The 115,343-nt window shown below is 40.2% G+C and carries 88 protein-coding genes and 2 tRNA genes (2 of these 90 running past the window's edge); 32 read left to right on the top strand and 58 right to left on the bottom strand.

Going from position 1 to position 115,343, the window contains the following annotated elements; translation table 11 throughout:
- Positions 1-103: the 5' portion of a prephenate dehydrogenase gene (locus GGQ60_RS20775; RefSeq protein WP_183768000.1), read on the bottom strand. The gene continues 1,154 nt to the left of window position 1, outside the view; 103 of the gene's 1,257 nt are visible here — the first part of the coding sequence; it begins with the start codon at positions 101-103; its stop codon lies beyond the left edge, outside the window.
- Positions 104-275: 172 nt separating this feature from the next.
- Between GGQ60_RS20775 and GGQ60_RS20770 the strand changes: the two genes are divergently transcribed.
- A complete protein-coding gene (locus GGQ60_RS20770) occupies positions 276-887 on the top strand; it encodes a hypothetical protein (RefSeq protein ID WP_183767998.1) in 612 nt (203 codons plus the stop codon).
- Positions 888-1,167: 280 nt separating this feature from the next.
- On the opposite strand, the gene GGQ60_RS20765 is transcribed toward GGQ60_RS20770, so the two are convergent.
- The 4 genes from GGQ60_RS20765 to dgt form a co-directional block, all read right to left on the bottom strand.
- A complete protein-coding gene (locus GGQ60_RS20765) occupies positions 1,168-2,055 on the bottom strand; it encodes a PorP/SprF family type IX secretion system membrane protein (protein ID WP_183767996.1) in 888 nt (295 codons plus the stop codon).
- A 4-nt stretch (positions 2,056-2,059) separates the two neighbouring features.
- Positions 2,060-2,563 (bottom strand): T9SS type B sorting domain-containing protein, encoded by a 504-nt coding sequence (locus tag GGQ60_RS20760; RefSeq protein ID WP_183767993.1) that lies wholly within the window; start codon positions 2,561-2,563, stop codon positions 2,060-2,062.
- Between the two features lie 5 nt (positions 2,564-2,568).
- A complete protein-coding gene (locus tag GGQ60_RS23130) occupies positions 2,569-4,920 on the bottom strand; it encodes a DUF8740 domain-containing protein (RefSeq protein ID WP_183767992.1) in 2,352 nt (783 codons plus the stop codon).
- Positions 4,921-5,197: 277 nt separating this feature from the next.
- Positions 5,198-6,541 (bottom strand): dGTP triphosphohydrolase, encoded by a 1,344-nt coding sequence (gene dgt, locus GGQ60_RS20750; RefSeq protein ID WP_183767990.1) that lies wholly within the window; start codon positions 6,539-6,541, stop codon positions 5,198-5,200.
- A 140-nt stretch (positions 6,542-6,681) separates the two neighbouring features.
- Here dgt and GGQ60_RS20745 point away from each other — a divergent pair, with 140 nt between their 5' ends.
- The 3 genes from GGQ60_RS20745 to GGQ60_RS20735 all read left to right on the top strand — a co-directional run bounded on the left by GGQ60_RS20745 (position 6,682) and on the right by GGQ60_RS20735 (position 7,998).
- On the top strand, positions 6,682-7,329 hold the full coding sequence (locus tag GGQ60_RS20745) for a hypothetical protein (RefSeq protein WP_183767988.1): 648 nt from the start codon (positions 6,682-6,684) through the stop codon (positions 7,327-7,329).
- A gap of 103 nt (positions 7,330-7,432) precedes the next feature.
- The gene (locus GGQ60_RS20740) at positions 7,433-7,795 is read left to right on the top strand and encodes a hypothetical protein (RefSeq protein ID WP_183767986.1); all 363 of its coding nucleotides are present in this window, start codon (positions 7,433-7,435) and stop codon (positions 7,793-7,795) included.
- Positions 7,796-7,806: 11 nt separating this feature from the next.
- Complete coding sequence (locus tag GGQ60_RS20735; RefSeq protein ID WP_183767984.1) at positions 7,807-7,998, top strand: hypothetical protein; 192 nt, start codon at positions 7,807-7,809, stop codon at positions 7,996-7,998.
- A 273-nt stretch (positions 7,999-8,271) separates the two neighbouring features.
- On the opposite strand, the gene GGQ60_RS20730 is transcribed toward GGQ60_RS20735, so the two are convergent.
- From GGQ60_RS20730 to GGQ60_RS20670, 13 genes are all read right to left on the bottom strand, one after another.
- Positions 8,272-8,553, bottom strand: coding sequence for a hypothetical protein (locus GGQ60_RS20730; RefSeq protein ID WP_183767982.1), 282 nt, complete (start codon positions 8,551-8,553; stop codon positions 8,272-8,274).
- 72 nt (positions 8,554-8,625) lie between these two features.
- Positions 8,626-8,871 carry a hypothetical protein gene (locus GGQ60_RS20725; RefSeq protein WP_183767980.1) on the bottom strand — a complete coding sequence of 82 codons (246 nt, stop codon included), beginning with the start codon at positions 8,869-8,871 and terminating at the stop codon, positions 8,626-8,628.
- Positions 8,872-8,969: 98 nt separating this feature from the next.
- Positions 8,970-9,275: a 30S ribosomal protein S10 gene (gene rpsJ / locus GGQ60_RS20720; RefSeq protein WP_008244591.1), complete on the bottom strand. Its 306-nt coding sequence runs from the start codon at positions 9,273-9,275 to the stop codon at positions 8,970-8,972.
- 138 nt (positions 9,276-9,413) lie between these two features.
- Positions 9,414-11,528, bottom strand: coding sequence for an elongation factor G (gene fusA / locus GGQ60_RS20715; RefSeq protein WP_183767978.1), 2,115 nt, complete (start codon positions 11,526-11,528; stop codon positions 9,414-9,416).
- Positions 11,529-11,657: 129 nt separating this feature from the next.
- Entirely contained in the window at positions 11,658-12,125 is a 468-nt protein-coding gene (gene rpsG, locus GGQ60_RS20710; RefSeq protein ID WP_183767976.1) for a 30S ribosomal protein S7, read from the bottom strand.
- A 17-nt stretch (positions 12,126-12,142) separates the two neighbouring features.
- Entirely contained in the window at positions 12,143-12,556 is a 414-nt protein-coding gene (rpsL, locus tag GGQ60_RS20705) for a 30S ribosomal protein S12 (protein WP_008244597.1), read from the bottom strand.
- A 364-nt stretch (positions 12,557-12,920) separates the two neighbouring features.
- Positions 12,921-13,091 carry a hypothetical protein gene (locus GGQ60_RS20700; protein ID WP_183767974.1) on the bottom strand — a complete coding sequence of 57 codons (171 nt, stop codon included), beginning with the start codon at positions 13,089-13,091 and terminating at the stop codon, positions 12,921-12,923.
- A 175-nt stretch (positions 13,092-13,266) separates the two neighbouring features.
- On the bottom strand, positions 13,267-13,488 hold the full coding sequence (locus GGQ60_RS20695; RefSeq protein WP_183767972.1) for a VF530 family protein: 222 nt from the start codon (positions 13,486-13,488) through the stop codon (positions 13,267-13,269).
- Between the two features lie 23 nt (positions 13,489-13,511).
- Positions 13,512-14,120, bottom strand: a complete 609-nt coding sequence (locus tag GGQ60_RS20690; protein WP_183767970.1) for a class I SAM-dependent methyltransferase — start codon at positions 14,118-14,120, stop codon at positions 13,512-13,514.
- 346 nt (positions 14,121-14,466) lie between these two features.
- On the bottom strand, positions 14,467-14,874 hold the full coding sequence (locus tag GGQ60_RS20685; protein ID WP_183767968.1) for a RidA family protein: 408 nt from the start codon (positions 14,872-14,874) through the stop codon (positions 14,467-14,469).
- A gap of 118 nt (positions 14,875-14,992) precedes the next feature.
- Positions 14,993-16,978 (bottom strand): M1 family metallopeptidase, encoded by a 1,986-nt coding sequence (locus GGQ60_RS20680; protein ID WP_183767966.1) that lies wholly within the window; start codon positions 16,976-16,978, stop codon positions 14,993-14,995.
- A gap of 120 nt (positions 16,979-17,098) precedes the next feature.
- Entirely contained in the window at positions 17,099-17,839 is a 741-nt protein-coding gene (locus GGQ60_RS20675; protein WP_183767964.1) for a carboxypeptidase-like regulatory domain-containing protein, read from the bottom strand.
- Positions 17,840-17,907: 68 nt separating this feature from the next.
- Positions 17,908-18,255 carry a Spx/MgsR family RNA polymerase-binding regulatory protein gene (locus GGQ60_RS20670; protein ID WP_183767962.1) on the bottom strand — a complete coding sequence of 116 codons (348 nt, stop codon included), beginning with the start codon at positions 18,253-18,255 and terminating at the stop codon, positions 17,908-17,910.
- Between the two features lie 338 nt (positions 18,256-18,593).
- On the opposite strand from GGQ60_RS20670, the gene GGQ60_RS20665 reads away from it, so the two are divergent.
- Both GGQ60_RS20665 and GGQ60_RS20660 read left to right on the top strand, forming a co-directional pair.
- On the top strand, positions 18,594-20,126 hold the full coding sequence (locus GGQ60_RS20665; RefSeq protein WP_183767960.1) for a sensor histidine kinase: 1,533 nt from the start codon (positions 18,594-18,596) through the stop codon (positions 20,124-20,126).
- A gap of 246 nt (positions 20,127-20,372) precedes the next feature.
- Positions 20,373-21,047 (top strand): LytR/AlgR family response regulator transcription factor, encoded by a 675-nt coding sequence (locus GGQ60_RS20660; protein ID WP_183767958.1) that lies wholly within the window; start codon positions 20,373-20,375, stop codon positions 21,045-21,047.
- A 50-nt stretch (positions 21,048-21,097) separates the two neighbouring features.
- Here GGQ60_RS20660 and GGQ60_RS20655 read toward each other — a convergent pair whose 3' ends face one another.
- Positions 21,098-27,460 (bottom strand): alpha-2-macroglobulin family protein, encoded by a 6,363-nt coding sequence (locus GGQ60_RS20655; protein ID WP_183767956.1) that lies wholly within the window; start codon positions 27,458-27,460, stop codon positions 21,098-21,100.
- Between the two features lie 162 nt (positions 27,461-27,622).
- Between GGQ60_RS20655 and ribH the strand changes: the two genes are divergently transcribed.
- Positions 27,623-28,114 (top strand): 6,7-dimethyl-8-ribityllumazine synthase, encoded by a 492-nt coding sequence (gene ribH / locus GGQ60_RS20650; protein ID WP_183767954.1) that lies wholly within the window; start codon positions 27,623-27,625, stop codon positions 28,112-28,114.
- A 325-nt stretch (positions 28,115-28,439) separates the two neighbouring features.
- Entirely contained in the window at positions 28,440-28,772 is a 333-nt protein-coding gene (ytxJ, locus tag GGQ60_RS20645; RefSeq protein WP_183767952.1) for a bacillithiol system redox-active protein YtxJ, read from the top strand.
- A gap of 405 nt (positions 28,773-29,177) precedes the next feature.
- Here ytxJ and GGQ60_RS20640 read toward each other — a convergent pair whose 3' ends face one another.
- Both GGQ60_RS20640 and msrA read right to left on the bottom strand, forming a co-directional pair.
- Positions 29,178-30,695: a malate:quinone oxidoreductase gene (locus GGQ60_RS20640; RefSeq protein ID WP_183767950.1), complete on the bottom strand. Its 1,518-nt coding sequence runs from the start codon at positions 30,693-30,695 to the stop codon at positions 29,178-29,180.
- A gap of 411 nt (positions 30,696-31,106) precedes the next feature.
- A complete protein-coding gene (gene msrA, locus GGQ60_RS20635) occupies positions 31,107-31,706 on the bottom strand; it encodes a peptide-methionine (S)-S-oxide reductase MsrA (protein WP_183767948.1) in 600 nt (199 codons plus the stop codon).
- 360 nt (positions 31,707-32,066) lie between these two features.
- Here msrA and GGQ60_RS20630 point away from each other — a divergent pair, with 360 nt between their 5' ends.
- Positions 32,067-33,029 (top strand): isopenicillin N synthase family dioxygenase, encoded by a 963-nt coding sequence (locus GGQ60_RS20630; protein ID WP_183767946.1) that lies wholly within the window; start codon positions 32,067-32,069, stop codon positions 33,027-33,029.
- Positions 33,030-33,263: 234 nt separating this feature from the next.
- On the opposite strand, the gene GGQ60_RS20625 is transcribed toward GGQ60_RS20630, so the two are convergent.
- A complete protein-coding gene (locus tag GGQ60_RS20625; RefSeq protein ID WP_183767944.1) occupies positions 33,264-35,081 on the bottom strand; it encodes a serine hydrolase domain-containing protein in 1,818 nt (605 codons plus the stop codon).
- A complete protein-coding gene (locus GGQ60_RS20620) occupies positions 35,068-36,702 on the bottom strand; it encodes an amidohydrolase (RefSeq protein WP_183767942.1) in 1,635 nt (544 codons plus the stop codon). Before GGQ60_RS20620 ends, GGQ60_RS20625 begins: the two co-directional genes overlap by 14 nt.
- Before the next feature lie 361 nt (positions 36,703-37,063).
- Here GGQ60_RS20620 and mutL point away from each other — a divergent pair, with 361 nt between their 5' ends.
- From mutL to GGQ60_RS20590, 6 genes are all read left to right on the top strand, one after another.
- Complete coding sequence (gene mutL, locus GGQ60_RS20615) at positions 37,064-38,902, top strand: DNA mismatch repair endonuclease MutL (protein ID WP_183767940.1); 1,839 nt, start codon at positions 37,064-37,066, stop codon at positions 38,900-38,902.
- A 146-nt stretch (positions 38,903-39,048) separates the two neighbouring features.
- A complete protein-coding gene (locus GGQ60_RS20610) occupies positions 39,049-39,780 on the top strand; it encodes a rhomboid family intramembrane serine protease (protein WP_183767938.1) in 732 nt (243 codons plus the stop codon).
- A complete protein-coding gene (locus GGQ60_RS20605; protein WP_183767936.1) occupies positions 39,773-40,627 on the top strand; it encodes a rhomboid family protein in 855 nt (284 codons plus the stop codon). The genes GGQ60_RS20610 and GGQ60_RS20605 overlap by 8 nt, the downstream gene beginning before the upstream one ends.
- Positions 40,627-41,739: an endonuclease/exonuclease/phosphatase family protein gene (locus GGQ60_RS20600; RefSeq protein WP_183767934.1), complete on the top strand. Its 1,113-nt coding sequence runs from the start codon at positions 40,627-40,629 to the stop codon at positions 41,737-41,739. The genes GGQ60_RS20605 and GGQ60_RS20600 overlap by 1 nt, the downstream gene beginning before the upstream one ends.
- Before the next feature lie 808 nt (positions 41,740-42,547).
- Positions 42,548-43,180, top strand: a complete 633-nt coding sequence (locus GGQ60_RS20595) for a nitroreductase family protein (RefSeq protein WP_183767933.1) — start codon at positions 42,548-42,550, stop codon at positions 43,178-43,180.
- 566 nt (positions 43,181-43,746) lie between these two features.
- On the top strand, positions 43,747-46,473 hold the full coding sequence (locus GGQ60_RS20590) for an Ig-like domain-containing protein (RefSeq protein ID WP_221236013.1): 2,727 nt from the start codon (positions 43,747-43,749) through the stop codon (positions 46,471-46,473).
- Positions 46,474-46,579: 106 nt separating this feature from the next.
- Here the strand turns inward: GGQ60_RS20590 and GGQ60_RS20585 are convergent, their stop codons facing one another.
- The 11 genes from GGQ60_RS20585 to GGQ60_RS20535 all read right to left on the bottom strand — a co-directional run bounded on the left by GGQ60_RS20585 (position 46,580) and on the right by GGQ60_RS20535 (position 67,489).
- Positions 46,580-47,539 (bottom strand): 2-hydroxyacid dehydrogenase, encoded by a 960-nt coding sequence (locus GGQ60_RS20585; RefSeq protein ID WP_183767931.1) that lies wholly within the window; start codon positions 47,537-47,539, stop codon positions 46,580-46,582.
- Positions 47,540-47,581: 42 nt separating this feature from the next.
- A complete protein-coding gene (locus GGQ60_RS20580; RefSeq protein ID WP_183767928.1) occupies positions 47,582-48,388 on the bottom strand; it encodes a DUF4249 domain-containing protein in 807 nt (268 codons plus the stop codon).
- Positions 48,389-48,392: 4 nt separating this feature from the next.
- A complete protein-coding gene (locus GGQ60_RS20575; protein WP_183767926.1) occupies positions 48,393-50,714 on the bottom strand; it encodes a TonB-dependent receptor in 2,322 nt (773 codons plus the stop codon).
- A gap of 95 nt (positions 50,715-50,809) precedes the next feature.
- Positions 50,810-51,967 (bottom strand): multiheme c-type cytochrome, encoded by a 1,158-nt coding sequence (locus GGQ60_RS20570; RefSeq protein ID WP_183767924.1) that lies wholly within the window; start codon positions 51,965-51,967, stop codon positions 50,810-50,812.
- 54 nt (positions 51,968-52,021) lie between these two features.
- Entirely contained in the window at positions 52,022-53,773 is a 1,752-nt protein-coding gene (locus tag GGQ60_RS20565) for a cellulase family glycosylhydrolase (RefSeq protein ID WP_183767922.1), read from the bottom strand.
- A gap of 18 nt (positions 53,774-53,791) precedes the next feature.
- Positions 53,792-55,132 (bottom strand): glycoside hydrolase family 30 protein, encoded by a 1,341-nt coding sequence (locus tag GGQ60_RS20560; RefSeq protein WP_229685175.1) that lies wholly within the window; start codon positions 55,130-55,132, stop codon positions 53,792-53,794.
- 150 nt (positions 55,133-55,282) lie between these two features.
- Positions 55,283-56,812, bottom strand: a complete 1,530-nt coding sequence (locus GGQ60_RS20555) for a RagB/SusD family nutrient uptake outer membrane protein (RefSeq protein WP_183767918.1) — start codon at positions 56,810-56,812, stop codon at positions 55,283-55,285.
- A 10-nt stretch (positions 56,813-56,822) separates the two neighbouring features.
- Positions 56,823-59,942, bottom strand: coding sequence for a SusC/RagA family TonB-linked outer membrane protein (locus GGQ60_RS20550; protein WP_183767916.1), 3,120 nt, complete (start codon positions 59,940-59,942; stop codon positions 56,823-56,825).
- A gap of 264 nt (positions 59,943-60,206) precedes the next feature.
- Positions 60,207-63,125: a ligand-binding sensor domain-containing protein gene (locus tag GGQ60_RS20545; RefSeq protein WP_183767914.1), complete on the bottom strand. Its 2,919-nt coding sequence runs from the start codon at positions 63,123-63,125 to the stop codon at positions 60,207-60,209.
- An 845-nt stretch (positions 63,126-63,970) separates the two neighbouring features.
- Complete coding sequence (locus tag GGQ60_RS20540) at positions 63,971-64,630, bottom strand: GDSL-type esterase/lipase family protein (protein WP_183767911.1); 660 nt, start codon at positions 64,628-64,630, stop codon at positions 63,971-63,973.
- A gap of 777 nt (positions 64,631-65,407) precedes the next feature.
- Positions 65,408-67,489 carry an FUSC family protein gene (locus tag GGQ60_RS20535; protein WP_183767909.1) on the bottom strand — a complete coding sequence of 694 codons (2,082 nt, stop codon included), beginning with the start codon at positions 67,487-67,489 and terminating at the stop codon, positions 65,408-65,410.
- Between the two features lie 303 nt (positions 67,490-67,792).
- Here GGQ60_RS20535 and GGQ60_RS20530 point away from each other — a divergent pair, with 303 nt between their 5' ends.
- Positions 67,793-69,340, top strand: a complete 1,548-nt coding sequence (locus GGQ60_RS20530; protein WP_183767907.1) for a GmrSD restriction endonuclease domain-containing protein — start codon at positions 67,793-67,795, stop codon at positions 69,338-69,340.
- A 150-nt stretch (positions 69,341-69,490) separates the two neighbouring features.
- Here GGQ60_RS20530 and GGQ60_RS20525 read toward each other — a convergent pair whose 3' ends face one another.
- Positions 69,491-69,937 carry a hypothetical protein gene (locus GGQ60_RS20525; RefSeq protein WP_183767905.1) on the bottom strand — a complete coding sequence of 149 codons (447 nt, stop codon included), beginning with the start codon at positions 69,935-69,937 and terminating at the stop codon, positions 69,491-69,493.
- Between the two features lie 337 nt (positions 69,938-70,274).
- Between GGQ60_RS20525 and GGQ60_RS20520 the strand changes: the two genes are divergently transcribed.
- From GGQ60_RS20520 to GGQ60_RS20500, 5 genes are all read left to right on the top strand, one after another.
- The gene (locus tag GGQ60_RS20520; protein ID WP_183767903.1) at positions 70,275-71,348 is read left to right on the top strand and encodes an FISUMP domain-containing protein; all 1,074 of its coding nucleotides are present in this window, start codon (positions 70,275-70,277) and stop codon (positions 71,346-71,348) included.
- Between the two features lie 375 nt (positions 71,349-71,723).
- The gene (locus GGQ60_RS20515) at positions 71,724-71,915 is read left to right on the top strand and encodes a hypothetical protein (protein WP_183767901.1); all 192 of its coding nucleotides are present in this window, start codon (positions 71,724-71,726) and stop codon (positions 71,913-71,915) included.
- Between the two features lie 412 nt (positions 71,916-72,327).
- A complete protein-coding gene (locus GGQ60_RS20510) occupies positions 72,328-73,101 on the top strand; it encodes a hypothetical protein (RefSeq protein WP_183767899.1) in 774 nt (257 codons plus the stop codon).
- A gap of 306 nt (positions 73,102-73,407) precedes the next feature.
- Positions 73,408-74,154 (top strand): hypothetical protein, encoded by a 747-nt coding sequence (locus GGQ60_RS20505; RefSeq protein WP_183767898.1) that lies wholly within the window; start codon positions 73,408-73,410, stop codon positions 74,152-74,154.
- A gap of 67 nt (positions 74,155-74,221) precedes the next feature.
- Positions 74,222-76,942, top strand: a complete 2,721-nt coding sequence (locus tag GGQ60_RS20500) for a DEAD/DEAH box helicase family protein (protein ID WP_183767896.1) — start codon at positions 74,222-74,224, stop codon at positions 76,940-76,942.
- A 266-nt stretch (positions 76,943-77,208) separates the two neighbouring features.
- On the opposite strand, the gene GGQ60_RS20495 is transcribed toward GGQ60_RS20500, so the two are convergent.
- The 4 genes from GGQ60_RS20495 to GGQ60_RS20480 form a co-directional block, all read right to left on the bottom strand.
- Positions 77,209-77,574 carry a hypothetical protein gene (locus GGQ60_RS20495; protein WP_183767894.1) on the bottom strand — a complete coding sequence of 122 codons (366 nt, stop codon included), beginning with the start codon at positions 77,572-77,574 and terminating at the stop codon, positions 77,209-77,211.
- A gap of 144 nt (positions 77,575-77,718) precedes the next feature.
- Positions 77,719-80,172, bottom strand: coding sequence for a TonB-dependent receptor domain-containing protein (locus GGQ60_RS20490; RefSeq protein ID WP_183767892.1), 2,454 nt, complete (start codon positions 80,170-80,172; stop codon positions 77,719-77,721).
- 163 nt (positions 80,173-80,335) lie between these two features.
- Positions 80,336-82,078, bottom strand: a complete 1,743-nt coding sequence (locus GGQ60_RS20485) for a PspC domain-containing protein (protein ID WP_183767891.1) — start codon at positions 82,076-82,078, stop codon at positions 80,336-80,338.
- 17 nt (positions 82,079-82,095) lie between these two features.
- The gene (locus GGQ60_RS20480) at positions 82,096-82,431 is read right to left on the bottom strand and encodes a PadR family transcriptional regulator (protein WP_183767890.1); all 336 of its coding nucleotides are present in this window, start codon (positions 82,429-82,431) and stop codon (positions 82,096-82,098) included.
- 1,033 nt (positions 82,432-83,464) lie between these two features.
- On the opposite strand from GGQ60_RS20480, the gene GGQ60_RS20475 reads away from it, so the two are divergent.
- Entirely contained in the window at positions 83,465-84,922 is a 1,458-nt protein-coding gene (locus tag GGQ60_RS20475; RefSeq protein WP_183767889.1) for an amino acid permease, read from the top strand.
- A 202-nt stretch (positions 84,923-85,124) separates the two neighbouring features.
- Positions 85,125-85,289: a hypothetical protein gene (locus GGQ60_RS20470; protein WP_183767888.1), complete on the top strand. Its 165-nt coding sequence runs from the start codon at positions 85,125-85,127 to the stop codon at positions 85,287-85,289.
- Positions 85,290-85,303: 14 nt separating this feature from the next.
- On the opposite strand, the gene GGQ60_RS20465 is transcribed toward GGQ60_RS20470, so the two are convergent.
- The 3 genes from GGQ60_RS20465 to GGQ60_RS20455 form a co-directional block, all read right to left on the bottom strand.
- On the bottom strand, positions 85,304-86,200 hold the full coding sequence (locus GGQ60_RS20465; protein WP_183767887.1) for an NAD(P)/FAD-dependent oxidoreductase: 897 nt from the start codon (positions 86,198-86,200) through the stop codon (positions 85,304-85,306).
- Between the two features lie 68 nt (positions 86,201-86,268).
- A complete protein-coding gene (locus tag GGQ60_RS20460) occupies positions 86,269-86,901 on the bottom strand; it encodes a class I SAM-dependent methyltransferase (protein WP_183767886.1) in 633 nt (210 codons plus the stop codon).
- A 124-nt stretch (positions 86,902-87,025) separates the two neighbouring features.
- Entirely contained in the window at positions 87,026-87,937 is a 912-nt protein-coding gene (locus GGQ60_RS20455; protein ID WP_183767884.1) for a UbiA prenyltransferase family protein, read from the bottom strand.
- Positions 87,938-88,060: 123 nt separating this feature from the next.
- On the opposite strand from GGQ60_RS20455, the gene GGQ60_RS20450 reads away from it, so the two are divergent.
- On the top strand, positions 88,061-88,477 hold the full coding sequence (locus GGQ60_RS20450) for a VOC family protein (RefSeq protein ID WP_183767882.1): 417 nt from the start codon (positions 88,061-88,063) through the stop codon (positions 88,475-88,477).
- A 263-nt stretch (positions 88,478-88,740) separates the two neighbouring features.
- On the opposite strand, the gene GGQ60_RS23195 is transcribed toward GGQ60_RS20450, so the two are convergent.
- The 4 genes from GGQ60_RS23195 to recO all read right to left on the bottom strand — a co-directional run bounded on the left by GGQ60_RS23195 (position 88,741) and on the right by recO (position 90,155).
- Positions 88,741-88,962, bottom strand: a complete 222-nt coding sequence (locus GGQ60_RS23195; RefSeq protein ID WP_183767880.1) for a GIY-YIG nuclease family protein — start codon at positions 88,960-88,962, stop codon at positions 88,741-88,743.
- A 163-nt stretch (positions 88,963-89,125) separates the two neighbouring features.
- Positions 89,126-89,203 (bottom strand) — tRNA-Val (locus GGQ60_RS20440).
- Positions 89,204-89,260: 57 nt separating this feature from the next.
- A tRNA-Val gene (locus GGQ60_RS20435) sits at positions 89,261-89,335 on the bottom strand.
- Positions 89,336-89,429: 94 nt separating this feature from the next.
- Positions 89,430-90,155, bottom strand: a complete 726-nt coding sequence (gene recO, locus GGQ60_RS20430) for a DNA repair protein RecO (protein WP_183767878.1) — start codon at positions 90,153-90,155, stop codon at positions 89,430-89,432.
- A 120-nt stretch (positions 90,156-90,275) separates the two neighbouring features.
- Between recO and GGQ60_RS20425 the strand changes: the two genes are divergently transcribed.
- On the top strand, positions 90,276-92,627 hold the full coding sequence (locus GGQ60_RS20425; RefSeq protein WP_229685174.1) for an efflux RND transporter permease subunit: 2,352 nt from the start codon (positions 90,276-90,278) through the stop codon (positions 92,625-92,627).
- Positions 92,628-92,727: 100 nt separating this feature from the next.
- On the opposite strand, the gene GGQ60_RS20420 is transcribed toward GGQ60_RS20425, so the two are convergent.
- The 7 genes from GGQ60_RS20420 to GGQ60_RS20390 all read right to left on the bottom strand — a co-directional run bounded on the left by GGQ60_RS20420 (position 92,728) and on the right by GGQ60_RS20390 (position 99,368).
- Entirely contained in the window at positions 92,728-94,581 is a 1,854-nt protein-coding gene (locus GGQ60_RS20420; RefSeq protein WP_183767876.1) for an STN and carboxypeptidase regulatory-like domain-containing protein, read from the bottom strand.
- A gap of 5 nt (positions 94,582-94,586) precedes the next feature.
- Positions 94,587-95,537, bottom strand: a complete 951-nt coding sequence (locus GGQ60_RS20415) for a FecR domain-containing protein (RefSeq protein ID WP_183767874.1) — start codon at positions 95,535-95,537, stop codon at positions 94,587-94,589.
- A gap of 4 nt (positions 95,538-95,541) precedes the next feature.
- Entirely contained in the window at positions 95,542-96,108 is a 567-nt protein-coding gene (locus GGQ60_RS20410) for an RNA polymerase sigma-70 factor (RefSeq protein ID WP_229685173.1), read from the bottom strand.
- Between the two features lie 124 nt (positions 96,109-96,232).
- Positions 96,233-97,024: an SDR family NAD(P)-dependent oxidoreductase gene (locus GGQ60_RS20405; RefSeq protein WP_183767870.1), complete on the bottom strand. Its 792-nt coding sequence runs from the start codon at positions 97,022-97,024 to the stop codon at positions 96,233-96,235.
- A gap of 52 nt (positions 97,025-97,076) precedes the next feature.
- Positions 97,077-98,081, bottom strand: a complete 1,005-nt coding sequence (locus GGQ60_RS20400) for an NAD-dependent epimerase/dehydratase family protein (RefSeq protein ID WP_183767868.1) — start codon at positions 98,079-98,081, stop codon at positions 97,077-97,079.
- Between the two features lies 1 nt (position 98,082).
- Positions 98,083-98,748 (bottom strand): DUF6134 family protein, encoded by a 666-nt coding sequence (locus tag GGQ60_RS20395; protein ID WP_183767866.1) that lies wholly within the window; start codon positions 98,746-98,748, stop codon positions 98,083-98,085.
- Positions 98,749-99,101: 353 nt separating this feature from the next.
- Positions 99,102-99,368, bottom strand: coding sequence for an isoleucyl-tRNA synthetase (locus GGQ60_RS20390; RefSeq protein ID WP_183767864.1), 267 nt, complete (start codon positions 99,366-99,368; stop codon positions 99,102-99,104).
- A gap of 268 nt (positions 99,369-99,636) precedes the next feature.
- On the opposite strand from GGQ60_RS20390, the gene ileS reads away from it, so the two are divergent.
- The 5 genes from ileS to GGQ60_RS20365 all read left to right on the top strand — a co-directional run bounded on the left by ileS (position 99,637) and on the right by GGQ60_RS20365 (position 105,745).
- Positions 99,637-103,038: an isoleucine--tRNA ligase gene (ileS, locus tag GGQ60_RS20385; protein ID WP_183767862.1), complete on the top strand. Its 3,402-nt coding sequence runs from the start codon at positions 99,637-99,639 to the stop codon at positions 103,036-103,038.
- A gap of 30 nt (positions 103,039-103,068) precedes the next feature.
- A complete protein-coding gene (locus GGQ60_RS20380; protein WP_039481375.1) occupies positions 103,069-103,452 on the top strand; it encodes a TraR/DksA family transcriptional regulator in 384 nt (127 codons plus the stop codon).
- Positions 103,452-104,054, top strand: coding sequence for a lipoprotein signal peptidase (locus GGQ60_RS20375; protein ID WP_183767860.1), 603 nt, complete (start codon positions 103,452-103,454; stop codon positions 104,052-104,054). Before GGQ60_RS20380 ends, GGQ60_RS20375 begins: the two co-directional genes overlap by 1 nt.
- A 205-nt stretch (positions 104,055-104,259) precedes the next feature.
- A complete protein-coding gene (locus GGQ60_RS20370) occupies positions 104,260-104,772 on the top strand; it encodes a DUF4269 domain-containing protein (protein WP_183767858.1) in 513 nt (170 codons plus the stop codon).
- A 292-nt stretch (positions 104,773-105,064) separates the two neighbouring features.
- On the top strand, positions 105,065-105,745 hold the full coding sequence (locus GGQ60_RS20365; RefSeq protein ID WP_183767856.1) for a 3-keto-disaccharide hydrolase: 681 nt from the start codon (positions 105,065-105,067) through the stop codon (positions 105,743-105,745).
- 305 nt (positions 105,746-106,050) lie between these two features.
- On the opposite strand, the gene odhB is transcribed toward GGQ60_RS20365, so the two are convergent.
- The 3 genes from odhB to GGQ60_RS20350 all read right to left on the bottom strand — a co-directional run bounded on the left by odhB (position 106,051) and on the right by GGQ60_RS20350 (position 111,636).
- A complete protein-coding gene (gene odhB, locus GGQ60_RS20360; protein WP_183767854.1) occupies positions 106,051-107,280 on the bottom strand; it encodes a 2-oxoglutarate dehydrogenase complex dihydrolipoyllysine-residue succinyltransferase in 1,230 nt (409 codons plus the stop codon).
- A gap of 99 nt (positions 107,281-107,379) precedes the next feature.
- Positions 107,380-110,175: a 2-oxoglutarate dehydrogenase E1 component gene (locus GGQ60_RS20355; protein ID WP_183767852.1), complete on the bottom strand. Its 2,796-nt coding sequence runs from the start codon at positions 110,173-110,175 to the stop codon at positions 107,380-107,382.
- A 186-nt stretch (positions 110,176-110,361) separates the two neighbouring features.
- Positions 110,362-111,636 (bottom strand): DASH family cryptochrome, encoded by a 1,275-nt coding sequence (locus GGQ60_RS20350; protein WP_183767849.1) that lies wholly within the window; start codon positions 111,634-111,636, stop codon positions 110,362-110,364.
- Positions 111,637-111,803: 167 nt separating this feature from the next.
- Between GGQ60_RS20350 and GGQ60_RS20345 the strand changes: the two genes are divergently transcribed.
- Complete coding sequence (locus GGQ60_RS20345) at positions 111,804-112,706, top strand: TIGR01777 family oxidoreductase (RefSeq protein ID WP_183767847.1); 903 nt, start codon at positions 111,804-111,806, stop codon at positions 112,704-112,706.
- Positions 112,707-112,849: 143 nt separating this feature from the next.
- Positions 112,850-114,151 (top strand): cryptochrome/photolyase family protein, encoded by a 1,302-nt coding sequence (locus GGQ60_RS20340; RefSeq protein ID WP_183767845.1) that lies wholly within the window; start codon positions 112,850-112,852, stop codon positions 114,149-114,151.
- Here GGQ60_RS20340 and GGQ60_RS20335 read toward each other — a convergent pair.
- Both GGQ60_RS20335 and GGQ60_RS20330 read right to left on the bottom strand, forming a co-directional pair.
- On the bottom strand, positions 114,141-115,049 hold the full coding sequence (locus GGQ60_RS20335; RefSeq protein ID WP_183767842.1) for an FKBP-type peptidyl-prolyl cis-trans isomerase: 909 nt from the start codon (positions 115,047-115,049) through the stop codon (positions 114,141-114,143). The two genes, GGQ60_RS20340 and GGQ60_RS20335, sit on opposite strands and share 11 nt — an antisense overlap.
- Positions 115,050-115,052: 3 nt before the next feature.
- Positions 115,053-115,343, bottom strand: partial view of an FKBP-type peptidyl-prolyl cis-trans isomerase gene (locus GGQ60_RS20330; protein WP_183767840.1) — the 3' portion only. 195 nt of this gene lie beyond the right edge of the window; 291 of the gene's 486 nt are visible here — the last part of the coding sequence; its start codon lies beyond the right edge, outside the window; its stop codon occupies positions 115,053-115,055.

The following is a 115,343-nucleotide window of genomic DNA, read 5'->3' as shown; positions in this document are numbered from 1 at the left end:
AACGTAAGGGCATATCTGCCCCACATACTTTATAACCAGCTTTTACAAACGACAAAGCATACAATTTGCCCATGTCGCCTAAACCAATAATTCCTATTTGCATGCAACAAATGTAACCTATCGTAAATTATTTTATAATAAAACTTAGATAAAATTGTTATTTAGAGGTAAAAACGAGAACATTTTTATCTATTTTTCATTCGCCCAAATCAAGAATAGATTCAGGCTAAAGTAGATAAAAATGTGGTTCTACAATCTAACACCTATATTAAACTATGCAAAAAATTAAACACACCCTATTGTTTTTAGTAGCTATCCTGTTTTTTAATATCGCTTTCGGGCAGGTCCAGCAAGACACCTTAAAAAATACCGATCCATCTTTAAACGGTCAGTATGAGTTCATGTTAAGAAAATCTAAGAGCTTATACGGTGCAAGACTGATCAACCCAACCCGGCTATCGGCTTTATGGAAAAGTGTTAACGATACGCTAAAAAAAGAGCGCAAACAACTGCAACAGGCCAGGCAGGAAATTAAAGCACAGGCCGGCAGTATCTCGAGCTTAAAAGGCGAAGTTAGCGGAAAGGAAAGTTCGCTGGCCAATGCCAATGCTGCTGTTAACGAAATTAAATTTCTGGGTATTGCTTTTAACAAGGGAACCTACAACACCATTGTTTGGACCATTATTATTGTATTGGCAATAGGTTTGGCAATTGTTATTTTTCAATCTGGCAAACTAAGACATGAGGCAAAATACCGTACCGAACTTTACCAGGAAGTGGCAAACGAATTTCAGGCACACAAAGTAAAGGCAAAAGATAAAGAAATGAAACTGGCCCGCGAGTTGCAGGATGAGCGCAATAAATGGGACGAAGGGCGCGGCAGATAAGCAAGCCAAACGATTGAATTTTGAATGATTGATTCAGTCACTCAAAATTCAATCATTCAAAACACAGATCTCTCCATTCGCTACGCTCAGTCGAGATGACGATCTTTCTATTAAAAACTGTCACTTTCATATGAAAAGCAGTGCTTGTACCAATCGGTTCCGCCAGCCCCGCCATCCGCTATTTCCGATGAAGGATCGGAACCGCTGCTGCCTGGTTTATTTTACTTCGGACAGTGCCTTGTAGGCAGCTAAACCCCGTTACAAACCTAATGAACGATATCTAATTCTTCAAACTATATTTTAACCCTACCTCAAACTCTCCATTACTGTAATTCTGCATTTTTGAGGTATTGGTGGTGTACTGCAACAAAATAGAAAACTGGTTTTTATAATTGGCGCCAAAACCTCCGGTAAAACTGTTGGTGCTGTGGTATATGCCATTAAGCATTAACTTCTGATCAAAAAACTGAATATTTACGCCCGCATCAAAAATGCCATCATAGTTTTGTACCCCGCGGTAAACCAACTTGGGTTCGATGCTGTTTATCACTTTGTCGGTTGTAAACTGGTAACCAGCGGCCAGAAAATAAACAGACCGGTCTACCACATTTCTGATCTGATCTCTTTTAAAAAACCTTTTCAGATTGGGCAAAGCCCCCTGAATAGTGAGCTTATCGTTACGGTAGGCTATACCAAAATCGCCATCCAAATACAATCTGCGGTCGTTAAAGCTATTCAATACATCATCATCAAGATCGCCTTTTACCTTGCCAAAATCTACCCACTCATTCATAATCCCGGCCGAGAGACCAAAATCGACAAATTCGGCACCACCATTTAAAGGTAAATGGTAAGCATAGGTTACTGTTGCCCTGGTACGGTTAATGGCGCCGGCACCTTCGTTATAAAAAAGTATGCCCAGGCCTACCTTATCGTTTTGCAGGGCGTAATCTCCCGTTAAGTATTGAATCCGGGGACCGCCATCTATGCCTGTCCACTGGGTCTTCAAAGCCGCATTCAGGCTAAACCCTTTCTCTACACCCGCCATAGCCGGATTGGCCAAAAACTGGTTCTGATAATAAATGCTGCCCATGGGGTTAAGCTGGGCTAATGCCGGTATTCCTAATAAAACCAACAGCCCTGTTATTATGCTTTTCCTGCTACTCATGCCGTTACTTTTTATATAAAATAGAAATAAACCCTTTAACGGTACCTTCGCTACCTAAATCGAGCATGTAATAGTAGGTATCTTCGGCAAGTGCCGATCCGTTTACATAGCCATCCCAGTTGTTCTTATAGTTTACGGAAGAGTAAATCATCCGCCCTCCCCTGTCAAAAATGATAAGCTTGTGGTTTGGATATTTTTCCAGTCCTTTAATAACAAAAAAATCGTTTTTGCCATCGCCGTTTGGCGTAAGAATGTTATTTACGATGCTTACATCTGCCTGTGTATCGATAATTAAAAAGGGCTGCAAAAATCCTTGTGTTAGACTGGTATTGCTCACCGGAAAAGTTTGCACAAGTGTCATTTCGCCAATGCTGAAATCGTAGAGCTGGTTATTGATTTTACCTGAGCCACTGGCCGAATTAAATACGTAAGGCAAACTCTGCGCTTTAACCTTTATCCCAAAGCACAGCAACAGCAAAAGAACAAGCAGGGAATAGATCCTTTTCATGGCGCTTAATTTAAAGAGATCCACGATGAGCCATCACTTTGGATGGTTAATATTTTGTTCCCTGTAATCGTAGTAAGCGTTGTATCGTCATCCATCGCAATGGCATTGTTTAAAGTAACATTGCCTGTTGATAGTGCTTTTACAATCACATAAATCCTACCCTTGCAGGTAACGGGTGCAGGCAGATTTAAAGTAACAGCCAAACCTGCATTTTTTAGTCTGATTGTATAATGACTGGCATCCAGTGTTAATGTTCCACCGGCGGTATAAGTTAAGATACTTGCCGAAACCGAACCATTTACATTTAAGGTGCTTGCATTTGCCGGCGCATAAGTTGTTGATGCAGCTGCATTACTGCCATTAAGCGTTAAAGTACCTCCATCAGTAGTCATACTGCCTGCAATTAGCGGATAGGTGGTATTGGTATTGGCCACGACCAGAGTATTGTTTACACTGGTACTCGTACTGCCCGCGTTACTACCAATAAAAATATTACCCGATCCATTGTTTTTTGATCCGGCGGCATAGCCTAAAGCAGTATTGTTATCGCCATTGCTGGCTTCTAATGTTAAACTACCTATTGCTGTATTATTAATTCCGGTACCATTGGCCATTAAGGTATGGGTACCGAAGGCACTGTTGTTGGAGCCTACTGTACTTACGCTTAAAGCCTGCGAACCGAAACCGCTGTTATTAATGCCGCTGAAACTCCTTTGCAGCACCATGTGACCAAAAGCACTGTTTTCGTAACCGGATATGTTTACCGAAAGTGCTTCTTTACCAAATGCACTGTTGTAAAAGCCCGAAACATTGCTGGCGATAGTTTTATAACCATAAGATACATTGGTTTCGCCCGAATTACCTAAACGACCAGATTTTTGCCCGTTTACCAAAAAGTTGATGGCTACATCATCGGTATTGCCTAAAAAATTATTGGTTTGATCTACATTGCCAGTATTACCTTTTAAAGCCCAGGCATTGGCGTTGGCAAATAAAGTTCGGCTAATGAGCTCGGGTTTACCGGTTACGGCATTGGTAATGTATACTTTATTGGCATCGGTTGCACCTGCTGTAGTTAATTTTGCCAGTGTTACCGCGGCATCGGCAAGTTTAGCTGTCGTTACCGAACCATCGGCCAGCTGCAAGGTATTTACGGCGGCATCGTCGATATTGATATTTTTAACTTCTTTATTGCCAATTTTTACCGAGGTAACGGCTGCATCGGCCAGTTTTGGCGTGGTAACCGAGCCATCTGCCAGTTGCAGGGTATTTACCGCTGCATCATCGATATTAACATTTTTAACTTCTTTATTGCCAATTTTTGCCGAGGTAACGGCTGCATCAGCCAATTTAGGGGTGGTAATGGCTCCATCGGCTATTTTTATTGTGGTAACAGCAGCGTCAGCAAGTTTAACAGTTGTTACTGCACCGGCATTGATATCAATAACCACATCTTTAAGCAGCGCTGTGGCGCCATTGGCACTCACAGTTAAATCGGTCGAAGTTAAGGCTTTTGCGCCCGCCAACTGGGCAACATCTAAGGTAACTGGTTTCCAGGCGCTACCATCAAACAACAACACCTGATTATTAACCGGCGCGTTGGCACTTAGGGTTTTACCCTGGATGTTGGCAAAGGTTGGATTTGGATAATTACCGGTTAAATCGCCACCTGCAACCCCGGTTGATGGCCCAACAGGCCCTGTGGCACCTGTATCACCTTTATCGCCTTTTACACCTTGCGGACCCTGAACTCCCGCAGGTCCTGTAGCTCCTGTGTCGCCTTTAACACCTGCCGGCCCCTGCGGTCCTGTAGCACCAGTTAAACCAATTGGCCCCTGGGCGCCTGTTGCCCCGGCAACACCAGCAGGTCCTTGCGGGCCGGCAACCCCGGCTACACCCTGTGCGCCAGCAGGCCCAGTTGATCCCGTATCGCCTTTTGGTCCGGCCGGACCATTAGTTGCATACAGCGCGTAAGGAACGCTCAATAGCTGAGCGGTTCCGGCCAAACTGAAATTGGTTCCATTATCCGGATCGATTTCGACTTTAACAAATTTTAATCCGCTGGCCCAGGTTACACCAGCAATCGTTCCGCTCACTGAAGTTGCACCACTTGAGCCTATGGCGATGGCATAAAGGCCATAAACATTGGTTACTACATTTCTGACCTCGCTATACTGGGCTGTTCCCGTTGATGATCCATCCAAAATACTGATGCGCAAAGAAATGTTCTTATTGGCCATTGGTGTACCGTTGGCATTCCTGGCTGCTCCCTGATAGTTAAATTGTTGTGGTGCCTGTGCCTTTACGGTTAATGCCAGGGCAAAGCCCAGCAGTGTGATGAGTAGAATTTTTTTCATGAACCGGGATGAGATCTAAGTTGACAGGCCTGAAAAATTATGGCCATACGTTCAAATCTACAAATTAGTATATCGGCTTGATGCTACTTTACACAAAAGACCATCTACAAAGACACAATGAACCACAAAATACTGACAACCAATAAAATAAATCATCACCTATTGTGTAATTTTACACCAACACCCTGTTTTGGCGACATTTACTGTATAGAAAACAGCAGAAAAGAACCTCAAATGGAAGTTCTGGCTATAATTATTAAAGATTTTAATTCCACAATTAAGTTTCTGACGGAAAAGATATGCCTTTAATATTGCGGTACAGATCAACCGCGTACAAATCGGTCATTCCCGAAACGAAATCGAGCACACTTTGAATAATGGAATAAATATCAGTTAAATCGGTATGGTATTGTTTAGGAATCAGTTTAACAAGCTTTTTATAATAGTGTGTATTATTATGAATTAAGGCCGGCACAAATTCTTCCAGTAAACCAGCCATGATCTTATAACCGGCAACTTCTTTTTGTATTACCGATGAGAAATTATAGATACGTTCTACCGAAATCTTTTCTACTGCTTTCCAGGCCGAAATATAAGGCTCCGGAAGTAAGTCGGTTAAACTTTGATTAAGCTCTCCTTTTAACAGTTTTTCCTGTTCCCGGAAAAAAATCCCGGCACATTCATTGGTTAAGGTATTGATGGCTTTTGCCCTTAGCAGGCCAATTTTAGCATCATCATCCTCGTAATCGTTTTTTAGACGATCTTCTATGGTACCTGAGTTTGCAAATGGCAATAAATAATTCTTCACCTCTTCATAAGATAGAATTTTTAAACGGTGGGCATCTTCCAGATCAATGATACTGTAACAGATATCATCGGCTGCTTCGACCAGGTATACCAAAGGATGGCGTTTATAAACCAGGTACCTGTTATCTTCCTGCTGCAGATGAAGCTCGGCTGCTATTTTTTTAAATGTTTCTTCTTCTGACTGGAAGAAACCATATTTTTTACGGTGTAAAAGGCCTTTTTGTTTGCCGGCAATAGATGCACACGGATACTTTGCAATCGAGGCCAGGGTAGAGTAAGTTAAGGCATAGGCATCATTGCCTTTTCCCTTAAGCGGATGGGTAAGAATCCTGATGGCATTTGCATTTCCTTCAAAGTTGATCAGGTCGTGCCATTGCGATTCGTTCATGTCTTTTTGATATACACGGCCGTCGCCATCGGTAAAGTACCTCGAAATGGCTGCTTCACCCGAATGACCAAAGGCAGGATTACCCAAATCGTGTGCCAGTGCAGCGGCTGCAACAATATTGCCCACCTCATTGATTAAAGGTACCTCTTTAATCAGTTCAGGATGGTGTGTATTTACACTATTGAGGAAAATATTGGCCATAGAGCGGGCCACGCTGGCCACTTCCAGGCTATGGGTAAGACGATTGTGAACAAAAACACTTCCGGGCAATGGGAAAACCTGGGTTTTGTTCTGCAACCTTCTAAAGGGGGATGAAAAAATCAAACGGTCATAATCGCGCTGAAAATCAGAACGTGCACGATCGGTACTGGCACCGTATTGCTCCTGACCGTACCGTTTATTCGAAAGTAAGTATTTCCACTCCATTTAATACCGTTAAGCCTTTAAAATTTGGCGCAAGTTAAACAAAACAGGAAAATGGTAAAGCATAAAATTCAAGGTAAATTTATATCACATTTATTTGAAGATTATTTATATTAGCCACCAATAACCAAACAAACAAAACAATGAAGAAGATCTTTTTAACGCTCGCTCTCTTGTGCTGCTTTACTATTTTAACAAAAGCACAATTTGAGGGCTCGAAGCAAATTTTTGAAAGTCCGAAACTAAAGGAAGCAATCAAAAACCAAAAAACTGTTGCCATTTTACCGTTCGAAGTAAAAATCTCTTACAGGAAACAACCCAAAAATTTCAGCGCAGAAGCTAACAAAAGTCAGGAAGAATCAATGGCCAGGTCTATTCAGGCGAGCATGTATACCTTTTTGTTAAGGAAAGCCTCTGATTACACAGTAACTTTTCAGGATGTTGATAAAACTAACATCTTATTAAAGAAAGCAGGTGTGTTGGGCAAACTGGATGAAACAACTAAAGATGAATTGGCAAAAATTCTGGGCGTTGATGCCGTAATTGGTGGCCGTTTCGAAACCGAGCAAACCAAATCAGAAGCAGGTGCGATAGCTTCAGCTGTTTTGTTCGGTGGTTTCGGTGGAAAATCAGGAACCGGAACCATGTTTTTAACCATTAACAATGGAGCAGATGGAGAATTACTATGGCGTTTCTTTAAAACGATGGACGACAATATCCTGAGTTCAACCGACGATATGGTTGAGCGGATGATGAGGAAAATATCGCGGAACTTTCCTTACAAAAGTTAAATCAAAGGCAGATAGAAATATCTGCCTTTTTTGTTTCGTATGCATTTGTTATCCTTCAAACTATTTACCGCTCAATCTGTTTAATAATAACAAAAGCAGTCTTATGAAAACGAGCATCTATAACAAAGCAGAGCACACCGAAGGTTATGTTGGACCAGACGATAGAAAAGAAGAAAAATCTGATGTGCAAAAAGCATACGAAGCCGGTAACGATGTAAATGAGGTTACTGCCTATGGTAAGGAGCCAAGTGAAATGATTAAAGGCAATCCTTTAGCAAGGGATGGGTTCGATAATTCGGGTACTCAAGGTAAAGATTCACTCAGCGACGATGCCTATAACAGCCCTGACAAGCACCCGAGCATAAAAAGTGCGGAGAGTCGTACCGGAAGTTCTTCAGAGGATTTTAAAACCAAAACGGGCCTTAACGAAACGGATGAAGACCACGCACTAAATACGGGAATATAATGAGCAGGAGTATGAGAGTATTAAAATATGCGCTTTTAAGTGCTTTAACGGTTTATGGGTTCAGTATATTACGAAAAAGAACCGCTGGTAGAAAATCATTTGCTGTTGATTTAACCAAACAAATACCCGGATATATTGGTGAAGTTAAACAGTATTGGAAAAGAGTTAAACTGGATTATTCACAGACAAGCGATTTATACTGATAATTTGCAACAACCTGAAAGACTTTTTAGATTGACATATATCAATAAATATATCTACGCGACTTTTGAAAAGTATAATAAATGGGTGACATTTGTACCGCTGTAGGATTCGCGACAAAGATTAACTAAAATCAGAGACTAAACGATTTAAGGGCATTGTTCCTGAATTAACGCATTTCAGTTGTGGAATCCTAATTAACTTCCATCTACCGGAAAATGCATTTATTTATTAGGGGATTATTCTATATGGATATTCCCTTCTAAATTAACAAGTTATTGGTCTTTCCCACTAATACCTTTGTCGGCCTCTTTATTCCTATTGGCAATATCTTCATCTTTACTTAAGTTAGTGTTTTTCAGTGTTTTATTCACATCATGCTCCGAATGGCCTTCTGTATTGGCTAAATGTGCTTCATCAGGCTGGTCTTTACGTTTAAACTCAGTACGTTTGTGCCCATAGGTAGCTTCTCCGTTATCCCAATCAATGTCTTCATCACGATCAATATCGAATTGCGGATCTAATTCTTTCTTTTTATTCTCATCTTTTGTTTCCATAACGATATTATTTTTCAGGCGCTTCTACCTTTTAACAACAATTTATAGGATGAAAAGTTTAGCCGTTCAATATTATTTAATACCCTTACTCTGATCGATTCTGATATCGCTGTTTACATCATCCTTGTCTGACCCATTCTCTTCTCTATGACTGGGTGGATTTTGCATCCGGCTTTTTTCCAGTTCAGAAAAATCGCCACCATTTTGGCTGGCTAGTTCGCCGTGCGATGACGGTTTATTCTTCTGATTCTTTTCCTGCCTGGCAAAATCATGCCTTTCTACCGGCAGTTTTTTGTCTTGATTTTCATCTTTGTTCATATGAGTTAAACCGAACTTATCTGCTTTTGTTTGGAAAAGTCAGTGCATAAAAAAAGCCGTAATTTGCATTACGGCTTTTTGTTCTTTTTTAAAATCAATTAAACTTTGATTTCAACTTCAACCCCACTAGGTAATTCAAGTTTCATTAAAGCATCAACTGTTTTAGAGTTAGAGCTATAAATATCTAATAAGCGTTTGTAAGCGCATAATTGGAATTGCTCTCTTGCTTTTTTGTTTACGTGAGGAGAACGTAATACAGTAAAGATTTTTTTCTCTGTAGGAAGTGGAATCGGACCACTTACCACTGCACCCGTAGGTTTAACAGTTTTTACGATTTTCTCAGCAGATTTATCTACTAAGTTGTAATCGTAAGATTTTAATTTAATTCTGATTCTTTGGCTCATCTTATTTTTAATTATGGTTTCCTGTTAGAGCTATTCACAACAGAAACCGGATTTATCTTTTTAGAAGCAAGTATTTTAGTAGCAAGTATCAAGATTGATAGTTCGTCTTGATACTTACTACTTTTATCTTGATACTAATTAGTCTTCAGATTTAATTCTTCCTTTAGACTTGGCAACAACTTCGTCCTGAACGTTTTTAGGCGCTGGCTCGTAGTGGTCGAATTCCATTGTAGAAGTTGCACGGCCTGAAGTGATGGTACGTAACTGCGTTACATAACCGAACATTTCTGAAAGTGGTACCAATGCTTTGATTACCTGTGCACCGTTACGGGTATCCATACCTTGTAACTGACCACGACGACGGTTCATATCACCGATAACATCACCCATGTTTTCTTCAGGGGTTAAGATTTCGATTTTCATGATTGGCTCCATCAAAGCAGGTTTACATTTAGGTAAAGCCTCGCGGTATGCCATACGGGCAGCAAGCTCGAATGATAAAGCATCTGAATCGACTGCGTGGAATGAACCATCAATCAAACGTACTTTCATATCAGGAAGCGGATAACCAGCCAATACACCATTTGCCATTGCAGATGCAAAACCTTTCTCAACTGAAGGGATGAACTCACGAGGAATAGCACCACCCACAATTTCGTTTACGAATTGCAAACCGCCTTTTTCAAAATCAGCATCAATTGGAGAGATTACCACTTTGATATCGGCAAATTTACCACGACCACCTGATTGTTTTTTGTAAACTTCGCGGTGTTCTGCAGTACCGAAGATAGCTTCTTTGTAAGCTACCTGTGGTGCACCCTGGTTAACTTCTACTTTAAATTCGCGTTTTAAACGGTCAATTAAGATATCTAAGTGAAGCTCACCCATACCAGAGATAACCGTTTGACCAGTTTCCTGATCGGTTTCTACTTTAAAAGTAGGATCTTCTTCGGCTAATTTACCTAAAGCCAAACCTAATTTATCAACGTCAGCCTGAGTTTTAGGCTCAATAGCTAAACCGATAACCGGATCAGGGAATACCATCGATTCAAGAACAACAGGGTTTTTCTCTTCACAAAGGGTATCACCGGTTTTAATATCCTTGAAACCTACTACCGCAGCAATATCACCTGCACTTACGTTAGGGATTGGATTTTGCTTGTTAGCGTGCATCTGGAAGATACGTGAAATACGCTCTTTACTTTCAGAACGGGTATTGTATACGTAAGAACCAGCTTCTAAGTTACCTGAATAAACACGGATGAAACATAAACGACCTACGAATGGATCGGTAGCAATTTTGAATGCTAATGCGGCAAACGGTTCTTTTTCAGATGGCTTTAATAAAACTTCTTCGTTAGTATCAGGATTAGTACCTACAACACCTTCTGAATCAAGAGGTGAAGGCAATAATTCCATTACATAATCCAACATGGTTTGAACACCTTTGTTTTTGAAAGATGAACCACAAACCATAGGAACGATTTTAGCATCTAATACCGCTGCACGTAAAGCGTCTAAAATTTCGCGCTCAGTGATTGAGTTTGGATCTTCGAAGAATTTCTCCATCAAAGTCTCATCATAATCAGCAACTGATTCTAATAATTTCTCTCTCCACTCTGCAACCTCATCTAACATATCATCAGGAATCGGCACTTCAGTAAAGGTCATACCTTTATCGTGCTCATTCCAAACGATACCACGGTTGTTGATCAAATCAACCACACCTTTAAAGTTATCTTCAGAACCGATAGGTAACTGCAATGGAACTGCATTGCTACCTAACATATCTTTAACCTGTTTAACAACTTTTAAGAAGTCGGCACCGGAACGGTCCATTTTATTAACGAAACCAATACGGGCAACATTATAGTTGTTGGCTAAACGCCAGTTGGTTTCTGACTGAGGCTCAACACCATCAACTGCAGAAAACAAGAACACTAAACCATCTAATACACGTAATGAACGGTTTACCTCTACGGTAAAATCCACGTGTCCAGGTGTATCGATAATGTTAATGTGGTATTTGCTACCACGGTAGTTCCAGTTTACTGTTGTAGCAGCAGAGGTAATGGTAATACCACGCTCTTGCTCTTGTGCCATCCAGTCCATTGTTGCAGCACCTTCGTGCACCTCGCCAATTTTATGACTTACACCAGCATAATAAAGGATACGCTCAGTAGTGGTAGTTTTACCAGCATCAATGTGAGCTGCAATTCCAATATTTCTTGTAAATTTTAAATCTCTTGCCATGTTATGTTTTTGATTTATCTGATTTTAAATGATTGCACCGATTATGTGAAAACAAATCGGTGCAAATTATCTAATCAGTATAATCTTCTAATTAAATCTGTGTAATCTTACTATTCTGTTAATCCTAAATTAGAATCTGAAGTGAGAGAACGCTTTGTTAGCCTCAGCCATTTTGTGCGTATCTTCTTTCTTCTTAACAGCAGCACCTTCACCTTTAGCTGCAGCTACGATTTCACCAGCTAATTTCTCTTTCATGGTTTTTTCACCACGACGACGGGCATATAAAATTAACCATTTCATACCTAAAGCTGTTTTACGCTCTGGTCTAACCTCAGTTGGAACCTGGAAGTTAGCACCACCAACACGACGAGATTTAACCTCTACAGCCGGCATAATGTTAGTTAATGCACGTTTAAATACCTCTAAACCGTTTTCACCTGCTTTTTTCTCAGCAATTTCAACAGCATCGTAAAAAATAGCGTAAGCGATAGATTTTTTTCCATCGTACATCATGTTGTTTACAAAACGAGTTACCTGAACATCATTGAATTTTGGATCAGGAAGAATAATTCTCTTTTTTGGTTTTGACTTTCTCATTTCTTATTTCCTCCCGATTATTTCTTTTTACCTTTTGTTGGCGCCGCAGCTACTTGCCCTGGTTTAGGACGTTTAGTACCATATTTAGAACGACGTTGGTTACGACCAGCTACACCTGATGTATCTAATGCACCACGGATGATGTGGTAACGTACACCTGGTAAATCTTTAACACGACCACCACGGATCAATACGATGGAGTGCTCCTGTAAGTTGTGACCTTCTCCAGGAATGTAAGCATTCACCTCTTTACCGTTCGTTAAACGAACACGGGCTACTTTACGCATTGCTGAGTTTGGTTTTTTAGGGGTAGTGGTGTACACACGTGTACATACACCTCTTCGCTGTGGACAGCTGTCCAACGCTGGAGACTTACTCTTGAACTCCAGTGCTACTCTACCTTTTCTAACTAATTGTTGAATGGTTGGCATTGTGCTTTTTTATGTTTTTTATTAAAAAATTTACCGCTCCCCCGGCCTCTTCACAGATAGCCCATAAAACGGACTGCAAAAGTAGAACAATTCTTTTTAAAAATCAAGGGGTTAGCACAAAAAGTTTTCAGCTGGCCACTGTCAGTTTTGAGTTGAGGCTTAAGGAGTTATTTACGGCTCCTCACAAAAATCCCATAACGCGCCCATCCTTGCCTAAATGTATGAGCGTAGCTATTTATGCGAAGGCCTCCGTAGATAATACGCACAACCACATCCATAAATAGGTTCTAAAATGTGACAGGGAAAATTATTTTTTAGCTGGTTAAAACAAAAAAGTCTTTCAAATTGAAAGACTTTTTTACTATTAAGCTTTGGTTACTTTGTGTGTGTGTTTTTTATGATGATGTTTTTTATGACTTTTTTGAGTCTGTGATTTTTCTGTAGTAGGTTTTACAGGTACTGCAGTTTGCGCATTAACTGTTGCGAAGGTAAACATGGCTAATAAAGCGATGCTCAAAACTCTAATTGCTTTCATTTTACATTGATTTAATGATGAATAAACCTGGTTATTTTGTTTGATAAATTTCAAAAATCAATATGAAGATTGTATGAACTATGGTGATGGGAATTATGGAATGATTGAATGAAAAATGATTGATTTGACGCTAAAAACATTTCTCCCATTCAAAATCCAATCATTCTATTTCAATTCATTTACTAAACGTATCGATGTATAAATCTTCTACCTTTTTTCTGGCCCAGGGCATTATTCTTAAGAACTTTAAGCTCGATTTGATGGTTGGGTTATTGTTGAAACAATCGATCCTGATCAACGATCCCAGTTTTTCCCAGCCATAATGTGCTTGAAGATCAGTTACAATTTTTTCGAGGGTGATACCATGTAGGGGATTGTTTTTTTGCTGTTCGGCCATGGAACAAAGTTAAGGTAAAATGATCAGGGTTTGTACTGAGCCATCCAAACATTTGCGCCACCACATTCGGGATCGTTTATTTTGTGTCTGAGCACTTCAAACTGGTTGGCCTGAAGCAAAGCCTGATATTCAGCTGTAGCCAGAGAAGCATGGAAAAGGTTTTCGCCCCCATTCATGCCCCATACTTCTCCCCGCTCCGTTCCGGAAGTAAACAACAAAATGCCATTGGGCTTCATGTGACGTTTAAAAACAGCAAACATATCAGGTTGATCATCAGCCGGAAGATGAAAAAAACTATGCCAGGCAATAATTACCTCAAATTTTTCATCCAGTGCCAATTCACGCATATCCTTTAACAGAAACCTGGTAGATGGGAAATTGATTTTTGCCAGCTCGATCATTTGTTCGCTAGCATCAACTCCTAAAACATCTATATTATGGTTAATAAAGTATTCCAATATGGGTTTTCCGTTACCGCAGCCGAGGTCTAAAACCTTTGCATGTGTTGGAAGGTATTGAAGGATATCCTGAAGATAGGCCTGTTCCACTGCATCAGCATAACGGTTTTTGGCAAACCAATGGCCTATCTTATTGTATACCTTGTAAACGTCTTTGCGTTCTCCTTTTTCCATCTCTATGAATTTCGATTACTATTGTTAATGCTAATTTTTAAGTTAAAGATTTAAAAGTATTCGGAACATCACCTATGCTTTAGTAACACCAAATTAATCATATTTGTATTTTTTATTGAAAACAAACGTACAATACTTCATGGCAAATGGCAGGTTTAAGATGAACCGCCTGCTTTCTTCATCACGCCAAAGGTACCGGACCGATATTTCTAAACCAGATTGAAGTGGAAGCCCGCAGCATAGCGAGGACTTTGAACGGAAAGCGGGACTGAAAACAGCCAAGAGCGCAGAACCCTTCATTTCCAAACAATACCAGCTTAATAATAATTGTAACCAGGTTTATAAATTAACGAACAGCCATAGCATCAATTTCGATCAGCATGCCATTTAAGGCTAATCTTTGTACCGGAATAAGCGTATTTACGGGAAATTTTTGATCAGGCCATATTTTGTTAGAAGCTTCAATCAGGATTTTGTGCTTGGCTTCATCGTAATCTACTACCAAAGTAGTCAGTTTGGCAATGTTGGCCATGGTTAACTTTTTGCTTTTTAATGCCAGGGCAATGTTTTCGAAAACAATGCTTACCTGGGTACCAAAGTCGTCGCTTAAAATACCGTCTGTTCTGCTACCGCCCTGGCCGGCAACAAACACCAATTGACTTTCGGCCGGAACTGCAGCTACATGCGAATAGCCATGTACACGAGGATCACATATACCATCAGGATTGGTAATTTCTAAAACGGGTTTTTCCATATATCTGTAAATTTGAGTATGCTAAATTATCGTATAGCCGATCATAAAGCGTCGGTAGTTTGCAATAAAAAACCTCCTGACTTTTAAAATCAGGAGGCCAGGAATCAGTTATGGTAAGTTAGTTACCGGTAGCTGTCCATGTATCGTTATCAGGGTTAGAATCCGGCAATACCTTGTCCGGATCTAAGGTAACGGATTCGATTTCTTCCGTGGTTGGGTAACGCACCAGCCAGCTCGTGTTTTTCATCCAAACATCAACGGGAATTTTTAGGGTATCGGTTTTTCCGCTTTTGGTTTTGATCTGAAGGATAACCGGCATTGGCATTTTTTCCAGGTTAACTACTTTAATGGTATAACCTACCAGTTTATCGTTGTTCTTTACCTGGTCAACCGCAGCAATTCCCTGGTCCATTTTCCAGTTATTTAACCACCAGCTTCTCCAAAACCAGGCTAAGTCTTCTCCAGCCCCGTTTTCCATCGAACGGAAGAAATCAAATGGTGTTGGATGTTTAAATGCCCAGTTTTTAATGTACTGACGGAAAGCATAATCGAAACGGTCTTCACCCAAAATCTGGTTTCTTAAAATATCCAAGCCCCAGCCCGGTTTGCTGTACAGGTTATTGCCAATGTTTCTTTCGGCCATGCCATCAGGCATCAGCATAATATTCTCGAAAACCGGATTGCCAATAATATTTTTACCGATTCTATGTAAATCGGCTGGACGGCCGGCATATTCGCCATTATTAAAGTTTTTCTTGGAGATGCCGTTGATGAAAGTATTAAAACCCTCATCCATCCAACCATATTTACGTTCGTTTGACCCTACAATCATAGGGAACCAGGTGTGACCAAATTCGTGATCGATTACTCCCCATGCACTTGCCTTTTTAGCCGTCCAGCCGCAGAAAACAATACCTGGATATTCCATACCCCCTATATTGGTTGCCACATTAACGGCCATCGGGTAAGGGTACTCGAACCATTTTGATGAATAATGTTCGATCGTAGATTTTACATATTCTACACCACGGCCGTAAGAATCAGGCCCGTTACTTTCTACCGGTTGAGCAGAAACAGCTAAACCTGTTTTACCACTTGGCAGCTTATACCTTGCAGCATCTAAAACAAATGCTTTGGATGAAGCCCAGGCAGCATCGCGTGCGTTGGTAATTTTAAATTTCCAAGTTAATTTATCTTTTGCCGGGCGCGATTTCGGATCCGTTACTTCTGCCTCAGAACGGATATGTATGGTGGCATCGCTTTGTTTAGCCTCGTTCCATCTTTTTAACTGTTCCGGGGTAAATACTTCTGCAGGGTTTAATAATTCGCCCGAGCCCATTACAATATGGCTTGCAGGTGCGGTAATGGCAAAATCGATATCGCCATATTCGCAATAAAATTCTCCACCACCCCAATAAGGTAATGTATTCCAGCCGATTACATCGTCATAAACGCACATACGCGGAAACCACTGCGCAATGGCAAAGATCTCGCCGTTTTTAGTGGTTAAATGCCCCGTTCTGTCCGATCCTTCTTTAGGCACGATGTACGAGTAATCCATTTTAATGCTTATCACCTCTCCGTTAGCCGCCAATGGCTGGTTTAAGCGAATCTGCATTCGGGTATCTTCTACCAAAGAAGTAAATTTTACGGCTCCTGTTTTTTGGGTTACACTGATGTTCTGGATTTTATATCCACCATCGAACTTTTCGCCCTGCGCACCATAACGGCTGCGCGAAGGGGTAATGGCATAGCCACGCGAGGTTTCTTTAAAGGTATTCTGATCCAGTTGTAACCATAAGTACGGCAACTTATCGGGACTGTTGTTTTTGTAAGTTATCGTAACTGTTCCCGAAACCATATTCTTGGCCTCATCAAGAGTAGCAGTAATGTGGTAATCTACTCGGTTTTGCCAGTATTTTGGCCCGGGTGCACCATTCGCCGAACGGAATTCGTTTCCGTTCTGGGTGTAAAATAACGGACCAAATGCTTCAGCAGGGTTGTAATTGGTCGCTTGTGTAGGGGATGTAGCCTGTTGAGCAGATGCCGAAAACGCAAAAACACAACAAACCAAACCAAAATTAATCAGTTTAGTTAATTTCATGATAATAATAAGGTTGTTATATTGCCGTAAATATAAAAAATAACCACATACACAGTTTTGTTTGTGGTTATAATGTTACTAATAACGGCTACAATTTGACTAAATAAGAATTTTACCCACTTAATTAGCCTTTAATTTCGGCAGATCCTGAAGCTTTCTTTCCTGCGGGCTTAATTTTTTCCATGCCACAAAGGCACGTGAGATGTAAAAAGTATAACGGAAAGGCCTTTCTCCTTTTACAGCTTCTATAGATGGCCTGTAAATAATCATAAAGTTTTTAAGTTCTTCGCCTTCCAGTTTGGTCAGATCGGTAATGGCTTTGGGCGTAAAATTTTCATCGATTTCCTGTTGGTACATTTCCTTCTCTTTTAAATCGGCCTCTTTACGCTGTTGTCTTTTGTATTTGCCATAACCCAGATTGAGTCCCAGCCCCCCAACTTTGTCGGTCATACGTTTACGGTTTAAATTACCACCTGTACTGAGTAAAGTATACTTTTCAGCCAAAGGATCTTTCGCATCAGTGATCTGGCTGTTCATCCTTACCGCACTTACCTCCACATCATTTAAATTGTTCGTTTTAACCGGAAGATATATGGTACGGTTTAAGAGGTTGGTTAAATATAAAGTATCGGTATGATAACCTACTGCCGAAAATTCAAGAAGATCGCCAATATTTGCAGCAATCGTATATTTACCATCTTTGTTTGTACTGGTCACCTTTTTGCTGTTCAGGTTCCGCACCGAAACACCGGGGATGGAAAGTGTTTTTTTGGTAAAATCGAAAACCGTTCCTGTAGTTACCGTTTGAGCAAAGGCGCCCATCGGCAGGGCAAGCAGTAGAAAAATGATCAGTCTGTACATACTCAAAAGTAATTTAGTTCGACGTTTAAAAGCTGCTTTTAACAAACTTTAACATTAGAACAAATGAATCAGGCTAGTGTTTTTAAATAATTTTCATCGTCAAACCCAATTAATACCGCTTTGTTATTGAGTTCGATAACCGGCCGTTTGATGGCACTTGTGTTTTCTTTTAAATAAGCTACGGCGAGGGCTTGATTATCGATTTTAGCCTGCTCTTCTTTGGTCAGTTTTTTCCATGTTAAGCCCTTCCTGTTCAGCACCGTTTCCCAGCCAAAGGTATTGCACCATTCGTTCAGCTTCTCTTCGGTTATACCCTTTTTCTTAAAATCGTGAAATTCAAAATCTATCTGGTGTTCTTTTAACCAATCGAGCGATTTTTTAACTGTGTTGCAATTTGGGATTCCGTAAACGGTCATATTGAATGAATGATAAATGGAAAATGTATAATGGAGGATGGAAGATGGGAAACAATCCAGCAATCCTTTTCAAAGATAGCAAAAAAAGGAAAATGTAACGGCATAATACCATGTGTATCCATCATAACCCATATCTGCTGTTCTAATTCCTGATGTTAAACTCTTATTGCCATTAATTTCTTATTGGTCGAGTGTAATGGGCTAATGAATGGTCGACTGCTCTTAAATCTGCCGTTCAGGGTAAATTCTGATTATTCATCACATTTTTTGCACTATCCATCACATTTTAAATATTACAGCCGATTCTCTTTGTAAAATTGTACCATAAACTAAAAAAAATGGAAATTATTTCTGGTAAATCCCATACCACCAAAAACATCAATCAGCTCGAGTTTTGGATTTCAACCACGCTATTTATTTTTGCCCTGATCAGTATCTGCACGCAGACCACTTATGGCGGGGGTGATTCTTATCATTTTTCGCAACATTCGCTCAATTACAGCGTCATGCAAAATTTCTTTCTGCCCGAGATCTTCAAAATCAGTATCCTTTACTTTAGCTTTTTGCTTTTCAATTTTGTTTCGATGCCGCAATTGGCAAGAAAACAAAACACCATCACTAACCTGATTATTACGATTGCCGTTACCATCTTTTCAATTATTGCCTGGATGGTGGCCAATACCTATTCTCAAGCTTACCGAATATTAGAATATGATGATTTAGATAAAGCTTATGATGTGTTTTTTGGAGAGGCTTTTACCTTTATATTTTTTCTTTACCTTCTTTTTAATGCCTACGCTTATTTTAACGAACGGGGGCTCGAACTGCTCAAAAGAATTCCTTTGTTAAAACAAAACAATAACAATATTGTGCCAGAAGTTTTTACCGCTACAAAAATCTGGCTGATTTTGCTTATGATATTTGCGTCAGTACTCTCGTTAAAGATCGATTATGAAATATTAATCGTTTGGCTATTGGTACCTCCGGTAAATATTTTCTTTGCTTTTTGTGCCATTTATTACATCATTCCAAATCTTAGGAAGAACTTTAAAGGTTTTGGCAGATATTTTTGGGGCAATGTAGTTTTAACCATTATCATTTCGCTCCTGCTTTTGATTATACTTATACCTTTTATGCGCAACAGGGAAATTGTTCCCATCACACTGATTTTGAATGCCATATGTTTAATCTGCATTACCACGCCATCAGCATGGTATATCTATAAACACAAGTTTGAAAAACTGAGTGAAATACAGATGCTGAAAACGGAACTGGGCAAATCAGACGCTAACCTGAATTTCTTAAAATCGCAGATCAACCCGCACTTTTTGTTCAATGCTTTAAACACCCTTTATGGAACAGCTTTACAGGAAAATGCAGAAAGAACCGGCGAGGGTATTCAAAAACTGGGCGATATGATGCGTTTTATGCTCCATGAAAATACACTGGATAAAATTTCGCTTACCCGCGAAGTGGAATACCTGAACAATTACATCGACCTGCAAAAACTCCGCACCTCGCGTTCGGCAGATATCAGGATCGAAGCGCATATTGAAGAGCAGCTGAACAATTTGCAGATTACGCCAATGTTATTGATTCCCTTTATCGAAAATGCTTTTAAACACGGCATCAGTTTACAACAGCCATCATACATTAAAATAACTTTGCAGACTAAAGAAAAAACATTATACTTTGATGTGAGCAACAGCATTTATATCAAAGCCGATAACGATCCTGAAAAGTTAAAAAGTGGTATAGGTTTAGAAAACGTAAGACAACGGTTATCATTGCTTTATTATGAAAAACATGAACTGATTATCCGTGAAAGCGCCAAGGAATTTTTTGTTCATTTAACTTTACAGCTGGATTAAGGCAGTAAGTTTATCGGAAGCAAAAATTGAAGTGAAAATTGGCTTAATCCAGAAATTTGTTTGTAAAAATCCCTATTATTGGCCCCAGGATGTCGTCATTTCGAGCGCAGTGGAACAAAGCCGAGAAATCTATATATCAGCAGATCTCTCCATTTCGTTTCACATCAGTCGAGATGACGATTGAATGTTACCTTGGAAACGCTTCCTTCGTTAGCAAAACAAAAGAGATTAAAAACAGAAACAAATATGATTGCCATTGCTATAGATGATGAACCGATTGCGCTGGATATTATAAAATCGCATGCTTCGAAAGTTCCGTTTGTAGAGTTGGTTCAAACCTTTACCGATGCCTTTGCCGCCATCACATATCTGCAGCATAACAAAATCGATCTGATTTTTTTGGACATTAAAATGCCCGATATCAGCGGTATTGATTTTCTGAAGAGTTTAAGTAAAGCACCCATGGTGATTTTCACCACGGCCTACACCGAACATGCAGTGCAAAGTTTTGAACTTGATGCTGTTGATTATTTGTTAAAACCTTTTTCACTTTCGCGTTTTTTAAAAGCCTGCAATAAGGCACATGAACTCTTTAACCTGCGTAACCAGAAACAGGAGGCAAAAACGGAGTACATTTTTATAAAAGATGGTTATGAACAGATTAAAGTTGAATTAGATGATATCCTCTATGTGGAAGCCTCCGGGAATTATACAAAGATCCAATTAAAAGACAAACTGCTGAGCTCCCGCATTACCATAAACGACCTCGCCGAATTGCTGCCAAAGACAGATTTTATCCGCTGCCACCGGGCTTTTATTGTGGCCAAAAACAAAGTATCCAAATTTGACCGCAGCCAAATTTGGATTGGTGATAAAATCATTCCCATCGGGGCCACTTATGGCGGCATTCAACTTACCTGATGCCTTCTAAACTTTACCGGTTTTAAAAACCTGCGAGGTTTGCAAACCGATTATTTTACATTCACCCTAATTCCTGCAGAATGCGTGGTAAACTCAGGTGCATACATGCTCTGCAAACTGGTAATCCCGTTTGAAAAATTCCCGGCATGGGTAACTCTTAATGGATATTCGAACACATAGGTTCCTTTTGGCATGTAACTGATAAAAAAATTGGTAGAAGCATCTTTTGTACTTTCATAATAACCCAATCCATCCTGATATTTGTAACTCGAAATTACATTTACAGGTTCGAAGCCCGACGAACGCATATCTTTTAAATGGAGGTATTCCATATCCCTGTCGCAATAAATTTCTATCCGTACTTTCAGTAAATCGCCCGGCACCAAAACATTAGCAGTGGTAAGTGGCGTTAGCACATCACCTCTATTGCTGGCTTTCTGAATAAATAATTGTTTTTTAATTTTAATGCCAGTATTTGCAGATGTGATTTTATCCAATTGCTCAAAATATTGCCAATACAACGCTCCCCAGGCTATAGTGTTGTTATTGTTTTTAACTTCAACCCTCCCCATTCCCGGTTTAACATCCTTGCCAGCAATGCTTATTTTCTGATAACCCGTGCCGGCCTCTTTTGCTGCATTGGGCTGTTGCAGTTCTGCTAATTTCCGGCCATCAATGGTAATTTCAGGCTCATTACTCTCCATTAATAAGTTGGTACCTCTCCTTAACAAAGCATAACAGGCTGCCGTGGTGGCTTTTGTGGTTTTCCAATCGTTGGTTTGTTTGTTTTTGAGTAACCAGATTTTCATTTCCTCGACTGCCCTGACATCATTAGCTACTTCATCAAAGGCTTCGATCAATAGAGCCTGTGTTTCAACCGGACTTTGGTACCACCACCAACCTGCCTTGTTGGTGGCCCAGTACATTCCCAGTTCGTCATTTTGCTGAGCAGTTTGGTTTAACAGGGTAATGATTTTTTTCGCTTCTGCAGTATTGCCGCTTCTATGCAGTACCAATGCTGTTTGCGCCAATTGATAGGTATCGAAAGTTTTCCATCCGGATGCCAGTTTTTTGAGGTAAAAATCTCTGGCTTTAATAAACTCGGCACCGGTATTTTTTTGATCGGTATAGCTCCTAGCAAACAGGTAATGCAATGGCAAATAAGCCTGGGATTTTCCTTTCACTTCAGCTTTATAATCCCGTACTAATTCCGCATCCAGGTAAACAATTGCTTTACTGAGCATGGTATTAAATTTTGGATAAGCTTTTTCATCAACCATTTTCAGTTTTTTTAACTGGCCCATACCCAAAACAATGTGCTGGGTAATGTACCGGTCTTCGCGCATACCACTAAACCAAGGGAAAGCGCCATTGTTAAACTGCATTTTTTCTAACTTCTCAAAATTGGCTTTTAACTCATAGGTCATCCGGTTCAAGTCGAAAAGTGTTGCCAAGCGTTTTTTTCGTTCCGTTTCATTATCTGCATTGCGTACCCAGGGCATTTCTTCCAGTAAAATCGATTTTAGTTCCTGGTTTTTCTCCAGGTTGGATAACAATGCTTCGCCGTTATTGGCATTTTTCCACTGTTCAAAAACCGTTTTAATTTTTGGCGATGAATTCATGATTCCTGTTGCAAAGCTATTGGCGTAAAAGCGGCTAAAAGTCTGTTCCGCACACTCATAAGGATATTCCATCAGATAGGGCAGGGCCTGTACAGCGTACCAAATCGGGTTTGAGGTAAACTCGAAAGTGAGGCCTTGGTTACGTATGGTTTTAGAACTGCCGGAGTTTTCGAGCTTTTCGAAATTGAAAGTTTTAGTGGCGTTGCCCCGAACATTTACCGGCATGCTTTCGGTGATCAACATGGCATTGGCTAAAACCGGAACCGTATTTTCTTCGCCATCGCTAAATTTGCCACTCTGAGCCAAAACTTTATAGGTAATGGCACTTATGCCCGATGGAATAATCAAGGTCCATTTGATAACGGTATTGCCCGCATCATCCACTTCAAAAGTTTTTTCCGGCAGATCATCTGCACCAAAAATCCGGATTGATTTTCCTGTTAAGGCATCGGTAAGTGCTAAATTGGCGCTGCCGGTAAGTTTTTTACCTGCCAGGTTATTGAGTTTTGCACTTAATAAAATGGTATCACCTTCGCGGAAAAAACGTGGTGCATTAATTGCAATGGCCAATTGTTTCTGCGTAACCAGTTCATTGGTGATAGATGCCGTTCTTAAATCTTTAGTATGCGCAAAACCCATCATTTTATAGCGGGTTAAACTTTGCGGTATGGTAAATTCGATTAGGATCTCGCCTTTGGCATCCGTTAACAGTTGCGGGTAGAAAAACGCAAGTTCATTAAAGTTGGTACGGGGGGCGATATCTGTTTTTTCAGATTTAAGCGGTCCTACTTCCTGGCGTAACGTTGTTGACTTATCTTCAGCCGCCATTGGAAAGACCATGTCATCGGCAGATCTACTACCATAAATTGCTTCTGCTGCTAAGCCTGGGGCCTTGCCTTGTAAAGCTACTCCTCTAAGCTTTATTACTGCTCCGGTTAAATTTTCCTTTTTTTGCGTACTATAACCGGTTACAACTACTTCATTTAAAGTGCTTCCATCCTCTTTCAGTGTTACATCAACCCGTTTTTTGTTGCCTACCTTCACGGTGTGTTGCTTAAAGCCAATAAAAGAAAAACGCAGTGCCTCCCCTGCTTTGGCCTCAATGGTATAAATACCAAAAACATTGGTTGTGCTTACCTTTTTACCTACACTCACCTGTACACCCGGCAGTATTGCACCCTGGCTATCGAACACCACCCCATAAATTAATTTACCTTTTTCTAACTCCGCCAGTTTTTTTACCACATCGGGCGATAAACCTCTTCGTTTAGCCTGTTGTAAGTTGCTGATGTAGTTCCGGTATCCGTAATTGTATCCGCCATAATAGTTATAACCAAACAGGTTGAAGCTTTCGTAACCCCTGGTAATTACACTATAGTCCCTGTCTGGTCTTAAAAACCATAGGTAATTCGGATTAGCAACGTTGTTTATATTGAAATTCCAGTTATAAAAACCATAATTAAAACTGGTTTGCAGGTTAGTGTTCCAGCTCATCTGCCTTAGGTTGTCCAAACTTGCATCGTATAGCGTGGCCACCATTTCGGCCATTTGTTTTTCTCCATGGTTATTGTTGATCTGCAATTTCCAGCTTTCCTTTTCACCGGGCTGTAATTTATCCCGAAAGGTTAAAAAGCGGATATTCAGTTCTTTCTGCGGGTCTGCAATCTTAACCTGTTGTAAGGAGTTGTAAATGGTACCCTGATGTACCATTGTAAACTGCACGGCAAAGCCATCCTCGTAATGGGCTTCCGGTCGTATTTTAAGGATGGTCTGTTTAGGCGATAGATTGATCCATACTTTTTCAGTTATGCTATCGCGATAATAAACTTCATAATAAGCCTTGCTGTTTTCTGTAAAACCTGCTACACGGAACACGGCGCTTTCATTTGGTTTGATTACCGTAACTTCTGGCGCTATCCATTCGGCGCCAGATTGTATTATGGCAGGTGCAGCATGATAAATTACCAGGTATTTATCTAGCCTAACCGTATCATTCTGTCCGTTTACCGCCGTTAAACTGATTTTATAATAGCCAGGCTTCAGGTCTTTCTGGCTAAAATTTAAGCTTCCGCGGCCGTTTTTAGTACTAAATCCCTGCTTAAATTCTACTGATTTTACCGGCCATTTGGCCACTTCAAGTTCATTGTTATACTCGTCATCCGGAAAGTTTTTAATAAAATCTTCCTTGCTCATGGTATAATTTTCGGCATAAAACGGGCTTTTGTTCAGCAGTCTTGATGGTGCCTGCAGTAAACCCCATTCGGCTTTAACATCAGCCTTAATGGCTTCATTGTTTAAATTGGTAACAGAAAATGGGATACTATCCGTTTTATTGCTCAGATACACAACCTGCTCTGGACTAATATGAAGTGCGATATCCTTTTTCCCTACATTTATGCTGGTTGTCTTTGAACGTGTTTCTCCATTTAAATCGGTAATATCAGCCACAATTTCGTAGCTATAATTCGCCTTGCTATCAATGGCGTTTGCAAAGAAAGTAATTTCGAATTTCCCCCCCGCTTTGGTGTTGGTTTTACCGATGGCTACCTGTTTTCCTTCAGCATACATCCTCGCGCCATAAATGGCACTCCGCTCCAGGTAGCTAAACCTGTGATCCTCCATTACTCTCCTGAAAATTTTATAATTTACCTTTGCGTTGCTTACCGGGTAGCCTGAAAAAGAAATTGCCTTGCCTTCTACTTTAATGCTGTCATTCAGTTTATAATGTTTGTCGGGTTTATCAAAAATCACTTCGAAAGTCGGACGTTTATATTCTTCAACCTGTACTGCAATGCGTCCATGTTCAGTTTCAATCTCCATTTGCCCGTTCAATATGCCCATCGGAATGGTAAACGAACCCTGAAATGTGCCATAATCGTTACTCATCAATTTAGTGGTACTCACCTCTTTTCCATTGGCATCATTAAAAGAAACATCAACCGCTTTATTTATTGCGATTTTATTTTTCCCGTTCAGGATTTTCAGACATAATCCTTTATAATAAACGGTTTGCCCCGGGCGGTAAATCGGTCTGTCGGTAAACAGAATTACACGTTTCTTTTCTTCATCTTCGTCATCCCCGTAGTGATTGTAATTGTTGATATTGATCTGTAATTCATCCTTACCAAGCTTTATCAATGCAACGCTTGTACCTGCCTGTACTTCGGTTGTACTGGCATAACCATTTCCATCGGTGGTTAATAAATCACCATCAAGGTAGTTACGGGTATTGTAATCATACCTCCTTTGCCTGATGGTTACGTTTTTTAAAGGTGCGCCGTTATCCAGCCGGCTAACAAAATACTCGTGCTTACCAATATTACGCCTATTAATAACCGCCATTGCGGTAACCTTAAAATTAATATTGCTATAAACAGTGTCGTTTTGCTTAAGGTTAATGGTTCGGGCAATTAAAGTATAACTGCCAAAAGGCAATGCCTCAATTTTATCAACTAAACTGTGGGTTAGATAATCATTGGTTTTAGGAACAGTAATTACCCACTGCCTAAGGGTTTTATTCTTTCTTAAAAAAGCCAAAAAATCAGCCTTGTTTCTAAATTGTTCATATTCATTTTTCCATTCGGGCGAATGGTACAACTTCAGTTCTACGGTATCCGCATTTTTGTACGACAGGTATAATTGGCTGGCTTTACCGGGCTGTACAAACTCTTTTACTTTAACCGATAAACCAGTGCTTTTAACCTGTTCAATCAGATTTCTGGCATTCTCTGCTCCAATGCTTTGCGGGAAGGTGTTTATTGCTTTTTCGGCTAACACAACTGCAGTGATCAGGTTTTGTTTATTGCTATCAACAGGTAATTGCGCATTTTTATGGATAATGGCCTGCTCATATAAAACATCAGCAAAAACTTCGCTTTGGGTACTTTGCTCAGCCAGCTGGCTTAAGGCGTTATAATACAATTCTTGGTCATTGTCTGGAAAATGCTGTTGTACAAATTTTAAACGTTTTAAATCCAAATCATCCAATGCTGAAGAATTACCGTTGTTTTGATGAAATCTGACCAGGTTTTTAAATAACTGCAAAGCCTGCACTTTAAATGAAGTACTGTCGTCAGGTATGGTGAGGTTCAAAAAGGCCTGCCTTTTGGCAAACCACGTAGCCTTACCCATGTTAATTAGGTCATCGTCATTTGCAGTTAGGCCCAGCTGTGTATTGCTGAAAACATCGATGGCACGGTGGGCTAACAGATCGTATAGGGTTGGCCTAAAGCTTCTGTACCTTTTATCACCTGCCAAAACCGCATCTAAAGTGTCTACCTTAATCTGTTGTAAAATCCGGCTCTCTTTTACCGATAGCAAATAATACCTTACCGTTTCATCATTCAGTTTCTTAATAGCCCAGGTTTTAATGTCGTCGCCAACACCGCCCTGAACCTGGGTACGCTGGCTAATCTGCCAACGGTTCTGTTGGAGATAGTTCCAATAGGTTTCGGCCAAAAGTGATTGTAAAATACTTTTTTCGGGCTCTTTAGCACTGCTGATATCTTTGCGCAGATCAATCAAAATCTGGTCAAAGGCATTTTCTTCCAGGTAACTCTGAAACATCATCCGGTAAATAACCGATTTAACCAATAAAGGCGTATTGCTGGTTTGGCGTGCCTGTTCATTTATTTTTTCGATCAGGGCAAGGGCATCTTTTGGTTTACCCTGGTAGGCAATAGAATCAACCCTGTCAAAATCGCTGAGGCTATATTTATGCTGGGCAGAAACACGTAACGACAGTAGCTCGAGGAGAAAAAATAAGGTGGAGAGGCGTAATAATATGTTCATAACTGGCTTGAGTTTTTAATATAGATGGGCTGAGTGCTTAAATTCCATAAGCGATTAGTCATTATCTGATTCTTATACGAATCTAAGTATTAACTGACTAAATGTTACAACCAGTAAACATTAAGGTTTTTAACATTCGTGGCATAACCTTATCTTTGCCCCATGTCAACACAATTAAAAAATCTATCCGATTTCTCTCATACTACCGTTCCGAGCGGTGCTAATTATAAGTTCGGGATTATTGTAGCCGAGTGGAATGCCGAAATTACCGGTGCTTTGTACAATGGAGCATTAAAAACCCTGTTGGCCAATGGCGTTGCCGAAGAAAATATTATTTCTTTACCTGTACCCGGAAGTTTTGAATTAACCGGTGGTGCAGAAATCCTGTTGAGCAAAAGAAACGATATCGATGCTGTAATCTGTTTAGGCTGTGTCATCCAGGGCGATACCAAGCATTTCGATTTTATCTGCGATGCAGTGGCACAGGGCATTACCAATGTTGGCATTAAATACAGTAAACCGGTTATTTTTGGGGTTTTAACCACTAACAACCTGGAGCAGGCGCAAGACCGTGCTGGTGGAAAACATGGCAACAAAGGCGATGAAGCTGCTATTACGGCCATTAAAATGGCAGATTTTTCAGCTCAAATTTAAACTTGTGTTTTAATAATTATTTGTAACTTAGAAGTTTAAAAATTATCAGATTAAATGAAATCATCATGACTGGTTCATGATAGCTTCGTTACCATTGAAACAAACTTATACAGATGAAAAAAGTAGCCATTTTATTATTGGCGGTGTTTTGCACCATTACCATTTTAGAATCTTGTTCCTCTAAACTTTGTCCTGCTTATGGCTCATACCCAGAAGGAAAACGCAGAAGGAATTAATCTATATCATTTGTAATCTCATATACAGGTCATTTGTAGAACTTTATTTCGCTACATATGTTATCCTGTAAAACAATAATTATCCTATCATGACCTGGGTTAACTTAACTTCAATGGAACAGCTTGCTGAAATTAAAAACGCAAGCGGTTTTAGCCTTATCTTTAAACACAGCACGCGTTGCTCCATTAGTTTAATGGCTAAAAAGAATTTCGAATTTGACTGGGATGTCATTCCGTCAGATACAAAACTTTATTTTTTAGACCTAATAAGCTATCGTGATATTTCCAACCAGATTGCCGAAATCTTTCAGGTAGTCCACCAATCGCCACAGATTTTATTAATTAAAAACGGCGATTGTGTACTGGAAGCCTCGCACAGCGATATTTCTGCCAATGAAGTTGCAGAGGTGATTGCAGCTTAACCATAAAAAAAATCCAGACAAAGGGTATTCAAGCAATTGCATACCCTTTTTTAGTTATATTTTGTTTTTTTAGAAAAACAATGTTCGGCGTATTATCGGCTAAGGCAGCCCTGTTGTACACTATACTTTTGGCTACCCTTCAACTCCGCCCGGGGCGACAGAATGTCAAGGTTTTAACCAAGTGTCCGTAGTGGCACTACGGATTATAGCACAGGAAAAAGTCTCCGGCTCGATCTTAGGCATTAAGTGATCAACTCAATTTGATTCATCAATCTGTAGAGACGCTATGCTTAACTCTACTGACAGATATGGGCCGTGCAAGAGGAACGTTTCATACAATAAGGTAAACAACAAAAAAGGTCCCGATTGCCCGGGACCTTCTAAAATTGATTATGGTTGCAGCGTTTAAGCCAGCACCGTATTTTCGATTTTCAATACTTTCGAAGTTTCATTTCTGGTTGCTCTACAAAGTTCGGCATCCTGGGCCAGCGATTTTCCATAAGTTGGGATCATCTCTTTAATTTTAGCCTGCCATTCATCTGTTGCCAGATCTTCTGCAAAACAACGGTTTAATAAATCGAGCATGATCGATACCGCTGTTGAAGCACCCGGAGAAGCCCCCAGCAATGCGGCAATGGAGCCATCGGCTGCACTTACCACCTCGGTACCAAACTCCAAAATACCACCTTGTTTTTCGTCTTTTTTAATTACCTGCACCCGCTGTCCGGCATATTCCAATTCCCAATCCTTAAGTTCGGCAGTTGGCAAATATTCTTTCAATGCTTCCAATCGGTCTTCCGGCGACTGCCTCACCTGCTCTATCAAATATTTTGTTAGATCGAGGTTATGCAATCCTGCCGAGATCATCGGACGGATATTGTTAAATTTAATCGATTTTGGTAAATCCAGGAATGAACCGTTTTTAAGAAATTTGGTAGAAAAACCGGCATACGGGCCAAACAACAAGGCTTGTTTGCCATTAATCATTCTGGTATCCAAATGCGGTACCGACATTGGCGGTGCGCCAACTGCGGCCTTTCCGTATACTTTGGCATGGTGTTTTTTAATGATCTCCTCATTGGTACATTTTAACCATTGCCCGCTTACCGGAAAACCACCGAAACCTTTTCCTTCCGGAATATCTGATTTTTCCAACAATGGCAAAGAACCGCCACCTGCACCTATAAATACAAATTTAGCTACACGTTTACGTTTATCACCACTATCCAGATCTTTAACCTTTACAATCCAGTTACCATCCTTGTTCTTTTTAAGATCGCGAATTTCATGGTTAAAGAACAAATTTACATTGGGTTGCTGCTTCAGGTTGTTAAACATATCGCGGGTTAAAGTACCAAAGTTAACATCAGTACCGATATCCATTTTGGTTGCAGCAACTTTCTCGTTTTTCTTACGCCCATCCATAATGAGGGGGGCCCAGCTTTTTACCAACTCAGGATCTTCTGTGTACTGCATATCGCTAAAAAGATCACATTGGGTTAATGCATCGTAACGTTTTTTAAGGTATTCTATATTCTTTTTCCCCCATACAAAACTCATGTGAGGGATATTCCGGATAAAATTACATGGATCAGAAACGAGTCCCTTGTTTACTAAGTAAGACCAAAACTGCTTAGATACTTCAAAATGTTCGGCAATCTGCACTGCTTTTTTAATTTCAATGGTACCATCTTTCTTTTCCGGCGTATAATTTAGTTCGCAAAATGCAGAGTGCCCCGTTCCGGCATTATTCCATGCATCAGAACTTTCTGCTGCCGCAATATCCAAACGTTCGTAAATTTCTACACTTAAGTTAGGCTCTAATTGCTTTAATAAAACACCAAGGGTTGCACTCATGATGCCAGCCCCTATTAAAATTACATCAGCGTCAGTTTTACCAACTGTCTTTTTCTTTTTTGTCATCTTACTTTAAAGGAGTTACAAATTTAGAATGATTTTAAACATCCCACGAATTTTAAGACATTAAATCTTAAAAAAATTGCCTAAAAATTAGAAATATTTCCTTTTTATAGAAGCACTTATCAAAGTTTAGTCCAAAGTTTTAAATCAAGAATCCTAAATTTTAAAAAGACATTAAAGCAACATGAGGATTACATTATCAATCTTTCAAAAAGCCAACCTAATACCAGTCAAATTTTATCATTATGCACCCAAACAAGTCTATTTTTTGATAGTTTTTCAACAAGACTTAAATTAAAGCCCTATCTTTTAATTCCGGCTATTCTTAGGCATCAAGATTTTTTTACTATAACCAGATAATTGAACAAGAAAAGGCCCTACACCGTTTAGGGTAGGGCCTAACAAAACAAGTATCTAATTTTTAAGCTTCGCTTTAAATATTTTTTCGAGCTTATCTATTTTTGGCTGGATAACCAACCTGCAATAAGGCTCACTTCCGTTTTTATTGAAATAATTCTGGTGGTAGTTTTCAGCCACATAAAACGGCTTGGCAGCTTCAATAGCGGTAACCACTTTTTTGCCATAAGCATTGGTTTTGTTCAATTCTGCTTTATATTTTTCAGCCAGGAGTTTTTGTTCAGGTGTATGGTAAAAAACCACCGAACGGTATTGTGTACCGCTATCGGCTCCCTGACGGTTTAAGGTTGTCGGATCATGGCTTTTCCAAAAAACCTCCAATAAATCATCATACGAAATGACCATTGGGTTATAGGTAATTTCTAAAACCTCTGCATGCCCGGTGGCGCCAGTGCATACCTCTTCGTAAGTTGGATTGGCCAAAGTACCGCCCTCGTAACCCGATTTTACAGAAATCACTCCTTTTAACCGTTGAAATATCGCTTCTGTACACCAAAAACAACCCATTCCAAATGTTGCTTTCTCTGTTTTTTTCCCTTGTGCATTGGCCTGGTTTAATGTGAATATGGCCAATAGAATTAAAATTATTTTTCTCATTGTGTGTTTATTTTTTTACCTGTGATGAAACGACCGTGATTTTTTACCCGGTTGCCTGCAAAAATGCAAATCATTAATGGCTGCATACCTGCGTTTTTGATTATTAGTCGGAAATAATCCCTAAACCTTACATTATCCTCAAATAATTTCACTTCTAATTATACGCAAAAAAACAGGCAGTAGTTTGCTTGAAATCAATAATGGGTTTTGTGTGACAATCGCAACGTTCTGTTGATTTCGCTGCTGATGTTAATAACTTAGATTACTGACAAACAGATTTTTAAACAGACATTACATCACTCAAATGCACTTATTAACAATTCTTTTTTTAAATTCGTATAACATTAAACATTTAAAATTATGTCTACACCGTATATTCCTTGCCTGGATTTAGGCTCTTACATCAATGGTTCTGAAAAAGACCGTAAAAAGTTTTCTGATGAATTGGGCAGGGCTTTTAACGATTCGGGTTTTGTTACCATCACCAACCACGGTTTAAGCCAGGAGTTGATCGACAAGCTTTATGAAAATATTAAGGCTGCTTTTTCGCTTCCTTTAGAAATCAAAAGAAAATACGAAAAACCTGAACTGGCCGGTCAACGTGGGTATACCAGTGCAGGCAAAGAAACAGCTAAAGGTGCTAAAACACCCGATCTGAAAGAATTTTGGCAGATTGGCCAGGAAGTTACCGATGGCGATCCGGTTAAAAACGAATATCCTGACAATGAAATCCTGGAGGAACTGCCTGAATTTAACAAAGTAACAAGCGATATCTATAAAAAGCTGGAAGAAAACGGAACACATTTACTGCGTGCCATTGCTACCTATTTAGAATTACCTATTAACTATTTTGACAAACACGTGCATAACGGAAATTCGATTTTAAGGGGTATACATTACTTCCCGATCGAAAATCCGGAAACAATTCCGGATGATGCAGTACGTGCCGGTGCACATGAAGACATTAACCTTATTACCTTACTCATTGGTGCAAGTGCTGATGGCCTGGAAGTATTAACCCGCAGCAATGAATGGCTACCAATTAAAGCGCACCATACCGATATCGTGGTAAATGTTGGCGATATGTTGCAACGTTTAACCAATAATAAATTAAAATCGACCACCCACCGTGTGGTAAATCCTCCGCGCGAATTAATGAAAACATCGCGTTATTCGGTTCCTTTTTTCCTGCATCCACGCAGTGATATGGATTTAACCAGTTTACCATCAACTATCGACGCAGAACATCCTAAAGCCTATAGCGATATGACGGCTGGGGAATACCTGGATGAAAGACTAAGGGAAATTGGATTGAAGAAGTAGTTCGGAGTCGTGGGTCTTCAGTCATGAGTCCCTGGCGAATCGTAAATAAAAATTAAAAGCATCGGCCAAAACCGATGCTTTTTTGTTTTTTATTATAAATAAGTGCGAATACTGTGATAAGAAAAGATTTAGTGGTGATGGATAAGCTAAAGATCAATTTTAGTAGAAGAGTTGTCAACTTTATAACAAACTGACTATTAAAGTTGACAACTCTGAAAGTCTGTAAGCCAGCCTTTATTTTTTCGATTCATCTATCGCTTTATTCACCACATCCTGTATTCTCCCCCTGATTTTCAGGTTAGAAAGTTTATCGGTAACTGTTGGGTTAACCCGGTTTGACAGGAATACATAAACCAAACCCCGCGATGGGTCTACCCAAACACAGGTTCCGGTATAGCCTGTATGCCCATAAGTTTGCGGTGAAGCCAGATCAGAAGGATAATGTTTGGTGGTATCGGGATCCCAACGGTCGAAACCCAAGCCCCTGCGGCTCACATTCGATTGTTTGGAAGTAAACATATCAACTGTAGCGCTCTTGAAATAGGTTTCTCCGCCGTAGGTTCCGCGGTTTAGCAGCATCTGGTAAATAATGGCCAGATCGTTCGCACTGGCAAATAAACCCGCGTGACCAGAAATTCCACCAGCCAAAGCCGCCCCCTGGTCGTGAACATAACCTACCAGCAAGGTTTTTCTAAAATATTTATCATCTTCAGTCGGAACTATCTGCTCAGGTTTAAACCGGTTTCGCGGCAGGAAACCTGCAGTTTGCATGCCGAGGGGTTTATAAAAATTTTCGTACGTGTACTGGTTTAAAGGCTCTTCGCTAATGTGCTCTACAATATCTTTCATCACATACATGCTGATATCGCTGTATACATATTTACCACGGGTTTTAATGGGCGAATTGAGCATTTTGGGCCACATAAAATCCTTAAAAAAGCCTTTTTTGATGTAATAGTTATCGGCTACTTTAGTTGGGAACGCAGCGGATGAATCCCTGCTGTAATCGCTGGTTTTCACATAATCGTGAAAAGGGATATAAGGAATAAAACCAGCCTGGTGCAGCATTACCTCGCGGATCCGGATATTGTTCATGGGGGTGGTACGCGCCTTCGGAATATAGGCCCCGATATTGGTATCCAGCTTTAATTTTCCTTCTTCAAATAAACGCATAACCGCTGGCGTAGTTGCAGTTACTTTCGTTACAGAAGCCAGATCGAAAATATCGGTTACCTTATCGGGTACATTGGTATCGTAGGTATGTGTACCATAAGCCTTGTTAAAAATTACTTTACCATCCTTGGCCACCAGCACTACCAACCCGGGAGTTGCTTTCTGGCTGATCGCCTCAGAAGCAATGGCATCAATTTCCTTTAAGTTGTTGGAGTTAACACCTGCATCTTCCGGTACGGTATATTTTAAGCGGGTGGCAGTGGTGGTAAAACCAGAACCCATCGTATAACGCGCAGAAAAAGTTGCAGTTAACTTATTCACCGCAGCAATACCCCCAAAAATATACTGCGGCACAATCGCAGCTGCATCGGCATTATTCTGTGCAGTCCATATAATCGGCGATTGCAAGAGGTCGAATGATTTTAAGCCAGGTCCGTTTCCAAAAAAAGAAATAATTACCCGTTTATTCTTGCTGATGCTGTTGATAAAATTAATGTATTTTGCTTTGTTTACATTCTGATCGTCAATGCTGATTAAAACGGTATTGAAATATTTAAGATCATCTTCCAAATCGTTCAGGTTTACACTGTCTTTATAAGAATCGGCAGAAAACGAAGTGATTTTATCATATTTGTTGGCCAAACTATCGAACACATTGCTATAAGCAAAACTCAGGCTAACCGAAGCAATATTTTTCTTTTCGAGCGATTTTAGCGGGATAATAGCATCCTGGTTGTTTAATAATACGGTTGTGTTTGAAATGGCATTGGCAATGGAAAGCTTTTTCTCGTTTGTGGTGTGATCCTGCGCACAGGCCATTAAGCATAAAACATTAAAAAAACTAGCTGCAGCCAGGATATACAATCTATTTCGCTTCATATACTTTTTCTCCGTTCAAATAGGTTTTTAAGACTTTGGTTTTTAATATATTCTGTGGTGTTGATTTTAAAATATCATGATCGAGGATAACAAAATCGGCTAATTTCCCTTTCTCCAAACTTCCTTTTTCTTCTTCCTCAAAGTTGGCTTTGGCAGCCCAAATGGTCATTCCCCGTAAGGCTTCTTCGGGTGTTAAGGCATTTTCCATCTGAAAGCCACCTTTTGGAAAACCTTTTGCATCTTCTCTCACTGTTGCTGCATAAAACGTTAATAATGGATTAATGTTTTCTACCGGGAAATCAGTTCCTAAAGGAATCCAACCATTTTGTTTTAGCAATTGTTTGTAGGCATAAGCACTTTTTAACCTTTCGGCACCTAAACGCCGGCCGGCCCAATACATATCGGAAGTAGCATGCGTAGGTTGAACGGAAGGGATTATACTGGCTTTGCCGAACAGGTCAAAATCTTTAGCATTAACGACCTGCGCATGTTCGATACGCCAGCGCTGATCGTTTTTACCTTTTAAAATTTTATTATAAATATTCAGGATTACACGGTTGGCAGAATCGCCAATAGCGTGGGTACACATCTGAAAATGGTTGGCTGCTATTTTTCTGGCCACTTCTTCAAAATGTTTTTGATCGCTTAGCAGAAAACCGCTTTTATTTGGCATATCGCTGTAAGGGTGAATTAAACAGGCACCCCGTGATCCTAAAGCACCATCGGCATAAACTTTAAACGACCTCACATTTAAGCGGTCAGTTTTAATCGGACCACGATTAAATAAATATTTATAATTATCAGGCTCGTCGGAAAGCATGACATATAACCTCATTTTAAGTTTTTTCTCTTTCTGCAGTTTTTCAATAAAATCAACCGCTAAATAACTTAAACCACAATCGTCAATGGTGGTCAACCCAGCGGCGAAGCAGTTTTTCTGCGCATCTGTAAATATTTTTTCGGCGAGTTTGGCATCTGGCGACGGGATTTTACGCTCTACCAAAGCTACAGCATTATCGATTAAAACCCCGGTAAGTTTCCCGTTTTGACTAAGCATATCACCCCCTACCAATTTTTGCACGCCTTTAATGCCTGCATCATCTAATGCTTTTTGGTTGGCAATGGCAGCATGGCCGTCAATACGATTCAGGAATACTGGGCGATCAGGAAAAAGCGCTGTCAGTTTTTCGTTTGTCGGAAACGCTTTATCTGCCCAATCGTTTTGGTCCCAGCCGTTACCGATCAGCCAACCGTCGGGACGGGTTTTGGCGAAAGCAGTTAAACGGGTAAGCACTTCATCCCAGGATTTTGTTTCCCTTAAATCAGCGGTCTGTAAACTTTGTCCATAGCCATAAAAATGGGCGTGTGCATCGATAAAACCAGGGTAAACGGCTTTACCCTCTGCATCGATTTCTTCTTTGGAGGTGTATTTCCCTTTGATCTCTTTACTATTACCCAGCTCCAGGATTTTTCCATTTTTTACAGCGAAAGCCTCAACCGTATCAAACTTACTGTTAACAGTATAAACTTTAGCGTTATAAACAATGACATCAACTTCTTCTTTTTTAGAGCAGGAAGTAAACAGCAAAGCCAGAAAAAGGCTGTAGAGGATGGATTTCATATCGATAAAGATAGAAAATTGAAAGCATTTGCCTTTGTAAATTCAGCTTTACAGAAAGGATTTGTGCCCTTGGTTTTTAAATGGCACCGCTAAGAATAGCCACCCTGTACAGCAGGACTACCGGAACCGATTGACACTATGCCTTGCTTTTCAAAAAAAAGAAACAAGAAAATTAAGCAAAGATTTAATTTTGTTTAGCCATAGATCATTCGACTCCGTCCAGAATGACAACTGGTGTAAATAAAACCAGTAGAAGCAATTAATTCTATTTACCTACCGTCATTTATGTGTTGAGTTTTAAACAAACCGGGTTCATTAAGCTTATTTTGCATAATTTAGCGAATTCACTTTGCCCTGATACATGACTGATATTATTCACTTATTGCCTGATGCTGTTGCCAATCAGATTGCTGCCGGAGAAGTTGTTCAACGACCTGCCTCGGCAGTGAAGGAACTGCTCGAAAATTCGATAGATGCCGGCGCAGATAAAATTCAACTGGTAATAAAAGACGCCGGTAAGGCCCTGATTCAGATCGTTGATAATGGTTGTGGAATGAGTGTTACTGATGCGAGAATGTGTTTTGAGCGCCATGCCACTTCGAAAGTGAAAAAGGCTGAAGATTTATTTGCCATCCGCACCATGGGCTTCCGTGGTGAAGCCATGGCCTCTATTGCAGCAATTGCACAGGTAGAAATGAAAACGCGCAGGCATGAGGACGAAATCGGCACCTGTATTTCTATTGAAGGCGCGCAGGTAACCAACCAGGAACCCGTAGCCACAGCCGCCGGAACACAGATTTCGATTAAAAACCTGTTTTTTAATACGCCTGCCAGAAGAAATTTCCTGAAAAGCAATCCCGTAGAAATGCGCCATATTTTAGACGAATTTCAACGGGTAGCCCTGGCACACCCTGGTGTATTTTTTAGTTTGCACCACGATGGAGTAGAGATTTTTAACCTGCCAAAAGGTAATTTAAAGCAGCGTATTGTGCACCTCTTTGGCAATAACTATAACGAACGCCTGGTTCCTGTTGAAGAGGAAACCACCATTATTAACCTTAAAGGTTATATCGGCAAACCTGCTTTTGCAAAAAAAACCAGGGGCGAACAGTTCTTTTTTGTAAACAACCGTTTTATTAAAGATCCTTATTTAAACCATGCCGTAAGTTCGGCTTTTGAAGAGTTATTGCCTGACGATAGTTACCCGCTTTACGTGCTTTTTATTGAGATCGACCCTTCAAAAATTGATGTAAACGTTCACCCAACTAAAACGGAGATCAAATATCTGGACGAAAAATCCATTTATGCGATCCTTAAATCGGCAGTAAAACGTTCTATAGGCCGTTACAACATTGCTCCTAGCCTGGATTTTGATCAGGAAACGGGCTTTAGCAATATGATTACCCAAAAAGCGGTCGAAGATATTGTTCCGCCGAGCATCAATTTCAATCCTGATTTTAACCCCTTTGCCAGCGATAAAAGCGCTGCACAGGGTTATGCCTCATCGCCAAGAAATTATGATACCAAACCAAGCGTAAAAAACTGGGGTTCGTTATATGAAATAACTGAACAGCCCGTTGTAGAACAAACCTCAATTTACGCTGATGAAACGGTTTTGGAAACCAAGCAAAAGCAGTATATGCAATTGCACAACAGGTATATTGTTTCGCAGATTAAGTCGGGATTAATGGTGATCGATCAACAGATGGCACACGAGCGGATCCTTTATGAGCGTTTTCTCGTACATCTTGATGACCGGAAAGGCGCATCGCAGCAGAGTTTGTTTCCACAAACCATTACACTTAATGCCAACGATTTCGAACTGGCCAAAAGTTTGCTGGATGATATAAAAAGTTTGGGCTTCGATGTACGCGAATTCGGGAAAAACACGTTGGTAGTAGAAGGTGTTCCGGTTGATCTGGGCAGCAGTACTATTAATGAAACACAATTATTTGAGCAATTGATAGAGGGCTTTAAAAACTCGCAGCAAGAGCTAAAATTAAGCAAACGCGATAGCCTGGCCCGGAGTTTGGCTAGAAACAGTGCCATTAAAGCCGGTACAAGCCTTGGACAGGAAGAAATGAATACGCTGATCGATGAACTTTTTGCCTGCAAAACCCCTAACTTTAGCGTGAGCGGAAAACCAATTATCCAAACCATTACTTTGGCAGAGCTGGATAAGAAGTTTGAGAAGAGTTAGGCGTTTAGAGCTGGGAGTTTGGAGCCTTTAGCCGGGAGTTGTAAGTCCGGAGTTGGGGGATTGAAAGTTGGGAGTTTGGAGACAATTAACCGATTAACCTAATGACTAATGACCAGTTTAAACATTAACCTATTTTTAAAATTTAAATGAACAACATATATATTCCACCAGTAGTAAAAAACCTGCTGATTATTAATGTTTTATTTTTCGCAGCAACTTATTTATTAACCGGCCTTCACCTTGATGATATTTTGGCTGTTTATTATTTTGATTCGCCAAAATTCGAAATATGGCAACCTATAAGTTACATGTTTATGCATGGCGGTATAGCCCATATCTTTTTTAACATGTTTGCCTTGTATTCTTTTGGAAGCATCCTGGAATCGAGATGGGGAGGCAAAAAGTTTATTGTATTTTATTTTATTACCGGATTAGGTGCACTGGCACTGCAGTGGGCAGTACAGGCTTATGAAGTACACCAGATTATAGGTAGTGCCACCAATAACGGAAAGATAGACCTTCAGGCATTATTTCAGGGGGAGTTCAACACTTCGCAGCTTTCAATGGCACAAGCTGTTACGCTTCAAAGCATCTATTTTGGCGGCATGGTTGGTGCTTCAGGTGCTATTTTTGGTTTATTGGTTGCCTTTGGCATGCTTTATCCCAATGCCGAATTACTCATTATGTTTATCCCGGTTCCGGTAAAAGCAAAATATATTATACCCATTTATATTTTAGTAGAGTTATCTTTGGGTGTTGCGCAGTTTGAAGGCGATTCTATTGCACATTATGCCCATTTGGGCGGTGCTTTAATTGGCTTTATACTCGTTAAATTATGGAAAGATAAAAACGATACATTTTATACACTCTATGAATAATACTTTCAAAGATTTAAAATACAAGGTTTTTCAATCTGGCAACCCAATATTCTTTTACATTGGCATAAATGTGCTGTTGTTTCTGATTATCGCTGTTATTGGGATATTTACCTGGCTAAGCGGTAAAGGGGATTTGATCAGTCCGTTAGTTAGTGAGTATACAGGCTTACCGGCTAATATTTCCAAATTACCAGAACGCTTTTATACCGTATTTACCTACATGTTTATTCATGATGGGATTCTTCATCTCCTCTTTAATATGCTCGGATTATTCTGGTTCGGGAACATATTTATGAATTTCTTAAAAAGCAGGCAGTTCCATTTTGTATACCTGGCCGGTGGTATATTTGGTGGTTTATTTGCAGTTGCAATATTAAACCTGTTCCCGGTTTATGCCTCAGGTTTAACCGGCGTTACCATTGTGGGTGCTTCGGCAGCGGTAATGGCCATCATTTTTGCTGCAGCAACACTGGTACCCAACTACACCATCGTGCTCTTTCTTTTTGGTGAGGTTAAAATAAAATGGATTGCTATTGTTTACTTTGTTCTGGATTTTCTTGCCATCGGTTCGGTAAATGCAGGTGGCAGTTTAGCACATATAGGCGGTGCCCTGGTGGGTTTTGTTTTTATTAAACGCCTGCAAAGCGGCAGCGACTGGAGCAAGCTTTTTGAGCGCAAACCAAAACTAAAAGTGGTACGCAACGAAAAACCGGTTAAAAAGCCAGCCTTTAAAGGTGGCGTTTCGCAACAGGAAATTGATGCCATTTTAGATAAAATATCTACTTCGGGATATGATAAATTAACCGCAGTAGAAAAAGAAAAACTGTTTAAGGCAAGTAAAGATTAATGGCCAAAAAAAAGAAGAAGTACAATTTTTTGGATAAACTCCTCCTGCCCATTGCCGTTGCACTGGCTTTGGCCTTGCTTTTGGGGGTGCTTGCCGGAAACATGGATCCACGTAAGCATGCGTTGATCGCTTTTTTTGGCCTGGCCTATCCTTTTGTACTGTTTGCCAATATGATTTTCCTGATCTGGTGGCTTTTAAGCAAAAAATGGATTTTCGCAATCGCTACTGTATTGGTGATGGCTATTGGCGGTAAAACGTTAAAGGCAACTTTTGCCATTGGTGGGGATGAAGGCCCGGCTGAAAAAGCTGATAATAGCATCAGGATGATGACCTACAACGTACACAGCTTTAAACTTTACGGCGAAGACAATACCGAATCGGTAAAGGAAAAAATGCTGCAGGTAGTAAAAGAACAAAACCCCGATATCATCTGTTTTCAGGAGTTTTTTACCCGTTATAAAGGCGCATTCGATACCGTTGATAGCTTAAAAGCATTGTTAAATACCAAATATTATTATTTCGTACCCACCAATAAAAACGATTACGAAGCTACAGGTTTGGCCATATTCTCTAAATTCCCTATTAAAAACACAGGTAAAATCCCATTTGTTACCGGCTACCCCGGCAACATGAGCATTTATGCCGATTTGAACATTAAAGGGAAAACCCTGCGGATATACAATGTGCATTTCCAGTCTATTTCTTTTGAAAAACAGGATTACGAATACCTGGATAAGGTAAAAGAAATGAATACGGAGCTAAAACCATCCAAGCGGATCATAAGCATGCTAAAAAGTGCCTTCCTGAAACGCAGCGGTCAGGTTGATATTATGAAAAAGGAAATGGCTTCCTGTACAACGCCTTATCTTATTGCCGGCGATTTTAACGATACACCGGCATCATACGTGGTTACCCAGATTACTGCCGGGTTGAATAACAGTTTTATAAAAAAGGGAAATGGCTTCGGTAAAACCTATAATGGCAAATTTCCCAATTTCCAGATCGATTATATCGCCACATCAAAAGAGCTGGAGGTATTGAACTACAAAATTACCCATGCAAAATTATCCGATCACTTTCCGGTGCGAAGTGATTTAAGGTTTGTTCGCTAAGATTTATAACGGTTATCCTACGTGGGTATCCAAACCATAGTGGTGATTTTCTAGCAATTAACGATTTTTATACTTGGAGTGCAGGGGCTGTACAAAACACAGACTTTCCTCCCGTTTTCCACTTATACGCTTTCCCGAAAGTTCGGGATGACTCGTTGCTGCAGGGTAACGCTTCAACCGGGGCTAGGTGGCAACAGCAGTATTTCATTTTGGGGGCTGCAGGATGCAGAAACCCTTGTTCCTAAACCCGATTGAGCGGAATAGCCCGCAGCGTAGCGAGGACTATAAGCGAAAGCGGGACTGCATGCCGCCAAGAACCACAAGCCACTCATTTCCTGATCCTATTTCGGTCCATGTGGCATCAACCATGGCGATGGAATGGTTTTTACATTTGGAGCGCTCTGCATGTACAAAATACAGACTTTCCTCCCGTTTTCCTCTTATACGCTTTCCCGAAAGTTCGGGATGACTCGTTGCTGCAGGGTAACGCTTCAACCGGGGCTAGGTGGCAACAGCAGTATTTCATTTTGGGGGTTGCAGGATGTAGAAACCCTTGTTCCTAAACCCGATTGAGCGGAATAGCCCGCAGCGCGTAGCGAGGACTATAAGCAAAAGCGGGACTGCACACCACCAAGAACCCCAAGCCATTCATTTTCTTTCTAATAATGGAACAACATTAAGGAAATGTAAGCTTAATGCAAGTGAATACCAGATTACCGCAATTTTGCTTTCTTACCATACATCAACAATAGGTTTATTCCTTATTTCCATATTTGCTACATAGAATTTAAAAAAAATCTTCAAAAATATGAGCTTAATAGATGCCCTAAACTGGCGTTATGCCGTTAAAAAAATGAATGGACAGCCTGTTGAACAGGAAAAAGTAGATAAAATTATAGCTGCTGCGCACCTTGCACCTACTTCATCAGGTTTACAGCCTTTTAAAATAATCGTGGTGACTAACCAGGAATTAAAAGAGAAAATTGCGCCGATTGCTTTTAACCAATCGCAGATTATCGATTCATCGCACCTGTTAATTTTCGCTGCAAACGAAAACTACACAGAAGAAGGTATCGATGCGATTTTCGACAGGATGAATACAGAGCGTGGTTTACCTCTAAATGCCACCGATGATTACAAAGAACGACTTAAAAGCATGCTTTTACCAAGAACTGCAGAAGAAAACTTTAACCATGCTGCACGCCAGGCTTATATTGCTTTTGGTATCGCCATTGCAGAAGCTGCTGTGTTAAAAGTAGATGCGACCCCAATGGAAGGTTTTAACGGACCTGCCTTGGATGAACTTCTAGGTTTAGATAAAAAAGGTTTAAGAAGTGTTACCCTATTGCCTTTAGGTCACAGAGACGAGGCAGGCGATTGGTTGGTTAACCTTAAAAAGGTACGTGTTCCGAAAGAAGAATTCTTGATCGAGTTTAAATAACAGGCAAACACCATTATACTTAAACGGGCCGCTTTTTAGCGGCTTGTTTTGTTTAGAAGGGAGCCTTTGGCGTTTGAGTCGATTTGAAAATACTATCCCTAGCGCTAAACCTAGCGCCTTTACAGATTGCCGAATGAGATTGAGTTTATCCCTCAGTGATCATAAAGCAAGCCGGGAGACTCGCTGCTATTCTTAAATCCTCAGTGCCCTTCGGAACACTACGGACAGGTAGGCACATGCAGGAACAGTTAAACGATTTAAGTAATTAACGAACTAATGACTAATGAACCAATGACCAATGAGCTAATGACCAATGAACTAATGACCAGTGAACTAATGAACCAATGACCAATGAACTAAAAAATCAATTACCAATGAACCAATGACCAGTGAACCAATGACCAATGACCGGTGAATCAATGACTAATGAACAAATGACCAGTGAACTAATAAACCAATGACCAATGAACCAATATTATTGTAAAAAAGTGTTAAACATCTCTACAATTTAGGCGCTCTCTTTATAATTAGATATATTTACGGGCATAGCATTTAATAACCAATCCATGAAGATTTTTAGACTATCTTTTATTATATTTTCTCTTCTATCAGCGCTCAGTTTCCCTTCATTGGCCCAAACCGATACCATAAGCATTAATACCATTATTAGCAAAACCAATAAGGTTTTAAGCGATTACCCTGCCGAAAAAATTTACCTTCACTTTGATAAACCGTATTATGCCGTGGCTGACACTGTTTGGTTTAAAGCTTATGTTACCGAAAACCAGAATTTCTTATCGGGCATCAGTAAAATCATTTATGTGGATGTAATTAACCAGAAAGACTCCCTTATTCAAACACTAAAACTACCCATTACCGGAGGATTTGCCTATGGCAGTTTCCCTTTGGACCAGGTGAATTACAAACAAGGCAATTATCACATCAGGGCCTATACTTTATGGATGCTTAATAACCCCGATCCGGCTTATTTTAACAAAACATTTTACGTTGGTGAAGCCATTGATAAGGAGCTAAAAACTCATATTACCTACAAAAATTCTTCAACCGATAAACAGGAGAAAATTGATGCCCGCGTACAGTTTAGAGATGCCAATAATAAACCTTATGCCAATAAAAATGTAAGCTGGCAGGTGGTAACCAGTTATACGGTAATTGCCAAAGGTCGGGGCACTACCGACGCAAACGGCTACCTGAGCATTGCTATGACCAATGCGCAAAAAGCCGAATACCAGTTGCAAAAAGGCGAGTTAATTACTGCCATCAACACTACCGATAAAGACGTAGCTACCAGCTCGTTCCCACTTAAAAATGCCATTTTGAGTAAAGATTTCCAGTTTTTTCCGGAAGGAGGAAGCTTAGTTGCAGGTTTGACCAATAAAGTTGCTTTTAAAGCCATTAAAAGTGACGGTTTGGGCATTAGCGCTAAAGGTACCGTTACCGACAACGATGGCAAAACGGTTGCCACCTTTACCGCACAGCACCTGGGTATGGGCAGTTTTAATTTAGCTGCAGAAGCCGGAAAAACCTATAAAGCCATGGTAACTTATGCTGATGGCACTACTCAAACCTACAACTTACCAGCAGTTGAGGCAAATGGCGTTGTGGTCACTATCGATAACAGCAGCGCCGATAATATAGCCATAAAAATCGCTGCGAATGATGCTTTTTTTGGGCAAAACCAAGGTAAAAAGCTTTATTTAATAGCGCAGAGCAAAGGTGTAATCTGTTATGGCGCGCAAACTTCGCTATCGAACAAAGAATACAATACTACAGTACTTAAATCTAAATTCCCAAATGGAATTGCCCAATTTACCCTGTTTAACGAGTATGGGAAACCTTTGAGCGAAAGACTGGTTTTTGTACAGCAGAAAAATACCATGGCCGTTAATTTAAACACTGCGGCTACCACTTATGGGGTTAAGAAAAAGGTTAAAATAAATGTTACCGCTAAAAAAGACGGTGCTCCTGTTGAAGGTAGTTTTTCTGTAGCGGTTGTTGATGAAACTAAGGTCCCCTCCAGTGAGGATGCCACCAGCACTATTTTAACCGGTTTGCTGTTAAGCAGTGATGTTAAGGGGTATATCGAAAAAGCCAACTATTACTTTAATGCGCCCGACGCTAAGAAAAATGCTGATTTGGATGTGCTCTTGCTTACGCAGGGATACCGCAGTTTTAAATACACTGATATTATTGCCAATAAACTGCCTAAAATAGATTTCTTACCCGAGCAGGGTATCGAAATTTCGGGCATCCTTCGTCAGAACAATGGTATTCCGGTGAGAAAAGGCGCTTTATTATTGAGTATTCCCGATAAACGTTTCAATTTGGAAGGCACTACCGATCCTGTGGGGAATTTTAAATTCTCTAACCTGGTGTTTAACGATTCATCAAAAGTGACCATTACGGCTAAATATAACGTGAACTACAAAAACATGACCTTAAGCTTAAACGGCTCACCTGTTCCAACATTAACCAGAAACTTTAGCGCTGCCGAAGAAGTTCTTAACATCGATAGTGCATTAACCACTTATCTCGATAACAGCAAAAAACAGTATGCTTATCTGCATACCTTAAAGGATGTAAATATCAAAGGGGCGGTGGTACCAAAAGTTAGCCATAAAGATTACCCGGCATTAACAGGCTTAAGCCAGATAGCCGACCACGAAATCAGCGGCGATCGTTTAAAGGGCTGCGGACTTCTGATTAACTGCTTACAGGGTATGCTCGCCGGTGTTACTTTTGCAGATAACAATTTCTATGTAAGCAGGGATTATAACCAGGGCAAAAGGATCCCGATGGGTATCTTTATTAATGGAATGAACGTGGATGTAAACCAGATCAATACACTGGATGCCAACCAACTCGAATCGGTTGAGGTATTTTTAAGGGATGAATTAGGCCTGGTAAACCGGGCAAATAATGTAAACGGGGTAATTGTATTTAACCAAAAGAAAGCGCCTAAAGGCACTAAAATTTCGAAAGCACAGTTAATGGATATGCTGCCTAAATATTATGAGCTTACTTTCTCGCCGCAGGGTTACAATAAAGAAAAACAGTTCTATTCGCCTAAATATGATGTGCCTGCAAGCATGAACCGAAACGATTTAAGAACTACCATTTACTGGAATCCTAAGGTAGTAACCGATGCTACAGGAAATGCCTCATTTGAATATTACAATGCTGATGGCAAAGGCCAATACAAGGTAATTATAGAAGGTATAGACGCTAACGGAAATTTAGGCCGGTCGGTGTTGAAGTATACCGTAAAATAGAAAGGGCCTTTAGTTAATGGTTGATAGTTAATAGCCATGAAGAATAGGCCCATGTCTATCTGCCATTAACTATGAACCATTGACTATCAACCAATAGCCTTTCGGCTTACTTCACCTCAAACGGTATTTTTTGCCCTTTCAATCCCGCTAAAATATTTTTCACAATAATCTGTGCCATGGCCGCCCGGGTTTCTTCGGTAGCAGAACCGATGTGTGGTAATATGGCAACATTTTCCATCGACAGCAAAGGATTTTCCCTGTCCATTGGTTCCGGATTAGTTACATCCAGGCCAGCGCCCCAGATTATTTTTTCTTCCAAGGCTTTGATCAGGTCTTCTTCGTTGTGGATGCCTCCCCTTGCAGTATTGATGAAAATGGAATTGGGTTTCATCTGCTTAAATACCCCGAGCGTAAATTTACCTTTGGTTTCAGGGGCAAGCGCAGTATGGATGGAAAGCACATCACTTTGAGCCAAAAGTTCTTCAAAAGACACATATTTGGCTCCTAATGCTTTTTCAGCCTCTTCGTTACGCGAACGGTTATGGTAAATTACCGGCATGTTGTAAGCACCAATACATTTTTTGGCCATCTCCAAGCCAATTTTCCCAAGTCCGAAAATACCCAGGGTTTTGCCGTTTACCTCAATACCCAATTCGGGTGCAGGCTCGTATTTTTTCCATTCGCCCTTAATAATTTTCTTATGCGAGTAAAAAGCCTTTCTTGACACAGCGAGCATCAATAAAAAAGCGGTATCGGCAGTAGCGCTGCTTAACACACCCGGGGTATTCCCAATCGGAATGTTCAACGCCTTTGCTGCAGCTACATCAACATTATCATAACCTACCGAATGGAGTGCAATAACTTTTAAATGGCTACAGGCCTTCAGAAATCCGGCATTGATCTTATTAGGGCCAACACTGATCAAAGCATCCTGCCCCTGGCAGGCTGCGATGAGTTCTTCAGGACTGATCTGCCGGTTTTCTTTCCATTGGGTAACCGAAATATTGTTTTCTTCCAGTTCTTTTACTCCCACCGGAGCAATGTTGCCACTTATAAATACTTTCATGTTTAATTAACAGTAAATTCCAATCTGGAGTTTTAACGATGCTTACTTTACAGTTGTGGTAAGTACCTGATAAGTGTTGGCACTGAAATAACCCAATGCATTATTGGTAATGTTTGATGTTGGGTTGGCCGGCGTGGTACCCTGGTTTGGTCCACGGTCTGATTGCTGACTCAGTGCATACCAATAATCAAATATATTACTGTCAATACATTCCATTTCAATCTTAACCTTATCATTAGTGTTCAGTTCATCGCTGTCGTGATCGTTATTGGGTTTAAAGAAGAGCTGGATCCGTAAATCGTTACCGTTGGTTAACCTGTCGTTGTTAGCATAGTAGCGTCGCGACAGCACATCATTTACATATAGGTTAAAGTGGTAGAAATTAACTTCATTAGCCGGATCTTTTAAAAAAGCAGCCGCTGTTTTGCGCTCGCGACCAAAAAAATTATTTTTAATGATCCCGATCGAATCCATTTTAACGACGTTCGGCATTTTAGAGCTCGCAGTATAGTTTTGCCCCTCAACAGTAGCATTTAAATAATAGGTAACACCGGGCTCTCCCTTCATGCGATTAACGTAAGTGCCAGGCTTAGTTCCTTCTTTAAATACAAATGTATTTCCCTTGTTATCCGTTACGGTAACGGTAGCACCTGAAATTTTCGGAAAAACATTTTCTTCGGTATAACCTATCGTTTTGCTGATTTTAATTTCCTGATCCATCAATTGGTTATTAATAATACCTTCAATTACCAGTTGAGGGTCGGCATTTTCAGTCTTAATTGAGATAATTTTCTTGCATGAAGCGAGGCACAAAGTAAATAGGGCCAAATATATCGTTAGTTTTTTCATAACATTAAAATTTAAAGTTCCAGGTAATGGAAGGGATAAGCCCAAAAAGTGAGGTTTGCTGTGCAGCAGTTTTATTCGGATTTTCCGGATCGGTAATAAACTCTATTGAGTAAGGATTTTTACGGCCCAGCACATTATAAATACCGAAATTCCAGCTCGATTGGTATTTCTTTCCAGGCTTCCCTTCTAAAGTAGCGCTTATATCCAAACGCATGTTGTAAGGCATGCGACCTGCGTTACGCTCGGTGTAATAGTAAGCGGGTTGCCCGCCAACGATATATTTCCCTGCCGGATACGTTACTGCATTACCTGTGCTGTAAATAAAACTCGAAGAGAATGTCCAACGCTTACTCATGTTGTAAATACCCACTACCGAAATATCATGAGTACGGTCTTGTCTTGCCGGAAAGTATTTGCCGTTGTTCAATTCGGTAAATTTACGTTCAGTACGGGATAAGGTATAACCCAGCCAACCGTTCAGTTTACCGAATTTCTTCTTAAAAAACAGTTCCATTCCGTAAGCACGGCCAACGCCGTATAATAATTCAGATTCTACATTCGAATTGGCCAGCAACTCTGCTGCATTTTTATAGTCGATCTGGTTTTGTAGCCATTTATAATAAATCTCACCTGAAAGTTCGTAATTGTTATCCTCGATATTTTTAAAATAACCCAACGCCACCTGATCGGCAATTTCGGGTTTAATGTTATTGCTGCTCAGCACATATTGATCGGTAGGTGAGCTGGAAGTAGCGTTGGTTAAAATATGTACATTTTGAGTGTTACGGTTGTACGACGCTTTAATGGAGTTCTGTTCGTTAAATAAATAACTCACTGAGAAACGCGGCTCAAGATTAAAATAACTTTTATAAAATTTCCCTTTGGCTACATTCTCGGTAGAAGTGATGTTTCCGTTAGCATCGTAATTGCTAAAATTACCCGGTCCCATTAACGAAAAAGCAGCTAAACGCACTCCATACAGCAAATTTAAATGTTCGTTAACCGCCCATTCATCTGAAATATAAGCTGCTGATTCTATGCCGTAACGTCTTTCCTGTGTTAGCGAATTTACCTGCGAAGCCTCGTCGCTATCGATATCGATAGGAGAAATACGGTGCTGTGTAGCATTTAAGCCAAACCTAAGGATATGTTTGTTGCTGAAATATTGAAAATCTTCTTTAAAGTTAAAATCGCGGACCAATGAAGTCGCCTTAAAGTTTGTGGCATCGTTTAACAACCTTACCGTATAATTATAGTTGTTGTAAATTAAGGAGGTGTTAGAAAATAAACGGTCGCTAAAAATATGGTTTAAGCGGATGGTGGTGGTAACATTGCCCCAGTTATTTTCAAAAAGATCTTTAACACCGATATTATCTTTGCCAAAATAACCAGAGATATAAATGGTATTCCTATCATTGATTTTATAATTCGCCTTTGCATTGATGTCGTAAAAATTCAGGGTACTTCCATTTACGGACGAATCTGGCGAAGAACGTAAAAATGCATCGATATACGTGCGGCGGAAACTCACCATAAAGGAGCCGCGGTCTTTAACAATGGGGCCTTCCGCTTTAACCCGCGAAGCAATTAAGCCAATACCGCCCTGAAACTTAAATTCCTTATTATTGCCATCATCCATTTTTACATCTAAAACAGACGATAACCTGCCGCCATACTGCGCAGGCATGCCACCTTTGTATAAGCTCACATCTTTAATGGCATCTGCATTAAAAGTAGAAAAGAAACCCAGCAGGTGTGATGAGTTGTACACGACTGCTTCATCGAGTATAATCAGGTTCTGATCGGCAGCGCCCCCACGCACATAAAAACCGGTATTCCCTTCCCCACCAGATTTTACGCCTGGCAATAACTGGATGGTTTTTAAAATATCTTTTTCGCCCAGCAACACCGGTATGGTATTTAACGCTTTCATATCTACCCGTTCGAGCCCCATTTGGGCACTTTTTAGATTTTCATTTTTACGGTTATTGGCACTTACGGTTACTTCAGCAAGATCGTTTGTACTTTTTAGCTCTTCGTTTAACCTGGTATCTTTTGTTAAATTAATGGTTTTTACCACTGGGGCATACCCCGTATAACTGATGGCTAAGGTATATGTGCCTTCAACCTGTTTTAAGGCAAAATATCCATAATTATTGGTGAGGGTTGCAGCAGTAGAAGCGCCAGAAATCCTGACGGTAGCACCAATCAGGGTTTCGCCTGTGGCTGCATCGCGGATGGTTCCGCTAAGGGTAAACTTATTTTGCGCAAAAATAGATGTACTGAAAAAAAGAAGGATTAAAGCTAAGTAAAGTTTTATCGGCATATGGGCAACTATCTAAATTTTAAGATCGAAACCAAATGTACGAAATCCAAGTCCGTTTAACAGACAATGGACAATTTCTTAATACGGGCATGGTTTTACTTATTAACGGGATAAATGCCGATATGGTGTGAACGCAATAAATAAGCACTTAAATCAGCCTTGCCGGCCTGTTGAAAAGTGATGAGTTTAGATGGTATTTTTGGCATGTGGCAATCAATGCAATTGGTGCTGAGCGATCCTTTTGCCAGCGTGGCTTCGCTGTGTTTACTATCCTGGTGACAAGTGATACAACGTTGGGAGTAAATTTTTAAATTGCCTTTGATGTTTTCGTGTGTATTGTGGCACGACTGGCAGGTCATGGTTTCGCTTTTGCGGTAGCAATTACTTCCTTTCAGCATTTCGGTCTGGTTGCCATGTACGTCGGGATCAGCACTGCCAAAACCTGCAAAGTCTTGTGCATAATAGTCGTCTAAATGATCGCCGGGCTGAAAACCGAAAACCGATTTTTGGGCAACCAATGCATTGCCGGAGTGGCACACGCCACAGGCATCCATCTTTTGTTTTCTGCTCAGTGTTTTATAAATGGCGATGAACTTTGCCGTTTTCTCTTCTGGATTTTCCAGGTGAAAAACCGCATGTTGCCGGCCTGGCCCGTGGCAACGCTCGCAATCTATCCCGTAAATCAATGTACCGCGCTCCAGCTCCTCATCTGTAGAAACCCCCGAAGTTTGGGTTACTTTCTTGTCTACATAGGAGGCATGGCATTCTAAACAACGGCTACCAATGGGCCGGTCGTAATAAAAGGTTTGTTTAGGGAAACCCGGACTAATGGCCCAGTTCCGGATGACCGAAAAATAGGAAAGCGGCAGTTCGTATAGCTTTTTGCCTTTCCAATAGGCATAGGTATAAGCCTTCTCGCCCGAACCAAATACCACATCGAATTTTTGGGCCTGCACCTCTTTCCTATCCACATAAGCTACCTGAAAAATGCCTTCAGCACGTTTTTCGATCACTACCTTCTGATGGGCATCGTAGCGGAATACATTCGAATCTGGTGCAAAAACTGCCAGCAATTGCTGGTCGGTTATTGGTTTAGAGGTTAAACCATGTGCATTATGGGTAAAAGATTGCTCAATGTTTTTGTGGCATTTTACACAGGTGGCAGCACCGGTATAGGCTTCGCCCCTGATGTCTTCGGGTAACTGATCGGCCGTATTCATGCACCTTGAAAGGATAATGATAACTACTGCCATCGCTCCTAGTATAACCAGTATTCGTTTTATGCCTTTCAAGACGATGCCTGTTTTTTATTTTACAAATTGAATATAGCTAAAATTATAGCCACCGGTTGCGGCGAGCACCCTTATTTTTTGCTTCCCCCATTTTAATGGCACATTTTTGATTTCGAAAGTGGCAAATCTTTTTGCATCGCCAGTGTTTGGAACCGCTACTTCTTTGACAACGGTTTTACCGTCGATTAAAACGGTGATTCGTCCGGCAGCATTTTCGGCTGCTGCATTTATTTTTAGGGTATAAGTACCTTTCTGCGCAACATTAACTGTGTATTGCAGCCATTCGCCATTTTCGATATGGTTTACATAATATTTTTCGTACTGAAGCGAATCTTTGGCAATATCAACACCATCATTACGATAAATCCTGCCGCGGTTCCCCACCGATCTCTTATTGGTAGAAGTGTGGTAATCAGCCGTGTCGGTATCGAAATAGGCAAAACTATTTTTACCCAAATCGTAATCAACCGCGTATACTATGCTTTTGTTTTGAATTAAGTGGGCTTTAAAAGGTTTGGTTTCATTACTAAAAGGCTGACGGATCATTGCATCGATTACATCATGGTGAATGATGGTGTTTTCTAATCTCGAATAAATAGCCAGTTCCATCAGTCCGCTATACACGTTGCTATCTTTAGGTTTATTACCGCCATTGTTGAGGTATTTAACCAGCGCATCGTAATTCGGGTTCGATTTAATTTCCATCGGGTTATTGAAACCGATTTTTTTCAGGGGCCACCACGACCAGCCGATATTGTTTTTTTCTAAGAGGTGGATGGCATCAGTAAACCAAACATTCGAGTTCTCGCCTGTTTCGCCCAGCCAAACGGGTACCTGCTGCTCATCGCGGGCTTTGATAATGTGTGCTATAGAAGCCTGATCGTTATAATTCCAGTATTTATGAAAACTTAAGGCCATGTTTTTATCCCACAGCGGGAAAATACCATTATAGTTATTGCCCCAGCCATTACCTTCAATAATAATCAGGTGTTGCTGGTCTACCTCACGGATGGCTTTGGTAATCTCTACCATCAGTTTTCTTAAAGGAGCATTTACTTTTTCCTTGGTACCATTTTTATCCTCTTCCGGATTGCTGAAACCATAGTTCGGTTCATTGATAATATCGTAGGCACCAATATAAGGTTCGTTCTTATAGCGTTCGGCCAATTTGCGCCAAAGGGCAATGGTTTTTTCCTGGTTGGCCTCGCTATCCCACAGGTAGGGCTTTGACGGATCGCGGTCGGCAATGTTTAAATCGTTACCCTGCCCGCCCGGTGCAGCATGCAGATCTAAAATGAGGTACATTTTATTGGCTTTACACCAGTTGAGTAAACTATCGGTTAAGGCAAAACCTTTTTCGAGCCAGGTATTTTTTCCGGCCACCGGTTCCTGATCTACCGGCAGGGTATAAAGGTTATAATGCATAGGCAGGCGGATGGAATTAAATCCCCAGCGTTTCATCGAGTCGACATCAATCTTACGCATGTGGTTAGCCAGCCAGGCATCGTAAAACTCCTGCGTTTGTTTTGGCCCCATCAGGTCGGTAATCCTTTCGCGGATGCGGTATTGCTGTGCCTCTTTAGTAATTTTTAGCATATAGCCTTCCTGCAACATCCAGCCACCAAGGCCTATGCCGCGCAACAATACATTCTGGCCCCTGCCATCAACAATTTTTGTGCCCGATGCTTTTAAAAAGCCCTGACCAAACCCCGTAACCGAAACACCGCAAAGCAGCAAAATATATAAAAGTGATTTTTTAAAAAACATAGTTGAGACGATTGATCATTACCAGATATATGTGGCTACTGCACCCTTATCGAGCGCCGCAGCATATGTTTTGCCGTTTTGACTGATGTTAAAGGCTGCAGCTTCTTTGCCGGTATTGGCCACAATAAGCACATGTTTACCATCGGGTGTTTTAAATGCAACGTTGGCCAAACCGTTCAGTTCGTTAGAAGCCACCCGTACTGAGCCGGGCCTAACAAATTTCGAAGCATGGGCAATGGAAAAGTATGCCAGGTTACGGCTATACCTGTCGCCATTAATGGTAACTGCTCCCTGGCACATGGAGCAACCTCCCCTGTCGGTATAAGGCTTATTTTCCGGATCGGCAGCCAGGTTCCATTCCAAAACGTTTTTGCTCCAGTTACGGGTAGCGCCAATAATTAAGCGCTTTACCGGATTTACGATGTTAATGGTTGCAGCATCGGGCTGTTCAACCACCATTTGCTCAGAAAAATAGATGTTTTTATCGGGATGGGCATTATGCACATCGGTTAAAGCCTCTATCTTACCTCCGTAAAGGTGAAAGGCCGAACCGGCTATGTATTTTTTTGCTTCGGGGTCATCTAAAATACTGATCGGATAATCAGGCCTGTCGGCATTATGGTCGTAAATAATAATTTTGGTTTTAATATGGGCTTTAGCAAAAGCAGGGCCCAGAAACTGTTTTACAAAAAGGGCCTGATCGGGTGCTGCCATGAATAAACTGGGGTTATTACCAGGATGTAAGGGTTCGTTTTGCACCGTAATGGCATCGATCGGAATCCCCATTTTTTGCATTTCCTGTACATACCGCACAAAATATTTAGCATAGGCGCCGTAATATTCTGGTTTCAGCATGCCACCGCGGGCATCGTATGTGGTTTTCATCCATAAGGGAGGAGACCATGGCGAGCCCATAATTTTAATTTTAGGGTTAATGGCCAGGATTTCCTTCATTACCGGAATCACATCAGCTTTATCGGGGCCCAAATCAAATTTAGCCTGTTCCAAATCGGTTTCGCCCTCGGGAAGATCGTTGTAAGAAAATACTTTTTCGTTTAAATCTGATGCACCAATACTCAACCTGATGTAGCTTACGCCGATATTGTTGCCGTTGGTTGCAAAAAGCTCTTTAAGCAGTGCTGCCCTGGCTGGTGCCGACATTTTAACCACATGCTGCGCACTGCCACCGGTTAAGGCATAGCCAAAACCATCCATACGCTGAAAAGTTTCTTTATCGTTTACAACAATGGTTAACTGCTTGTTTTTAACTTTAGCCAGGCTTAGGCCTGTGGCCTGGCGGGTAAATAAGGCGGTACGATCGGCTTTGGTTAGCCATACCTGCGGCTGGCCCTGTGCCATAACAGCAACCGAGCAACTAAAAGCACAGCCTAATATTAGCCCAAAGGACTTGGTAAATAGCATAGGAAAGATGGTCTGATAAAAAACAGGAAGAAAGGCTACGCTTTCTCCCTGTAATTAAAATATTAAGGATGATATAGAGAAGGGCATTTATTTAGTGCCACCCCATTCTTTACTTTGTAAAATTTTAGAGTTGGCCAGTTCTCTTTCCGGAATTGGAAAGATTTCGTTTCTGCCTGCTTTAAAACCTTTACCGGCTAATACTGTTGGTGCTAAGCCCCAGCGTACCAGATCAAACCAGCGGTGTCCTTCTGCTGCAAGCTCCAAACGGCGCTCGCGCATAATGTTATCCATGGTTACCGGTAGCGGACTTAAGCCCACTCTTGCCCTTACCGCATTAAACATCACATAAGCTTTGGTTCCGGCACCAACACCTGCACCACTTTTCAATAAGGCTTCTGCTTCTAGCAAATAGGTATCTGCCAAACGGATTTCGTACATATCCTGGCCGAAATTAAGTTCTAACTGGCCACTGGCTGCTTTAGTAGACGTACGGCCGGCGTATTTTTCTATAAAATATCCGGTATTGGCATACGCATGTTTATAGGTTACAATATTTGCCTTTTCCAAACTATCCAGGTTAGCAACGGTTGCTTTATTCCTCGGGTCGTAATGAATCTGATCAAAGAAATCTTTTGTAAAAGGCAGGAAACTCCAGCCCGAAATATAATCGGGAGCCAAAGCTGCATTTACCGGCACATAGTTACGCGGACCAACCAAAATACTCATAACATTACCTTCGCGGCTACCAACAGTTCCCCAGCCCATATCAGAGGTGGTGTTATAAACAATTTCCAAAATCGATTCCGAATTGAATTTATTTTTAACATTCCATAAATCGGCAAAATTAGGCAGTAATTTATAGCCATAGGTACTTGCTCCGGGGGTGGGTCCGTTAACCAAAGCAAATTCTGCCGCCGCTTCCGTCCATTTTTGCTGCCACATGTATACTTTACCCAAAACGGCATGTACCGCACCTTGAGTAAGTCTGCCGCCCTGTGAAGCAACGGGAACTGTAGCCGGTAGATTAGGAATAGCTTCCGATAAATCTTTAACGATCAAAGCATACACCTGATCTGCAGGAACCTGTAATACATCAAACATTGCACTAGGTTCAACCACATCGGTCAATAAAGGAATATTCTTAAATAACCTCACCAGGTCGAAATAATAGATTGCCCTTAAAGCTTTTACCTCTGCAATGTAGCGTGTTCTGGTGGCATCGTCTAAACCTGCACCATTCACCTTTTGCAAAAATACATTTGCCCGGTAAACACCGGTAAAACCCTTGCCCCATAAATGGCTGGCCGCTCCCGAGGTAGAAGTTAAGGTGTAGTTATTGATGGTCTGTAAATCGCCGATATCAGATGGCGAATCACCTCCGGCAAAATGGTCATCAGAACCTGCCGATAAAATATTTACTTTGGTCAGGTATCCTGAAGATTGATTTCCCAGAACATCATACACCGAAATGAGTGATGTTAATGCTTCTGCAGGCGTTTTGTAATAACCAGTCTCCAAAATACGCTCTCTTGGGTTTACATCCAACTGTTTTTTGCAAGAGACAAACAATTGTGATGAAGCGGCCAAAGCCGCAATATAAAAAATACTCTTTTTCATTGTTCAACTATTAAAATCCAACATTTAAACCAATCATAAATGAACGTGCCTGCGGGTAAACTCCACGGTCTACTCCCAATACCGTTCCACCGATTTCTGGATCATATCCCGTGTATTTGGTAATGGTCCATAAGTTTTCGCTCATTAAGTAAGCCCTGACTTTTTGTGCACCAATTTTTTTCGAGATGTTTTGAGGAAGGGTATATCCCACCTGTAATGTTTTTAATCTGAAATAATCGCCTTTTTCGAGGTATAGTTTAGAGAATTTGATATAGTTTCCGTTTGGATCAGATTCTACAATACGTGGCATGGTAGTAGAAGGGTTAGAAGGCGTCCAGCGATCTAAGATTTTGGTTTGCCAGTTTGCATAGGTAACATCTAAACGGCGTAAGCCCTGAAAAATCTGATTTCCGCCAACACCATTACCAAAAGCTACCAGGTCCCAGTTTTTATAAGCCAGGTTAATGGTAATACCGTAGGTATATTTCGGAATTGGGCTGCCTAAATACGTTCTATCTGACGAATTAATTTCATTATCGCCATTTAAGTTCGCAAACTTAATATCGCCGGGTTTGGCATTAGGCTGTAGTTTGGTACCTGCCGGGCCAACATAGCTATCAATTTCTGCCTGAGTTTGGAAAATACCCAGCATATCATAACCATAGTATTCGTTGAAAGATCTGCCTAAGCCGGTACGGGTAAAGTTACCCATGGTTTGGAAACTTTGCGCATTATCTTCGATAAAGGTTTTACCCGGCAATAACTTGGTCACTTTATTTTTAAGGAAAGATATATTTCCATTTACACCTAAATTAAAGTCGCCCATTTTTTTGCGGTAGCCCAGTTCGAATTCAAAACCGGTATTTTGCATATCGCCCACATTTTGTGTCGGGCCTCCTGCTGCACCCACATACAATGGAATATCCGGTGTTTGCAATACCCCAACGGTTTTCTTTTTAAAGTACTCGGCCGATAAGGTAAAATTAGTGAACAGGGTAGCGTCAAAACCAATATTGGTTTGGCGGGTTTCTTCCCACTTCAGATCGGGGTTAGATAAAGCAGCCGGGCTCCAGCCTATCATGCTTTGATCGGTTGTGCCGAAGGTATAGTTACGGCCACTGCTCACCAATGAAACGTACCTGAAATCGCCCAAAGCATCGTTACCGGTAACTCCATAACCTCCACGGATTTTCAAGAAACTTACAACGTTATTTTCTTTCCAGAAAGCTTCTTTTGAAGGCACCCAACCCAGTGAGAACGAAGGGAAATAACCGAACCGGTTGTTGGTACCAAAGCGCGAGGAGCCGTCACGCCTGATGATACCCGTAAACAGGTATTTCTCGTCATAATCATAAGTAACACGGGTAAATAATGAGTTTACAACATGTAGTGTTCCATCGCCACCTCCAACAAGTTTATTAGCGGTTCCGGGATCATAATTTAAATTCGCTTCATAAAAGCTGTTGGCAATGATGTTCTGATACGTGGTATTTAAACTTCTGGTATTGTTGTCCATATAGTACCCCTGCCCCAGGATGATGAAAGCATGGTGTTTACCAAAGTTGCGCGAATAACTTAAGGTATTTTCCCAGTTATAGTTTAATACCGTATTAATTTCGCGGTAGAACGATTTTTTATCGTTTTTAGAAGAAGAGTTCAGGTAGAAAAGCGGAGTGTACGAATCGCCGCCGTAGAAAGCTACTTTAGTACCTAAACTCGATCTGAATTTCAAATTTGCAATAGGTTCAATCTCCGCAAAAGCGTTACCTACAATGTTGTGGTCCCAGCTATAGTTACCCAGGCGGGTTTGCATGTAAGCTATTGGGTTAGTCATTTCCTGACCAACAATAGGCGAAATACCATAAGGGAAACCATCAGGATTTCTGAGGGTATTGGCAATGGTGTAAGGCGATTTGGCTATTAAAGCAGGGTCGGTTTCTATTACCGGTGTAATCGGATCGAGGTTAATGGCCGAGCTTAGTGGCCCGCCAAACTCACTGTTGGTATTGCCCAGGCTGCTGTTTACAGAGTGGCTATAGCCCAGGTTCTCGCCAAAAGTAATCCATTTTGCAGGTTTATAGGTAGAATTAAGCCTTACGTTTGCCCTGTTCCATTTAGAAATCGGGCTGGCCACAATACCTTCCTGTTTAATGTAACCCATCGAACTGTAGATGGTAAATTTGTCGTTCCCTCCGCTAACACTGAATTCGTGGGTCTGGCGGCGGGCATCATCGTTAAATACCTGATCCTGCCAGTTGGTACCTGCACCCAAAGCAGCCGGATTTGCATAGGGCTGAGGTAATCCGGAGTTAAGTGCCGATTCGTTTCTGATGGTAGCATACTGGGTGGCATTTAGTAAATCAAGTTTTTTTGCAGGTGCCGAAGTACCGTAGAAGCCGTTATAATTTACGCTTATTAAACCTGCTTTACCTTTTTTGGTTGTGATAATGATTACCCCATTAGCAGCCCGGGCACCATAAATGGCCTGCGAGGCAGCATCTTTCAATACTTCGATAGATTCGATGTCGGCCTGGTTTAGGTACCCTATACCACCGTTATCTACAATTACCCCATCTACTACCCAAAGCGGATCGTTATTACCACCCGAAGCAAAAGAAGTGTATCCCCTTACCCGAACGGTAGAAGAAGTACCGGGTTGCCCGTTACCACTTGCAATGGTTAAACCAGAGGTTCTACCTTGCAAAGCCTGTTCAACCCTGTTAATCGGCATGCTTTCTAAATCTTTGGCTTTAACGCTCGAAATAGATCCGGTTACCACACTTTTCTTTTGTGTACCATAACCTACAACCACTACCTCGGTCAGGTCTTTTGAGTCGGCACTGAGCGTTACATTAATACGGCCGCCTGCCGGAACAGTTACCGTTTGTGTTGCCATACCAATTAAATAAACGGTAAGCTTTGCCCCTACCGGAGCCTGGATGGTAAATACACCATTGGCATCAGTCGATGCTGCTCTTGTAGTGCCATCTAACTTAACTGTTGCACCAGGCAATGGCGAGCCATTTTGTTCTGTTACCTTTCCTGTAACCGGAATGTCTTGTGCCAATAAGGCGAACGGGAAAGCCAGGAGACAGAAAATGAAGAATACGAATGTAAATCTTCCTCTCATAGAAATTAATTTTAAGTTAATGATATTTGGTTAGTTCATGAATACAGACTTATGGGCTGCTGTTTCATCAATCAAATCTATCGACGTGAGCAGCAATAGCACAATTTGCCACTACTACACCAACCATACATCAATCTTAAAAAGGCTAAAAAAACAGAAAAAAATGGCCTACATAAGCCCTACAAGACAAACCTAAAAAACTGTATTACAGCTAGTTAATTTTTTTTAACAAAAAATAACCAAAAGTGTAAAAAAAACATTCGTTTAAGGCGTTTTTTGCCGTGCTATTTCGATCAGGAATTCGTATAAATTGGTTTCTGGCTTAAGCTGAAGTTTTTTTCTCAGGCGGTAACGGCCCACTTCTATGGCCTTAATCGTTACATTCATCAGCTGTGCCATTTCTTTTGAAGAAAGGTTCATAGACAGGTAAGCACAGAATTTAAGATCATTTTGGCTCAGGTCGGGATAAAGATCTTTTAACCTGCTAAAGAACTCTGTATTGACATGGTTAAAGTGTACACTCATGTGATCCAGTTCCTGGTCTTTCTTTTCTACATCTTTAATCAGCCTGATCAGGTGCCTGAAACTTGGCGAGCTTTCGTTAAGGTCGTGATTTTTAATTACGGCAGATATCACTTCCTTTATTTTGGCCAGAACCTTACCCCGCTGCACCAGGTGCATGGTCATGGTAGAAAGTTCTTTGTTTTTATAATTTACATCAGCTTCAAGTTTTTCATTCTGAAGCCTTACAATTTCCTTTTCATTTCTGTCAAGTTCCAGCTGGTGCAGGTAACTCATGCGTTCCTGTTCTTTGATGTGCTTCTTTTTTTGCCACCTGATAATTAACCTCAGGGCCAGCACAATTAAAATCAGGTAAACCATGCGCATCCAAATGGTATTGTACCAGGCAGGCAGTACCACAAAAGTATAACTCACCACTTCCGATTCGTTATTTATTCCTGTACTGGCTTTTACGTTAAAGGTATATTTTCCGGCAGGCAGATTCGTATAATCTTTTTCGCTTTTAGTGCCCCATGCCGACCACTCGCTATCAAAGCCTATAAGCTGATAGCTGAATTTAATGTTTTTATCGTGCTCAAAAAGTGTTGAGGCATATTCGAAATGGATCGAATTTAAGCTGTATACATATTCGGGGATTTCCTGCAGGTCTTGTTTGGCCACAATGCTGCCCTTATTTACAAAATAGCCGCCAAAAACAACACTGTCTTTATTCCCCAATAATTTAACGGTACCCAGCACTACATTGGGCCGGGTTATATTCTCAATGTATTTTTGGTAATTGATGTGGTAAGCCCCTTTGTTGGCCCCTATAAATATATTTCTGCTATCAGGTGTATATATCGATTCGAAACCGCCAACCACTTTGCCATTTAGTTCGGGCAGGTATAAAATACTGAAAGCATTTTTTCCTTGCGGCCGGTGGAAATCGATCACCCCTACCTTTTTATTGGTAACAAACCAGATATTGCCATCGTTATCTTCCCTAAGGTACTGGATGGGAACACCATTGAGTGCCGAGCCCAGCAATTTAAAACGGGTAAATTTTTTACTGCTTGTATTGTATTCAAAAACACCGCTGGTGGTAGCAATTACCACCCTGTTTTTAATATGAAACACGTAATTATAGAGCTTGGTAGGCAAGCCATCCCGGTCAGAAAATAAGGTGGTGTGCAGAATACTTTTATGATCGGGTTTCAGTTCTATTTTATATACGCCATGATAAGGATGCGAAGCCCAGATCTGATCGGGGTTATTGCTATCGGCTACAATAAAACGCAACGTTTCATTAATCCCGGCAATTCTGCCACCGTTAATAAAGCGACTTCCATCGTAAGTTATTTCCTGCAATCCGGCATAGGTACCCGCAATTACCTCTTTGCTCGGGTAAACATTATCCATGCTTTGGTACATCCAGGTACCAATCAGGCTGTACAACGGAGTGGCGGTATTATCCTTCACCAGCAGGGTTCCGTCTTCGTGTGCCATGAGCAGCTGGTTATTAATTTCATCAAGCCCCCAAACCTGGCCTTTGCTATTCTTTACCTCTTCAAAGTTGGCAAGCGAATAGCTTAAATCGGGCATGGCCGTATTAATTTTGGCCCGATACAAGCCATTGGAAGTACCAATGTAGATCGATTCGCCATATTTACGAAACGCGTAACTGGTGATCTGCTTATTACGATCGGGAGAAATGCTTTTAACGGCACTATTTATGGCCACGTAAGCGATTCCATCATCGAGGGCCAGCCACATGTTCTTATCCTTATCCAGCAGTATACCCCTTACATTGTTATTTTGTAAACCCTCTTTATAATTGTATTTCTGTACCAGGTTACCTTGCTTGTTCATGATATACACTCCGCCAGAAGTGGTGGCTACCCCGTATAAATTTGGGCCGATTTGAGTGGCAAAATAAATCCGCTCATTTAAAAAAACCTGGTTTAAACTGGTTTTTAGAGGCTTTAGCTGATGATTAACCAATAAAAAGAGTCCCTTTTTTAACATCGAAACCAATAAGGTATCCCCACCATAGGGCAACACGGCCGTAATACCCGAGCGGTTTAAAACGCTATCCACACAAAAAGGCTTCCACATTTCGTGGTCGTAAATCATCAGGCCCGAATCAGCAGACTGCGAAAAAACCTTGCCTTTTGCAGTGCCCATAAACATCCAGGTCGTATTGGTTTTATAACTTTTAACTACGCCATCTTTATAATGCAGGATAGCATGTATCGACCTAAAAAATACTTCATCGCCTACAATCGAAACACCCCATATATCGGCCAGTTTCCGCATGTTTTCGGGCAACAGGTTTAGCAGGGAGGTATATTTTAAAATGCCCTGTGCATTGGGATAGAAATACCCAAATTCATCTTGTCCGCCAACATAAATGCGGTTTCTAGAATCGATCCCTACCGAGCGTACCGAAGTAAAATTAGGCAGCCGATACAGGTTCCAGTAGCGGCCGTTAAAAGTAAGTAAGCCCTCGTTGTTCCCAAAATAGAGGATGCCATTTTTGTCTTGCTCTACATCCCAGTTCTGAATACCGCCATTATACTGTTCGTTATTGTAATTTACAACTTGCGGAATCCCCAGTAGCACCTGGGCCTGGGCATAATAAGCGGTCGAGAAGAATAATATAGCCAGTAGAAGTTTCTTCATGTAAGTTCGGGGAACGGTTAACGCAATAATAAATATATAATTTTAATTCCGGTTAACGGCACTTACAATTTCAGTTGCTTGCGCGCATTTTTAACGCGTGCATAAATAGCGTAACCATTGTATCGTCTGGTGCGCTCTCTTATTTACCATTTAAGGCACTTAAGCTTTTTGTTTTGGTCATCAAGCTTTTAGCTCGAGAGATTTCCCGGCTGCGCTCGAAATGACAGTAACCTTAGCACACCCAGGCTTTCTGCTTTTTTCGAGCTCTATTCTCCAAATCCCCGGACCTCCGACTTCCGGACCCGGGCTCTTTTTACACCTCAGACATCTTAGCACATCTAAGCTTTCAGCTCCGGCCTTTGATCTTTCAGCTTTGGTCTTCTTATTATTTGAAGCGTAATGCCTGTGGTTAGTGGGCTGGGTTCGGTCCCGCTTTCCCTGCAAGTCCTCGCTGCATTCTTCGCTCCGGGCTTTTCGTTCAATCGGGGCTGGTTTATTGGAGACTGTGCAATAAAAGAAAAGATACGATTGGGTGGTAAGTAAGAATAGACCGGAAAATTTCTAACCATATAAGAAATTTAAGGTCATGTAAGCTTATGTGTCCTTATAGGTCTTATATGGTAAAGCCCTAGTTATTAAGCTTGAGCGCGTTTCTAACGTGTGCATAAATAGCTAAACGATTGCATCGTTGCCCTACTCCAATTCATTCTGATCACCTATTGTAAATAAATTTTAGTCTCGATATCCTTACCTTAGATTTCTCCACTACGGTCGAAATGACGGACTTCTGCTTTGGTATTCAACTTTAGTCTTCGGACCTCTGACACCAGACTTCCGACTCAAAACTACTTAAGTAAATATGGTTCAACAGCTTTTCTCCAGATGGCATAACCGGCAGCATTCATGTGCAACATATCATTAACAAAAAGCTCAGGGCGCAACTGGCCCTTTTTGGTAAGCATTAAAGGGTAGATGTTAACAAATTTGGTATGGGCTTCGCCGGCGAAAAATTTTTGTATTAAAGCGTTTGAGGCTACAGCCTTTTCCTTAAACTTATCGCGACTTGGGCTCGGCTTAATTGAAATATACACAATGGGTATAGTGGGCAATTTTGCCCTGATGGCTTTGTACAGGTTAACGGTTCGGTTCAATACGGTGTCGGGTGTTACCGCATCGTTGGGCAGGTCGTTTTCGCCAACATAAAGTACAATCTGTTTAGGTTGGTAGGGAAAAACGATATCGTTTAAATAACAGGTAATATCGTTAATCACCGCACCACCAATCCCCCGGTTTAAGGCATTGTATTTAGCAAAAATCTGCATACAGTCGTCCCATTTGCGGATAGATGAGCTCCCCACAAAAAGCACCGGGTTTACAGGTGGTTTATACATTTGATCGTACTTTTTAATTACCTGTACATCATCCCAGAAATTGGGCTTCTTTTGGGCAAAAGTGGCTATGGTTAAAAGAGAGAGGATAAGTAGAACAAAGGATGATTTTTTCATATAAAAATGTTTAAAACGGACACAATATAACAATATACTAATGGCAGTGGGTAAATCAAACAATTTTATTACTGTTGGTTGATGATGTTATTGACGTGTAGGAATCTGTTATCCTGAGGGATAATTTATTTGTATAAAAATCAATATGATTAACAGATCAATTTTATCAGGTCGTATCCCTCGAGAGATCGTCATTCCCAACTTGATTGGGAATCTTAAAACGTTTGCATTAAGATGCCCGCATGCGCGAAAATGACGATTTTTCTATAGGAATCTGTCATCCTGAGGGATAATTTATTGTATAAAAATCAATATGATTAACAGATAAATTTTATCAGGTAGTATCCCTCGAGAGATCGTCATTCCCAACTTGATTGGGAATCTTAAAACGTTTGCATTTAAGATTCCCGCATGCGCGAGAATGACGATATTTCTATAAGAATCTGTCATCCTGAGCGGAGTCGAAGGATCTTTTACGTTAAATCCTCTTTTAAATGCTTCAAAGGCGTTTCGACAGGCTCAACGTGACAAATAGTTAAATATACTCCCCGAAACCAGCAAAAACTTGGTGAATAAACCTGATTGGAATGGAAAGCCCGGAATCCCGATTTTTTCATCGGGTGAGGACTTGGAATGGAAAGCAGGACTACAATCCGCCAAGATATACTGCCCTTTCATTTCCAAAAACAACAAATAAAACAATCTATTTAAAACCAACAGGGTCTTCGACTCCGCTCTCCGTAGGAGTCCTTTGGACAGACTAACAAGCAATTAAACTCATCCCCAGAAACCAGCACTAAACCGCTTAAAATCCAAGGATAAAGCCGCAATATGCGCCAACTTCTGCCTGGTAGAATGATCTTCATCCTTTACACCCATGGCATCAATATGTGGTGCTGCATCATTTTTTAATATGGCTTCATTACCCAGGTTATTTATAATTTGTTTAACCAAAAATGGATCGGTTTGTTCGGCCTTATGGTTAAGCGAAAGGTATATAGAAGTAATAATGGCATTAACCTGGTATATAATGGCCTGTACATCGTAAAGTCCTTTAAAATCGATACTTTTCTGCAGGGGCTCCTGCCGGGCCGATTCTATGGCTTCGCTCAGGGCCGATAAACTTAAATTGGCATTTTTACGGGCCATACGCGATTGATTTTCATCGCGTTCGGACCGGTTTTGAATGGCCACTTCCAGGTAATGAATACTGGCCTTCGCGGCATCAGCAATTTTCGTTTTCAGCTGCCGGCTATCCCATACCGGAAACAGGTAAGTAGCAAAAATGGCAATTACACAGCCCAGTAACGTAAACATCACGCGGTCGTGCACAATATGATCGAAATGCCCCTGGTAACTGCCCAGTGTTAAAATTACAGCCGGGGTAATAAACAGCACACTTATGGTATAATTTAAGCGGTTAAAAGCATAAAAACCCAATAAAAAAATAACCGAAAAAGACAACAAAACAGCCGGGCTTTTAATCAGGTAAACCATTACCAAACCAATAACCACACCACCCATACTCCCTTTTAAGCGTTGCAGGTTGCGTTTCCAGGTGATGGAGAATTTGGGCCGCGCCACGATCACCAGTGTTAAAAAAAGCCAGTAGCTGTATTTGCTGGGCTCGAGCTGCCAGGTGAGCAAAAAACCAAAAAGGAAACAAATGGCCAGCCGCAGCGAAAACCTGAATATGGGCGATTTTAAGGAAAGGTGTTCTTTTACCGAAAAGCGGTCGCCGGTAATAAATAAGGGATAAGCTATGGTACCGCTTAACTCTTGCTGCTCCTTTTCGGGTACGCGCTCATTACCGCGTATCATTTCAATAATGCGCACAATATCGTTCATATTGGCCATTACCTTGAGCACAATTAAACGCTGGGTTTCATTTAATCGCTCCAGCTCCTCCTGCAACAGCACCCGGTTTTGGTGGTAGGCCACATTGGTGGCTAACTCACCTTTGTAAGCTTTAGCTGAGCGTACATGCCGTCCCAATTGCTCCAGCTCCCTGGCTAAAATCTCAATTAGTGTAGCAATCAGTTGCAGGCTGGTGCCCTCGTTAAGGGTTTTGCGCACCAGGCCATAATCGTAATGTACGGCATTTAACTGCTCGTATAAATCGATCAGCAACCTTGCCCGCTCCAACAACAACTGACCTTTAGGATTATCGGGATTCATGGCATACTTATCAGTAAGCAGCAAATTGCGGATCAGCTCGTGTTTCTGGTTTACTTTGATATGCAGCTTAATGGCTGCTTTCTGCTGCAGATCGAGCGGTACAGTTACATCGTAATTTTTGGCTTTAATGTGCAGAAACTCGGCACTGCTCATTAAACACTCAAAAATGGCATGGTGCAGCGAGCGGTAAGGACGAAGCAAGGTCTGGATTAAACTGATTACATAGTACCATACTCCTCCTATTAAAATACAGGTACTAAAATACAAGGGCCGGGCAGGGTGCAGGCCCATGGTAAAGGTGCACACAATTAAAGCCATGGTACCTATTAAGGCCAGCTTTTGCCCATAAACGGCAAACATCGAAAAGCTAAAGGCAGCCAGCACCACCACAATGGCCGTGAGGTAAACCCGGTCTAAAACTGACGATACCACGAGCGTGGTTAAAAAGAAAACCGAAATGCTCCATACCGCAGTTTTAAGTTTATTTAAGCGGTTATCGGGTAAATCAGTCAGGCTGATGAGTAAGGCACCTACGCCTATCCCCTTTGCCGCATCGGGATTACCCAGGTAAAAAAACAAAATGATGGGTAGCACAACGGTAATGGTGGTACGCAATGCATCAGAAAAATATTCGCCCAAAAAGAAATACGTAATGGTAGAGCCGATGCTGTTTTTGCCCATGAATAATGTTATGAATACTGATTATGCTTAAACGCCGCAAAGATAACAGTTTTATAATGCATGCATAGTAAATAACTTTACAAAACCAGATACTGTTTTGTTCTTTGGACTTAGAAAAAATTTCCTTACTAAAAATGAGTATTTACGGATTACCCTACAACATTATCTAAATTACTTCATATTTTAGTATATATACTTTAAAATACTTCTAACATTCATTTCATCATTGATAAATTTTAATCAATTACTTTTTGATGATCGGATTATTTTATAAATCACATTAAAATTATACTAAGAAATAAAATGACATCAAATTTAGACGCTTTAATCCCAAGAGAGGATTTTGAAATAAAGGATGGAAATCAACCTGCTACGCAAAACTTACCTGCTGTCCAAGTAAGGGATTTAGAAGCTGGATCCTTTCTTTACCAAACATTAAGAAAACCGGATTTTCAACGAGAAACTTCGGAATGGACACCTGAAAAAATTTGTGACTTAATTCAAAGCTTCTTAGATGGAGACTTAATTCCAGCCGTAATTTTCTGGAATTCTGGAGGATATAACTTTGTAATAGATGGTGCACATAGGCTTAGTGCAATTATTGCTTGGGTTACCGATGATTATGGAGACGGAGTCATTTCTCAATCCTTTTTTGAATATAGCATTTCTGCTGAACAGGCCAATGTTGCAGACAAAACAAGGAAGTTAATTAAACGTAAATTTGGGACTTATAGTGATCATAAATTTGCTATTTCTAATCAAGATAAGGTGCCTCAACAAATGTTAGAACGTGCCAAAAAGTTAGCAACATTAACTATACAACTACAATGGGTAAGAGGTGATTCAAGTAAAGCAGAATCTTCTTTTTTCAAGATTAATGAACAAGCTTCTCCTATCAATGATACAGAAAAACAATTACTTAAGTCTAGAAAAAAACCTAACTCTATTTCATCTAGAGCGATAATTCGTTCTGGAACCGGCCATAAATACTGGTCTAAATTTGAAAATGAGATTCAACTGGAAATCGAAAACTTAGCAAAAGGGATAAACGATTTACTTTTTACACCAAAATTGGAAACTCCGATTAAAACTTTGGATGTTCCATTAGCCGGAAAAGGTTATTCAACTCAAACTTTATCCTTAATTCTTGATATGATAAATATTACTAATGATGTTAAGAACGACGATGAATTGAAAGATGATACAAATGGCGAAGAAACAATTAACTTTCTAAAAAAAACTAAGAAAAAATTAAATAGGATTACTGGAACTCACGCATCCTCTTTGGGTTTACATCCCGCAGTTTATTTTTACAGTACAACAGGCCGTTACCAGGTAACAGCATTTTACACAATTTTAAATTTAATCCAAGAGTTAGAATCGAAACCAAATGCTCTAAATGATTTTATAAAAGTACGCAGTAAATTTGAGGACTTTCTACTCTCTTACAAATCTATTATAAATCAAACAAATACTAAATTTGGTAGTGGATTAAAAAGCTATAAAAGATTAACTAATTTATTTTTGCATATAATTAATGAACTTCAAAAAGAAAAAAATGAACAGGAAATTTTGCATGGTTTATCGCAAATGAAACACTTCGAATATCTTAATCCAGAAAAAATAGATTATGAGGAATACATTAGGAAAGATTTTTCCACAGAATCTAAATCTGCAGTGTTTATAATCAGTGCGCTTAAGAATCCCGTTAAATGTAGCATATGTAAATCTTTAATTCATAAAAACTCTATCACTATTGATCATATCAAAAGAAAAGAAGATGGGGGACTGGGAATAATAGACAATGGCCAATTAACACACCCTTATTGTAATACAACTTTTAAAAATTAATGTATCGGTTGGTAAGGGACTTCTCTAAAAATGGCGCAAGCTGTTAATTATAGGCTCAAATAAGATCTTAACATATGCTTTAGCTGACAAATAAAGTACTATCAAAACAAAAAATACTACTGGTCTGACTCTCAACAGCCCAGTAGTATTTTAATCCCTATACCCATCTCTAAAACTATAATGCATTTGTGCATTACAGATTACATAATCTATAATTTCGATGTTCAGCTTGGCGCAGGTATTAAAACAGGTGCTTACAAAAAGTTCATCGAGTCGGTTAACTTTAATCCTTTTCATATCGCAATAGTTTAACACCAGTACACCATAAGCATTACAGGCAACAGCCAAACCTGCCAGTTGCTGTATACAGTTAATGGGTTTTGCCTGTTGCTTTAGTTTGTGCCAGCAAAAAACCTCGTGGTTTTGGTTTACAAACAGCACATACCAATCGCAGGCTTTGCCAGATGATGGTTTGCCGCGGAGCTGTTTTAAAAATTGAGTGGAATTTTTAGCCGGGTTTACGTTAACTGGCTTTTTCAGCGTGCGATAACTAAACTCCAGTTTAGCTAAAGTAATTTGATTTTTTGTTGGTTGCATTTTGTGAAAAATTAATACAGGCCAACTGTGTTCGCGGTATAAATATAGCAAAAATTTATAATGAAGCTGCTTAAAAAATGAATGAAATATCATCATAGAAGAGATGCTGAAATAAATTCAGCATAACGATCACCTTCAATATTCTGTTAAAAAGATTGCTTAGCGCCACTACAACAGTCCCAACCTTCCATTCGCAATGACCGATCTTTTGAGTGAGGCACACTCACTTCCGACTCCGGACTAAAGACTTCCGACTAAAAAATATACCCAATAGACGGTATTGATGTTGTGTACAAAATTTGGCAAATTTGCTTGCAATAAACAAACAATTAAGGGTATGAAGATAAACAAATTCCTACTAATGGCACCAGTGCTATTGGCAACGGCATCTGCTGTGATGGCGCAGGTAAAGAAACCGGCAGCCAAAGCAGTTGCTCCTGTTAAAACTAAATATGGAGCTTTAGCGATTGACCGGTCAAATGGTTTTTATTACGGCTTTTCGTTCGATCAGCCAAACAGGTCGGAAGCCGAAAAAAGAGCTATCGACGAATGTACCAAACGTGGCGGTGCCTGCAGCATTGTGCTTACGTACTCGGGTACTGGTTGCGCAGCTTATCGCACCATTGATGGCAATGTCGGTACAGCATTCGGCTGGGGCATCGCTAAAACCAAAGAGGCGGCAGATGCCATTGCCATTAAAGAATGTGTAAAAAGAAGTGGAGGTATACAGCCCACTAATTTTGTTTGGAGCTGCAATTCAGCCCAGGCAGCACAGCTAAACGAAATATACAACGCCTCATCAGAAATTACGGGTCCGGTAAAAATTGGTAACCAGATCTGGACGAGCACCAACTTAAATGTAAGTACTTACAGAAACGGCGATAAGATCTATTACGCAGCCAACCAAAAAGAATGGGAAAAGGTGAGCAGGGAAAAGATTCCGGCTTATTGCTATCTCAATTTCGACCCCAGTAACGAAAAGAAATACGGCAAGCTTTACAACTTTTATGCAGTTACCGATAGCCGTGGTCTAGCCCCTGCAGGCTGGCATGTACCGAGCAGCGGCGAGTTTTTAACGCTTATTGCTGCCTTAGGCGGCGAAAAGGTAGCGGGTAAAAAAATGCGCGGTACCACTGGCTGGGACATCAAAGATTCGTACAAATTTGCCCATGGCAATGGCGATAATTCATCAGGTCTCAATCTACTCACCAACGGCAGCGCCGGGGGCGATGAATATGGCGGTGGTCAATCGTTCAAGTATGGGATATGGTTAAGCTACTGGTGGTCTTCTACCACCAAATCGAGTGGCGACAGCTTTGCCTACTACCTTGATTTTAATAAATACAGCGAACCGCGTGTAACCGATTATAGCAAAACCACAGGTGCCGCGGTAAGGTTAGTAAAAGATTAAATACCAATATAATATACTCAGATTTCTGAACCTAAAGGTTAGAAATCACTTACTCAACCGGGAATAATCAAGATTTCCGGTTGATTTGGTTTTAAGGAGATGGCTAATTGTTTACCATTAAAGCTTTGATGGAAATATATCCTGGTAGATTGCTTCACGCCACCACTCCTTCCCATGCTTCAGTTCGCAATGACGAACCTTTTGGGGCTAATTTAGATATCCCAGCTGGTTACTCCTCTTCGGCACTCTTGGTGTTCCTTTACACTGTGGCCTTTGTGGCTAAAAAGAATTGAACTTAGCCTTCTGACTAATTAAGAATTAACAAAACAAATTACGTTTTAAAAGGATTATATAAGTGTACCAATAACATTTGATATGAAAACGAACGTAATCATCTTAGCTGCCACATTAGGTTTAACGCTATCAGCATGTACGGGTAAAAAAGCCGACCAGGAGAATGCCGATACCATGTATAAATATACCGATACCAGCAAAATGGTTGACAGTACACATACCGATTCTACAGCCGATTCGACCACCAATGCGCCGGCTGATATTAGACGTTAAGAATAATAAATAAAAGCGCCCATACAGAGAAATATGGGCTTTTTTTCTAATCAGCCAAAACCAATCCATCAAACCTTAGGTTAGGCAAAGATTCTTCACTGCGTTCAGAATGACAATATTGGTTCCCGCTGATTACACAGATATATATCCGCAGATTTTTCTTTGTAAATTGTCAGTTCCGCGATCTCTGTGGTTAAATAGTAAAAAGTCAGGAGACCGAAGTCCGAAGATAATTGCAAAAAAAATAACCATCCAGCTCTGTGTGTTTCTGTGCCTTCTCTCCGCGATCTCTGTGGTTAGCCATGAAGCCCCCATTCTAGGCATTCAAGCCTGTGGATGATTACATATTTTGGGCATCATTTAACTAAAAAAGCTATAAAATTTCTATCTTGCGCGAACTAAATTAACCATCATGCTTTCTTTTCAAACAATTCCTTCTAAAAGACACACATCTTATCTCATTTTATTCATGGTGTTTTTTAGCAGTTGCATGCAAGCGCAAACAACCATTTCCGATCAAAAACTAACAGGTGACATAAAAAAAGATCTTACCAGGCTATTACCAATAGGAGCGGTTAAAGCAGACATTATAGATGGCGTGCGACAAAATCCAAGACAAATGGAATTGGCAAAAAAGCTTCAATCATCCATAGCGCAAAATTATGAATGGTTTGTTGACTATATGAAAGCAGTACCACAGGGCGAAAAAATACCTTATCATGCTAAATTGGGTTTAACAAAAGAAGAATATATGGAACTCATAAATTTTATGGACAATATAGAAATGGTTTCGACTGGCAAAGAAAATATCGCTATCCAAATTAAAAATGACATGATTTATTTTAAATCCCAGAATAAGCTTTCAAAGCTAGATTCTTTGACTATTGACCTCAAAAATAACATGGTATCATTTGGGAAAATCAAAATGCCATTTGCTGATAAGCTAAATATAACAACCGACAAAAATGCGCTAAAAAGCAAGTGGGAGGGCTATAGCTGGATTTTAGAAGAGCCAAAAGATGTAGATGCCAATGCAATGAAAGATTTAAACAGTTTAAAAATGAGGCAATATAAATTCACCATAGGAAAACTCGAAAAGACTGGAAAAACTTATATGAGCCTAAAGGGTAGGGAAATTGAAAACGGGACAAAAACAATTGATTTTGAATTACCAGTTCAATTCTAGAATTAAAAAACCTCTTTTAGTAAATGATAACAAATAAAACAAATTGAGATCGTGTGTAACACTCATTATCATTTTTAAATTAATACTAAGCTTAACATTCACTAATAATCAACTATAAGTTGGGACATTGTAATATTTAGCTCCATGCAAAAAATAAGCACAATTGAGAAGTAAATGAAGAGTTACTTGTAGCAATAGATTTTAACACAATTTTAGAATAGCACTTCCTTGAACATCCTGAAAAAAATGGCTATCGCGATTTCCAAAGTTATTTGCAGCGTGTTTTGAAAAATACAGATAATTAATATGAGCAAAGCCAGCAGAGACCGACAACAACAGCGCAGTAAAGTTACCTTCTCTAAATTAACCTTCCATAAACTCAACTGGTTAGAATACCTTACCATTGGTTTAAGTATATGGTTCTTATTTTTCCCAAAACCTTACGAGATCCTTTTTACAGTATTGCTCTGCATGCCAATTATTGGCCTTATATTAAATGGTTTAACAGGCAGGCCAAGCATTGCCAGTTTGGTAGAAATTTGGAAAGACAAGGATGGGAATGATAAATACGATGTAGCCGATTTTATCGACATTGCCGCTTGGGTTATCCTGTTACGAGTAATTATCGATTATAAATTTGAAAGCTTTTATAGTTTGATCATCCCCGGTACCATAGCCTTTGCGATCATGCTGATCATTCTTTTTGCTACACATCATCACATCATCAATACCGATAAAAGCAAAACCTGGATTTATCTATCGCTTATTGTTAATGTTTTTCTTTATAGTTATGCAGGCACTTATGGGGCAAACTGTGTTTACGACAATTCGGAACCGACTGTTTACCAAGCCGAGGTGGTAAATAAAAGAATTAGCAGGGGTAGAAAAGGATCGAAATCGTATATTCTAAAAGTTACGCCGTGGGGCCATCATTACGATCAGGAAGAAATTTCTGTTACAAGCGATCAGTACAACGAAATCCAGACTGGTCAAATCATAAATATCGATCTAAAAAAAGGTTTATTTAATATCCCATGGTTTTATGTAGAGTAAGCTGTAACAGCCATGTTTACATATCATTTAACAAACAAGAAAGCGTTATATTAATTCCGTTTAAAAATTGACCTCCTATCCTGAAGAAATAAAATTTGCATCCGGTTGGCGAAAGTATCAGCAACGGGTTCTCGATCAATTAGATGATTATATTGCCAACCGGCACCTGCATATTATTGCGCCACCGGGCTCGGGTAAAACGGTTTTGGGACTCGAAGTAGCTATCCGCTTAAACAAACCAACACTGATCCTCGCCCCAACCATTGCTATACGAAACCAATGGATACAGCGTTTCTGTGATCTTTTTCTTCAGGTTGAAACCGTGCCAGACTGGATTTCGAAAGACATCAGAAATCCAAGGTTTTTAACGGTGGTAACTTTTCAGGGTCTGCATGCAGCATGTAATAACCTGCGCGTAAAGGAAGAGGGAGAAACAGAAGAAGAGGAAGACGCCGAACAAAGTTTAAAATCATCAAACCCAAATCTTGATAATATTGTAAATGGTTTAAAATTACAACAGGTTAATACCATTGTGGTTGATGAAGCCCATCATTTAAAAAACGAATGGTGGCAAACCCTAACCCGGTTAAAAGAAAAACTCGATCCCATTACAGTTGGCTTAACAGCAACCCCTCCTTATGATGTTACCCCGGCAGAGTGGTTCCGATACCTCGAATTTAACGGTCCGGTTGATACCGAAATATCGGTTCCCGAACTAGTAATAGAAGGCGATTTATGTCCACACCAGGATTATGTGCACTTTACCTTTCCTACCGAAGCTGAGAATAAAAACATTGAGCAGTTCAGGGAGAACATAGAACAGTTATTCCACGAAATCAGGCAGGATAAAACGATTATTACGGCGATTGAAAATCATCCGATCTGGGTACACCCAACCGAACACCTCGAATGGATCTATACCAATCTGGCCTGTTACTCTGCCTGTTTAATCTTTCTACATGCGAACGGACGGGAAATTCACGAGCTGCATACCGAGGTGATCGGTAATGATAAACCTGAAATCCCTCCGCTTGATTACCACTGGATGGAAAAACTCCTAGATTTCTATATGTATCAGGAAAAGGAGCATTTTAAACCTTTTGATGAACATCGTAAACAACTCGAAAATAAGTTGAGGCGCTGTGGTGCGATGGAAAAACGACAGATCGATTTTTCCAACAGTAAGCGTATTACAGGCTTTTTAACCTCCAGTGTCAGCAAACTAACCGGTATCTCCAAAATTGTCGATTTCGAGTTTAAGCAGCTTAACCATCAATTGAGGATGGTAATCTTATCTGATTACATCCGCGGGGAATTTTACGTAAACGCACCGGAGAATAAACTCGAGCTTACCAAAATGGGCGTAATTCCAATTTTTGAAAAACTAAGGCGCGAAAACCACAACGATAAAAAAATAGGCGTACTCACCGGTTCTATGGTTATAATACCAAAAACAGCCTCCGGTGCATTCGAAACAAAAGCGGCTAAAAAGAGCATTTCAAAAATTAGTTTATCACTGTTGACTTACGACGAGAACTATATCATCATTGAGCAAACCGAACAGCTTAAGAACGACCTGATCCATATTGTAACCGAAATTTTTCAGGAAGGGGAAATTGAGGTACTCATCGGCACAAAGTCCTTATTGGGCGAAGGTTGGGATGCACCTGCCATCAATTCGCTGGTACTCGCCAGCTTTGTAGGTTCCTTTGTTTCGTCAAATCAGATGCGCGGTAGGGCCATTAGAACACAGCAAGGTAATGCAGGTAAAACCGGAAACATCTGGCATCTTGTGACCATAGATCCCACTGCCGAAACCGGTGGAAATGACCTTGATTTACTGAAAAGGCGCTTTAAAGGTTTCGTTGGTGTTTCTTTTAAGGAAGAACCTGGAATAGAAAATGGACTGAACCGGCTAAACCTACCCGAAAATATTGTATTGCCAAACGAAGCAGAGAAAAAGAACGATGAAATGTTCAGCTATGCCGCCAACAGGGAAAATTTAAAAGAACGCTGGAAACTGGCGCTCGAAGGTGGTGTAAACCTGATTGAAGAAATAAAAATACCATTTGCAGAGGAACTTGGCTACCAGGAAGTGAAAGCGATGTATCTGAATAAAACCATTGCCTACCTTTCGGCTACTTTGTTTTCGGGCTTGGCCGGATTTGGATTACAAAGCCTCGAAATTTTTCTAAGGGCGGCTAGAAACCTCAGATCACTTAACGATTTCTATATCATTTTGGCAATTATCGGAACTTTAGGGATTATCTTATTCGGTGGCTTAACCTACAAAACCCTGAGTCTCTACATTAAATACAAGGATATTTCAAAAGATATCCGGCAAATTGGTGAAGCACTGCTAAATTCACTCATTAAAACCGGGACAATCAAAACCGATGCTTCAAAAATTTATGTAGACAGCAGTATAGATAAATATGGTGCTGTTTTTTGCCATTTGGAAGGAGGAACAACTTTCGAAAAATCTATCTTTATTAACGCACTGCAGGAGGTGGTTGCACCTATCGATAATCCGCGTTATGTAATAATCAGGCGGAACAAGTTTATGCTGTTTATCAAACAGAAAGATTATCATGCCGTACCCGAGCTCATTGGCAGAAATAAAAATCTTGCAGAACATTTTAAAAACCAATGGGAACACCATGTAGGTTCTTGCGATTTAATTTTTACCAGGACCATCGAAGGCCGAAAACTTATTTTGCAGTCAAGGATGAAATCGCTGGCCGCACAGTTCCAGAACAAAGTAGAACATGTAAACAAGTGGAAGTAAAGCTAATTCTAAAATCTTTCGCAAAGATTCTTCACTCCGTTCAGAATGACAATATTAATTGCCCGCTGATTATACAGCTATTGGCAGATTTTTCTCCATAAATTGTTAGTCTGAACGGAGTCGAAGACTATACAACTTTGTGTCCTCTGTGCTTTTTCTCTGCGATCTCTGTGGTTGAAAAGTGAAAAGTCCGAAGTCGGGAGACCGAAAATCATATCGCAAAAGGATAATTGCCAAACGCCTTACGCCATGCGCTTAACATACAATTATTCCATCAACTTACCTTTAATGCCCTCAGTAAGTTTTTTCACTTTCATATAACTAGCCAAAGAACTATTCCTTTTATCGAAGCTGATTTCGAGCCAGCCCTTTGTGGCTTTCAGGTTAAATTTATCGCTGCCGTTTAAGTTTACCAATAGATCGATATGCTGATCCAATGGAAGTTCATTGTTCAATGCACTATCAAGATATTTCTCGAGTTTAGCAGTTTTACCATCAGCATACTTCGCCTCAAATTTAAATGAGCTGCTTGTATCCTTTGTACTGATGGATAAATAACCGCCGCTGCTATGGCATCCAAAACTTAAAGTAGCAGCTAAAATTGCAATACTGTAAAAGATATTTTTCATCATTATGGGTTAAATGGTTAATTGTTTAAATTGGTCATTTGTCAATTGGTTCATTAGTTCATTGGGTTAATTGTTTTAATCGCTTAATTGCCTCCCAACTTTTAGTCCTCTGGCTTTCCGGCTGCCGACTAAAGACTGCAAACTGCCTTAGCCTCCTGCCCTGTTTTTAATATCATCCGCTGCTGTTTTACGGTTTTGGTTCGATTTTAAATTCTGGTTACCAAAATTATAACTGATGCTGAATGAAGCCCTTCTGCTGATATAATTGTTCTGCACCCTTAAATTCACATTCTGATAATCGAGCGTTCCTTTCCAATAGTTGCTTTGGAAGATATCATCAACATTTAATCTGAGTCTTAAAGCTTTGTTTAAGAAACTTTTTTGTACACCCATATTTAAGGCCTTTTGGTAAATGGTGGTCCGTTCTATACCGCGCACACGTGGCGAATTTAGCCAGAAATTGGTTTCAAAAGTCCAGTTATCGAGTAAGGTTATAGAACTGTTAATGTTAAAGTTATACATTACTTTACTCAATGTAAAAGGGGCTCCTTCCAGGTTATCGTCTTTAAATTTATTATAAAAAAGGTTAAAATTGCTTTGCAGGCTCCACCATTTGGCAATGGTAAGCGGGAAATATAAACCTGCTGTATAATATTGTCCGCTGCCTATATTGCCCTGTCCAACCGTAACAATCCTGGTGCTGTCGTTTTGTGCGGTTTTACTGTCTAAAATGAGATCTTTTGTTTTTGAATAGCCCAGTGAAAATGATAATCCACTTTTATAATTATAACTCACTTCGAAATTATTCGTAAACTGAGGCTTTAAATAAGGATTGCCCTGCGCGATGGTATAAGGATCCATATAAAAATTAAAAGGATTAAGTTGCTGGTAATTTGGCCGGTCTATCCTCCTGCCGTACGAATAGCGTAAATTACTGCTTTCTGAAATTTTCTGATTAACAAAAACAGTTGGAAACAACGATAAATAATGCTGTTTTGTCTCGGTATTATTCGTTACCGATGTTCCGGTAGATTGCGTATACTCAGCCCGCAAACCTGCCTGAAGCTGCCACTTGCCCCAATCTTTAGATAAATTTGCATAAGCTGCATTTACATTTTCTTTATAAATAAAGTTATTGCTTTGCCCTACTATATTCTGCCATTCATTATTGATCAGGGATGATGAAAGAAAATCGTTATTGGTTTTAACATAAGCGCTTTTCAAACCTGTTTCGATCTTTGTACTTTTTGATATTGGCCAGGTAAAATCAGTTTTTGCGGCATAAATATCAATCGCTATCTTACTATTGTTCCTAATTATGGTATTATTATAAAGAGCGCCTTTTGCATCGTAAAAATTGGCATTAAAATTTTCCAGTCCTGAATAATCAAAGCCAGAATAATCGGCATCAAAATTTAAGCTTGCACCTTCCTTTTTAAAATCGTGTTTGAGATTAAAATTTAGGCTATAATTTTTGTTTGGCGTATTGGCATCAGAATATTGGATTAACGAATTTTTATTTACCGCATCAGCTTTAGCTTCAGTTATAAATGTTTGAGAGAAATTATCCAGTTTACGCGTACTTGTGCTGCCATCTAACATCACCCCGATCGTAGTTTTATCACTCACAAAATAATCTGCACCCAATTTTGCAGCCAGGCGCGATCCGGTATAAATTTTTTGAAAGTTTTGATTAAATAAGCTCTGCAAACCGTTTGAATTGGTGGACCGGTCTAAAAATAAATTGGAGAAGTTATTATTTTTTGATGCATTTGCATTGGTATAAAAATTCCACTCCTTTACCCGGTGATTTAAATTGAAGTTGAGCTCCGATCCATAAACATTGGTTGGCAGATTAGCCCTTATCGCATTGCGATAGGTTGAAGAAATGCTTCCGTTTGTACCAAATGCCTTATTCTTTTTCAGTTTAATATTGATAATACCTGAATTACCCGCAGCATCATATTTGGCTGATGGATTGGTAATAATTTCAATGGTTGCAATTTGGCTGCTGTTTAAACTATTTAAATAAACTGTTAAGTCGGATGCCGACAAAAAGTTGTTCTTTCCATCAATCATCACCATCACTCCTGATTTATTGTTCAATAAAATCTGTTCGTTTTGCCTGTCGATCTGCACGCCCGGTGCTTTTTCCAAAATTTCGAGTGCAGTACTGCCGGACGAAACAATGCTGTTTTCTACATTCAGCACCATTTTATCAATCTGGTGTTCAACAAAAGGTTTTCTAGCCTGCACACTCACTTCTTTTAACTGCCTGGTTAAACTTTCGATGCTGATAACAGGCATATTTAAATCTCCGTTAAGCGAAAATTTTGCTGTCTTTTTGCTTTTAAAGCCCACCATCGAAACCGAAAGTACATAATCGCCACTTTTTAACTGGTCGATGCTAAACTCACCGTCAATATTGGTCGAGGCATTTCTCACCACGGTGGTATCGGGATAATTCAGCACCCTGACAAGGGCAAACGATACCGGAACGGCCTTATCATCAACGATCTTACCGCTGATTTTATTTAATTTTTGAGCAAAAGAAGCCCCACATGCCAGCAGGCATGCAAGCAGCGTAAATAATGTTTTCATGGTTTCTTCTTCTAAGTATGATCGTCATCCCGACCGAAGTGCAACGAAATGCCCGCTTGTTTGGGCAGGGAAAAACCTGCCCGCATAGCTTTTGCTTGGTTAAGCACTTGGCAATTCTCCACTACGTTGTACTCCGCTCGAAATGAAATGGCCGGTTTTAGGACTATTTTTCAGGCTCAATGCCCAATTCTTCTTTAACTTCTTTAATCCTGTTTGAAACAGAGTCCTGATAAATGGTATCAGTAGGTTTATTCTTTTGCAGCAATTCCAGATCGAACAGCTCTCCCTTTAGCTTTTGTTTTTTTAGGGCCTCCTCCTTTAATTTGGCAACACATTTCAAACCATCATCCGTCATAATCCATATACTGGAATCGTTATGGTCATTTTCGCTGTCGTTACACTCCCAGGTCCAGTAATTATTCACGTAGCGGTAAGCATCCTGCTTTAAAATTAATTTGGTACCCACCGGAATTTCGAGAGTTAACCTTACTTCCTGGTTTCTCCAAATGGTCCCCTTTCTCAATTGAAACCTCGGACTAAAAATCAGTTCTGAATCTTTCACAACATAATTGTAGCTAATGTTCTGCGCATTTTGCAATGCACTCTGAAAGGTTTTGCCCTGCGATTCATATTTCTGTGTTAAACGGGTTACGCCGCTTTCGCTTTTGTCAATATCAATACGGATGCGGTTCGGCGCAACAAATGGCCCGTCTTCAAAATCATCAACTACGATCTGGTGGCGGTTGTTCGCATCAATGTGATAGGTCACGCTATCTTCTTTACTGAAATATTTACTCTTGTCAATATTAATGGTATAAACCGGGTATGTTTTCAGGTCGGTTGTTTGGGTTAACTCTGCATGCTGCTTAAATTCCGACAAAATCTTGGCAACCTGGTAACCCGTTACTGCCACGCCTGCCAGCCAGATAATCAATAAAGCAAAAGAAAGTGTTTTATGGGTAGCCTGTTTGTTAAAGGCAATCCTGATCGAGAATAAGACCAAAGCCAAAACCGGCACAAAAAGTACAATAAATGCACCGAACAAAATGATGCCCCTGTTACTTTCATTAACAATGGAGAATGGGAAATATTCATAAATACTTGCATCCCAAAACCCCTGGAATATGGCTGTACCAATGATAAGTGCCAGTAAAAAGAGTGCGCCAAATACCACGATAAAACCAGCGATTATTTTAAAAATTACCTTTCCGGAACCCGATATAAAGCGGCCAATCCATTCGAAAAATTCGCCGATAAAAATCCCTAACCGGGCAAATATCGGTTGTGCATGTTTATTTACTTCGCCCAAACGCTCTTTAACCGCCTGCAACTCTTCGTCCAGGTTCTTTTGGAAACCCTGAAGGTTGGCAGGTTCACCTTTCATCTCCATCTTCTCTATCCGCGATTTTGCTTTCGGCATGATGATCCATAGCAGGGCGTATACCAAAATACCAGATCCGCCAAGGAAAACGGTTAGTACCGTTGCCAGCCTGATCCATTTTGCATCAGCATTTACATAATGCGCAATGCCGGCGCAAACCCCCGCTATCACGCGGTCGTCCATATCGCGGTAGAGTTTTTTCTCTGCATACTGGTGCTGGTAGGCGGTGTTGATTACAGGCTCTTCTTCACTTTCTTCAGCCGTGTCAAAATCCTGCACGCGGCCCATCTGTGTAATTACCGAATTTACATTGGCCGAATCTACAACCTGTTTTTTCTGCTCTTCCAGCTGCTCGGTCAGCAGTTCTGCAATCCGGTTTTCAATATCGGTTACAATTTCCAGGTCGTCGGCATGGTTGGCAAAATAGTGTTTTACCTCGTTCAGGTACACCATTAAGAGTTCGTAGGCACTTTCCTCAATATGAATAATCGTGTTCCCTATATTTATGATGATGGTCTTTTCCATTTCTTTGTTACTAATGATTATGAATTGGCACCTTTTTGCGAAACCCCTACCGCATAGGCCAGTTCCTGCCAGGTTTGATCTAATTGTGATAAAATACCCCGACCATCTTCGGTTAAGGTATAATATTTACGGGGCGGGCCTGAGGTAGATTCTACCCAGTTGTAGCTTAACAAACCATTGTTTTTAAGCCTGGTTAATAATGGATATAGTGTGCCCTCAACCACCAACAGTTTTGCCGACCTTAATTCGGCAATGATATCAGAGGCATAGATTTCGCCCCTCGAGATGATTGATAAAACACAGTATTCCAGAATTCCCTTCCGCATTTGTGTTTGCGTATTTTCTGCTATCATAATACAAAGATATATGTTTTATAAACTACCATGCAATACATAGTACTAAACAAAACCAAAATAAATTCATAAACAACTGATTATCAGACCAATAATTTTTAATTAAATTTTGTGATTTCAAAATAATTCCGTAAAAATTAAAGGTTTTTAATCTTTTTTTTAAAAAAGCAAGGCCTTGTAATACTTCGGTTTCTGCAGTCCTGCTATTACCTATAGTCCCGATTTGGATACACCTTAAATATAAAATATTCGATAAAATCGGGAGCTATTTGGTTCTATCAGGTTTATGCAACAAGGGTCTGCCATTCTTTGGAAGAAAATTAAATGCCAATAAAGATTAAGGAAATATCTTAATTAATTATATTTTTCGATCCAGCAAGACCAAAGTATTGCATCACCGTTCTACGCTAATCCGGCCTTACAAATTTTTTGGGCTGCACTGTTCTAGCCACACAACTGCCTTCAAAAGAAAACGGCGAAGCCCTCATGAATGCTGCTGAAGGCTAAAAAAACAGATGAATAAATTTTCAGCCGGCAGTTTTTGTTTCTTTTTGCTGCCAAAAAGAAAGAAGCCCGTCCGGCCAGGACAAGAAAAAATTGATTGGTATAAGTGTTATTTTTAAGTTGAGCTCAGTAGTTCTTCACCTCTTGTAGTTCTGTTGTTACCTATAGTCCCGATTTAGATATCCTTTATAAAATATTCGATAAAATCGGGAGCTATCTGGCGCTATCAGGTTTAAGGTGTAAAAGGTTGGCATTCCTATTTACGGTTTGGGGATAATGCCAGAACGACCCTTTGTAAATAAACCCGACAGAGCGGGTAGCCCACATCCCGATTTTTCATCGGGAGAGGACTACAAGCGATGGCGGAACTACAGTACCTATGAAAAGCAGCAGGTACGTTTTCAAAAAATTGTTTGTGACCGCTAAAGTCAGGCGGTACATAAGTATGTTTGGGCTTAGCGGAATTAATATATAAATACTATAGATTTAATATATTTTAATAATTTTGCTGCGTAATTAACTTATTTTAATGAAAAAATCTATTGCCAGCATTGTTGCTGAAGCAAACGAAAGCGGCGAAGGTGCGCTTAAAAGAACCTTAGGCCCCGTAAACCTGATTTTAATTGGCATTGGCCTCACACTGGGTGCAGGTTTATTTTCAATTACAGGTTTGGCAGCGGCTAATTATTCGGGACCCGCGGTAACCCTATCGTTTATAATTGCAGCATTAGGCTGTGGTTTTGCAGCACTTTGTTATGCAGAATTCGCCTCCATGATCCCGGTTGCAGGAAGTGCATACACCTATTCTTATGCTACCATGGGCGAACTTTTTGCCTGGATCATCGGCTGGGATTTGGTATTGGAATACTCTGTAGGTTGTGCCACAGTGGCCATTAGCTGGTCGCAGTATTTAACCAAGTTCCTGGCAAGCCTGCACATTTATCTTCCTCCGCAGTTAACCTTATCCCCTTTCGAAACCGCTAAACTGGCCAATGGTACCACCGTTAATGGCATTATTAATATCCCCGCAACACTGGTTGTGGTATTGATGTCGGCCATACTCATACGCGGCACAAAAGGCTCAGCCATTGTAAACGGAATTATTGTATTTCTTAAAGTGGGCGTAGTTTTGGTTTTTATTGCCTTAGGCTGGCAATATATAAACCCTGCAAATTATCATCCTTATATCCCTGAAAATACCGGAACGTTTGGCCAGTTTGGCTGGAGTGGTGTATTACGTGGTGCGGGTCTGGTATTTTTCGTGTTTATAGGTTTTGATGCTGTGGCGGCTTCGGCCCAGGAAACCAAAAACCCATCGAGAGATTTACCGATCGGCATTATTGGTTCGCTATTGGTTTGTACCGTTTTATTTGGATTATTCGGCCATGTAATGACAGGACTGGCCAATTATAAAGAATTTGCCAATAGCGGTGCACCCGTAGCCATTGCCATCGAAAAAACGCCTTATGCCTGGTTAAGTCAGGCCATTATCCTGGCCATTCTGATCGGCTATACTTCGGTAATCCTGATCGATTTAATGGCACAATCGAGGATGTTCTATTCCATCAGTAAAGATGGATTATTACCAAAAATGTTCTCTGATGTACATGCAAAATTTAAAACGCCATATAAATCAAATCTTATTCTTTGCTTATTTATTGGTCTTTTTGCCGCATTTGTACCGATGAATGTTGTTGGTGAAATGACCAGCATTGGTACCTTACTGGCCTTCCTAATGGTTTGTGTGGGCATCCTGATTTTAAGAAAAACAAATCCTGAAGCCAAACGCCCGTTTAAGGTTCCCCTGGTACCCTTAATCCCTATTTTAGGTATTTTAACCTGCATTGCCATGATGGTATTTTTACCTTGGGAAACCTGGGTTAGACTAGCGGTGTGGTTAATTATTGGCTTAGCCATTTATTTCTGCTATGGCAGGAAAAACAGTAAATTAAATACAACACCGGAACAAAACGGTCGTCTAGAATAAACATGGCTATACACATTTGGCGATCGGGCTGTTGGATATTTCATACAAACCTGGTCGCCTTTTTAATGGTACGCAGTATTTACAACCGTATAAATATCAATTAATTAAGAAAAAAATGTTAGTTATCCACAATTTAACATTTTTCTAGTTTTTTGGCTTGGGATTTGCCCTAATCAAGTCGACCTTATTTAAACATTATCCCATGATTATTAAATTAGACACATCGGTTTTCAGGCTTTCGAGGCACAAAGCTGAAACCGTAAAAAAAATTGCAGCACCACTTACCAGGGCGCAATGGATCACTGCTGATAGAATCGTAATGGCAGCGATGTTTATTCTTACCATTATCGGTGCAATTTTATTTTAATTTCTGATGAGGAATCAAAAATCGTCAGAAATAAGCTCCTTATTAATCATCACGGCGGCCATAGTTCCTGTGGCTGTAATGAAGGATAGTGACCTAAACAGGGTTGTGCAATCTCCTGCAGCATAAACGCCACTTGCAGTAGTTTGCTGCTGCTCATTTACCTTAATCGTTTTCAGATCTGTCAATTCAAATCCAAGCTGCTCGTTAAAGTTTACGTGCTGTTTTATTTCGGGTTTAATATAAATTGCTTTAAAAGCTCTCTTCCCGCCATTTTTAAAAACAATATGCTGGAGCTGGCCATTTTGATGTTTCAATTCAATAACCTCCTCTTCTAAAATGCTAATCGATTTAGATTTCAGTTTTTCGGACTGCTCGGCAGTAAATCCGGATTTTCCATTGGTTAAAATGGTTAAATCTTTATTCCAAAGGTGAAGATTTTTAGCCATATCGAAGGCATGATCACCGTTCATTAACAACGCTATTTTTTCATTTTTTACTTCATAACCATGGCAATAAGGGCAATGTATGGCAGAAATGGCCCAGCATGCTGCCAAGCCTTTAATATCTGGCAGCGTATCTTTTAAACCAGTGGCGAGTAAGACTTTCCGGGTTGTAAAGCTTCCGGCATTTTCTATACCTATGGTAAAACCTGCATCTATTCGCCTGGCCGAAATAACTTTTCCCTCCAAAAACTTTACCGTTGGATATTTCAGTACCTCTGCCTTTGCAGCTTTAGCAATATCAGCCGGCCGATCGCCATCGTGCGTTAAAAAATTATGTGAATGTGGGGTGTGCCGGTTACACGGCTTGCCGGCATCTACTATCAAAACATTCCGGGTTGAACGGCCCAAAGTTAATGCGGCAGATAAGCCTGCGTAACTGCCGCCGATTATAATGACATCAAAATCCATGTTCTTATCTTTTAAAACAAAGATCCGGGTTTTGTTTTTAAATGCAACATAGATGCATTAAATAAATGTCATTTTATTTTTTTAAAAATGGCTGCTTTTATGAAGCCGCGGTAATAAGAACGCAACTCTAAAATCTGGTAACCTGCATTAAAAAAGTAAGGGTTCATATCCGTTAGCTGATTGGCTTCTACAATCCTGAGTAATTTAAAAAAGCCATACATAGATCTGAGCAGCAGCAATTTCCACCAGTTTCCATTGTTGTTTTGGAGCGAAAAATCGACTAAAAACCACAGGCCATTATTTTTCAGGTATGTATTTAAGAGTTCAAATACTTTTGCAGCCCGCTGCTCAGCAAAATTATCGAAAAGAAACGGCGTTAAAATCACATCAAACGACACATCGGTTTTAAAATCTTCAATACCAATATTCACAAATGTAACAGCGTTATTTTTATAGTTCCGTTTTTGAGAAAGCGCAATCATTTTACCCGATATTTCTACGTAAACAATCTTTAAACCACCCGGATGTACTTTGGCAATTTCTTCCAAAATCCATCCTGTTCCGCCACCAACAATTAAAACTGACCCATCTTTTGGAAGATACTGAAGTTGATTGACCTGTGCATTAACCTGCGATTTAAAGAACACCAAACGGCTTAAGGTATCGTAATAGGCGGCTATTTTATCGTAGTTGTTGTTCATAGTATTTAGTATCAGGTATTGAGGATCAGGCATTAAGTATCAAGTATTGAGGATCAAGTATTAAGGATCAAGATAATATCTTGAATGTAAATGCGCTTTAGTTCTTCTGCTTTAGTCTTTCTGATTAATGAACAAACTGCATTCCTATCATCCCGCATATGGCCTTGAACAAAATCAATCCATCAATAACCATCAGATAATAGAGTATATTTTTTCTCCTGTGCATGGAATAAGCCACGTAAATGGTTAATATAAACGGCAGCACATTGCACAGAACCTGCGGTATCCGGAAGCCCTTGTAACTGGCAAATATGCCTAAAGAGATTAAACCGATAATTAACAGCGGGATCAAAATATTAAAAATCGTTCTCCTCAGGCCATATCGCACTACAAAAGTCCGCAGGTGCTTGTTGGCATCTGTTGGGTAATCTTTAATATCAAAAATGATTGCATTTACGGTGCAGAACATCCAGTTCTTAATAAACAACCAGGTCCACAGTACGGAATCGTGGTAGCCCACCCCTGTTTCAATTTTAAGCATTATCAATGGCAGCACATTGGCACAACATGCCCAAACAAAACCGATAACAAAAGCCTTTAACCAACCGGTATTGCGAAGATTGAATTTAAGGAAAGACTTAGGTAACAAGCCATAGTATAAACCTCCTGCCATGACGATAACTGCAATTGCAAACCAATAACTAAGTGGAAGTGCCAGAATATGCCGAAAGTTTTGGCAAAGCAGATTAATGGCCAATAGCATGCAAATGACAAAGAGTATGGCTTGGCTCCAATTGATGAATTTCTTATGCTTAAAATACCACTGATTGCGGGGATTGGTAGCGGATGGTGCTGTAGACACTTTATTATAAGCGTAGGTATAATAAATGGTAGGCGCCAAAAACAAAAGCAGGTAATAATTGAGCGAGTTAAAAGGCAGCCTTAATTGCATGGTGGCTTCGAGGGTAAGCGCTACTGCCAACATCCCTACAAAGTAGTTGCCAAAAAATATAAACCTGATTATTTTACCGAGCATTTGCTACCGTTTTTCGTGAGGCAATTTCGGATATATAATTGAATAAGGTAATAATAAAATTGATTTTCTGCTATCTTAGGGTTAGAAAGAAATTGACGAAAAAAATTATAAACCAATAACAATATGGAAGATTCAAAAAACTTAAGTCCAGGTGCAGATAACGCACCAAAGGTAACCGGCATAGGTGGCATTTTCTTTTTTTCCGACAACCCCAAGGAAACAAAAGACTGGTATGCGAAAAACTTAGGGGTAGAAGTTAACGCCTGGGGATCAGTGAGTTTTGATTCCAGGAATATCAACAATCCTGATGAGGTTGAAACATTACAGTGGAGTCCGTTTAAAAAAGGTGACGAATATTTTTCTCCTTCAAAAAAGGAATTCATGATCAATTATCGTGTTCAAAACCTTGAAGCACTATTAGAAAAGCTTAAAGAAAACGGCGTAACCATACTTGATGAAGTGGCCACTTATGATTTTGGAAAATTTGTCCATATTATGGATGCTGAAGGCAATAAAATTGAGTTATGGGAGCCTAAATAGGTACCTCTACTCATTGTTGTCATCCTGAGCACAGCGAAGGATCTTTTAATACATCTAGGCAATCTTAATACTTAATAAGCGTACTATTTGTGAAGGATTCTTCACTTCGTTCAGCATGATGGCATAAAAAAAGCCTTCCAGTATCCTGAAAGGCTTTGATGGGAAATGATCCCGATATTCAAATCGGGCCGCCCCCCCGGTATAAAAGAGGCGCTCTGAACCAGCTGAGCTAAATTATGTTAATGTATTTTGCAATTAATTTTTCAATCATCAGCCTGCTTCCAGTTTTTAATCTCTTTCTCTTTTAGGATTGCCTGAGTTCTTGTTGCAAAAACTTCGCTCCAAACGATACGCCAGTCTCCGGTATGACCAGTAAAGCCTGAGTGATTTGTATTATGTTTTTTTAACCTATTCTGGAGATTACTTGTTGATCCAACATAATATTTATTTCGAGCTGCTGAATACAAAATATAAGCATAAAACATATAAATAAATATAAGAATAAGCCAAATAAATGCTCCGGTTGGAGCTAAAGAGATTTTATCCTGATGATCAAATTAAGACAGTCATCCGGATTAAAATCGCGGGATGCCCTAAAAAACCTAAAATTTAATTATAAAAAAAGCCTTCCAGTATGCTGAAAGGCTTTGGTGGGAAATGAGGGGTTCGAACCCCCGACCCCCTCGGTGTAAACGAGGTGCTCTGAACCAGCTGAGCTAATTTCCCATTAAGGTGTATGTCAATGTTTGATAAAAAAGCCTTCCAGTATCCTGAAAGGCTTAGTGGGAAATGAGGGGTTCGAACCCCCGACCCCCTCGGTGTAAACGAGGTGCTCTGAACCAGCTGAGCTAATTTCCCTTTTATTATTTTGTCAATTTAATGCCCCACTCTCCGTTTGGGAATGCAAATATAGCGCTATAAAACTGTTCTGCAAATCTTTTTTTCTTTTTTTTCAACTTAATAAAGTTTCGAGGATTTTATGTGATTGCACTACCCCAAATGAGGCTGTATGTAAGGTATAGAAAACCAATATCTTATCTAATAAAAACCGCCGCTGGGTATTGCTCAACTTTATTTCAGAAATTTTATCGAGCGGTGAGTTAAACAATGAAATAAAACCTATTGCATCATCTATTTGAAGGTAGTGGGAATGAATCGGTAACCGCGAAGTAAATTCTCCTTCCTGCAGATCGAAGTAAATCTGGTCGTCCCTTCTTTTTCCGTTGGGCGAAAAACCCAAAAAACGTGTCAGCTTTAATAAGAAGGACAGGTGAAAATTAGGACTAACCTCTTCTACCTCATCAAACCAGGCTATCGAATTAAAAATGTAATCGAACAAACCCTCATCGGCCGATTGTTGCCTGATACTTTTATACAGTACCTCATTTAAAAAAATAACGATACTGGTTTTAATCATATCGTAAGGGATACTTTTAAAAACAGGCGTCTGCCGCACTTCAGATATCCGTTGGATATTGGTATTGGTCTTATGATAAACCACCATATCCAACAAATGCAGCGATTGCAGCATGCTCATCTTAATCTTGGCCCTGGGCTTCTTAACCCCATTAATAAGGTAAGATTGCATGCCGAATTTATCGGTAAGTACCTGCACCACTACGCTGCTTTCGCTGTAATCGGTGGTCTTTAAAACAATGCCCCTAACTTTATGCAACATGCCCCTAAAACAATTTTTTCAAAAGTATGTTATTTGTGCAAATTTAATTGCGCAAAAAGTAATGGCATTTTACAAATAAGATTAGTTTTGCCGTTAATATTATCATTAAAAAAGCTGCACATGTGGGTTAAGCTATCGAGATTTATTCTTCAGAACCGTATCGCAATCATCGTATTTTTTGTTTTAGGAACTATTTTCATGGCTTACCAGGCCAAAAATGTAAAACTCTCCTACACGGGGAGCAAAATCCTGCCCGTTACCGATAGTGCATTTGTAAAATACAACGCTTTTAAAAAAACCTTCGGCGAAGATGGAAGTGTAATGGTGGTGGGTATACAATCGCCGGATATTTTTAAAAAAGAGATTTACAACCAATGGGTTCAGCTTTCAAACGAAATCCAAAAATTAAAGGGAATAAAACAGGTTTTATCTTCCGGACGGATTTTTCAACTGGAAAAAGATACGGTGAACCAAAAATTTACTTTAAAACCGATACCTGGTGGCCTGGTTAAAACCGATGCCGGCATGGATTCGATCAGGAATATTATTTATGGCAATCCGTTTTTCGAAGGATTGGTTTACAACCGTCAGAATGCCACTTTAATGACCATTACTTTCGATACGAAGATCTTAAATACGGCCGAACGTAATCCGATTTTAAAAGAAATAGAAGCTAAGGCTAAAGCTTTCCAGGCATCGACCAAAATACAGGTACATATTTCGGGCCTGCCTTATATCCGCACTGCCGTAAGCAAACTGGTGAGCAACGAGTTTGTACTGTTTTTAGGCTTATCGATCTTGGTTTCGGCATTGATTTTATTGTTCTTCTTCAGGAAATTTTACGCTGTATTCTTCCCCATCCTGGTGGTTGTAATGGGCGTAATCTGGAGTATAGGCACTCTGGTACTGTTCGGTTTCGAACTGACCATTTTAACAGGATTGATCCCGCCACTGATTGTTATTATCGGTATCCCGAACAGCATTTTATTGCTTAACAAATACCAGAATGAACTGCGGAAACACGGCGACAAGCAAAAAGCATTAAGCATTACAATTGAGCGCATAGCCATTACCACTTTGATCGCAAACATAACCGCAGCCATTGGTTTTGGTGTTCTCTATTTTACCGGAAGCGAACTTTTAATGCAGTTTGGCAGTGTAGCCTCTATCAACGTAATGGTGACCTGGTTAATGTGCTTATGTTTGATACCGATTATTTTCAGCTACCTGCCTACACCAAAACTGAAACCGCAAACCCACATTGACGAAGGTTTACTGCATAAATTATTGGTTAAAACTGATACGCTAGTACAGCATAAAAGCGGGCTGATCTACGTTGGAACGATCGTTATATCGATTATTGCTTTCATCGGGGTAATGAAAATCAATGTTAACGGATATGTGGTTGACGATCTTCCGAAAAACTCTGAAATTTTAACCGATCTTAAATTCTTTGAGAAAAATTTCGAGGGCATTTTACCTTTAGAAGTAAGCGTTGATACCAAGAAAAAGAACGGGGTTTTCAATTTAACCAATCTGAAAAGAATGGAAAAATTGGAAAAAATGATTTCGGCTTATCCTGAGTTTTCGCGTTCTATTTCGGTGAATATGGGCTTAAAATATGCTACGCAGGCATTTTACAATAACGATTCGACTTTTTTCCGTTTACCGGATAACTTAGAAAAGAATTTTATTTTAGCTTATATCGCCAACGGCGGAAAAGGGAATGCCAGTTTGTTGACGAACTTTATCAGCAAGGGAAATCAGAGTACAAGGATCAGTTTCCAGATGGCCGATGTGGGTTCGAAACGTTTAGATGCAATTATGGCGGAGCTAAAACCACGGATCGACAGCATCCTGCCTCCATCAAAATTTGATGTGGAGCTCACCGGATCGAGCATTATCTTTTCGAAAGGAACAGATTATATGTTGAGGCATTTGGTAGAAAGTATTGCACTTGCCATAGTACTAATCTCATTGCTAAGGTTAATGCAGTTTAAGAGTTTGGGCATTATGTTTATTTCCCTGCTTCCAAACATTGTTCCTTTAATTATTACAGCCGGAATTATGGGTTTTTTCGGGATTTCATTAAAACCTTCTACTATTTTAATTTTCACGATTGCCTTTGGTTTAGCTTCCGATCAGACCATTTATTTCCTTACCCGTTACCAACAGGAATTAAACTTAACCAATTTCAGCGTGCCAAAAGTGATTACAGATACCATTACCGAAACCGGGGTAAGTATGACCCATATTGCACTCATTTTATTTTTTGGTTTCGGGATATTTACTGCTTCTACGTTCGGCGGAACAGTGGTACTGGGTTTACTTTTATCGATAACTTTATTTGTGGCTTTAATTTTCAATTTAACTTTATTACCAGCACTGGTTTTATGGTTGGATAAAAAGAAAGTAAGAAAAATGATTTCTGATGAGGAGTCGGCAAAGAATCTCGGTGAGTTTGATCATTAACGAGTTGGCAGTTTTCAGTTGGCAGTTTGGAGTTCAGGGTGCCTAACTTAAAACAGAATAAACATCATTCATAGCCTTAGGTTTAAACCCAAGGCTATTTTTATAAAACCACCAACCCCACATTCCAGCCTATCCAGCCTGTATACCTCGAATCTTTAAAGGTAAAATCGCGGTGTTTCTCCTGTAAAAGGCCAAACTCACCAATTCTAGTGTTTTGCTTGGTATAGTACACATTAACCGATGGACCGCCCTGAATGGCCAGCCACTTAGTTAACCTGATGTTTAGTGGCAGTTCAAATTTGTTCAGCAGGTTAACGGCCCAGCTACCCTGGTATACCAGCTGACTGCTTATTTCAGGATTCAAGGAAATTTTTCTAAAGAGGCTCATCTCTTTCCCAAAACCCAACCCACCGGTATACATTTTTTCTGAAGGTTTTGTATTCATCCCAAACATCAGCATGTTGTATAAACGTTTACTGCCTCCTTTATAGGCAAAATTATACCTTGTGCTCTCGTTGGTGCCAACACTAAATTGGTGATAGCCTTTAAGAGCAATATTAATCAGTCCGATCGAGTAACCATCATTTTCATCAGAAATATTAAAAATTCCAAGCTGTACACCCTTTAAATTTTTAGCATAATTGATTGCGCCTGTTTGTAATCCATTTGCAGTAGCTGCCGTATAATTTGCTAATCCTGCTATATTTAATCCATCCGATTCCTTATTTAAATTAGCAATTCCGCCAATTTGAACACCCCGGGATTTCCCTTTTATGATATTACCCCCAAGCCCAATCTGAATACCTTCCTGCTTGTCTGAAATCAGGTTTAGTGCCCCAATCTGAAAACCGTCAACGTTTCTGCCAATATCGTTTAAACCCAACGATACCTGCATCCCGCTGAAATCCTGGTTCACCTTATTGTAAATCCCCCCAACCTGGAAACCTTCGAAATTTTTACCTACACGGTTGTAGGCCAAGGCAATCTGTGCTGCCCTAACCTCTCCTATAACATAATTAAAAAAACCTCCTATTTGTATTCCGCGTACATCGCCTCCTACCATATTGAAACCACCGGCAAACTGAAAATATTGTACATCACTTTTATCGCTATTGAAACCGAAGCCTATTTCGGCCCCATCTACCCCGGCACTGTAAGCCCCGATTACATTAAGGGAAAATTTATTGACCACCTGCCCGCTTAATGAGCCGTGTGAGTTTAATCTGGGAAGGAGGGAAAACTGAAATGGTGCTTTAGAAATAAACCCACCGATATTGACGGACTGGATTTTTTGCTGCGCCGTTACCAGGGCGTTTCCCAACCAGGTTTTTTCCACATCATCTAAATTACCGCTGATAAAAGCCTCACCTGTATTTTCTTTTCTAGGCCTGATGTTTACCTCAGCCAAAAAGTGGGTAATGGTCGATTTGTAGTTCTCTTTGCTTACGGTTAACGATATGGGTTGTGTAATATTCTTTAAGCGCATCGAAAAGTAACCGTTCCCGTCTGATATCTCGGATACCAGCAGGTTTTTTTCATAAATACTGGCATCCTCGATCGGTTTATTGGTGCGTTTATCTATCACTTGTCCGGAAATGGTGTAAATTTCAGGGTTACCAACCGATTCGTTAATCAGCAGAACCAGTTCAAGCGGGGCATACCGGATGATGACAAAATTACCCGACTGGCGGTATTCGAACTGATGCCCCAACAGTTTATCCAATGCTTCGGCAATGTCCAGGTTATTTTCGTGGATACTGACCAAACTATCAACCGGCAATATATTGCTGTTATAAGAAAACCTGAAGTCACCTTTCTCTTCAATGGCAGCTAAAACAGCACTTAATTTCTGCCGTTCTATGTTGAGGGAAACGTTTCTGGATAAAGTAGATTGCGCTTTTAACAGGGAACAGAAAACGACAAGGAAAATAGCAGTAATGTTGAGCGCACGCATAGATATTATCTGAGTTTAATTACATTCTGCCCATATTCTACTTTAATTTTAAAAGTTTCGGCAATTACATCCAAAATTTCTTTAAGCGGTTCCTGCTTAAAAGTAGTACTAATGGGAAGTGTCTCTAAGGATGGGTTCACGATTACAATATTGCTCTTAAATTTTTGGTTGAGTACTAAAACCAGGTCAGCAAGTGGCGTTGCCTCGCAGATCAGCTCGTTGGTATAATAATAATTATATAACTTTCCCAGGTTTTTACCTTTGGTTAAATGTTCCTGGTTTTGGAGTACTTCTACTTTTTCTCCCGCTGTTAAACGCACACTGTCTTTTTGATTGTTTACCTTTACAACACCGCTTTCTACAATTACAACGGTTTCCTTTTCATCACCTTTAACATTAAATGCCGTACCAACAACAGTTACCTGAACATCGTTAATACTGATGACAAAAGGTTTCGATTTATCGGCACTTACGTTAAAAAATGCTTCTCCTTTTAATTTTACTGCCCGGGTTTTATTAAAGAACCCACCCACAAAAGATATGGAAGACTGTTTGTTCAGTATAGCGGTAGAACCATCAGGCAAAACCTGGGTTAACGTTTCGCCATCGCTGTTTACATTGATTTTATTGGCAATTAAATTATTGTAACCAAATAAACCTGCACTAAAAATGATGGCGATAACCGCTGCCCAGCGTAAAATTAATTTATAATTAATTGATTTTCTTTCGCGTTGCAAACGGATGTTTAACCGCTCCAGAGCCTCTTGTTCGTCTATAGAATGGTCGATCTGGAGTTTGCTGACCTCTAATATATTCCTGAAATCCCCCAACTGCTTACGGTGATCCGGATTTGATGAAGCCCAGGCTTCAACCTGCTCGCTCTCGGGTACGGAAGCCTCTCCAAGCAGGTATTTTACCAGCAAATCATCGTTAATATTTGTATAGTTTTTATCCATAAGCTTACTTCAATAATAAAAAAACAATTACTAGGAAATCGACTATCTTAAGCCGCAAAATTTTTAACGCTTTCCCCATCTGGTTTTCAACTGTTTTGACAGAAATGTTTAATGCATCAGCAATCTCCTGGTATTTCATCTGGTCGAACCTGCTCAATTGGAATACGTTCCGGCATTTCTCTGGCAGTTCGTTTATTGCCGAATGGATATTTTTTTCAAGTTCTGTTGCCATAATCTCTGCATTTAAATTTCCGGTATCGTTTTTCACTTCCTCCGTGTAATGAATATTAAAATCCGACCTCACTTTTTGATGTTTGAGGTAGTTTAAACTTTCGTTATGTACTGAACGATATAGAAATGATTTTAAAAAACCATCTTCTTTAAGTTGTTCTCTTTTCGTCCAGATACGTACAAACACATTTTGAACAATCTCTTCCGCATCATCTTTCTCCCTTATTAGGGTAAAAGCATAGGCATGCAGACTTTTGAAATGTTTTAAAAACACTTCGTCAAAAGCCTGTTTATTACCGCTTTTAATTAATCCGATAAGGTGGGTATCGTTACTTTCCAAGCTTATTATGATGTTTCGTTTTTTTAGCACAGATGCCCATTGCCCCATTTAATAATTACTCAAACAGTCTTCGACTACGCTCAGACTGACCAATATCCTTTTTATCCGTGGTTAATATTTTATGCTATGCTGTTAAAATCGATTTCAATTTACGCCTAATAATGATTTCTTTTAAAAAGCCTGGTATAATTTTATCGAGCAAAAGCAAAAAACGGTTGGCAAAACCCGGTATAATTTCTTTTTTTCCTTTCAGCATACCATCTATGGCTGTTTTGGCTACGTAATCGGCTTCTAAAATAGTAGCTTTTGCAAAACCCTTTAGTTCATTGTTCATGATGAGTAATTCGGGTTTGGTGTTCATTCCGCCAGGGCTAAGCAAACTGATGTGCACATTTGAACCGCTTAACTCCAGTTGTAAACAACGGGTAAAATAGCCTATAAAAGACTTAGTTGCCCCATAAACCTGTTTTTTAGGCACAATGAAATGTCCACCCAAACTACCCACGTTTAAAATATAACTTATTGCATTTTTATCGATATGGTTTAAAAACAAACGGGTAAGCAATACGGTATTGGTAATGTTAAGATCGATCTGTGTCCGGTAAAAATCAATACTTTTATCTTCAAACCAACTCCAGTTTCCCAAACCTGCATTATTGATCAGCACGTTAACCTTAATTTTACGCGCTTTTAATTTTTCGAATATTTCGGTTGCGGCATTGTTTTTAGTTAAATCGATCTCAATGTAAAAGACCTTGCAGTTAAAATTTACACGGAGGTAATTTGCCAAGTGCTCCAACCCACTGTTGGGAAGCGAAACCAATACCAATCCGAGGCCGCGTTTGGCCGATTCGATAGCGAAAGATTTCCCCAGGCCCTCACTTGCCCCTGTTATCAATACGGTTAATTGTTTCATTTTATATCTTTTTTATATTGCCCTCGTTTGCAACGAGTACAGTAACCTTAACCTAATCAGGTTTAAAATGATTAATGGTTTTTTCCAACCCCACTGTAAAAGGTGTAATCCTGTAATTTAATTCAGCGATGGCTTTATTGCTTGAGTATTGCTGATTGTATTTTAACCTGTCAGCAAATTCTGGCAGGAAAAACGGTGCAGCATTAAATAGCCTGCTTTTTACCGATTCCAATAAACTATATGCTTTGATAATGCTCACCGGGATTCTATATAAGATCCGCTGCTTACCGGTTAGCTGTTTTAAAGTATTGAAAAAGCCGTTAAATGAAACGTCAGTTCCACCTAAAATATACCTTTCTCCATTTCTTCCATTTTGCATGGCCGCAATATGCCCATCTACCACATCATCAACAAAGGCATAGTTGGCTATTGCTTTTCCATCGCCGGGAATAAAATGCCAGGTTCCATTAATATACCCTGTTACCATTTTACTCACGGTATTGCTATCGGTAATCGGCCCATCGCCGTACACTCTTGATGGATTTACAATCACCACCTCCAGCCCCTTTTTCACAAACTCTTTTACTTCCAGCTCGGCCAGGTATTTCGTGCGTTCGTAGCTGATCGGGAAACCAACCGCCCGCGGGTCGTTCTCCGAAACCGGCAGATTTAAGGTTGGGCCCCATACGCCACAGGTTGAAGTATGAACTACTCTTTCCACCCCTAGTTTTAATGCACAATCAAGTACGTTCCTGGTACCTGTCACATTTACATTATAAAAATCCTGCTCGTTTTTACACCACATTTTGGCCATCGCTGCGGTATGGTAAACCTGGTAACAACCTTCCATGGCACGTTCTAAACTTACGGGATCCAAAACATCACCCTTTACAAACTGGATATTTCTATGATTAATCAAAAATGGATGTTTTATATCCCTGCAAAATGCAATTACATCATAACCCATTTCGGCGAGGGCAAAGCTTAATTTCCGGCCGATAAATCCTGAAGCACCGGTAACCAATACCCTTAAATATTTATTTGCTACAGCTTCCATATTAAACCCTTTCCATCCTGATGGTGTACAATGAATGGTTTACGACAACCAGTTTGCAAATCCCGTTTTCAAAATGGTAATCGTTATAATTTCCATCCGGAAGTTTAATACGGTACTGATGTACGCCATTTTTTTGAACGGGAATAAAACATTGAAAATTATCAGAATATATTTCAGAAATATTAACAGGCTCAAGGATGTACAAAAGCATCATGTTATAACTGATCGGTTGATCGAGTGTATTGGTCTTATTGCCGGTTTTAAGCTGATAGCGGTTATTTACCCAGTTTGTTTTTTTTACCTCTTTGGCATTGCCATTTACGATCCGGCTTACGTTTGAAGTTAATAACCTGCCGTTTTTAAAATGGGCCTGATCTTCGGTTTCTACATTGATTTTAAACACAAACCGGGTCTGCACTTTTGAAGTTATGGTTAAATACGTATTTTCTCCCTCATTCTTTTGCTGGAAATACATCTCCCCAATAATTTCGCCATTACGCTTGATGTTAAATTTGCTCTGCTGCGCAAAAGCTGCCGACAATGAGCAGACCAGAAAAAGTATGGTAACAACACGCTTAGGATCAACCGGATTTTGGGAGGAGATTTTTTTGTAGCGTTTTGGTGCAAAGTATTTCTTGCAAACCCAAATAATAATTGCTGGAATCATATTATCTCTATTGGTTATTTTAAAGCCATTACAACTCACAAGAGATTTACCCCTACGCAGGATTTATTTTTTTTAGAAAAATTTAAGGCTATGGAAAGAAATCCCTATTTCTTACTCCGCCCCGGGTTAACCTAAACCTGATGGAAGCGGCAGCCCCGAAGTATGAGGGTTACAGCGTACAGCAGGGCGAGCATTAAAATGGTGCACAGCTTTTGCTTTACAAAAACGTTTTCTCACCCAGGCTTGGGCTCAATATCATTAAGTTAAGGAATTTTAATTACAGATGCACAGCCCGGGGTTGGGCTTGCCTCGGCTCAGCACCGCCAATGGGCGTTTACCTTTTTCAGATGTATTTATATTTCGGGTTTTTCTTCTTCATCTACCGGAACTTCGACCGTTGGATCCGTAATGATTTCAGCGTTGCCATCTTTATCCTTTTTAGCAAATAAGATAGGGTATAACAGCCATAATGCGCCAATAATGATCAGTATACCGGCCAGCATCTGGAGATAGATGCTTCCTTTAACATGGTTGGCATCTAAAACTTTATAGGCAATAAAAAAAAGCAGGCCCGCAACAAGTACGAAAACAGCTTTTTGCAATTTTAACAGCTTGATCATGGGTTCTTTCTTTTTAGTGTGATGATATGGAATAAAACAAAGATGAGTCCAATTAGTTCTAGCAGGCCGCAAAAATAAAATGCATAAAGCACAAAATTGTGGTGGGGTGGATTGATAACCGCAACAATTGGCAGTGCAATTACGGCTACAATCATCAGCGTAAGCCCGATATTAAATAATTTCACGTTAAAAGTATTTACATCAAAACTACCAAAATTCAGTCAATTCTGTTAACTTTGCAACCTTAATTTTTTGAGGTACTTAATTGATGTATAGCGAATTTAAACAATTGGAACTTGCCAAAATAGGGCAGGAAATACTGGATTTTTGGAAAAAGGAAAACATCTTTGAAAAAAGCATTTCATCCCGTCCTAAATCTAATCCATTTACTTTTTACGAAGGTCCACCCTCTGCCAATGGCATGCCGGGTATCCACCACGTAATGGCGCGTGCGATTAAGGATATTTTTTGCCGTTATAAAACTCTAAAAGGCTACCAGGTTAAACGTAAAGGCGGCTGGGATACGCATGGTCTTCCGATCGAACTCGCCGTGGAGAAAAAACTGGGCATCACCAAAGAAGATATCGGCAAAAAAATCAGCGTTGATGAGTATAACGAAGCCTGCCGTACCGAGGTAATGCGTTATACAGATGTTTGGAACGACCTGACCGAAAAAATGGGGTATTGGGTTGACCTTGAAAACCCGTACATCACTTACGAAAACGAATACATTGAAAGCCTTTGGTGGATTTTAAAACAGCTTTACGATAAAGGATTTTTATATAAAGGTTATACTGTACAACCTTACTCGCCTGCTGCCGGTACAGGTTTAAGCTCGCACGAGTTAAACCAACCGGGAACCTATAAAGATGTAAGCGACACCACCATAGTGGCGCAGTTCAAAACCATCGAATCGACTTTACCTGAAGCTTTAAAAGGTTTTGGTACAGTTCACTTTTTAGCCTGGACAACCACACCTTGGACCCTACCGAGCAACACTGCCCTAACTGTAGGACCTAAAATCGACTACGTATTGATTAAAACCTTTAATCAATATACTTTCGAACCTATCCAGGTGGTATTGGCCAAAGCCCTGGTAAGTAAACAATTTGCCGGAAAATATTTCTTAGCTGAAGGTGATGATGCTTTTACGAATTACAAAGCGGAAGATAAAAAAATCCCGTATACGGTTTTAGCAGAATTTGTAGGTGCCGATCTGGTGGGCATTAGATACGAACAGTTATTGCCATACGCATTACCTTATCAAAACCCGGAAAATGCTTTTAGGGTAATCTCCGGGGATTTTGTGACCACTGAAGACGGTACCGGTATTGTGCACACTGCACCTACTTTTGGTGCTGATGATGCCCGGGTGGCTAAACTGGCTACACCAGAGGTACCGCCAATGTTGGTACTGGATGATAAAGGAAATGCTGTTCCATTGGTAGATTTACAAGGGAAATTCATTGCAACCCTTGGTGGAAATTACGGAGGCAAATACGTTAAAAACGAATATTACAAAGATGGCGAAGCGCCGGAAAAATCTGTCGACGTAGAAATTGCGATCCAGTTAAAAGAAGAAAACAAAGCCTTTAAGGTAGAGAAATACGTGCACACCTATCCACATTGCTGGAGAACGGATAAACCTGTTTTATACTATCCACTGGACAGCTGGTTTATTAAAACCACTGCCGTTAAGGATAAAATGGTGGAATTAAACAAAGGCATCAACTGGAAACCAGAATCGACCGGAACAGGCCGCTTTGGTAACTGGTTGGAAAACCTTGTCGACTGGAACTTATCACGTTCGCGTTATTGGGGAACACCATTGCCGATCTGGCGTACTGCCGACGGACTGGAAGAAAAATGCATCGGCTCTATTGCTGAATTGAATGCAGAGATCGCCAAATCGATTGAAGCGGGTTTTATGCCTGCAGGTTTCGAACTGAAAGATATGCACCGCCCTTATGTTGATGATGTAATTTTAACTTCATCAAAAGGCGAAAAAATGACCCGCGAAACTGACCTTATCGATGTTTGGTTTGATAGTGGTGCCATGCCTTATGCACAATGGCATTTCCCTTTCGAAAACAAAGAAGAGTTTGAAAATGCCTATGCAGCCGATTTTATTGCAGAAGGTGTAGATCAAACCAGAGGTTGGTTTTTTACCCTGCATGCCATAGCGGTAATGCTTAGCGAAGCCAGTGATGAAATTAAAGCGGTAAATGCAAAAGTGGGCAATCCTGGTGTTGCGTTCAAAAATGTGGTTTCGAACGGATTGGTACTGGATAAAAACGGCAACAAAATGTCGAAACGTTTAGGTAACGCCATCGATCCGTTTAACACCATCGAAACTTACAGTGCCGATGCCACCCGCTGGTACATGATCAGCAATGCATCACCTTGGGATAACCTTAAATTTAGTTTAGAAGGTTTGGATGAGGTACGCCGTAAATTCTTTGGAACACTTTACAATACCTACGCTTTCTTTGCCCTATATGCCAATATCGATAAATTCGAAATCGACAAAAACAACCTGAGCAAGGTAGAAGACAGAACAGAGCTGGACCGTTGGATCTTGTCGTTATTGCAAAACCTGATCAGCGAAGTTGATGAAAGTTACAATACTTATGAGCCAACTAAAGCTACCCGTGCCATCCAAACCTTTGTTGATGAGCACTTAAGCAACTGGTACATCAGGTTAAGCCGCCGCCGTTTCTGGAAAGGCGAAATGACAGATGATAAACGTGCTGCTTACGAAACGTTGTTTACCTGTTTGGAAACTTTGGCACAGCTGATGAGTCCGGTAGCACCTTTCTTTGCCGATTGGTTATATCGCAACTTAACCGTTACTGATGCTCATGCGGAAGAATCGGTTCATCTGACCTTATGGAAAGAAGCTGATCAGAGCCTGATCGACCATGCATTGAACGAAAGAATGCTTTATGCACAGGATATTTCATCAATGGTTTTATCGCTGCGTAAAAAATCGGGCATTAATGTGCGTCAGCCGCTCGAGAAAATCTTAATCCCATCTTTAAATGGCGATTTCGAACAAAAAATCTCAAAGGTTGCGGATTATATTCTTTCTGAAACGAATGTGAAACATATCGAATTCATTACCGATACACATGGCATCGTAAAGAAAAAGCTGAAACCGAACTTTAAATCGCTGGGTAAAAAAGTCGGCAAGGATATGAGCATTGTGAAACAGGCTTTGGAAAACATGAACCAGGACGACATCCAGCGTTTGGAAGTTGATGGTTACATCAATGTTTTTGGCAGCGATAATTTCCAGCATGCTATTGATTTAAACGATGATGTAGAGGTTTTTGCCGAAGATATTCCCGGATGGCAGGTAACTAACCTGGGCAGCTTAACCGTTGCTTTAGATGTAACTATTACCGATGAGCTGAAACAGGAAGGTATTTCGCGTGAGCTGGTTAACCGTATCCAGAATTTACGTAAAGAACTAAATTTTGAGGTGACCGATAGGATTAAAGTTTCGTTACAAAATGATAACTTGGTAGCTCATGCAGTTGCCAAAAACAAGGGCTACATTTGCGCGGAAATATTGGCCGACGAATTAGAATTAACAGATACTGTACCCAATGCAAACAAAATCACCATTGATGATGTTGAGTTAAGCATTTCAGTAACTAAAATATAAATCCATATATTAGAAAACTAAATTAAAAACATGGAAAACAGTAATAAAACACGCTACTCAGACAGTGAACTTCAGGAATTTAAAGAATTGATCCAAGATAAATTGCGCATGGCGAAGGAAGAACTTAATGCGCTTACCGCATCATTAAGCAATCCTAATGCTAACGGAACGGAAGATACTTCGGGTGCTTACAAAACATTGGAAGATGGTTCGGCAACGATGGAAAAAGAACAGATTAATCAATTGGCCGCCCGTCAGAAAAAATTTATCGATAACCTGGAGAACGCATTGGTGCGTATCGAAAACAAAACCTACGGTATTTGCCGCGAAACCGGTAAATTGATCCAAAAAGAGCGTTTACGTGCCGTGCCGCATGCAACGTTAAGCATGGAAGCTAAATTAAAGCAGGGTTAATGAAAGGCTATACAAAACCTTTAATTGTAATCTTTTTGGTTTTACTGGCCGATCAGCTGGTTAAAACCTGGGTTAAAACGCATATGTACCTGGGCCAGGAGTTCCATATTATTGGAAAATGGTTCATTATCCATTTTACCGAAAATAACGGGATGGCCTTCGGGATGGAGTTTGGCGGCGAGTTCGGTAAACTGGCCTTATCGCTTTTCCGGATTGCCGCAGTTGCGGGCATTGGTTATGGCTTACATTATTTAATTAAGCATAAATTTCATCGCGGGTTGATCTTAAATGTAGCCCTGATTTTTTCGGGGGCATTGGGCAACATTATCGATTCGGTTTTCTATGGCAAAATTTATGGCTACGAAAGCTGGTTCCATGGCCGTGTGGTAGATATGTTCTACTTCCCGATTGCTGAAGGACATTTCCCTGGCTGGTTCCCGATCTGGGGTGGCGAAGAATTTATTTTCTTCAGACCTGTTTTTAACCTTGCAGATGCAGCAATTTCTGTCGGCGTGATCCTGATCCTCATCTTTCAGAAAAATTACTTTAAAGAAGATGTAAAAGACGAGGTAAGCATCAACAGCGAAATTGTTGAAGATTAATCAAATCAATTGTCATTCTGAGCTTGTCGAAGAATACCCAATAAAAACATTGCCCATTTTAATTGAGATGGGCTTTTTTATTAAAATATTCTCTCCTACCGGTCAGTGACTCACCGAGATTCTCCCATCTGTTGATGCAAGACCAACCGGCTCCAGCTACATAAAAAATACGTTTATTAACTTTAGCAAAAACAATTCACCTGCGATGATCAACTTTCTCGACATCTCCTATCTCCAATCCGGAAGCGAAAAGCAACAGAAAGCTTATCAGGTTTTGACTGAGCATCAGATCATGAAAAAACTAGCTGCCTTCACGCCGGTTCTGGCTGGCACCATCCCAATTAACATCGACATTAAAAGCAGTGATCTGGATATCATTTGCTACATGCAGGATAAAACAGCATTTACAAAAACTTTAACCGAGTGCTTTCACAGCAAGAAAGGATTTAAAATTACAGCACATCCAGGCTTTCAATCCGTCAAAACTAATTTCTTTATGGCTGGTTTTGAGTTCGAAATTTTTGGCCAGGTCATACCTACAACACAACAAAATGCCTACCGGCACATGCTTATCGAACATCAGATTTTGTTGGAAAGAGGTGAAATTTTCAGGCAGGAGATCATCAGGCTGAAAAATAACGGCATTAAAACCGAGCCTGCTTTTGCACAGCTACTCGGTTTAAAAGGAGATCCATATGAGGCACTTTTAGGGCTCTAATAGCTCCCTAACCTATCCGTAGAGTTCCGAAGGGCTCTACGGATTTCAGCCTGGAAAAGAGTCTTTGACTCGTCCCATTTACTGAATTTGAAAACTCAAATCCATTCCCATCCGTAGAAATGCTAGGCTTAACTCTACGGACAGCAGAATTGTTATTCTGAACGCAGTGAAGAATCTTAATAAAGAAAATATTGGACTCCAACCACAGAATAAAATCTTCATTTCATTCAGGATAACAAACATCATTATTTTCCAATTTTTTAGAATATATTTGAGAAAACCAAATATACCTATGAAATTATACACAGCATTAATCCTGTTCATTACTTTTAGCACACCGCTACTCGCCCAAAAGAGCCTTTTTAACGGCAAAGATTTAAAAGGCTGGCACGTAGATGTACCTGCAATGGATCAAAAACCCGATACCATTAATCCATTTATTGTTCGCAATGGCATGCTCGTAAGTTTAGGTACGCCGGGCGGGCATTTAATAACCGATAAAATTTATAAAAACTACCAGTTAACCGTACAATACCGTTTTGCAGGTAAACCGGGCAACTGCGGTGTTTTAGTACATGCCTCTACACCGAGGGCTTTATATGGTATGTTTCCGAAATCTTTAGAAGTACAAATGCAACATAAAGATGCCGGCGATTTCTGGTGTATTGAAGAAGACATTACGGTACCTGATATGGTTACCAGACGTGGCCCGAAAGAAAACTGGGGTGTAAACGGGAATAAACTCCGCCGCATTAAAAATTTAACAGATGATAGTGAAAAACCTGTTGGCGAATGGAATACCATGGTGATACAGTGCCTGAACAACGATATTAAAGTTTGGGTAAACGGTACATTGGTAAACTACGGCACTAATTGTACGGCAAGTAGCGGGCAAATTGCTTTACAGGCAGAAGGCAGTGAGGTAGAATTTAAGCAACTGGATATTAAACCGATTAAGGAATTATCGAAATAGATTTCGTCATCTCGACTGAAGCGTAGCGAAATGGAGAGATCTACATAGACAGATTTAGCTTCGCTGAGCACTCCGTGGTTCTCGGCTACGTTGCACTCCGCTCGAAATGACGATCTCAGAGAGGATGTTACAGATAATGTTTTTATACAATAAATTATCCCTCACGATGACATTCGTATTTTAGAAAGTTAAACGTGAATTTCGTTATTTAACCAAAAAGCCCCGATTTACATCGGGGCTTTGAAATATTATTGATCATCGGAGAGGTCCTGAAATAAATTCAGGGCGACGAATCCCCAAGAAGATTAAACGCCTAGTAACAATCTGGCCGGATCTTCCAATAATTGTTTCACACGAACCAAGAAACCAACCGACTCACGTCCGTCAATAATCCTGTGATCGTAAGATAAAGCAACATACATCATCGGGCGGATTACCACTTCACCTTTTTCGGCAACCGGACGCTCAACAATATTGTGCATACCTAAAATGGCCGATTGTGGCGCATTGATAATCGGGGTCGACATCATCGAACCAAAAACACCACCGTTAGTAATGGTAAATGTTCCGCCAGTCATTTCTTCGATAGTTAATTTGCTATCGCGTGCTTTTAAAGCTAAGTCCAATACCGATTTTTCAATTTGTGCTAAAGTCATGCTCTCTGCATTACGGATTACCGGAACCACCAAACCTTTTGGCGCAGAAACGGCGATCGAAATATCAGCAAAATCATTGTAAACAATTTCATCGCCTTCAATACGACCATTAACCGCAGGGAAATCTTTTAATGCTTCGGTTACGGCTTTCGTAAAAAAGCTCATGAAACCTAAACCAACACCAAATTTTTCCTTAAACTGGTCTTTATACTTGGCGCGTAAATCCATAATCGGTTTCATGTTAACCTCGTTAAAAGTAGTTAACATAGCGGTTTCGTTTTTAACGGCAACCAAACGTTTTGCAACGGTTCTCCGTAATGGCGACATTTTTTCACGACGCTCACCACGGCTACCAGCAGGTGCAGCAGCAGCAACCGGTGCACTGGCTTTTGGCGCTTCAGCTTTTTTACCAGCTTCAGCTTTAACAGCATCATCTTTGGTAATTCGGCCATCAACTCCAGTACCTTTTACTGTAGAAGCATCAATACCTTTTTCGGCAAGGATTTTACCCGCAGCAGGTGAAGGAGTACCAGTAGCGTAGCTTTCGCCAGATTTTTCAGCAACCGGAGCTGCAGTTTTTTCTTCAGTAACAACTGCTTTTTCTTCAGCTTTTGGAGCATCAGGTTTCGCAGCAGGGGCAGCGCCACCATCTTCAATTTTACATACTACTGCGCCAATGGCTAAAGTATCCCCTTCGGTGGCTATGGTTTTTAAAGTTCCAGCTTGTTCTGCAGTTAATTCGAATGTAGCTTTATCCGATTCTAATTCAGCAATCACTTCATCCATTTCAACAACATCGCCATCGTTTTTTATCCAACGTGATAAAACAACTTCGGTTATCGACTCACCAACAGGTGGAACTTTTATCTCTAAACTCATTTTTGTTATGTTTTTTTATTGTTAAAGGTTAAATATTGTAAGGTTGAAATGTTCAGGCTGCTTAAGCCTATACCTCAAACCTTACGTCTTAAGCCTCATTTAATCGATCTGAACTAATTTCTTCGTTGCCTTCTTTGCAATGTCTTTAACATCTTCCGTAACGGAAATTTCTAAAGCTTTTGCCAAAATATAGGCTTGTTGATTAGCATGTTGTTTTGCAAAACCTGTAGCTGTACTGCTGCTCTCTCTTCTCGAAATTACATCTATACCTTTTAAGGCAGTTTTATACAATTTGCGGAACAAATATGGCCATGCGCCCATGTTCTCTGGCTCTTCCTGCACCCAGAAAACTTCTTTTGCATTTTTATATTTTTTCTTGATGGCTTCCAGCTGATCAACCGGGGTTGGATATAACTGCTCAACCCGTACCAAAGCTACGTGTTTGATTTTATCGGCCTGCTGTTTCTCCAGCAATTCATAGTAAATTTTACCGCTACAGAAAACAACGCGGGTGATGTCTGCAACTTTAGCATTTACATCATCAATTACTTCTTTAAAACCACCTTCGGTAAATTCTTCTAATTTAGAAACACAGGCAGGGTGGCGCAATAAACTTTTAGGCGTAAATACGATTAGTGGTTTACGGAAATCGCGTTTGAACTGACGGCGTAGAACATGGAAAAAGTTAGCCGGTGTAGTACAATTGGTTACCTGCATGTTATAATCGGCACAAAGCTCCATAAAACGCTCAATACGTGCTGATGAATGCTCTGGTCCCTGGCCCTCGTAACCATGAGGCAATAACATAACCAAACCGTTTTCGCGTTGCCATTTGGTTTCGGCACTTGCAACATACTGATCTACAACAATCTGTGCACCGTTAAAGAAATCGCCAAACTGTGCTTCCCAGATGGTTAAAGCATTAGGATTTGCCATGGCATAACCGTATTCGAAACCTAAAACACCATATTCTGATAAATGTGAATTGTAGATATCAAATGAGGCCTGTTGATCAGAAATATTTGCCAATGGTACATATTCTTCCTCACTGTCTTCAAGCGTTAAAACGGCATGACGGTGAGAGAAAGTACCACGTTCCACATCCTGGCCACTTAAACGAACACGTTTACCTTCTGACAACAATGTACCATAAGCCAATTGCTCGCCCATTGCCCAGTCGAAAACATGGGTTTCGTTAACCATTTTAGTTCTTTCCAGAAATAGTTTCTCAATTTTCTTGAAGAACTTTTTGTTTGATGGTAAAGTGGTAATGCGTTTACCGATTTCCAATAAAGTAGATTTTTTAACCGCGGTTACCGGCGAAGATTCGAAATCTTTAGGCGTTGCCATCCGAAGATCTGCCCAAGCACCACCAAATTTAACTTCAGCATTGCCGGCAACAAACTCTTTGGCTTCATTTAAACGTTCCTGCAAAATACCGCGGAAATCTTTTTCCATTTCTTTTGCTAAACCAGCTTCCAATTTACCTTCTTTGGTTAACTGATCGATATAAATTTCCCTTGGATTAGGGTGTTTTTCGATGGTTTTGTACAATAAAGGCTGGGTGAATTTAGGTTCATCAGACTCATTGTGACCAAAACGGCGGTAGCAAAGAATATCAATAAAAACGTCGTTTTTGTATTTCTGACGGTATTCCATTGCTAAATTGATCGCATAAACCAAAGCTTCAGGATCATCGCCATTTACGTGGAAAACCGGCGACAGTGTTACTTTAGCAATATCGGTACAGTAAGTACTGGTACGTGCATCTTTATAATTGGTGGTGAAACCGATCTGGTTATTGATTACCAGGTGGATGGTTCCTCCGGTTTTATAACCTTCAAGGCCAGCCATCTGGATGACTTCGTAAACAATACCCTGTCCGGCAACTGAAGCATCACCATGAATCAAAATCGGTGCTAAACGGCTATTGTCGCCACCATATTTAAAATCGATTTTAGAGCGGCTCATTCCTTCTACCACACCATCAACAGTTTCAAGGTGAGATGGGTTAGGGCATAAACTTAAGTGAACACTTTTACCAGCATTGGTGGTTACATCGGTTGAGTAACCTAGATGGTATTTTACATCACCGCCAAACGGGGTATCCGGATTATAACTTTTACCTTCAAACTCTGCAAAAATATCTTTGTAGGTTTTCTGCATGATATTGGCCAGCACGTTTAAACGTCCGCGGTGGGCCATACCAATCACAAATTCTTCAATTCCCAGTTCAGCACCTTTTTCGATCACAGAATCCAATGCAGGAATTAAAGCTTCAGCCCCTTCTAAAGAGAAACGTTTCTGACCTAAAAATTTTGTCCCAAGAAAATTTTCAAAACTTACTGCCTCGTTTAATTTCCGGAGAATGCGTTTCTTTTCTTCGATTGAGAAATTAGGGGTATTACGTGCACTTTCCATTTTTTGCTGAATCCAGCCCAACACTTCGGGTGTACGTAAAAATTTAAATTCGGCTCCTATAGAACCAACGTATGTTTGTTGTAAAACGGCAAGAATATCTTTCAGTTTTGCGGCACCGATACCAATCTCTACACCAGAATTGAAAACGGTTTCCAAATCTGCATCTGATAACCCAAAATTGGCAAGATCTAAGGTTGGCAAATGTTTACGTCTTTCGCGAACCGGATTGGTGTGCGTAAACAAGTGACCCCGGCTGCGATAGCCATCAATCAGGTTTAAAACATTAACCTCTTTTAAAAATTGTTCAGGAGTTTCTGTTGTTACGGACGGGGATTCCGATCCTCTTCCAAAATCGAAACCTTCAAAAAATTTCTGCCAGCCAAACTCAACCGACTCAGGATCTTGTTGATACGACTGATATAAAGACTCTATATATTCGGCGTTTGCGCCATTAAGATAAGATAATTTATCCATTATTAACTATTTACTATAAGCACTACAAAATTAGAATTTTACCTTATATAAACGGCAAAAATCTCGATTAAAATGAGAATTATTGAATGAGCGAATTATTAAATTATAGAATGACAAAAATACGGCTTGTACCGATCGATAAAATTCAAATTCATCATTCAACACTCAATCATTAAGTCAATACAACTATGATGCCCAAGTTAAAGCATAGTTGCCTTTTGGGTCGAGATTTTTGATGTTTTTATCTAAATCGAATACACTTTTTGATTTTTGATCGTTCCCCACACCAGCAACATTGGCCCAGTTGCCCCAGTTACTTGCCGGGTTATAATCGATCAGTTTTTCTTCAAAGTAAGCGGCTCCTAAAACCCAGCTTACTTCCAGGTTATTGATCAGGTATAGCGCAGCTGTCTGCCTGGCAATATTCGAAATAAAACCGGTCTGGTTTAACTCCGTCATTACTGCATCTACTACGGCAAATCCGGTCTGTGCATTTTTCCATTTATAGAGATTGTCCTGCTCATTGGCAACATCAACCAAGCCCTGGCTGCCAAATCCGTCGGGACTGAAAAATGTATTCCCGTATTTTTTAAACATAAAACGGAAATAATCTCTCCAAAGCAAGCCCAATAAAATATGATTAAACATGGCTTTGGTATTGGGTACGCCTTCCATTTTTTTAATTTCCCAATACACTTTACGGGGAGATAAACTGCCAATAGCCAGCCAGGCAGAAAGTTTTGAGGCAAGAATTAAATTCTTGGTAGTTGCAGCCTGTTGCATGGCCAGGATTACCTTTTGTAAATGAGCCAAACCTTCTGCTTCGCCGCCTACAAATTCGAAATCAGCACGCTGATCTTTCTGCTGTGGTAAAAGATTAAGGTCTTCCAATGATGACAAGGTACCCCAATCGATCACTTCAGCCACGTTAATCCGGTCGGGCGCTGCAAAACAGGGTTTGATAATCGAATCGCGCTCAATCTTCTTTTTAAAGAGGTTAAAAGCATCGGGGATATCCTTAATGGGAAAAGGCAGATCTTCTTTATTATATAAGGTATGGCCGATAAAGTGCTTCAGGTTCACGCGTAATTTCCAAAGCGCATTTTCGACAAGTGTAGAAACATGGGTTTCTTCGCGCGCTACTTCGCGGTGATGGTACACCTCGGTAATTTCATATTCCTGTACCAACTGCGGAATAATATCTTCGGGATTACCTTCAGCAATCAGCAGATTGCCTCCAATCTGTTTTAAAGCATTACGTAGGCCTAAAACACTTTCTAAAATAAACTGTGCTCTAATATTGCCGGTTTTCAGTGTACCATATTTGGTTTCGCCAAAAGATCGGGGATCGAGAATGTAAACAGGCAAAATTGAATCAGATTTAGCAATTGCCTCCACGAGCATTTCGTTATCATGCAAGCGAAGATCATTTCTAAACCAGACTAAAATTTTTTTGGACATCTTTTATCGAAAAAGGTATAAGAACGCTTTACAAATTTATCTTATTTTTCTTCCACATCAAACCCCTGAATAATTCTTTACAAATAGGTAACAAAAGAATTAAAACCAGATTAATACATTTTAATTCCTGCCAACAAACCCTTTTGTATCTTCGGTGTTTTAAAAATATGGCAAAAAAGATTCTGATCACCGGAGCTACCGGACTAGTAGGTACTGAATTAAAAAAGCATTTGTTGAACAAAGGTTACGAGGTAAATACACTTTCTCGAAAAAAAAGCAATGATCCGAATGGTTATGTGTGGGATGTGTACAAAGGAGCAATTGACGCAGATTGCCTTAATGGTGTGGACGCCGTTATCCATTTGGCAGGAGAACCCGTTGCGGATAAAAAATGGACCAATGAGCGCAAAAAACAGATTATTGATAGCCGGGTAAAATCTACAGAATTGCTTTTCAGAGCCATTAAGTCCAAACCTGATCATCAGATCAAATCGTTTATTTCCTCTTCTGCAGTTGGCTTTTATGGCGATTGCGGCGATGAAATCTTAACCGAAGAGAGCCCAAATGGCTATGGCTTCTTAGCCGAATGTTGTAAGCTATGGGAAGACGCTGTAGATCAGGGCAAAAAGCTGAGCCTCAGAATTGTAAAACTTCGAACCGGTATTGTTTTCAGCACAAAAGGTGGAGCATTACCACAATTGGCTCAGCCTGTAAAGTTATTTGCAGGTGCACCACTGGGTACCGGGAACCAATGGACACCCTGGTTACACATTGATGATATGGTTGAAATGTGCATCGAAGCTATAGAAAACCTTAAAATGGAAAACAGTTACAATGCCTGTGCGCCATTTCCCGTAACCAATACGACCTTAACCAAAGCCATTGCCAAACAGTTGCACCGCCCGGTATGGCCCATTAAAGTTCCTAAAAAAGCACTGGCATTATTACTCGGAGAACGTGTTGAAGCCGTTTTAATGAGCAATAATACCTCCGCACAAAAAATTCTGGATGCTGGGTTTAAATTTAAATTTACACATTTGGAAGACGCTTTGAAGGATCTTTATAAGTAGCTTAACCGCTTAATTGTTAAGAGTGATGAACTTTTTATCGTTAAATGCAAACTGCCAATTGAAAACCGTATCTGTGGTTAATCGACACGAAACGCTTCTCGCCAATAAATAACCCAAACAAATTATCATTATAAGTTATACACATGACTGCAATATCCATTCACTGGTTCCGCCGCGATTTACGTTTAGAAGATAATGCTGCCTTATACCATGCCCTAAAAAGTACTTATCCCGTTCTCCCACTTTTTATCTTTGATAAAAACATATTGGATAAACTACCAAAAGGTGATGCCCGCGTAACTTTTATTTACGAGACCATCGCGGATTTAAAAAAACAACTTCAGCAAAGCGGGTCAGATTTACTGGTAAAATACGGAGAACCTGAAAAAGTATGGCCTGAAATTTTAAAGCAATACGACATTAAAGAAGTATACACCAACCACGATTATGAGCCTTATGCACGCGAACGTGATGATAATATGGCCGAATATTTAACGAGTGAAAAAATTGCCTTCAAAACGCATAAAGACCAGGTTATTTTTGAAAAAGATGAGATTTTAAAAGCAGATAAAACACCTTATACGGTGTTTACCCCTTTTTACAAACAATGGCATGCTAAACTGAACGATTTTTATGTAAAGGCCTATCCCAGTAAAAAATACTTTAAAAATTTACTGCAGACCAGGCACCTGCCCCTCCCCGCTTTAAAAGAGATGGGTTTTGAAAATAGCAAACTGGATTTTCCCAAAATCAGTTATAAAAACAAGCTTAACGATTATGCAAAAACACGCGATTTCCCGGCAGCAGAAGGCACTACCCATATTGGCCTGCATTTACGTTTTGGCACTTTAAGTATTAGAAAAGCAGTACGCGATGCGATAGAGGCAAAATCGAACGTCTGGCTTTCGGAACTGGCCTGGCGCGAATTTTACATGATGATACTTTGGCATTTCTCCTATTCGGCTTTTGATTCTTTTAAAAAGCAATACGACAAGATTAAATGGCGCAACAATGAGGATGAATTTAAGGCCTGGCGCGAAGGCAATACCGGTTACCCGATAGTAGATGCCGGAATGCGGCAATTGAACCAAACCGGATGGATGCATAACCGCGTGCGTATGATTGTGGCCAGCTTTTTAACTAAACATTTACTGATTGATTGGCGCTGGGGCGAAGCTTATTTTGCCGAAAAGTTGCTCGACTACGAAATGGCAAGTAATGTAGGTGGCTGGCAATGGGCAGCAGGCTCAGGAAACGATGCCGCGCCGTACTTTAGGGTGTTTAATCCCGAATTACAAACCAAAAAATTTGATCCTGAATTTGAATATATTAAAAAGTGGGTACCAGAATTAGAAACAAAAAAATATGCCCAACCTATAGTTGAGCATACTTTTGCAAGGGAAAGAGTGTTAAGGGTTTTTAAAGAAGCTTTAGCTAATTCGTAACGCTTACAATTTCTATATCAAAATCCAATACTGCGTTAGCAGGGATGGTGCCACTGCCCGACTTTCCATAAGCCAAATCTGAAGGGATAATCATCCTGAATTTTGTTCCAACTTTAAACTTTGGAATCATAATTTGCCAGGCTTGAATCAGGCCAGTTAAAGTTGACGAGAAACCACTGGAGTTAGAATCGAAGGATGTTCCATCAAGGGTTCGGCCCGTATATTTTACATTTACGGTGCTTTCAACCCCATTTATTGCATCGCCAGTACCAACGGTATTCACTATATAATAAATTCTACTTGGATCTTTTGTTGCGGTTAAACCTTTAGCCGCCAAAAAGTTCTTTATTTTATCATCATCAAATAACCACTGTTTACGGTATGGATAGGTTTTGATCGTAAAATCAAGATTTTCATTAGAAGGTATCGGCCCGGTACCATTTTTACCAAAAGCTAAATAAGATGGCAATAATATTCTGGCACTCCCTCCAGGTTTAAGGCTCAAAGCAGCGGTTCTTAATGCAGGTATATTGTAAGTAATGGACGTTGATAAAGATGATTGGAAAAAATTACTTAAATAACCAACATAAGTACCCAGGTTACCATTGGCAGGAGACTGAAGATAAGTTGTTCCGGTTTGCATGGATTTTACCGTAATATCGTAAAATACGGAATCAGGATTCAGGAAATATGTTCCATCTGCAGGATTAGTTGGTTGATAATAAAATCCTGTTTTATCAGGATCAGGTATCATCTGGGTTAAATTATTTTTTGATATATAAGCCTTTATGGCCGCATCATCTATACTTTGAATAGTTTCATAGTCCTTTTTGCACGAGCTGAAAACTACAGTAGCCAGTAAAAGTGTAAATAGGCCAGGTTTAGTAAATTTGTTCATTTATTATTGTACGTCTGTAAGTGTTATAGTAAAATCGAGTACTGAATTAGGAGGAATCGACGATGATGGCGACTGTGTTCCATAGCCAAAGTAAGATGGAATAATTAACCTGATTTTACCCCCTTTTTGTATCTTCTGGATCCCAAACTGCCATCCTAAAATAACATTTCCAAGTTTAAAAGAAATTGGCGTTCCCTTGGTACTGTCGAAAATGGTACCGTTTAATAATCTACCTTCATAATCTGCAGTAATCACGGTAGAAGTCAGGTAACTTACGTTTCCTGATCCCGGAGC

The sequence above is a fragment of the Pedobacter zeae genome (genome assembly GCF_014196715.1).
GTDB lineage: Bacteria > Bacteroidota > Bacteroidia > Sphingobacteriales > Sphingobacteriaceae > Pedobacter > Pedobacter zeae.
Note: the sequence above shows the minus strand (reverse complement) of the source record. Positions and strands in the feature narration are given on the sequence as shown.

What these genes read in the sequence shown, in the direction of transcription:
- GGQ60_RS20770 (WP_183767998.1), top strand. Translation starts at nt 276, where the DNA reads ATGCAAAAAATTAAACACACCCTATTGTTTTTAGTAGCTATCCTGTTT.
- GGQ60_RS20765 (WP_183767996.1), bottom strand. Translation starts at nt 2,055, where the DNA reads ATGAGTAGCAGGAAAAGCATAATAACAGGGCTGTTGGTTTTATTAGGA.
- GGQ60_RS20760 (WP_183767993.1), bottom strand. Translation starts at nt 2,563, where the DNA reads ATGAAAAGGATCTATTCCCTGCTTGTTCTTTTGCTGTTGCTGTGCTTT.
- GGQ60_RS23130 (WP_183767992.1), bottom strand. Translation starts at nt 4,920, where the DNA reads ATGAAAAAAATTCTACTCATCACACTGCTGGGCTTTGCCCTGGCATTA.
- dgt (WP_183767990.1), bottom strand. Translation starts at nt 6,541, where the DNA reads ATGGAGTGGAAATACTTACTTTCGAATAAACGGTACGGTCAGGAGCAA.
- GGQ60_RS20745 (WP_183767988.1), top strand. Translation starts at nt 6,682, where the DNA reads ATGAAGAAGATCTTTTTAACGCTCGCTCTCTTGTGCTGCTTTACTATT.
- GGQ60_RS20740 (WP_183767986.1), top strand. Translation starts at nt 7,433, where the DNA reads ATGAAAACGAGCATCTATAACAAAGCAGAGCACACCGAAGGTTATGTT.
- GGQ60_RS20735 (WP_183767984.1), top strand. Translation starts at nt 7,807, where the DNA reads ATGAGAGTATTAAAATATGCGCTTTTAAGTGCTTTAACGGTTTATGGG.
- GGQ60_RS20730 (WP_183767982.1), bottom strand. Translation starts at nt 8,553, where the DNA reads ATGGAAACAAAAGATGAGAATAAAAAGAAAGAATTAGATCCGCAATTC.
- GGQ60_RS20725 (WP_183767980.1), bottom strand. Translation starts at nt 8,871, where the DNA reads ATGAACAAAGATGAAAATCAAGACAAAAAACTGCCGGTAGAAAGGCAT.
- rpsJ (WP_008244591.1), bottom strand. Translation starts at nt 9,275, where the DNA reads ATGAGCCAAAGAATCAGAATTAAATTAAAATCTTACGATTACAACTTA.
- fusA (WP_183767978.1), bottom strand. Translation starts at nt 11,528, where the DNA reads ATGGCAAGAGATTTAAAATTTACAAGAAATATTGGAATTGCAGCTCAC.
- rpsG (WP_183767976.1), bottom strand. Translation starts at nt 12,125, where the DNA reads ATGAGAAAGTCAAAACCAAAAAAGAGAATTATTCTTCCTGATCCAAAA.
- rpsL (WP_008244597.1), bottom strand. Translation starts at nt 12,556, where the DNA reads ATGCCAACCATTCAACAATTAGTTAGAAAAGGTAGAGTAGCACTGGAG.
- GGQ60_RS20700 (WP_183767974.1), bottom strand. Translation starts at nt 13,091, where the DNA reads ATGAAAGCAATTAGAGTTTTGAGCATCGCTTTATTAGCCATGTTTACC.
- GGQ60_RS20695 (WP_183767972.1), bottom strand. Translation starts at nt 13,488, where the DNA reads ATGGCCGAACAGCAAAAAAACAATCCCCTACATGGTATCACCCTCGAA.
- GGQ60_RS20690 (WP_183767970.1), bottom strand. Translation starts at nt 14,120, where the DNA reads ATGGAAAAAGGAGAACGCAAAGACGTTTACAAGGTATACAATAAGATA.
- GGQ60_RS20685 (WP_183767968.1), bottom strand. Translation starts at nt 14,874, where the DNA reads ATGGAAAAACCCGTTTTAGAAATTACCAATCCTGATGGTATATGTGAT.
- GGQ60_RS20680 (WP_183767966.1), bottom strand. Translation starts at nt 16,978, where the DNA reads ATGAAATTAACTAAACTGATTAATTTTGGTTTGGTTTGTTGTGTTTTT.
- GGQ60_RS20675 (WP_183767964.1), bottom strand. Translation starts at nt 17,839, where the DNA reads ATGTACAGACTGATCATTTTTCTACTGCTTGCCCTGCCGATGGGCGCC.
- GGQ60_RS20670 (WP_183767962.1), bottom strand. Translation starts at nt 18,255, where the DNA reads ATGACCGTTTACGGAATCCCAAATTGCAACACAGTTAAAAAATCGCTC.
- GGQ60_RS20665 (WP_183767960.1), top strand. Translation starts at nt 18,594, where the DNA reads ATGGAAATTATTTCTGGTAAATCCCATACCACCAAAAACATCAATCAG.
- GGQ60_RS20660 (WP_183767958.1), top strand. Translation starts at nt 20,373, where the DNA reads ATGATTGCCATTGCTATAGATGATGAACCGATTGCGCTGGATATTATA.
- GGQ60_RS20655 (WP_183767956.1), bottom strand. Translation starts at nt 27,460, where the DNA reads ATGAACATATTATTACGCCTCTCCACCTTATTTTTTCTCCTCGAGCTA.
- ribH (WP_183767954.1), top strand. Translation starts at nt 27,623, where the DNA reads ATGTCAACACAATTAAAAAATCTATCCGATTTCTCTCATACTACCGTT.
- ytxJ (WP_183767952.1), top strand. Translation starts at nt 28,440, where the DNA reads ATGACCTGGGTTAACTTAACTTCAATGGAACAGCTTGCTGAAATTAAA.
- GGQ60_RS20640 (WP_183767950.1), bottom strand. Translation starts at nt 30,695, where the DNA reads ATGACAAAAAAGAAAAAGACAGTTGGTAAAACTGACGCTGATGTAATT.
- msrA (WP_183767948.1), bottom strand. Translation starts at nt 31,706, where the DNA reads ATGAGAAAAATAATTTTAATTCTATTGGCCATATTCACATTAAACCAG.
- GGQ60_RS20630 (WP_183767946.1), top strand. Translation starts at nt 32,067, where the DNA reads ATGTCTACACCGTATATTCCTTGCCTGGATTTAGGCTCTTACATCAAT.
- GGQ60_RS20625 (WP_183767944.1), bottom strand. Translation starts at nt 35,081, where the DNA reads ATGAAGCGAAATAGATTGTATATCCTGGCTGCAGCTAGTTTTTTTAAT.
- GGQ60_RS20620 (WP_183767942.1), bottom strand. Translation starts at nt 36,702, where the DNA reads ATGAAATCCATCCTCTACAGCCTTTTTCTGGCTTTGCTGTTTACTTCC.
- mutL (WP_183767940.1), top strand. Translation starts at nt 37,064, where the DNA reads ATGACTGATATTATTCACTTATTGCCTGATGCTGTTGCCAATCAGATT.
- GGQ60_RS20610 (WP_183767938.1), top strand. Translation starts at nt 39,049, where the DNA reads ATGAACAACATATATATTCCACCAGTAGTAAAAAACCTGCTGATTATT.
- GGQ60_RS20605 (WP_183767936.1), top strand. Translation starts at nt 39,773, where the DNA reads ATGAATAATACTTTCAAAGATTTAAAATACAAGGTTTTTCAATCTGGC.
- GGQ60_RS20600 (WP_183767934.1), top strand. Translation starts at nt 40,627, where the DNA reads ATGGCCAAAAAAAAGAAGAAGTACAATTTTTTGGATAAACTCCTCCTG.
- GGQ60_RS20595 (WP_183767933.1), top strand. Translation starts at nt 42,548, where the DNA reads ATGAGCTTAATAGATGCCCTAAACTGGCGTTATGCCGTTAAAAAAATG.
- GGQ60_RS20590 (WP_221236013.1), top strand. Translation starts at nt 43,747, where the DNA reads ATGAAGATTTTTAGACTATCTTTTATTATATTTTCTCTTCTATCAGCG.
- GGQ60_RS20585 (WP_183767931.1), bottom strand. Translation starts at nt 47,539, where the DNA reads ATGAAAGTATTTATAAGTGGCAACATTGCTCCGGTGGGAGTAAAAGAA.
- GGQ60_RS20580 (WP_183767928.1), bottom strand. Translation starts at nt 48,388, where the DNA reads ATGAAAAAACTAACGATATATTTGGCCCTATTTACTTTGTGCCTCGCT.
- GGQ60_RS20575 (WP_183767926.1), bottom strand. Translation starts at nt 50,714, where the DNA reads ATGCCGATAAAACTTTACTTAGCTTTAATCCTTCTTTTTTTCAGTACA.
- GGQ60_RS20570 (WP_183767924.1), bottom strand. Translation starts at nt 51,967, where the DNA reads ATGGCAGTAGTTATCATTATCCTTTCAAGGTGCATGAATACGGCCGAT.
- GGQ60_RS20565 (WP_183767922.1), bottom strand. Translation starts at nt 53,773, where the DNA reads ATGTTTTTTAAAAAATCACTTTTATATATTTTGCTGCTTTGCGGTGTT.
- GGQ60_RS20560 (WP_229685175.1), bottom strand. Translation starts at nt 55,132, where the DNA reads ATGGCACAGGGCCAGCCGCAGGTATGGCTAACCAAAGCCGATCGTACC.
- GGQ60_RS20555 (WP_183767918.1), bottom strand. Translation starts at nt 56,812, where the DNA reads ATGAAAAAGAGTATTTTTTATATTGCGGCTTTGGCCGCTTCATCACAA.
- GGQ60_RS20550 (WP_183767916.1), bottom strand. Translation starts at nt 59,942, where the DNA reads ATGAGAGGAAGATTTACATTCGTATTCTTCATTTTCTGTCTCCTGGCT.
- GGQ60_RS20545 (WP_183767914.1), bottom strand. Translation starts at nt 63,125, where the DNA reads ATGAAGAAACTTCTACTGGCTATATTATTCTTCTCGACCGCTTATTAT.
- GGQ60_RS20540 (WP_183767911.1), bottom strand. Translation starts at nt 64,630, where the DNA reads ATGAAAAAATCATCCTTTGTTCTACTTATCCTCTCTCTTTTAACCATA.
- GGQ60_RS20535 (WP_183767909.1), bottom strand. Translation starts at nt 67,489, where the DNA reads ATGGGCAAAAACAGCATCGGCTCTACCATTACGTATTTCTTTTTGGGC.
- GGQ60_RS20530 (WP_183767907.1), top strand. Translation starts at nt 67,793, where the DNA reads ATGACATCAAATTTAGACGCTTTAATCCCAAGAGAGGATTTTGAAATA.
- GGQ60_RS20525 (WP_183767905.1), bottom strand. Translation starts at nt 69,937, where the DNA reads ATGCAACCAACAAAAAATCAAATTACTTTAGCTAAACTGGAGTTTAGT.
- GGQ60_RS20520 (WP_183767903.1), top strand. Translation starts at nt 70,275, where the DNA reads ATGAAGATAAACAAATTCCTACTAATGGCACCAGTGCTATTGGCAACG.
- GGQ60_RS20515 (WP_183767901.1), top strand. Translation starts at nt 71,724, where the DNA reads ATGAAAACGAACGTAATCATCTTAGCTGCCACATTAGGTTTAACGCTA.
- GGQ60_RS20510 (WP_183767899.1), top strand. Translation starts at nt 72,328, where the DNA reads ATGCTTTCTTTTCAAACAATTCCTTCTAAAAGACACACATCTTATCTC.
- GGQ60_RS20505 (WP_183767898.1), top strand. Translation starts at nt 73,408, where the DNA reads ATGAGCAAAGCCAGCAGAGACCGACAACAACAGCGCAGTAAAGTTACC.
- GGQ60_RS20495 (WP_183767894.1), bottom strand. Translation starts at nt 77,574, where the DNA reads ATGATGAAAAATATCTTTTACAGTATTGCAATTTTAGCTGCTACTTTA.
- GGQ60_RS20490 (WP_183767892.1), bottom strand. Translation starts at nt 80,172, where the DNA reads ATGAAAACATTATTTACGCTGCTTGCATGCCTGCTGGCATGTGGGGCT.
- GGQ60_RS20485 (WP_183767891.1), bottom strand. Translation starts at nt 82,078, where the DNA reads ATGGAAAAGACCATCATCATAAATATAGGGAACACGATTATTCATATT.
- GGQ60_RS20480 (WP_183767890.1), bottom strand. Translation starts at nt 82,431, where the DNA reads ATGATAGCAGAAAATACGCAAACACAAATGCGGAAGGGAATTCTGGAA.
- GGQ60_RS20475 (WP_183767889.1), top strand. Translation starts at nt 83,465, where the DNA reads ATGAAAAAATCTATTGCCAGCATTGTTGCTGAAGCAAACGAAAGCGGC.
- GGQ60_RS20470 (WP_183767888.1), top strand. Translation starts at nt 85,125, where the DNA reads ATGATTATTAAATTAGACACATCGGTTTTCAGGCTTTCGAGGCACAAA.
- GGQ60_RS20465 (WP_183767887.1), bottom strand. Translation starts at nt 86,200, where the DNA reads ATGGATTTTGATGTCATTATAATCGGCGGCAGTTACGCAGGCTTATCT.
- GGQ60_RS20460 (WP_183767886.1), bottom strand. Translation starts at nt 86,901, where the DNA reads ATGAACAACAACTACGATAAAATAGCCGCCTATTACGATACCTTAAGC.
- GGQ60_RS20455 (WP_183767884.1), bottom strand. Translation starts at nt 87,937, where the DNA reads ATGCTCGGTAAAATAATCAGGTTTATATTTTTTGGCAACTACTTTGTA.
- GGQ60_RS20450 (WP_183767882.1), top strand. Translation starts at nt 88,061, where the DNA reads ATGGAAGATTCAAAAAACTTAAGTCCAGGTGCAGATAACGCACCAAAG.
- GGQ60_RS23195 (WP_183767880.1), bottom strand. Translation starts at nt 88,962, where the DNA reads ATGTTTTATGCTTATATTTTGTATTCAGCAGCTCGAAATAAATATTAT.
- recO (WP_183767878.1), bottom strand. Translation starts at nt 90,155, where the DNA reads ATGTTGCATAAAGTTAGGGGCATTGTTTTAAAGACCACCGATTACAGC.
- GGQ60_RS20425 (WP_229685174.1), top strand. Translation starts at nt 90,276, where the DNA reads ATGTGGGTTAAGCTATCGAGATTTATTCTTCAGAACCGTATCGCAATC.
- GGQ60_RS20420 (WP_183767876.1), bottom strand. Translation starts at nt 94,581, where the DNA reads ATGCGTGCGCTCAACATTACTGCTATTTTCCTTGTCGTTTTCTGTTCC.
- GGQ60_RS20415 (WP_183767874.1), bottom strand. Translation starts at nt 95,537, where the DNA reads ATGGATAAAAACTATACAAATATTAACGATGATTTGCTGGTAAAATAC.
- GGQ60_RS20405 (WP_183767870.1), bottom strand. Translation starts at nt 97,024, where the DNA reads ATGAAACAATTAACCGTATTGATAACAGGGGCAAGTGAGGGCCTGGGG.
- GGQ60_RS20400 (WP_183767868.1), bottom strand. Translation starts at nt 98,081, where the DNA reads ATGGAAGCTGTAGCAAATAAATATTTAAGGGTATTGGTTACCGGTGCT.
- GGQ60_RS20395 (WP_183767866.1), bottom strand. Translation starts at nt 98,748, where the DNA reads ATGATTCCAGCAATTATTATTTGGGTTTGCAAGAAATACTTTGCACCA.
- GGQ60_RS20390 (WP_183767864.1), bottom strand. Translation starts at nt 99,368, where the DNA reads ATGATCAAGCTGTTAAAATTGCAAAAAGCTGTTTTCGTACTTGTTGCG.
- ileS (WP_183767862.1), top strand. Translation starts at nt 99,637, where the DNA reads ATGTATAGCGAATTTAAACAATTGGAACTTGCCAAAATAGGGCAGGAA.
- GGQ60_RS20380 (WP_039481375.1), top strand. Translation starts at nt 103,069, where the DNA reads ATGGAAAACAGTAATAAAACACGCTACTCAGACAGTGAACTTCAGGAA.
- GGQ60_RS20375 (WP_183767860.1), top strand. Translation starts at nt 103,452, where the DNA reads ATGAAAGGCTATACAAAACCTTTAATTGTAATCTTTTTGGTTTTACTG.
- GGQ60_RS20370 (WP_183767858.1), top strand. Translation starts at nt 104,260, where the DNA reads ATGATCAACTTTCTCGACATCTCCTATCTCCAATCCGGAAGCGAAAAG.
- GGQ60_RS20365 (WP_183767856.1), top strand. Translation starts at nt 105,065, where the DNA reads ATGAAATTATACACAGCATTAATCCTGTTCATTACTTTTAGCACACCG.
- odhB (WP_183767854.1), bottom strand. Translation starts at nt 107,280, where the DNA reads ATGAGTTTAGAGATAAAAGTTCCACCTGTTGGTGAGTCGATAACCGAA.
- GGQ60_RS20355 (WP_183767852.1), bottom strand. Translation starts at nt 110,175, where the DNA reads ATGGATAAATTATCTTATCTTAATGGCGCAAACGCCGAATATATAGAG.
- GGQ60_RS20350 (WP_183767849.1), bottom strand. Translation starts at nt 111,636, where the DNA reads ATGTCCAAAAAAATTTTAGTCTGGTTTAGAAATGATCTTCGCTTGCAT.
- GGQ60_RS20345 (WP_183767847.1), top strand. Translation starts at nt 111,804, where the DNA reads ATGGCAAAAAAGATTCTGATCACCGGAGCTACCGGACTAGTAGGTACT.
- GGQ60_RS20340 (WP_183767845.1), top strand. Translation starts at nt 112,850, where the DNA reads ATGACTGCAATATCCATTCACTGGTTCCGCCGCGATTTACGTTTAGAA.
- GGQ60_RS20335 (WP_183767842.1), bottom strand. Translation starts at nt 115,049, where the DNA reads ATGAACAAATTTACTAAACCTGGCCTATTTACACTTTTACTGGCTACT.